Annotated in this window: 77 protein-coding genes, 1 tRNA gene and 3 pseudogenes (1 of these 81 cut by a window edge); 56 read left to right on the top strand and 25 right to left on the bottom strand. The window is 66.8% G+C overall.

Translation table 11 applies throughout. From position 1 onward, the window contains the following. Both gltB and ACV4UZ_RS15570 read left to right on the top strand, forming a co-directional pair. Window positions 1-186: the 3' portion of a glutamate synthase large subunit gene (gltB, locus tag ACV4UZ_RS15565; RefSeq protein ID WP_491601703.1), read on the top strand. The gene continues 4,332 nt to the left of window position 1, outside the view; the window shows 186 of its 4,518 coding nt (coding positions 4,333-4,518); its start codon lies off the left edge, out of view; the stop codon is at window positions 184-186. Window positions 187-321: 135 nt separating this feature from the next. Continuing rightward, window positions 322-684, top strand: coding sequence for a hypothetical protein (locus tag ACV4UZ_RS15570; protein WP_491601704.1), 363 nt, complete (start codon window positions 322-324; stop codon window positions 682-684). Between the two features lie 11 nt (window positions 685-695). On the opposite strand, the gene ACV4UZ_RS15575 is transcribed toward ACV4UZ_RS15570, so the two are convergent. From ACV4UZ_RS15575 to ACV4UZ_RS15585, 3 genes are read right to left on the bottom strand one after another with little or no spacing between them, the layout of a single operon-like run. Continuing rightward, window positions 696-1,709, bottom strand: a complete 1,014-nt coding sequence (locus ACV4UZ_RS15575) for an aq_1923 C-terminal domain (protein ID WP_491601705.1) — start codon at window positions 1,707-1,709, stop codon at window positions 696-698. Window positions 1,710-1,717: 8 nt separating this feature from the next. After that, the gene (locus tag ACV4UZ_RS15580; RefSeq protein WP_491601706.1) at window positions 1,718-3,370 is read right to left on the bottom strand and encodes a hypothetical protein; all 1,653 of its coding nucleotides are present in this window, start codon (window positions 3,368-3,370) and stop codon (window positions 1,718-1,720) included. Then, window positions 3,371-4,264 carry an SH3 domain-containing protein gene (locus tag ACV4UZ_RS15585; protein ID WP_491601707.1) on the bottom strand — a complete coding sequence of 298 codons (894 nt, stop codon included), beginning with the start codon at window positions 4,262-4,264 and terminating at the stop codon, window positions 3,371-3,373. It abuts the gene before it with no gap. A 136-nt stretch (window positions 4,265-4,400) separates the two neighbouring features. Here ACV4UZ_RS15585 and ACV4UZ_RS15590 point away from each other — a divergent pair, with 136 nt between their 5' ends. Together ACV4UZ_RS15590 and ACV4UZ_RS15595 are read left to right on the top strand one after the other, a co-directional pair. Beyond that, the gene (locus tag ACV4UZ_RS15590; RefSeq protein ID WP_491601708.1) at window positions 4,401-4,778 is read left to right on the top strand and encodes a nucleotidyltransferase family protein; all 378 of its coding nucleotides are present in this window, start codon (window positions 4,401-4,403) and stop codon (window positions 4,776-4,778) included. After that, a complete protein-coding gene (locus ACV4UZ_RS15595) occupies window positions 4,775-4,918 on the top strand; it encodes a HepT-like ribonuclease domain-containing protein (protein ID WP_491601709.1) in 144 nt (47 codons plus the stop codon). Before ACV4UZ_RS15590 ends, ACV4UZ_RS15595 begins: the two co-directional genes overlap by 4 nt. A gap of 330 nt (window positions 4,919-5,248) precedes the next feature. On the opposite strand, the gene ACV4UZ_RS15600 is transcribed toward ACV4UZ_RS15595, so the two are convergent. Continuing rightward, a complete protein-coding gene (locus ACV4UZ_RS15600; RefSeq protein ID WP_491601710.1) occupies window positions 5,249-5,533 on the bottom strand; it encodes a type II toxin-antitoxin system RelE/ParE family toxin in 285 nt (94 codons plus the stop codon). Continuing rightward, window positions 5,530-5,778 (bottom strand): CopG family ribbon-helix-helix protein, encoded by a 249-nt coding sequence (locus ACV4UZ_RS15605; RefSeq protein ID WP_491601711.1) that lies wholly within the window; start codon window positions 5,776-5,778, stop codon window positions 5,530-5,532. Before ACV4UZ_RS15605 ends, ACV4UZ_RS15600 begins: the two co-directional genes overlap by 4 nt. Window positions 5,779-5,999: 221 nt before the next feature. Between ACV4UZ_RS15605 and ACV4UZ_RS15610 the strand changes: the two genes are divergently transcribed. From ACV4UZ_RS15610 to ACV4UZ_RS15640, 7 genes are all read left to right on the top strand, one after another. Continuing rightward, the gene (locus tag ACV4UZ_RS15610) at window positions 6,000-6,302 is read left to right on the top strand and encodes a hypothetical protein (RefSeq protein WP_491601712.1); all 303 of its coding nucleotides are present in this window, start codon (window positions 6,000-6,002) and stop codon (window positions 6,300-6,302) included. 206 nt (window positions 6,303-6,508) lie between these two features. Beyond that, window positions 6,509-6,910, top strand: a complete 402-nt coding sequence (locus ACV4UZ_RS15615) for a hypothetical protein (RefSeq protein WP_491601713.1) — start codon at window positions 6,509-6,511, stop codon at window positions 6,908-6,910. Between the two features lie 91 nt (window positions 6,911-7,001). Further along, complete coding sequence (locus ACV4UZ_RS15620; protein ID WP_491601714.1) at window positions 7,002-7,415, top strand: helix-turn-helix transcriptional regulator; 414 nt, start codon at window positions 7,002-7,004, stop codon at window positions 7,413-7,415. 222 nt (window positions 7,416-7,637) lie between these two features. Then, on the top strand, window positions 7,638-9,065 hold the full coding sequence (locus tag ACV4UZ_RS15625) for a peptidoglycan-binding domain-containing protein (protein WP_491601715.1): 1,428 nt from the start codon (window positions 7,638-7,640) through the stop codon (window positions 9,063-9,065). A gap of 92 nt (window positions 9,066-9,157) precedes the next feature. Continuing rightward, window positions 9,158-9,688 carry a hypothetical protein gene (locus ACV4UZ_RS15630; protein WP_491601716.1) on the top strand — a complete coding sequence of 177 codons (531 nt, stop codon included), beginning with the start codon at window positions 9,158-9,160 and terminating at the stop codon, window positions 9,686-9,688. A 74-nt stretch (window positions 9,689-9,762) separates the two neighbouring features. Further along, window positions 9,763-10,056 carry a nucleotidyltransferase family protein gene (locus ACV4UZ_RS15635; RefSeq protein WP_491601717.1) on the top strand — a complete coding sequence of 98 codons (294 nt, stop codon included), beginning with the start codon at window positions 9,763-9,765 and terminating at the stop codon, window positions 10,054-10,056. After that, window positions 10,053-10,409 carry a HepT-like ribonuclease domain-containing protein gene (locus ACV4UZ_RS15640; protein WP_491601718.1) on the top strand — a complete coding sequence of 119 codons (357 nt, stop codon included), beginning with the start codon at window positions 10,053-10,055 and terminating at the stop codon, window positions 10,407-10,409. The genes ACV4UZ_RS15635 and ACV4UZ_RS15640 overlap by 4 nt, the downstream gene beginning before the upstream one ends. Before the next feature lie 45 nt (window positions 10,410-10,454). Here ACV4UZ_RS15640 and ACV4UZ_RS15645 read toward each other — a convergent pair whose 3' ends face one another. The 4 genes from ACV4UZ_RS15645 to ACV4UZ_RS15660 all read right to left on the bottom strand — a co-directional run bounded on the left by ACV4UZ_RS15645 (window position 10,455) and on the right by ACV4UZ_RS15660 (window position 13,044). Beyond that, entirely contained in the window at window positions 10,455-10,994 is a 540-nt protein-coding gene (locus ACV4UZ_RS15645; RefSeq protein WP_491601719.1) for a DUF4145 domain-containing protein, read from the bottom strand. Between the two features lie 400 nt (window positions 10,995-11,394). Next, entirely contained in the window at window positions 11,395-11,922 is a 528-nt protein-coding gene (locus ACV4UZ_RS15650) for an Arm DNA-binding domain-containing protein (RefSeq protein ID WP_491601720.1), read from the bottom strand. A 144-nt stretch (window positions 11,923-12,066) separates the two neighbouring features. Continuing rightward, window positions 12,067-12,140, bottom strand: a tRNA-Gly gene (locus ACV4UZ_RS15655). A 325-nt stretch (window positions 12,141-12,465) separates the two neighbouring features. Further along, window positions 12,466-13,044 carry a TetR/AcrR family transcriptional regulator gene (locus ACV4UZ_RS15660; protein WP_491601721.1) on the bottom strand — a complete coding sequence of 193 codons (579 nt, stop codon included), beginning with the start codon at window positions 13,042-13,044 and terminating at the stop codon, window positions 12,466-12,468. Window positions 13,045-13,170: 126 nt separating this feature from the next. Here ACV4UZ_RS15660 and rlmN point away from each other — a divergent pair, with 126 nt between their 5' ends. After that, the gene (gene rlmN, locus ACV4UZ_RS15665) at window positions 13,171-14,313 is read left to right on the top strand and encodes a dual-specificity RNA methyltransferase RlmN (RefSeq protein WP_491601722.1); all 1,143 of its coding nucleotides are present in this window, start codon (window positions 13,171-13,173) and stop codon (window positions 14,311-14,313) included. Here rlmN and ACV4UZ_RS15670 read toward each other — a convergent pair. Continuing rightward, complete coding sequence (locus ACV4UZ_RS15670) at window positions 14,301-14,795, bottom strand: hypothetical protein (RefSeq protein ID WP_491601723.1); 495 nt, start codon at window positions 14,793-14,795, stop codon at window positions 14,301-14,303. The genes rlmN and ACV4UZ_RS15670 overlap by 13 nt on opposite strands. Before the next feature lie 184 nt (window positions 14,796-14,979). Continuing rightward, the gene (locus ACV4UZ_RS15675; RefSeq protein WP_491601724.1) at window positions 14,980-15,366 is read right to left on the bottom strand and encodes a DUF1842 domain-containing protein; all 387 of its coding nucleotides are present in this window, start codon (window positions 15,364-15,366) and stop codon (window positions 14,980-14,982) included. Between the two features lie 388 nt (window positions 15,367-15,754). On the opposite strand from ACV4UZ_RS15675, the gene ACV4UZ_RS15680 reads away from it, so the two are divergent. Both ACV4UZ_RS15680 and ACV4UZ_RS15685 read left to right on the top strand, forming a co-directional pair. Next, entirely contained in the window at window positions 15,755-16,969 is a 1,215-nt protein-coding gene (locus tag ACV4UZ_RS15680; RefSeq protein WP_491601725.1) for an argininosuccinate synthase, read from the top strand. 228 nt (window positions 16,970-17,197) lie between these two features. After that, window positions 17,198-19,588: an ATP-binding protein gene (locus ACV4UZ_RS15685; protein ID WP_491601726.1), complete on the top strand. Its 2,391-nt coding sequence runs from the start codon at window positions 17,198-17,200 to the stop codon at window positions 19,586-19,588. Window positions 19,589-19,656: 68 nt separating this feature from the next. Here the strand turns inward: ACV4UZ_RS15685 and ACV4UZ_RS15690 are convergent, their stop codons facing one another. Beyond that, on the bottom strand, window positions 19,657-21,843 hold the full coding sequence (locus tag ACV4UZ_RS15690) for a methylmalonyl-CoA mutase family protein (protein WP_491601727.1): 2,187 nt from the start codon (window positions 21,841-21,843) through the stop codon (window positions 19,657-19,659). 11 nt (window positions 21,844-21,854) lie between these two features. Between ACV4UZ_RS15690 and ccrA the strand changes: the two genes are divergently transcribed. The 9 genes from ccrA to ACV4UZ_RS15735 all read left to right on the top strand — a co-directional run bounded on the left by ccrA (window position 21,855) and on the right by ACV4UZ_RS15735 (window position 33,202). Next, window positions 21,855-23,111, top strand: a complete 1,257-nt coding sequence (gene ccrA, locus ACV4UZ_RS15695; protein ID WP_491601728.1) for a crotonyl-CoA carboxylase/reductase — start codon at window positions 21,855-21,857, stop codon at window positions 23,109-23,111. Window positions 23,112-23,243: 132 nt separating this feature from the next. Then, complete coding sequence (locus ACV4UZ_RS15700) at window positions 23,244-24,905, top strand: acyl-CoA dehydrogenase family protein (protein ID WP_491601729.1); 1,662 nt, start codon at window positions 23,244-23,246, stop codon at window positions 24,903-24,905. 181 nt (window positions 24,906-25,086) lie between these two features. Then, window positions 25,087-25,677 carry a DUF6624 domain-containing protein gene (locus ACV4UZ_RS15705; protein WP_491601730.1) on the top strand — a complete coding sequence of 197 codons (591 nt, stop codon included), beginning with the start codon at window positions 25,087-25,089 and terminating at the stop codon, window positions 25,675-25,677. Between the two features lie 73 nt (window positions 25,678-25,750). Continuing rightward, window positions 25,751-26,746, top strand: a complete 996-nt coding sequence (locus tag ACV4UZ_RS15710) for a hypothetical protein (RefSeq protein ID WP_491601731.1) — start codon at window positions 25,751-25,753, stop codon at window positions 26,744-26,746. Window positions 26,747-26,819: 73 nt separating this feature from the next. Then, on the top strand, window positions 26,820-28,382 hold the full coding sequence (gene gpmI / locus ACV4UZ_RS15715) for a 2,3-bisphosphoglycerate-independent phosphoglycerate mutase (protein WP_491601732.1): 1,563 nt from the start codon (window positions 26,820-26,822) through the stop codon (window positions 28,380-28,382). Then, window positions 28,369-29,886: a peptidoglycan DD-metalloendopeptidase family protein gene (locus ACV4UZ_RS15720; protein WP_491601733.1), complete on the top strand. Its 1,518-nt coding sequence runs from the start codon at window positions 28,369-28,371 to the stop codon at window positions 29,884-29,886. Before gpmI ends, ACV4UZ_RS15720 begins: the two co-directional genes overlap by 14 nt. Continuing rightward, entirely contained in the window at window positions 29,883-31,256 is a 1,374-nt protein-coding gene (locus ACV4UZ_RS15725) for a S41 family peptidase (RefSeq protein ID WP_491601734.1), read from the top strand. The genes ACV4UZ_RS15720 and ACV4UZ_RS15725 overlap by 4 nt, the downstream gene beginning before the upstream one ends. A gap of 21 nt (window positions 31,257-31,277) precedes the next feature. Next, window positions 31,278-32,693, top strand: coding sequence for a divergent polysaccharide deacetylase family protein (locus ACV4UZ_RS15730; protein ID WP_491601735.1), 1,416 nt, complete (start codon window positions 31,278-31,280; stop codon window positions 32,691-32,693). Continuing rightward, on the top strand, window positions 32,690-33,202 hold the full coding sequence (locus tag ACV4UZ_RS15735) for an RNA pyrophosphohydrolase (protein ID WP_491601736.1): 513 nt from the start codon (window positions 32,690-32,692) through the stop codon (window positions 33,200-33,202). Before ACV4UZ_RS15730 ends, ACV4UZ_RS15735 begins: the two co-directional genes overlap by 4 nt. On the opposite strand, the gene ACV4UZ_RS15740 is transcribed toward ACV4UZ_RS15735, so the two are convergent. The 6 genes from ACV4UZ_RS15740 to rimP all read right to left on the bottom strand — a co-directional run bounded on the left by ACV4UZ_RS15740 (window position 33,195) and on the right by rimP (window position 40,496). Continuing rightward, window positions 33,195-34,652, bottom strand: coding sequence for a M48 family metalloprotease (locus ACV4UZ_RS15740; RefSeq protein WP_491601737.1), 1,458 nt, complete (start codon window positions 34,650-34,652; stop codon window positions 33,195-33,197). The genes ACV4UZ_RS15735 and ACV4UZ_RS15740 overlap by 8 nt on opposite strands. A gap of 86 nt (window positions 34,653-34,738) precedes the next feature. After that, window positions 34,739-35,167 carry a 30S ribosome-binding factor RbfA gene (gene rbfA / locus ACV4UZ_RS15745; RefSeq protein ID WP_491601738.1) on the bottom strand — a complete coding sequence of 143 codons (429 nt, stop codon included), beginning with the start codon at window positions 35,165-35,167 and terminating at the stop codon, window positions 34,739-34,741. Window positions 35,168-35,203: 36 nt separating this feature from the next. Beyond that, complete coding sequence (gene infB / locus ACV4UZ_RS15750; protein WP_491601739.1) at window positions 35,204-37,828, bottom strand: translation initiation factor IF-2; 2,625 nt, start codon at window positions 37,826-37,828, stop codon at window positions 35,204-35,206. Window positions 37,829-37,855: 27 nt separating this feature from the next. Beyond that, window positions 37,856-38,455, bottom strand: coding sequence for an RNA-binding protein (locus ACV4UZ_RS15755; protein ID WP_491601740.1), 600 nt, complete (start codon window positions 38,453-38,455; stop codon window positions 37,856-37,858). 16 nt (window positions 38,456-38,471) lie between these two features. Next, complete coding sequence (nusA, locus tag ACV4UZ_RS15760) at window positions 38,472-39,983, bottom strand: transcription termination factor NusA (RefSeq protein WP_491601741.1); 1,512 nt, start codon at window positions 39,981-39,983, stop codon at window positions 38,472-38,474. A gap of 15 nt (window positions 39,984-39,998) precedes the next feature. After that, a complete protein-coding gene (gene rimP, locus ACV4UZ_RS15765) occupies window positions 39,999-40,496 on the bottom strand; it encodes a ribosome maturation factor RimP (RefSeq protein WP_491601742.1) in 498 nt (165 codons plus the stop codon). Between the two features lie 386 nt (window positions 40,497-40,882). Between rimP and ACV4UZ_RS15770 the strand changes: the two genes are divergently transcribed. Continuing rightward, on the top strand, window positions 40,883-41,599 hold the full coding sequence (locus ACV4UZ_RS15770) for a hypothetical protein (RefSeq protein ID WP_491601743.1): 717 nt from the start codon (window positions 40,883-40,885) through the stop codon (window positions 41,597-41,599). Window positions 41,600-41,626: 27 nt separating this feature from the next. On the opposite strand, the gene ACV4UZ_RS15775 is transcribed toward ACV4UZ_RS15770, so the two are convergent. Next, a complete protein-coding gene (locus ACV4UZ_RS15775; protein WP_491601744.1) occupies window positions 41,627-42,841 on the bottom strand; it encodes a 6-phosphofructokinase in 1,215 nt (404 codons plus the stop codon). 80 nt (window positions 42,842-42,921) lie between these two features. On the opposite strand from ACV4UZ_RS15775, the gene ACV4UZ_RS15780 reads away from it, so the two are divergent. From ACV4UZ_RS15780 to ACV4UZ_RS15830, 11 genes are all read left to right on the top strand, one after another. After that, entirely contained in the window at window positions 42,922-43,176 is a 255-nt protein-coding gene (locus ACV4UZ_RS15780) for a DUF1289 domain-containing protein (RefSeq protein ID WP_491601745.1), read from the top strand. Between the two features lie 126 nt (window positions 43,177-43,302). Further along, window positions 43,303-45,564, top strand: a complete 2,262-nt coding sequence (locus ACV4UZ_RS15785) for a methyl-accepting chemotaxis protein (protein WP_491601746.1) — start codon at window positions 43,303-43,305, stop codon at window positions 45,562-45,564. A gap of 141 nt (window positions 45,565-45,705) precedes the next feature. Continuing rightward, window positions 45,706-46,008, top strand: coding sequence for a 50S ribosomal protein L21 (gene rplU, locus ACV4UZ_RS15790; RefSeq protein WP_068428581.1), 303 nt, complete (start codon window positions 45,706-45,708; stop codon window positions 46,006-46,008). A gap of 32 nt (window positions 46,009-46,040) precedes the next feature. Then, window positions 46,041-46,310, top strand: coding sequence for a 50S ribosomal protein L27 (rpmA, locus tag ACV4UZ_RS15795; RefSeq protein WP_491601747.1), 270 nt, complete (start codon window positions 46,041-46,043; stop codon window positions 46,308-46,310). Window positions 46,311-46,498: 188 nt separating this feature from the next. Then, window positions 46,499-47,707 carry a GTPase ObgE gene (gene obgE / locus ACV4UZ_RS15800; protein WP_491601748.1) on the top strand — a complete coding sequence of 403 codons (1,209 nt, stop codon included), beginning with the start codon at window positions 46,499-46,501 and terminating at the stop codon, window positions 47,705-47,707. A 139-nt stretch (window positions 47,708-47,846) separates the two neighbouring features. After that, window positions 47,847-48,959 carry a glutamate 5-kinase gene (proB, locus tag ACV4UZ_RS15805; protein WP_491601749.1) on the top strand — a complete coding sequence of 371 codons (1,113 nt, stop codon included), beginning with the start codon at window positions 47,847-47,849 and terminating at the stop codon, window positions 48,957-48,959. Then, the gene (locus ACV4UZ_RS15810) at window positions 48,959-50,224 is read left to right on the top strand and encodes a glutamate-5-semialdehyde dehydrogenase (protein WP_491601750.1); all 1,266 of its coding nucleotides are present in this window, start codon (window positions 48,959-48,961) and stop codon (window positions 50,222-50,224) included. The genes proB and ACV4UZ_RS15810 overlap by 1 nt, the downstream gene beginning before the upstream one ends. Window positions 50,225-50,342: 118 nt before the next feature. Beyond that, the gene (locus tag ACV4UZ_RS15815; RefSeq protein WP_491601751.1) at window positions 50,343-50,954 is read left to right on the top strand and encodes a nicotinate-nucleotide adenylyltransferase; all 612 of its coding nucleotides are present in this window, start codon (window positions 50,343-50,345) and stop codon (window positions 50,952-50,954) included. Continuing rightward, window positions 50,864-51,370: a ribosome silencing factor gene (rsfS, locus tag ACV4UZ_RS15820; protein ID WP_491601752.1), complete on the top strand. Its 507-nt coding sequence runs from the start codon at window positions 50,864-50,866 to the stop codon at window positions 51,368-51,370. Before ACV4UZ_RS15815 ends, rsfS begins: the two co-directional genes overlap by 91 nt. Continuing rightward, complete coding sequence (gene rlmH / locus ACV4UZ_RS15825; RefSeq protein ID WP_491601753.1) at window positions 51,370-51,828, top strand: 23S rRNA (pseudouridine(1915)-N(3))-methyltransferase RlmH; 459 nt, start codon at window positions 51,370-51,372, stop codon at window positions 51,826-51,828. Before rsfS ends, rlmH begins: the two co-directional genes overlap by 1 nt. Before the next feature lie 89 nt (window positions 51,829-51,917). Beyond that, a complete protein-coding gene (locus ACV4UZ_RS15830) occupies window positions 51,918-52,433 on the top strand; it encodes a hypothetical protein (protein WP_491601754.1) in 516 nt (171 codons plus the stop codon). Window positions 52,434-52,562: 129 nt separating this feature from the next. Here ACV4UZ_RS15830 and ACV4UZ_RS15835 read toward each other — a convergent pair whose 3' ends face one another. Then, window positions 52,563-53,261 carry a class I SAM-dependent methyltransferase gene (locus ACV4UZ_RS15835; protein ID WP_491601755.1) on the bottom strand — a complete coding sequence of 233 codons (699 nt, stop codon included), beginning with the start codon at window positions 53,259-53,261 and terminating at the stop codon, window positions 52,563-52,565. Window positions 53,262-53,279: 18 nt separating this feature from the next. Further along, complete coding sequence (locus ACV4UZ_RS15840; RefSeq protein WP_491601756.1) at window positions 53,280-53,801, bottom strand: tRNA (cytidine(34)-2'-O)-methyltransferase; 522 nt, start codon at window positions 53,799-53,801, stop codon at window positions 53,280-53,282. A 96-nt stretch (window positions 53,802-53,897) separates the two neighbouring features. Here ACV4UZ_RS15840 and petA point away from each other — a divergent pair, with 96 nt between their 5' ends. From petA to ACV4UZ_RS15905, 13 genes and pseudogenes are all read left to right on the top strand, one after another. Further along, complete coding sequence (petA, locus tag ACV4UZ_RS15845) at window positions 53,898-54,452, top strand: ubiquinol-cytochrome c reductase iron-sulfur subunit (RefSeq protein WP_491601757.1); 555 nt, start codon at window positions 53,898-53,900, stop codon at window positions 54,450-54,452. 11 nt (window positions 54,453-54,463) lie between these two features. Continuing rightward, window positions 54,464-55,696 (top strand): annotated as a pseudogene (locus tag ACV4UZ_RS15850) (cytochrome b); the annotation flags it as partial. Between the two features lie 111 nt (window positions 55,697-55,807). Next, window positions 55,808-56,461: pseudogene (locus ACV4UZ_RS15855) on the top strand (cytochrome c1); the annotation flags it as partial. Window positions 56,462-56,598: 137 nt separating this feature from the next. After that, complete coding sequence (gene msbA, locus ACV4UZ_RS15860; RefSeq protein WP_491601758.1) at window positions 56,599-58,383, top strand: lipid A export permease/ATP-binding protein MsbA; 1,785 nt, start codon at window positions 56,599-56,601, stop codon at window positions 58,381-58,383. Between the two features lie 5 nt (window positions 58,384-58,388). After that, window positions 58,389-59,084, top strand: a complete 696-nt coding sequence (locus ACV4UZ_RS15865; RefSeq protein ID WP_491601759.1) for a lysophospholipid acyltransferase family protein — start codon at window positions 58,389-58,391, stop codon at window positions 59,082-59,084. Then, on the top strand, window positions 59,081-60,355 hold the full coding sequence (locus tag ACV4UZ_RS15870) for a 3-deoxy-D-manno-octulosonic acid transferase (RefSeq protein WP_491601760.1): 1,275 nt from the start codon (window positions 59,081-59,083) through the stop codon (window positions 60,353-60,355). The genes ACV4UZ_RS15865 and ACV4UZ_RS15870 overlap by 4 nt, the downstream gene beginning before the upstream one ends. Continuing rightward, on the top strand, window positions 60,342-61,319 hold the full coding sequence (gene lpxK / locus ACV4UZ_RS15875) for a tetraacyldisaccharide 4'-kinase (RefSeq protein ID WP_491601761.1): 978 nt from the start codon (window positions 60,342-60,344) through the stop codon (window positions 61,317-61,319). Before ACV4UZ_RS15870 ends, lpxK begins: the two co-directional genes overlap by 14 nt. Then, complete coding sequence (locus ACV4UZ_RS15880) at window positions 61,316-62,185, top strand: lysophospholipid acyltransferase family protein (RefSeq protein ID WP_491601762.1); 870 nt, start codon at window positions 61,316-61,318, stop codon at window positions 62,183-62,185. Before lpxK ends, ACV4UZ_RS15880 begins: the two co-directional genes overlap by 4 nt. A 127-nt stretch (window positions 62,186-62,312) precedes the next feature. Beyond that, complete coding sequence (locus ACV4UZ_RS15885) at window positions 62,313-63,254, top strand: SAM-dependent methyltransferase (protein WP_491601763.1); 942 nt, start codon at window positions 62,313-62,315, stop codon at window positions 63,252-63,254. Window positions 63,255-63,288: 34 nt separating this feature from the next. Beyond that, window positions 63,289-64,389: a hypothetical protein gene (locus ACV4UZ_RS15890; protein WP_491601764.1), complete on the top strand. Its 1,101-nt coding sequence runs from the start codon at window positions 63,289-63,291 to the stop codon at window positions 64,387-64,389. Next, window positions 64,368-65,627, top strand: a complete 1,260-nt coding sequence (locus ACV4UZ_RS15895) for a NupC/NupG family nucleoside CNT transporter (protein ID WP_491601765.1) — start codon at window positions 64,368-64,370, stop codon at window positions 65,625-65,627. The genes ACV4UZ_RS15890 and ACV4UZ_RS15895 overlap by 22 nt, the downstream gene beginning before the upstream one ends. A gap of 67 nt (window positions 65,628-65,694) precedes the next feature. Then, window positions 65,695-68,799 carry an EAL domain-containing protein gene (locus ACV4UZ_RS15900; protein ID WP_491601766.1) on the top strand — a complete coding sequence of 1,035 codons (3,105 nt, stop codon included), beginning with the start codon at window positions 65,695-65,697 and terminating at the stop codon, window positions 68,797-68,799. A gap of 20 nt (window positions 68,800-68,819) precedes the next feature. Further along, window positions 68,820-69,191 (top strand): response regulator, encoded by a 372-nt coding sequence (locus tag ACV4UZ_RS15905; protein ID WP_491601767.1) that lies wholly within the window; start codon window positions 68,820-68,822, stop codon window positions 69,189-69,191. A 452-nt stretch (window positions 69,192-69,643) separates the two neighbouring features. On the opposite strand, the gene ACV4UZ_RS15910 is transcribed toward ACV4UZ_RS15905, so the two are convergent. Next, window positions 69,644-70,675 (bottom strand): hypothetical protein, encoded by a 1,032-nt coding sequence (locus ACV4UZ_RS15910; protein WP_491601768.1) that lies wholly within the window; start codon window positions 70,673-70,675, stop codon window positions 69,644-69,646. A 171-nt stretch (window positions 70,676-70,846) separates the two neighbouring features. Between ACV4UZ_RS15910 and ACV4UZ_RS15915 the strand changes: the two genes are divergently transcribed. From ACV4UZ_RS15915 to recR, 4 genes are all read left to right on the top strand, one after another. Continuing rightward, complete coding sequence (locus tag ACV4UZ_RS15915; RefSeq protein WP_491601769.1) at window positions 70,847-71,872, top strand: TAXI family TRAP transporter solute-binding subunit; 1,026 nt, start codon at window positions 70,847-70,849, stop codon at window positions 71,870-71,872. Between the two features lie 157 nt (window positions 71,873-72,029). Next, window positions 72,030-73,826, top strand: a complete 1,797-nt coding sequence (locus tag ACV4UZ_RS15920; RefSeq protein WP_491601770.1) for a DNA polymerase III subunit gamma/tau — start codon at window positions 72,030-72,032, stop codon at window positions 73,824-73,826. Further along, window positions 73,823-74,146 (top strand): YbaB/EbfC family nucleoid-associated protein, encoded by a 324-nt coding sequence (locus ACV4UZ_RS15925; RefSeq protein ID WP_068428657.1) that lies wholly within the window; start codon window positions 73,823-73,825, stop codon window positions 74,144-74,146. The genes ACV4UZ_RS15920 and ACV4UZ_RS15925 overlap by 4 nt, the downstream gene beginning before the upstream one ends. Window positions 74,147-74,170: 24 nt before the next feature. Continuing rightward, complete coding sequence (gene recR, locus ACV4UZ_RS15930) at window positions 74,171-74,764, top strand: recombination mediator RecR (protein ID WP_491601771.1); 594 nt, start codon at window positions 74,171-74,173, stop codon at window positions 74,762-74,764. 78 nt (window positions 74,765-74,842) lie between these two features. On the opposite strand, the gene ACV4UZ_RS15935 is transcribed toward recR, so the two are convergent. After that, entirely contained in the window at window positions 74,843-75,469 is a 627-nt protein-coding gene (locus ACV4UZ_RS15935) for a glutathione S-transferase family protein (RefSeq protein WP_491601772.1), read from the bottom strand. A gap of 80 nt (window positions 75,470-75,549) precedes the next feature. On the opposite strand from ACV4UZ_RS15935, the gene ACV4UZ_RS15940 reads away from it, so the two are divergent. The 4 genes from ACV4UZ_RS15940 to ACV4UZ_RS15955 all read left to right on the top strand — a co-directional run bounded on the left by ACV4UZ_RS15940 (window position 75,550) and on the right by ACV4UZ_RS15955 (window position 79,985). Next, window positions 75,550-76,932 carry a leucyl aminopeptidase family protein gene (locus tag ACV4UZ_RS15940; protein ID WP_491601773.1) on the top strand — a complete coding sequence of 461 codons (1,383 nt, stop codon included), beginning with the start codon at window positions 75,550-75,552 and terminating at the stop codon, window positions 76,930-76,932. Window positions 76,933-77,081: 149 nt separating this feature from the next. Further along, complete coding sequence (locus ACV4UZ_RS15945) at window positions 77,082-78,530, top strand: TrkH family potassium uptake protein (protein WP_491601774.1); 1,449 nt, start codon at window positions 77,082-77,084, stop codon at window positions 78,528-78,530. 7 nt (window positions 78,531-78,537) lie between these two features. Continuing rightward, window positions 78,538-79,455: a potassium transporter TrkG gene (locus ACV4UZ_RS15950; RefSeq protein ID WP_491601775.1), complete on the top strand. Its 918-nt coding sequence runs from the start codon at window positions 78,538-78,540 to the stop codon at window positions 79,453-79,455. Next, window positions 79,398-79,985 (top strand): potassium transporter TrkG, encoded by a 588-nt coding sequence (locus ACV4UZ_RS15955; RefSeq protein ID WP_491601776.1) that lies wholly within the window; start codon window positions 79,398-79,400, stop codon window positions 79,983-79,985. The genes ACV4UZ_RS15950 and ACV4UZ_RS15955 overlap by 58 nt, the downstream gene beginning before the upstream one ends. A 15-nt stretch (window positions 79,986-80,000) precedes the next feature. On the opposite strand, the gene ACV4UZ_RS15960 is transcribed toward ACV4UZ_RS15955, so the two are convergent. Then, a complete protein-coding gene (locus ACV4UZ_RS15960; protein WP_491601777.1) occupies window positions 80,001-80,567 on the bottom strand; it encodes a protein phosphatase CheZ in 567 nt (188 codons plus the stop codon). Between the two features lie 77 nt (window positions 80,568-80,644). Continuing rightward, a pseudogene (gene meaB / locus ACV4UZ_RS15965) lies at window positions 80,645-81,633 on the bottom strand (methylmalonyl Co-A mutase-associated GTPase MeaB). Window positions 81,634-81,638 lie beyond the last annotated feature (5 nt).

Consider the following 81,638-nt stretch of genomic DNA (forward strand, 5'->3'; position numbering starts at 1 on the left):
CATTGGGAAGGGGTGCTGAAGGCATTGGTGCAGGAACACGCCGCCGTCACCGGCTCGGCCTGGGCGGAATCGCTGCTGGCCGACTGGGACCGCGAGTTGCCGCGCTTCTGGCAGGTGGTGCCGAAGGAGATGCTGTCCCGCCTCGCCCATCCGGTGGGCCGCGACCGCATCGCCGCCGCCGAATAACCGGAAGCATAATAAGGCCTAGCCGGAGGAGGGTTCCCCTCCTCCGGCCGGACATTCCGGCTACCCGTTTCCCCCCTTAAAATTGCGGGCTTCCCGGGGCACTCTTAAGAAAGGGTGAATTCGGGGCTGATGGGGATGATCGCGATCTGGGATGCTCGGTTTTCAGTGGGGAATGCCCTGGCCGATGCCGAGCACCGGCAGGTCATCAGCATCCTCAACGAAATCGACGTTGCCCGCTCGGTGGGCGCGCCACCCGAGGTGGTGGGAAAGGCGCTGGAAGCCCTGGTGCGGACCATCGACGCCCATTTCGCCCACGACCCGGCACCGCGCGGCGACCACCTCGCCATCGCCACTTCGGCCCGCCGTCTGCTTGAATCCTGGCGCGACGGCATTCCAAACACCCTGGAACGCCGCGTCCTGGTCAACCTGGCCCGCCGCTGGATCGGCCACATGGGCCGCCAGGAGGCCGTCCCGCCCGCCCAGCGCATGGCCGGCTGACACACCCCGCCTCACCGCTCCAGTCGGGCTCCCGTCAGCGCGAAAAAGCGATCCAGACTCATCAGGAACGGAGCGGGCTGAATGCCGAGGAAGCCCCCCCGATCGAACAGGGGAATCGGGCGATCTATCCGGGTCGTCAGCTTCAACTCTCCGCCGCGCTCCACGTATTCGCCGATCTTGGTTGCGAGGTCGGCGGACAGGCGCGGGTCGACACGCTGCTGCTCAAGCTGCTGACGGATACCCTTCGTCGCTTCCGCTCCCAAGGCCGCTGCCAATCCGTCGGCACCTTCGGTCACCAGGGCATCCTCCGCGACTTCCACGAGCAGGCGCTTGCGCAGGCCGCGATCCTTGATCCCGACCGACAGGTCGGCAAGTTCGAGACGGGCGAGCGCATCGACCATGACCGGCGCGTCGTGAAGCAGACGCATGGGATTGTCCGTCATGGCGGCATCGCGCGCCTGCCGGGCGAAATCGGCCAGGCGTTGATCGATGCGGTCAAGCGCCAGTTTGAGGGACGTGCCCCCAAGCTCGTCGAAATCCAGGGTGACCGCCACTTCGCCACGCTGCTTGTCGGGCTCGAAGCGGAAATAGAACTCCGTTTCCCCGGTCACGACGGGATAGCCCATGCCGACGAATCGCTCGAGATTGGCGTCGGAAACACCATTTCGCTGCGCCTGGGCGATTTCGAGCACGGGTATGGAAATGCCGGCAAGCCTGATGCGAGCCGCCGACAGCTGTTCGCGATGGGTGTCAACGTCCGAGATCCTGGCCGTCTTGACGGTCACCCTGGGGCCGCGCCCGTCGGGACCGGTCAGGGTCATGTCGGAAAGGGTCACGGAACGTCCAAATAGCGAAGCGCTGACACTGCCATAGCGGATGGCGCGGTCGAGGTCGACGCTGATCAGACTCCGCTTGATCTCGCGATCCGCCTTGTCGTTGGCCCAAGACTGCAGGCCAAAATACCCGGCGATGACCAGGGCGGCGGCTCCGGCAGCGGCGAGCTTGACGAGTTTGGACTTTTCCATGGCGACGCTCACTGAATGCTGCCGGCTGGCGCGGAAAGATCGGGATAACGCCGCCGGATGAGAGCCGGCACGTCATTGGCATCGGCGCAACCATCCTGCCGGCACTCCGACACGGCCCGCACGGCCAGTCGTCCCACATAGGGCTTGCCGTCCGCCTTGTCGGCATTGTCGGCCCGCAGGTCGCCCGACACCACGTACCATTGCCCCTTGACCAGTTCCGGCAATCCGCCGGCCAGATCGAGCTTCAGACGCCCAGGCCACGTGGTCTCGACCGAGGACGCGCCGCTGCCTGCCGCCTTCACCATGAAGACGGCAGGCTGCGGCTTGTCCTGGACCACGGAGCGGCCAATCGTCGTGCTGACGCTGGACAGGGCGCGGCTGCCGTCATGGAAATAGGCCACCCGCGCCGCGTGACCGGCATTGGGAAGGGTGCGCAGATCGGCTTCCGCCTGATAGCGCTGCTGCTGGACCGCGCGCTGGCGCGCCTTCTCTTCCTCCGCCCTGCGCCGGGCCTCGGCCGCCGCCGCCAGAGCCTGTTCGCGCGCCTTGGCGGCCTTGGCCAGTTCGTCGGCGCCATAGGTATGCAGCACCTTGGCCGATTCGCGGTCGAGATAGGCGGTCGCCTCGACCAGTTCGAACGTGACGTGGGCAATGCCGTCAGGTGTCGCCGGCACGAAGGCCGGTCTGGCGATGACCTCCAGATACACCTCGCGGGTACCGTGGCGGCGACGGTTGATGTGATCGACCAGAGCCTCGGCCGCATCGACATTGGCCGGCAGGCCGAAGACCGACTTTCCCGCCGCCCAGCTGCCGGCAAACCGCACGATGGCCGATCGCGGGTTCAGTCCCTCGCAATACTGGTAGGGCTGTTCCCAGGAAAAGCCGTCCGGCAGCGGGGTGAACTCGAAAGATCCGGCCGCCTGATCGTACTGGCCGAACTTGGCGTTGAAGACCAAACGGACATAGGGCTTGAGCGGCTCGGACATCAAGGTCGCCCTGGTCTTGGCCAGATAGTCGGTCAGGCGGAACTCGTTCTTGGCGACGGCGGCGTAATTGCGGCAATCAATGGCCCGCGCATAGGCCGATGCCGTGCCGGCATCATCCGCCGCCGCCGGGTACTCCCTGGCGTAGCGGACGATCAGCGGCCAATAGCCGACCGGGTCCGCCAGGTCACGTACCGACTGAACCGGAACGGGAGAGGGCGCGACGGCAGCGGCCGGAGGCGGGGGCGCAACCGGCGCCGGAGCGGCGGGGGCCGTTGGCGCGACCGTTGGTCCAGCCGTTGGCGCCGTTGCCGCCTGAACCGGCGTCGCGGCCCATCCTGCCGCCTTGGATGCGGTATAGGTGGTCCCCACCGGCGAGCGATCGGACGCCTTGTAGGCGGCGGCGGCGAAAGTGGTCGCAGCCGGGCATTCCTGTGCCAGTACCGGCGCCAGCTTGGGCAGGAATTCGGGAACGCCGCCCTGAAGCAACGGACTGCTGTCCTTGAGCATCAGGGACAGGGACAGGGCCGGCCGGCACCACTTCCCGGTGGCGTCGGGCTGGGCGAAGACCTCGACGCCCATCTTCTCGGAGAATGCCAGGCGGTGCGGGTCGGCGGCCAAGACCGGCTCCGCCGCCAGGATCAGCCCGGCGGCGGCCAAGACCACGCGATCGCGCATTTACAGAATCTCCCAGGCGCCATCCGTGCCCTTGCAGGCCTTCACGTTCTGCTGGCCGCTCTGTCCATCCTTTGCCGTCACCTTGACGTCCATGGTGCGGCAGGTCGAGGCGGTGTTGACCTCCTGAGTGACGGTGTTGGCGGCATCGAGATCCACGGCGCGATCCTTTTCCACCGCGTCGAGATTGACCGCCGGGCGCACGCCTGCGGCGGGAGCCGCCGCGGCCACCGCCGCCGGAGCGGACTTCTGCACCAGGGAAGCCGCGACGTAGCCGATGGTGCGCTTGCCCCGCCCGACCACGATCCAGTCGCTGCCATCCACCTTGCCGACGGCGGTGAAGGTCTCACCCGTCTTCAAGCCGCTGACGATTTCGGCATCGGTGGTGGGGGCGGTGCGGACGTTTGCCGCCTTCTTCGCCTCCCAGGTTTCTCCGATCAGCTCGAGCCTGGGCAGCGGAGCCACCCGCTTTTCCCGGACCAGCGCCACGGTGCGCGGCTCGGTCTTGGTTTCCTGGGGGGTGATCACCGCGGAGGCACCGGTCTGCGGATTGCTCCACCGCACCGTCTCGCCGTCCTTGGCGTTGGCGACGGCTTCGGCGGTCTTGGCATCGACGGCCTGGCGATCCTGGCAATCCAGCAGCGAGCCGATCTGCTGGCCGATCAGACCGCCCACCGCCGCGCCCAGGAGGGCGGTGCCGATCTTGCCGCTGGCCTTGCCCAGCAGCAGGCCGGCGGCAACCCCGCCCACCACCGCGCCGATCGCCGCACCACCGACCTTGCAGTCATTGTCGAAGGCCGTTTCCGCCGTCTTGCACCCGGTCAGCACGACCGGAACGCAAATCGCCGAAGCCAGAAGGGACATCCGTCCCAGCCTGGAGGTGCCGAAAAATGCCATGATCTCCCCCGAGATATGAAAATTTGCCGGCAACTATCTCTTGCCGAACCGGGGGCGTCAAGCGACCCTGAAAGGCATTCATGCGGCGAATAGGACCGACCACACCTGTTGTTCCGACACGGAGGAGCCCGAGGCCGTGAGTTTCCCCGAAGCCCTCAAACCCGCCACATTCTGGGATGCCGTTACCATCCGTATTCCCCAGACCTGGAAATGCGTCCGCGAGCCGGATGGCATGTGGGAATGCTACGAGAGCGACGACACGGAAATGGAGACGATCTGGGTCGATCATGATGTCTTCCGACTTCCCGACGACACCGCCAAGTCGGAAGAGGACTTTCCGGCCGAGGTCGCCATGCGCACCCCTGACGACATCATGCCCCAGCTTCGCGCCTTGCAGCCCGATCTGCGCCGCCGCTACCCCAGCCGCTCCATGGGGGTGTTCGGCTCGTATGGGCGCGGCGAGCGGCGCGAGGACAGCGACGTGGATGTGCTGGTCGAGGTCGTGCCCCTGTGACACGCGATCCGGCCGCCTGCCTTGCCGACATGCTGGACTATGCCCGCGACGCCCAGGCGTTCGTGGCGGGAATGACGGCGGAGTCCTTCGCGGCGGACCGCAAGACCCAATTCGCCGTGCTGCGGGCGCCGCCTCCATGACGGGCAGAGACCATCGGCACTACCGACCGGTGGCGGTACTCAGGGGCGAGATCGGCGTGTCCTACGAGGACACTGGCAGGCGCTTATCGCCGGACCCGGAGCGCCTTTCAAGGGCACTACGGAAGGCGCTACCGGAGAGTGATTCAGCGGCTGGCTATGGATGAGCAACGGCCATTTTTGGAAGTCGAAGGCCGTACTTATTTCCGCACTCCGACGGGAGGGCCGGGTCCCCGTGTACGTCGGAAGGGGGGATGGGTTAAGCCGGGAAGTCGGTGGAGGGCAATCCAGCGCTCTTGGCGGGATTGAACAAAGAACCTGTGCTGACGCTTGCTACGACTCGGGCGGATAGGCTTGCGCTCCGTGGAGCAGGCGCAAAACCACGATGATGCTGTCCGTGACAGCGTAGACAGCAATCCAGGGCAATCCGGCCAGGACCAACTCACGGGTACCATCGACACGACCGGGCCGGCCGCGCAGGGGGAAATCACTCAATCCCTGGATGGTGCGGAAGATTTCGCCGCCGATCCGGGCCGCAAGGACAGGATCATCCTTGGCGATATGATCGCATTGATCCGCGAGATCGGCTTCCGCCTTTCGGGTCCAGCGGATGATCACTCAGCCGCTCCAAAACGGGACTGAAAGCGGGCAACGACCTCCTCGTGGGAAATGGTGCGCCCCTCGTGCATGTCGGCCAAGCCATCCTCGACCGCCTCGACGAAGGCCAATTCGGCATCGAGGTAGGCTTTCAGCGCCTTGCCCACGACCCAGGATTTGCTCCGCCCCTGGACGCTCGCGAGCCGATTCAGCCGGTCGGACAGCTCGGATTCGATGCGGGCGGTGATTGTCACATCTTTCTGCATGGCGGCGGGACCTGTAAGAATACAACCGAATACAATGTAGTTTCCGCGCCGCACTGAGGCAAGGGTGAAGCGGCCTCCTATCCCAACCGCCCTCCCAGTCGATCCGCTCTCAGGTGCGTATATCTGCTCAGCATTTCCGGCCGCAGGTGGCCACTGATGGCCATGATCTCGTTGTCGCGGAGATCCGATCCCGGATCAGGCCGGCGAGTTCGGACTGACGCATGGCCGATTCCAGGCTGATGATGACCGCCGCCTTCAGCCACGACCACGAACTGGTCGCGCAGGCTTCCAGCACCATGGTTCCGGCGCACACGGGCTCGAAACTGATGGGGGCCGCGTTGGTCAATGGTCGCCATTTCCGCCTCCGGAATCACGAGCCGGGCGGACGCGCCGGACCAACCTTGGCCCACCAGCGCGGTCCAAATTGGTCCAAAAATTCAAGCTATTTCCAGGATTACGGGGCTGAAAGCCGCAAAATGCTTGGAGCGGGTGAAGGGAATCGAACCCTCGTCGTAAGCTTGTGAAGCTAAGCGAATAACCGCACTCTCACACATATATTCAATAAGTTCCACGCATCCTTGTAGCGTAAAATCATCTGAAAATCATCAAATATCTTTGATGAAGTCATCTGTCGGAGATGGATGACGATGCCCGGTTATTCTGACACAACGTGCGTTGTACGGGTGTCCAAGGGCAAATTGGGTGGGGGTGAGCGGTGCTGAAGCAGCGAATGGCCGAAATCGAGGCGACCAGACGGAATGCGGCCACCCCATTAGACATTCACGATCCAGATGCGCATAAGCGTTTCATCTTCGGTCCGAATGATGACAAGTACATCGGCAATGAGCAGCTTTGCTGGGAATTCTTGAGGCGCAGCCGCTTCTATCGGAAAGATTTCTCGGCGTTCATGGCCCGTTGGCAAAGCGCCGAGGAAATCGACTACCTGCGCATCCTAGATGCCCAGATGCAGAGCATGACCGCGAAAGAGATTTGCCGCCTGATCCACGGCCCCAGAAGCAAGCCAAGCGTTGAAGAAATCGACAAGGACATTGACCGGGCGAACGAATTGGCGGATCGCGACTACATCCGGCTATTGGACCTGACGCCGGTTCGAGAGAAATCCGGAACCTAAGAATCGCCGTCTAAAATTCCGGGTGATTTGCGTGACTGCCATCCATTCATGAACATCATAGGAAGCCTTCAACAACACGAGGGCATCCCCGATGGCATACAAGAAGAAGCTGTGCATCACCGGCAACATACCGCTTGCCCTGGCGGGGCGGCTCTACTCCCCGGAAGAGGCCGCCACCTATCTTGGCGTTGCCCCTCAGACTCTTGCCCATTGGCGCGTCCGAGGATGCGGCCCCAAATTCATCCACCTGTCAAAGCGTTGCGTGCGCTATTCCGAACTGGCGTTGCGGGATTTCGTCGAAAAGCGCACCCAGGACTCGACGGTCGAGAACCTGCGGCACCATCTGGGGAATGTTCGAGGACGTGCGGCGCATTCTCGAATCCATGGGGATTCGAGAGCCGAAGGTGTGACCGCCCCCCTGTCATCCGTCTTCAAAGACATTCCAGCCGCGCTGCTGAAATGGATGCGCTATGCCTCAAGGAACGGTTACCGCCGCGCCCAGTAGAGCCGTGCCGATCTTGCCGCTGGCTTTGCCCAGAAGCAGGCCAGCGGCAACGCCGCCAATCACTGCGCCACCCACCTTGCAGTCGCTGGCGGCAAGGTATAATGGGCATAAAATCCGTATTTGCGCGACAGTGAGGCAAAAATACCTTGACGCGAGTTCGCTCTTTGTTCTATTAGGCAATTTATCACGCGCAATGAGCGATGCTGCTGACGGAGGTCAGGAATGTTCGACTTTCAATCCCTGTTTTCCCAGGTACCCGAGAAGGAATGGAGCCCTGGCTTGGGCGCCGATGGCGGCAGTTGGGGCATCACGGCTTCCAGCTTCGAGGACGATGCCGCCGACCAACGTTTTCCTGCCTTCCTGCAGGCTTGGCGCAACGGCGCCGGCATCGACGAGATGTTCGGCGACGAACCGTTCAAGCTGCATGGTTCCGTAGGCGGTTCCGGGACCGATAATCACCGCCCCGATGTGGCCAAGGTGGAAACCTTTCTCGACCAAGCTGGTTACTACAAGCCAATGGACGCGGCTGGCCCCAGTGGCTGGCACAGTTCCGACCTGGACCGCTCCATCCGCAAGTTCCAGAAGGATCAGGGACTGGAGGTCGATGGTGTGCTCAAGCCCGAAGGCCCCACCATCAAGGCCTTGGAGGGCGAGGTCGGCGGTCGTACCCGGAAGGGTTTGTTGGGCGAATATGATGATCCGACCTTCGTCGCCCAGCCGTCTCACCGCGAGGAGCGCGATCCCTTCGCTCTGCCCAAGATTCCCAGGCTGGACTTGCCGGAAGCGGGGAATGACGGGCAGCGCCCAAATCCGAACCGGATCTTGCTGGCACAGGCGGATATGGGACGTGCGAGCGACACGTCTTCCTCTTCCGGTCCCTTTCGGCAAGGCGCGGCCGGGGCGAAAGGTACGGACCTCGCCTATATGGATACGGCGGATATGATCTACCCCCGGAAGCGGATTCTGGAGGGATCGGGTTGGGGCGGAGTCGGGGGAATTGGCGGAGGGGCAATCCTCGGAGGCTCACTTCTTGATGCCGCCACCAAGGGAGTGCCCCCAAGCCAGCCAGCAGATCCCACGCCGCCTCTTCCCGGAATTGAGCCGCCTGAAAAGCCCGGTTCCACCAAGACGGAACTGATCCCGCCGTTGATCAAGGTGGATAGCTATGGGACTCCCGTTTCAGATCCGGCGCGCCCGAATGTTTTTGTGTTCCCGATCCAGCAAGAGGAGCCTGGGGCGAACATCCTGGAGCAGCGACGCGAGCGGCCGGAGACCAAGGCTCAGATCGATACGGTCCGAGATGACATCCTGAAGGCTCATCCGGAATGGAGCCATGTGGCGGGCGGGCGGGCCCAGGGATCGGACCAGGAGGTGACCGAACACCATGTGGCTGGCCCTGGGAAGAACCTGCCTGCCCCCGGAGAGGGCGACAGCCGGCCGCGCGGCGGCTATACCGATCTGACCTTCAAGACCGAGGATGGCCATTTCGTCCACGTTCAGACGGTGGATGTCGATCCGCGAACGGGCAAGCCCTCCCCACGGGAACTGGACAATGCCGAACGTATCCGGCGCCTACTCCAGCGTGATCAGGGGGCGCGGCACGACGTCTACCTCATTCCGAAATCCCATCAGATGCCGCCCCGCCGGTGATATGAAGCAGCGGACCGACAAGGCCTCTACCATCTGCCCCACACTTGACGGAAACTCACTGCGCAGCCCCCGACACCGAGGAGCCCGAATCCGTGAGTTTCCCCGAGCCGCTCAAACCCGCCACATTCTGGGATGCCGTCACCATCCGTATTCCCCAGGCCTGGAAGTGCGTTCGCGAGCCGGATGGCATGTGGGAATGCTACGAGAGCGACGACACGGAGATGGAGACCATCTGGGTCGATCATGATGTCTTCCGGCTTCCCGACGACACCTCTAAGTCGGACGAGGCCTTTCTGGCCGAGGTCGCCTCTGTGGCCGAAACCGTGGGGCAATCCGGCGATCCGGGGGCATCGCGGAAGATCATTTCCGCCTCCAAGGCGCACACCATCGTCAACGTCACGGGAACGACCATGGCCCATGACGGCGACGGCGCCGAACTCTATTCGTCCATGTGGCATCACATCGGCGCGCAACGGCCATACTGCGTCATGGTGCATCTGAAGCTCATCGCCCCATCCCGGCGCCTTGGTGACAAGGACTATGCGGCCTTGGTCCGCAGTCTTGACCACAGCCTGATGAATGCGGCCATCGACTGGGAGCGCCTTTGCCCCTCCGCCCCGTGACCTCAGCGCGGCGAAGGTGACGGACAACCCCGCTGCGCGCTATAGTCGATGGGTAAGACACCGACGAGGCCACCATGCGCACCCTTGACGACATCATGACCCAGCTTCGCGCCTTGCAGCCCGATCTGCGCCGCCGCTATCCCATCCGCTCCATGGGGGTGTTCGGCTCGTATGTGCGCGGCGAGCAGCGCGAAGACAGCGACGTGGATGTGTTGGTCGAGTTGGGCGACGGCATGGACCTGATCGCCTATGCCGGGCTTCAACTCGAACTGAGCGACGCCTTGGGCGTCTCCGTCGATCTGGTGGAGCGTGAAGCCCTACGCCCACGCCTTGCCCCCCATGTGCTGTCCGAGGTCGTGCCCCTGTGACACGCGATCCCGCCGCCTGCCTTGTCGACATGCTGGACTATGCCCGCGACGCCCAGGCGTTCGTGGCGGGAATGACGGCGGAGTCCTTCGCGGCAGACCGCAAGACCCAATTCGCCGTGCTGCGGGCGCTGGAGGTCATCGGCGAGGCCGCCAAGCGCGTGCCGCCTGAGGTGCAGGACCGCTTCCCGGAAATCCCCTGGCGTCAGATCATCGGCATGCGCAACGTCATTGCCCATGACTATCTCGGCATCCGCCTGTCCCGCATCTTCGAGACGGCGACGGCTTTCATCCCGGACCTTGTAGAGCGGTTGCCGGGGGTGATTGCCGAGGTGGAAGGAAAAGGGCGCCGGTGACAGGCGTCATCGGACGGCCCCACGGCACCTCCCGCCCGAATCCGTTTACCTCACCTCAAACAGGCTGTTGATCGCCTCCGCCGCGTGACGCAAGGAACCGACCGCCTGATTGGGCGGAATGGTCGTTTGGTAGTCCGGGTGGGAGGCACTGTTCCGCAATCCCCGAAGGGCATCCCAATACGCCTTCCGATCCTGGGGAATAACGCCCTGCTCGATCAGCCATGCGATGCGCTTCTCATAGGTCGGCCTCTTCATGCTGGCCGAGCCCGGCACCCGAAGCTTCACAGCCGTCTCGACAACCCGGTAAAGCTGGCCGCAGCCAAGCACGAAGAGTGGGCGGAAAAAATAGCCATAGCAGAGGGCGCCCCGAGCCGCCTCGAACAGCACAACCACGTCTGCCGGAACGTTTGCCGATAACTGCGGCTGGCTGAATCGCCCGAGCCAGTCTTCCGCACATCCCGCACGGACAGCCCCATCCGTCCGCCGAATGGTTGGAGACATCGCGACGACCGGATCGGGCTGCAGCCAGCTTTCCATTGATACCGGCCTGAAAGGCAATGTTGGAACTTCCGGATCAATCTTCATTCTGCGTTATTCCTTATTGTTCCCCAATTTGCCCGCACGCCTTGTCAAGACTATCTACCCATGAGAGAGTATCTCAGCCAAGGGCGATGACTGAGGGAGGGGCTTGGTGCTTCAGGAAAAGCTGCGGGACGCGCTCATCGAGCATGCCCGAGAAGGCAAAACCATCGCATTCTCCGCAGCAGCCAAAGCCCTGGGCCTCAAAGCCACAGACCCGGCAGATCGCAGCGCCGTCTCGTCACACCTCAATAGAATCGCCCGCACCGAGCACGCCCAGGGCCGCCCCCTGTTGACAGCATTGGTGGTCAAGGCAAAGGATGACTGTCCCGGAGAGGGGTTCTTTGCCACAGCCGAGGAACTTGGCTGTTGCGCCAACGATCACGAGACCTTTTTCAAAAGCGAACTACAGCGGGTCTTTGCCCGCGATGGCGCCGCCGGTGTCAGTGGTGCGGCGATGGAGGTTGCGCACCTCCTCTCGCGTCACGTCCGCCACGGCCATGGTGCCCAGCAGCGGGCGGATATAGCGCTCGATCTGGCCGCTGTGCAGCTTGATGGTCGAGGCCCGCTTGCGACGGGGCATTTCGTCGTTGATGTAGGTATCCAGCAGTTCGGACATGCGCATGCGGGCGCGGGTCTCGCGGCGCTCCTTGGCGGGATCGCCGCCCACATCCACCTCGGCCAGCTTGGCGCGGGCCTCCATGCGTGCCCGGTCGGCGGCGAGGCGGTCGCAGCGCCCCAGCACCAGGCGGCGCTGACGGCCATCACGGGTGCGGTAGTTGATGATCCAGCTTTTCACGCCCAGGCTGGTGACGAAGACGCCGAACCCGGCAAGGTCCGCGTCCCAGACGATGAACTTGCCCTCGGCGGGCGGTTCGATCTTGTCTACCACCGACTTGGTGAGCTTGGCTTTGCGTGCCGCGACCTTCTTCATGGTCCTCTCCCATCTCTGAGCGCCCGCCGATGTAAGCGGACAAGTCATCTGAAAATCATCACGAACTGGGCAAGAACGAGCATAACCCAGCATCGCTAGGCATCCAGCGTTTTTGCTAACTCATTGATTTCAGTGGGAAAGCGTTGGAGCGGGTGAAGGGAATCGAACCCTCGTCGTAAGCTTGGGAAGCTTCTGCTCTACCATTGAGCTACACCCGCGCCGAGGCACGGAATATAAGGGCTTGGTGCGAGGCTTGGCAAGGCCCCAGCGGCGGCGCTGCCGAGAAATGCCGAGGGGCATCAATGGGCAGCGCCCCAGGAAGAGAGGTCGCGCGGCGACGCTCGGATTTACGACGGGAGGGGGATACGGCCCCCTAGGATCGGCTTGGCGCCAGGACGGCGCAAGACCGGCACGGAGATTGACGAGTCAGGCATCGGCCGCAAAGGGTGGATGAAGGCTCCCGGGCCGCGCATCTCGCCCCCCCCCACCTTTAATGCCTCGGGGGGGGGCGGCGTCCGTCGGAAGGGCTTTTCCGCAGCCGGCCTAAAGCATGCGCACGGCCATGAACTTGGCCTCGGCGGCGGCCAGGGAATCGCCGGCGATGGTGGCGTCGGCGATGGCCCCTTCCTTGAGCAGGGCCAGACGCCGGGCCAGACGCTCGGGTTCGGGCAGTTCCGCCTTGTGGCACATCTCGCCCAAGGTCTCGACGATGCGGCGCTTATGGTCGGCGGCGACCCGGTGAATGGGGTCGGCCCCCTCGGCATATTCCGCCGCCGCCTTGACGAAGGGGCAGCCGCGGAATGCCTCGGCTTCCGGCCCGCCAATCACCGCTTCGCTCCGGAACCACTCGCCCAGGGCCTCGAACATGTTCAGCACCTGGGTGCGCGGCGTGCCGCCCATGGCGTGCATGCGGCCGAACAGCCAGTCGCGGAACTGCCGGTCGCGCAGGTCCAGGGCGGCGACGATCAGTTCCTCCTTGGACTTGAAGTGATGATAGAGCGTCATCTTGGTCAGCCCGGCCTCGTCCAGGATGGCGGCGATGCCGGTGGCGTGGAAGCCGTCGCGCAGGAACAGGCGAAGCGCCGCCAGGACCAGATCTTCACGACGAGAGGGGGGAGCCATCCGTCATCTCCTTGCTAGACCAACCGGTCGGGCAAGCATGATGCCAGCCCTGCGCCCGATTCCACAACACCCCTTTGCGCACGCCACCATTGCTTTGCGGCGCGCGCGTCCTTATGTGTTGCCTTCATGAACGACACCAAGACCAATCTCATCGGCCTGTCGCGCGACCAGTTGATCGCCGAGATGGCCGCCATCGGCGAGAAGCCCTTCCGCGCCAAGCAGCTGTGGCATTGGATGTACAATCGCGGCGAAACCGATTTCGCCAAGATGAGCTCCATCTCCAAGACCATGCAGTCGGCCCTGGCCGAGCGCTACGAGGTGCGCCGCCCGCTGGTGACCAAGGAGCTGACCAGCAGCGACACCACCCGCAAGTGGCTGCTGAAGTTCGATGACGGCCACGAGGCCGAGACCGTCTACATCCCCGACGCCGACGAGGAGCGCGGCGCGGTGTGCATCTCCACCCAGGTGGGCTGCACGCTGACCTGCCGCTTCTGCCACACCGGCACCCAGCTCCTGGTGCGCAACCTGTCGGCGGCCGAGATCGTCGGCCAGTTCATGGTGGCCCGCGATTCCTATGGCGAGTGGCCCACCCCCGATGACGGCGGCCGCCTGCTGTCCAACATCGTGGTGATGGGCATGGGCGAGCCGCTCTATAATTTCGAGAACGTCGCCACCGCGCTGGAAATCGCCATGGACGGCGAGGGTATCGGCATCTCCCGGCGCCGCATCACGCTGTCCACCTCGGGCGTGGTGCCCATGATGAAGGAATGCGGCGAGCGCCTGGGCGTCAACCTGGCCATCAGCCTGCACGCGGTCACCGACGAAATCCGCGACCGCATCATGCCCATCAACAAGAAGTACCCGCTGGCCGAACTGATGCGGGCCTGCCGCGAGTATCCCGGCGCCTCCAACGCCCGGCGCATCACCTTCGAGTACATCATGCTGAAGGGGGTCAACGATTCCCCCGCCGACGCCCGCGCGCTGCTCAAGCTGGTCAAGGGCCTGCCGGCCAAGTTCAACCTGATCCCCTTCAATCCCTGGCCGGGTTCCGAGTTCGAGACCCCGGACATCAGGACCACCAAGGCGTTTTCCGACATCCTGCAGGATTCCGGCTATTCCGCCCCCATCCGCATGCCGCGGGGCCGCGACATCCTGGCCGCCTGCGGCCAGCTGCGCTCGGAAAGCCAGCGGGAACGGGCCAGCCTGGCCAAGGCCAGGGCGGCGGCAGGTATCGAGGATGAACATCATCCGTCGGTTCAGGGCCGGTGAACCTCTTTCTCGACGCGCGTCAGCACGTCGAGGAGAAGGGCTGCCTCGGCATCGTTAAGCCGCCCGTGCCGGGGAAGGTAATCGGCGATGCGCCGCCGCGAGTAGCGCCCCACCAGTTCACCATCCTGGCTGACCACCTGCTCGCGGACCAGTTGGGCGGCGGTCGGATGGCATTCGCCGCATTTGGCCTTAAACAGTTCCGGAGTTTGGACCTGGGCCAGCAGCATGCCGTAGATGGCGGCGATGTCATCCAGGCCGTAGCCGCCGTTATGGGTGCGGAGCAGGAGTCTCACGTCCCGGCCGTCGTCGCGGGCAAGCAGAACGCCATCGACCTCGACCAGGGATTTTCGGGCGAACGGGCCGGCGTGGCCATGGCAACCGCCGCACTGGCGATCCCACAGCACATGGATGTCGGCGGCCGCCACCCCTTGGGCGGCCGAAATCAGCGCGGCAACCGCAAGAGCGGCGGAAATCAGGCGCATGATGCCCCCTTTCGGCGGCGGACGCTCCCCATGGGGCAGATTGCACCCGATCCGCCGGCCACATCCATGATTTTCGTCAGTGGGCAAAAGAGGCAAGCGGGCGTTGCTGGCAAGCATCATCGGGCCGAAGCCGTTCCGCCCCGCCTTCCCAGATGGGAAGCGGCGGGGCGGCAGGCCGCATTTCCTACTTCTGCTCGGCCTTGGCCAGCTTCACGTCGGTGGTGAACTGGATGACGCCGCGCTCGGTGTCGGTGAACAGGGTGACGTTGGCGGTGCCGGTCTGCCAGTCGTCGCTGGTCACCAGCCGGACCTCCTCGTGCCGTCCCAGCAGCTTGTTGGAGCTTTCCAGCACCACCAGATGATGGGTGTTCTTCGGCATCACCGTCATGTCGGTGACGGTGCCATGCACCGGCAGCTTGACGTCCAGCGGCGGATTGGTCGCCTGGGTGACCTCGGAAATGCCGCTCGCCTGCTTGTTGACCGCGTCGATCACCAGACCCAGCCGCAGGGCATAGCCCCCGGCCAGCACGTTGACGCTCTCATAGTTCACCAGAAAGGTTCCAACAGCCATTTCCTGTCCCCTTGATTTGTCTCTTTGGTTGCTGACGGACGGCGATTTACCGACATCCGATTGCAGGACGACCCTACATCACGGCAACCATTAGACACAGTAACTTATTGAATCACATCTTTAGGAATCATGCCGCCGAAGCGCATACAATTTTTAAGCAGCAGCGCCTCTACCCATGCTTTCGTCATTGCCGGCCATCGCAATGCATGATCAACGTCATGATGCCGAATGTATCTTTTTGACGAAAATACGACACCGCATAACAACCCATTCATATGCGTGACGCCATGAATCCCCCTTTCGCCAGCGACACAGGATTGTTGCCTCGGCCGCCCCAATGCCTATACTGCGCCGCCAAATCCCTCCCCATCTCGGAAAGGCGTTTGCCATGAAGGGCGAAGTCAAGAAGGTCGTTCTGGCCTATTCCGGCGGTCTCGACACCTCCATCATCCTGCGCTGGCTGCAGGACCAGTATCAGTGCGAGGTGGTGACCTTCACCGCCGATCTCGGCCAGGGCGAGGAACTGGAGCCGGCCCGCGCCAAGGCCCGCCTGATGGGCATCAAGGAAGAGAACATCTTCATCGACGACCTGCGCGAGGAATTCGTCAGGGACTTCGTCTTCCCCATGTTCCGCGCCAACGCGCTGTACGAGGGCGTCTACCTGCTGGGCACCTCCATCGCCCGGCCGCTGATCTCCAAGCGCCAGATCGAGATCGCCAACCTGGTGGGCGCGGATGCGGTTTCCCATGGCGCCACCGGCAAGGGCAACGACCAGGTGCGCTTCGAGATGGGCTATTACGCCTTGAAGCCCGACATCAAGGTCATCGCGCCGTGGCGTCTGTGGGACCTCAATTCGCGGACCAAGCTGCTGGACTTCGCCGAGAAGCACCAGATTCCCATCGCCAAGGACAAGCGCGGCGAGGCGCCCTATTCCACCGACGCCAACCTGCTGCACATCTCCTATGAGGGCAAGGCGCTGGAAGACCCGTGGGTCGAGCCCTTCGAGGACATGTACACCCGCTCGGTCAGCCCCGAGAACGCCCCCGACAAGCCCACCTATGTGGAGATCGAGTTCGAGAAGGGCGACGCGGTGGCCATCGACGGCGTGCGCATGAGCCCGGCCACCCTGCTGACCAGGCTGAACGAGCTGGGCGGGGCCAACGGCATCGGCCGCCTGGATCTGGTGGAGAACCGCTTCGTCGGCATGAAGTCCCGCGGCGTCTACGAGACCCCCGGCGGCTCGGTGCTGATCGTGGCGCACCGCGCCATGGAGAGCCTGACTCTCGATCGCGGCGAGTCCCACCTCAAGGACGAGCTGATGCCCCGCTATGCCGAGCTGATCTACAACGGCTTCTGGTTCAGCCCCGAGCGCATCGCCATCCAGACCATGATCGACAAGGTCAGCGAGAACGTCACCGGCACCGTGCGGCTCAAGCTCTACAAGGGCGTCGCCTCGGTGGTCGGGCGCAAGTCGCCCAAGTCGCTCTATCGCCTCGACTACGTCACCTTCGAGGAGGACTCGGTCTACGACCAGCGCGACGCCCAGGGCTTCATCAAGCTCAATGCGCTCCGCATGCGGCTGGCCAAGATGGCTCGCGGATAAGTAGCATCCACGATGCGGGATTGACTATTTGGAGGGCTCCGCCACGGCGGAGCCCTTTCTTTATAGAAGATATGATCTATCCGCTTTACGTCTCCGACCGCCTTTTATACCATCGGTTAGAATCTTCCCCTTCCGATGGTTGTTTGATTGCCCCCCGCCGCCGGTAGCAGCCCCCAATCCCCCGCCAAGCCCCTGAAATGGTGGCCGTTGGCGCTGTGGGGCGTTGCCATGGCCGTGGTGGTCGCCTGGTCCGCCATGACCATCCTGCACGACCGCGAGTCCTTCATGGCCCAGGCGGCGTTTCGCACCCAGTCCATGGCCGACCTTGCCGCCGAACAGGTCCTGCGCACCGTCGAGGGCGCCGACACCGCGCTGCAGGCCGCCCGCATCCAGTTCCGCAGCATCGGAAACTGGGACGTCCTGTCCAACGACCGCAAGACCTGGCAGATCCTCCACGACTACGCCCAGGCGCTGTCGGCGGTCCCCATCCTCTACATGGTGGACCAGGACGGCGTCATTCGCCTGCACGGCCAGAGCTTCCCCTTCCGCCCCGTCTCCATCGCCGAGCGCGACTATTTCAAGCTCCACCGGAGCAGCGCCGTCGATCTGGCCCAGATCAGCACCCCCATCATCGGCGCCGTCACCGGCAATCAGGTGATCATCATCAGCCGTCGCCTCTCCCATCCCGATGGCGGCTTCGCCGGTGTCGCCGGCGCCACCCTGAAGGCCGACGCCTTCCAGGCCTTCTTCCAGACCCTCAGCCTCGGCGAGGGCGCCATCGTCAACCTTCAGCGCGGCGACGGCTCCATCCTGGCCCGCCATCCCTTCCGCGAGGGTGCCGTCGGATCGAAAGTCGATAATTCCAAGATCTTTCCCGCCATTTCCGAGGGGGCCGCCAAGGGAACCGCCGTCACCACCTCGCCCCTGGACGGGGTGAGCCGCGTCACGGCGTTCCGGCGCCTCGAGCGCTATGGCCTGGTGCTGATCGCCGCCATTCCCGTGGAGACCGTGCTGGGCGAGTGGCGGCGCCAGACCGTCCGACTGGCCGGCATGGTGGGATTCGGCATCGTGTCTCTCACCGCGCTGTTCGTGATGCTGCTGCGCCGCTACCACAACGAGGTGGCGGCCCGGGCCGAGCTGAAGAACAGCGAGGCGACCCTGAGCCGGGCCCAGAGCGTCGCCCATATCGGCTCGTGGCAGGTGGACATTCCCACCGACCGGGTCCGCTGGTCGGAGGAGACCTACCGCATCTTCGGCCTTTCCCCCGGCATTCCGGTGTCCTTCGCCACCGTGATGGAGATGATCCATCCCGATGACCGCGACCGGGTGCGCGACGGGTTGAACAGCCTCATGGACGGCGCCTTCCTCGAGGTGGAGCACCGCATCGTCGCCGCCGGCGGCGAGCTCAAATGGGTGGCCGCCCGTGCCCAGCTGACCAGATCGGAAACCGGCGAACCGCTGGAGATCCTCGGCACCGTCCAGGACATCACCGAGAAGATGCGGGCCGAAACCGCCATCCGCGAGCATCAGGCCCTGCTGCTGGAAGTTCAGAGCGTCGCCAATCTCGGCTATTACGACTACGACATGCGCGAGGATCGCTGGCGCTCGTCGCCCATCCTCGACGGCATCTTCGGCATCGGCCCCGACTATCCCCGCACCGGGCAGGGCTGGCTGGACCTGGTGACCCCCGACATGAAGGCGGAAATGGGCGCCTATCTGGCCGAAACCCAGGCCGGCGACCACGATTTCGACAAGGCCTACACCATCACCCGTCACGGCGACGGCGCCCTGCGCTGGGTCGCCGGCCTGGGCCGGATCGAGCGCGATGCCGACGGCAAGCCCATCCGCATGGTCGGCACCATCAAGGACATCACCGAGCAGCGCCGCGCCGAGCAGGAGCTGCGCGACAAGGCCGAGGAACTGGAGCGCTCCAACACCGAGCTGGAGCAGTTCGCCTACGTGGCCAGCCACGACCTGCGCGAGCCCTTGCGCATGGTGTCGTCCTATGTGGATCTGCTGGCCCGGCGCTACAATGACCGGCTGGACGACGACGCCCGCGAGTTCATCGCCTTCGCCAAGGACGGCGCGTCGCGCATGGATCGCCTGATCCTCGACCTGCTGGAATATTCCCGCATCGGCCGCATCACCCGCCCCATGTTGCCGGTGGCGCTGGGTCCGGTGGTGGAGCGCGCCCTGCGCGCCCTGTCGGTCAAGATCGAGGAAAGCGGCGCCGAGATCGCCACCCCGCCCTCCATCCTGCCCACCGTGCTGGGCGATGGCGAGGAACTGATGCGGCTGTTCCAGAACCTGATCGGCAACGCCATCAAGTACCGCGCCCCGGACCGCAAGCCGGTGATCACCATCGAGGCCGAGAACACCGGCAAGGAATGGATCATCACCGTTGTCGACAACGGCATCGGCATCGAGCCGAAATACTATGAACGCGTCTTCCTGATCTTCCAGCGCCTGCACCGCAGGGGCGAGTTCGAAGGCACCGGCATTGGCCTCGCCGTCTGCAAGAAGATCGTCGAACACCACGGCGGCCGCATCTGGGTGACCTCGACCCCGGGCGAGGGCTCACGCTTCTCCGTGACCCTGCCCCCCATCGGGCAGGTATAGGGGGAACGGCCTCGCCCCCCCCCGCACCGCTGAGGGGGGCGAGGCCCTCGCGCCCGCCCCCTATGCCATCAGGCCGCCAGCAGATCGACGATGTCGCCCATGATGGCGGTGATGTCGTAATCCTTCGGCGTGTAGATGCGGGCACAGCCGGCGGCCAGCAGCACCTTCTCGTCCTCGGGCGGAATGATGCCGCCCGCCACCACCGGGATATCGGCGAGGCCGGCGGCCTTCATGCGCTCCAGCACCTCGGTCACCAGGGGCACGTGGCTGCCCGACAGGATCGAGAGGCCGACCACGTGGACGCCTTCCTCGAGCGCGGCGTTGACGATCTGGGCGGGGGTGAGGCGGATGCCTTCGTAGACCACTTCCATGCCGGCGTCGCGCGCCCTGACGGCGATCTGCTCGGCACCGTTGGAATGGCCGTCGAGGCCCGGCTTGCCCACCAGGATCTTGACCCGGCGGCCCAGCTTGGCCGAGACCGCCTCCACCTTCTGGCGCACGGCGCCCATCTTCTCGCCCTTGACCTCGGCGGCGGCGCGGGCCACCCCGGTGGGGGCGCGGTATTCGCCGAACACGTCACGCAGGGTCTGCGCCCACTCGCCGGTGGTGACGCCGGCATGGGCGGCGGCGATGGAGGGCTCCATGACGTTGCGGCCTTCCTGCGCGGCGGCGCGCAACTCGGCCAGGGCCTTATCCACCGCCTTGGCGTCGCGGGCGGCCTTGAAGGTCTTCAGGCGTTCGATCTGCTCGGCCTCGGCCTTGGGATCCACCGTCATGATGGAGCCGTCGCCGGTGGTGAGCGGGCTGGGCTCGGTCTCGGTCCACTTGTTGACGCCGACCACGATCTGCTCGCCCGATTCGATGGCGCCGATGCGCCGCGCATTGGATTCCACCAGCTTCTGCTTCATGTAGCTGGATTCCACCGCCGCGACCGCGCCGCCCATGTCGTCGATGCGGGCCAGCTCCTGGCGCGCGCCCTCCTTCAGGGATTCGACCTTGGCCGTGATCTCGTGCGAGCCGTCGAAGATGTCGCCGAATTCCAGCAGATCGGTCTCGTAGGCCATGATCTGCTGCAGGCGCAGAGACCATTGCTGGTCCCAGGGGCGCGGCAGGCCAAGGGCCTCGTTCCAGGCGGGAAGCTGCACGGCGCGGGCGCGCGCGTTCTTGGACAGGACGACGGCCAGCATCTCCATGACGATGCGGTAGACGTTGTTTTCCGGCTGCTGCTCGGTCAGACCCAGGGAGTTCACCTGGACGCCGTAGCGGAAGCGCCGCGCCTTCTCGTCCTTGACGCCGTAGCGGTCACGGCAGATCTCGTCCCACAGCTCGGTGAAGGCGCGCATCTTGCACAATTCGGTGACGAAGCGGATGCCGGCGTTGACGAAGAAGGAGATGCGGCTGACCACCTGCTCGAAATCGGCGGCCGGCACGGTGGGGCGCACGGTGTCGAGCACGGCGACGGCGGTAGCCAGCGCATAGGCCAGCTCCTGCTCGGGCGTCGCGCCCGCTTCCTGCAGGTGGTAGGAGCAGACGTTCATGGGGTTCCACTTGGGAACCTCGGTATAGGTGAAGCCGATGACGTCGCTGGTCAGGCGGAGCGAGGGCTGGGGCGCGAAGATATAGGTGCCGCGCGAGAGATACTCCTTGATCACGTCGTTCTGGGTGGTGCCGTTCAGCACCGACCGGTGCGCCCCCTGGCGTTCCGCCGTGGCGATGTAAAGCGACAGCAGCCAGGCGGCCGGCGCGTTGATGGTCATGGACGTGTTCATCTTTTCCAGCGGGATGCCCTCGAACAGGGTCATCATGTCGCCGATATGGCAGACGGGCACGCCCACCTTGCCCACTTCGCCCCGCGCCAAGGCGTGGTCGCTGTCGTAGCCGGTCTGGGTCGGCAGGTCGAAGGCGATGGACAGCCCGGTCTGTCCCTTGGACAGATTGGTGCGGTACAGCTTGTTGGATTCAGCGGCCGAGGAATGGCCCGAATAGGTGCGGAACAGCCAGGGCTTCTCCCGGGCGGGGGCGGCGGCTTCGCGGGCGGTCTTTTCGGTCATCGGGCGCTCCAGACTGAATCCATTCAAAAAAATGCAACTTTGCCAGGGGTTAGCGTCGTCATGCGACCTAAAATTTCTCTTTCCCCCGACTTCGCGAAACAAACTATCATTTTGTGCATTGCGAAGAAAGCGACAAAACGCTAAAAGGCGGTGTACCGAACGCCGAGGCCGGCCGTGTCGGTGAAGTATCGTCCAGAGGGTCAAGGAGTTCTAGGATGAGCGAGCAGGTGGTCAAGGATCTCTACGAGCTTGGCGAGATTCCGCCGCTCGGACACGTGCCGAAGCAGATGTATGCCTGGGCCATCCGCAAGGAGCGCCACGGCAAGCCCGATACCGCCATGCAGGTCGAGGTGGTGGACACCCCCGAGATCGATTCCCACGAAGTCCTGATCATGGTGATGGCCGCCGGCGTCAACTACAACGGCGTCTGGGCCGCGCTGGGCAAGCCCATCTCGCCCTTCGACTACCACAAGGCCGATTACCACATCGCCGGTTCCGATGCCTCGGGCATCGTCTACAAGGTCGGCTCCAAGGTGAAGCGCTGGAAGGTCGGCGACGAGGTGGTGGTTCACTGCAACCAGACCGACGGCGACGACGAGGAGTGCAACGGCGGCGACCCCATGAACTCGCCCAGCCAGCGCATCTGGGGCTACGAGACCCCCGACGGCTCCTTCGCCCAGTTCTGCCGCGTCCAGGCGCAGCAGGTCATGGTGCGGCCCAAGCACCTGACCTGGGAAGAGAGCGCCTGCTACACCCTGACGCTGGCCACCGCCTACCGCATGCTGTTCGGCCACCGTCCGCACGTGCTGCGTCCGGGCCACAACGTGCTGGTGTGGGGCGCCGCCGGCGGCCTGGGCTCCATGGCCATCCAGCTGATCGCCGTGTCGGGCGCCAACGCCATCGGCGTGATCTCGGAAGAGGACAAGCGCGAGTTCGTCCTCGGCCTGGGCGCCAAGGGCGTCATCAACCGCAAGAACTTCGACTGCTGGGGCCAGCTGCCCGACGTGGACGGCGACCCCAAGGTGTTCGCCGAGTACATGAAGAAGACCCGCGAGTTCGGCAAGGCCATCTGGGACATCACCGGCAAGGGCAACGACGTCGACTTCGTGTTCGAGCATCCCGGCGAGTCCACCTTCCCGGTGTCGTGCAACGTGGTGAAGCGTGGCGGCATGGTCGTGTTCTGCGCCGGCACCACCGGCTACAACCTGACCTTCGACGCCCGCTTCGTGTGGATGCGCCAGAAGCGTATCCAGGGCAGCCACTTCGCCAACCTGCTGCAGTCGGCCCAGGCCAACCAGCTGGTGGTCGAACGCCGCATCGATCCCTGCATGTCCGAGGTCTATTCGTGGGACGACATCCCGCTGGCCCACATGAAGATGCTGCGTAACGAGCACAAGCCCGGCAACATGGCGGTGCTGGTCCAGGCCCTCAAGCCCGGCCGCTACACCGTCGAGGACTGCATCGAGGGCTGAGACGCCCGCTGAACGGCCGATGGATTGCCGGGTCAGGCCCGGCAATGACGAAACAGAAAAATCGTCATGCCCGGACTTGATCCGGGCATCCTCGTGCCGGGCCCAATCTTTCTTCAGGTTAAGGACACCGCCATGACCGCCATCCTGCTCCCCGATCTGATCCCCACCTGCGAGTCCGCCGTCGCGGTGCTCGACAAGCTGCGGCTGGCCGCCAAGGCCAATGTCACCGCCATGGTCAGCAAGGACGGCAAGGTCAACGGCGCCCTGTTCGACGCCAACCAGACCGCCGCCCACGGCTATGCCTGGCTGGCCACCTATGTGGCGGCCCTGCAGCAGATGCTGGGCTGGGCCAGGCGCCTGGACGCCGAGGGCAAGCTGGGCGAGCTGGAAACCCTGATGCTGCAGGCGGCGTTCGGCGAATACACCGCCCAGATCTACGGCGGCATCCCCATGAGCCAGGGCGAGATGGTGCGCCCCGGCGATCTGGGGCTCGATTCCAAGGCGGTGCACGAGTTCTCCAACGACGCCACCTCTCTGCTCCGCCGCGACGGCTGCACCGCTTCCGTGCGTACCCGCATCGCCGAGCTGATCCGCGACGGCCATCATTTCGGCGAGCCGGGCCTGGAGGACGAGACCCTGGTCCTCATCCGCGACCAGTTCCGCTCCTTCGCCGAGAACGAGGTCATCCCCCACGCCCATGAATGGCACCTGAAGGACGAGCTGATCCCCATCGAGGTGGTGGACCACGTGGCCGAGATGGGCGTGTTCGGCCTGACGCTGCCCGAGGAATACGGCGGCCTGGGCCTGGGCAAGATGTCCATGTGCGTGGTCACCGAGGAGCTGTCGCGCGGCTATATCGGCGTCGGTTCGCTCGGCACCCGCTCCGAGATCGCCGGCGAGCTGATCCGCCTGGGCGGTACCGAGGAGCAGAAGCAGTACTGGCTGCCCAAGATCGCCTCGGGCGAGATTCTGCCCACCGCCGTGTTCACCGAGCCCAACACCGGCTCGGACCTGGGAAGCTTGCGCACCCGCGCGGTGAAGCAGGGCGACGAATACGTGGTCACCGGCAACAAGACCTGGATCACCCACGCCGCGCGCACCGACGTGATGACCCTGCTGACCCGCACCGATCCCAACACCAAGGATTGGAAGGGCCTCAGCATGCTGATCGCGCCCAAGCCGCGCGGCACGGAAGACAACCCCTTCCCGGCCGAGGGCATGACCGGCGGCGAGATCAAGGTGCTGGGCTATCGCGGCATGAAGGAATACGAGCTGGGCTTCGACGGCTTCAAGGTCCCCGCCGCCAACCTGCTGGGCGGGGTCGAGGGCCAGGGCTTCAAGCAGCTGATGGAAACCTTCGAATCGGCCCGCATCCAGACTGCGGCGCGCGCCGTGGGCGTCGCCCAGTGCGCCATGGAAGTGGGCCTGAAATATGCCAACGAGCGCGTCCAGTTCGGCAAGCCCATCTACGAGTTCCCCCGCGTCGGCGGCAAGATCGCCTGGATGGCGGTCGAGACCATGGTCGCCCGCCAGCTGACCTACTTCTCGGCCCGCGAGAAGGACGAGGGGCATCGCTGCGACATCGAGGCCGGCATGGCCAAGCTGCTGGCGGCGCGCGTCGCCTGGGCCAACGCCGACAACGCCCTGCAGGTCCACGGCGGCAACGGCTACGCCGAGGAATACCCCATCTCGCGCATCCTGTGCGACGCCCGCATCCTCAACATCTTCGAGGGCGCCGCCGAGATCCAGGCCCAGGTCATCGCCCGCGGCCTGCTGTCGGGCGCCCGGGACTAAGCCCACTCCGTTCCACCGTCCCCCCCCCGGGCTTGCCCCGGGGGGCCATGGATGGCCGGGTCAAGCCCGGCCATGACGTTCCATGGGGATGGTAACGGCCAGCAATTTGTTGATCTCGGCCCATAAATCGAATATCTGCCTGGGGCGACGAACAGGTCATACCTTTTTCGGAGCGCCGCCCTTGGCCGGACATTTCCGCCACCGCTTACTGGCGTTGAAGGACGCCGAGCAGGCGTTGCGCCATGAATTGCTGCAATCGGGCGAACCGGTGGGCGGGTATCCGCCGCAACTGCGCCGCCTCCACGAATCCAACGCCCGCGAGCTGGAACTGATCGTCGACGACGAGGGCTGGCCCACCGCCGATGCCGCCGGTCCCGACGGGGCCGAGGCCGCCTGGCTGGTGGCCATGCACGCCGTGTCGCGCCCCAGCTTCATGCGCCGCTGCTTAGGCCTCCTGAAATCCGCCGCCAACCGCGACGAGGTGCCCAAGCGCCACGCCGCCATGCTGGAAGACCGCATCCGCGCCCTGGAAGGCCGGCCGCAGAAATTCGGCACCCAGCTGGATTGGCAAGGCGGCCGCCTGTCGCCGCTCCCCATCGAGGACGAAACCGAGGTGGACACCCGCCGTGCCGCCGCAGGTCTCGCGCCTTTGGCCGAAACCATCGCCACGGCGCGCGCCGCCGCCCAATCCGATGGCGCGCCCCCGCCCGAGGAATGGGAAGCCTCCTCCTCGGTTCTGGAAGCCCTGGCCCGCGAAGTGGGCTGGCGGTAAGGAAAGAAAAGGCGAAGGGACTCGTCCCTTCGCGCATCCCTGGTCCATGGGCCGGGCAACAAGGGGAATTCCCATGTACAGTGACGACGATCTCGACGCGGCGGTGGGGGAAGGCATCCTCAGCCGTGACGCCGCGACGGCCTTCCGCGCCTTCGTCGCCAAGCGGCAGAATGCCCACGACGCCGACGAGGAGAGCGTGCGCCTCGTCACCAGCTTCAACGACATCTTCGTCACCATCGCCGCCGTGCTGCTGCTCTCGGCCCTGGGCTGGCTGGCGGGCAAGATCAGTCCGGTGTTGGGCGGCGTGTCGGTGGCCGCCGCCGCCTGGGCCTTCGCCGAATACTTCACCCGCAAGCGCCGCATGGCCCTGCCCAGCCTCGCCTTGCTGCTGGCCTTCGTCTATGGGGTGTTCTCCGCCGGTCTGGGCGTGGTGGGGATAGAGGATTTCGCCAGGGGCGGCTATGGCGTCGCCGCCTCGGCCGCCGTGGCCGCCCTGGCCGCCTGGGGCCATTGGAAGCGCTTCATGGTGCCCATCACCGTCGCCGCCGGAGCAGGCGCCGTGGCCGGAGCCCTGCTGGCGCTCGGCCTCGCTTTGGTGCCGGCGCTTCGGGACTTCTTCCTGCCGCTGGTCTTCGTCGCCGGGCTGGCCCTGTTCGCCCTGGCGCTCAAGTGGGACGCCGGCGATCTGGCGCGCAAGACCCGGCGCTCCGACGTGGCCTTCTGGCTGCATCTGGCCGCCGCGCCCATGATCGTCCATCCGGTGTTCTCGGCCCTGGGCGGCGGTAGCGGCGTTGGCGGAGCGGCCGGAGCGGTGGCCGTCTATCTGGTGCTGGCGGTGGTCGCCCTGGCGGTGGACCGCCGCGCCCTGCTGGTCTCGGCGCTGGCCTATGTGCTTTACGCCGCCACCACCCTGTTCGAGGCCGCCGGCTCCTCGGCCGAGGCCTTCGCGCTGACCGCCCTGGTGGTGGGTTCGTTGCTGCTCAGCCTGTCGGCCTTCTGGCACCATGTCCGCCGTCTGGTTCTCAAGACGCTGCCGGCGGCCCTGCGCCAAAGGCTGCCGGCCGCCTAGAACTGGCGGATTCCACCGATTAAGTATAAGGTGCCGGCCAGAAAGACCAACCGCCACCACAGGTTCACCGTCCATGTCCAGTGCCGCCCCCCGCCGCCCCCGTCCCGTCGTCCTGTGCATCCTGGACGGCTGGGGCTGGCGTGAAGACGCCGCCGACAACGCCATCGCCCAGGCGGACACGCCCAACTGGGACCGCTTCCTCAGCCGCTATCCCCACGCCCTGCTGCACAGCTCGGGCCTGCAGGTGGGCCTGCCCGACGGGCAGATGGGCAATTCCGAGGTGGGCCACATGAATCTGGGGGCCGGACGGGTGGTGATGCAGGACCTGCCGCGCATCGACGCCGCCGTCGCCGACGGCTCCCTGGCCGCCAACCCCACCCTGACCGGGGCCATCGCCGCCGTGAAGGCCAAGGGCGGCGCCATGCACCTGATGGGGCTGTTGAGCCCCGGCGGCGTGCATTCCCACCAGGACCATCTGGCGGCCCTGGCGCGGACCATCGCCGATGCCGGCGTGAAGGTGTTGGTCCACGCCTTCCTCGACGGCCGCGACACCCCGCCGTCCAGCGCCCAGGGCTTCATGGAGCGCTTCCTGGCCGACGTGAAGGGCCATGATGTCACCGTGGCCACCGTCTCGGGCCGCTATTACGCCATGGACCGCGACAAGCGCTGGGACCGTGTTTCGCTCGCCTGGAACGCCCTGGTCGAGGCCAAGGGCGTGGCGGGCGCCGATCCGCTGGCCGCCATCGCCGCCTCCTATGCCGACGGCAAGACCGACGAGTTCATGCTGCCCGCCGTGATCGGCGCGTACCAGGGCATGACGGACGGCGACGGCCTCCTGATGGGCAATTTCCGCGCCGACCGGGCGCGCGAGATCCTCGACTGCCTGGTCAACCCGGCCTTCGACGGCTTCGCCCGCGCCCGTCAGGTAGCTTTCGCCGCCCGTCTGGGGCTGACCGAGTATTCCAAGGATTTGAACGCCTTCCTCGACACCCTGTTCGGGCCGGAGACGCTGTCCAACATCCTGGGCGAGGTGTTGAGCCGCGCCGGCCTCACCCAGCTGCGCATCGCCGAGACCGAGAAGTACGCCCACGTCACCTTCTTCTTCAACGGCGGCGAGGAAACGGTGTACCCCGGCGAGGAGCGCATCCTGGTGCCCAGCCCCAAGGTCGCCACCTACGACCTGCAGCCGGAGATGAGCGCGGTGGAGGTCACCGACAGGCTGGTGGCCGCCATCGAGGCCGGCACCTTCGACGTCATCGTGGTCAACTACGCCAACGGCGACATGGTCGGCCATACCGGCTTCATGAAGGCCGCCATCACCGCCGCCCAGACGGTGGATGCCTGCCTGGGCAGGCTGGAAGCCGCCGTCGTGAAGGCCGGCGGCACCATGCTGGTCACCGCCGACCACGGCAACGCCGAGCAGATGAAGGACCCCACCACCGGCGAGCCCCACACCGCCCACACCACCGGCCCGGTGCCGGCGGTCCTGGTCGCTCCGCCCGCCGGGGTGGACGGCATCGGCGACGGCCGGCTGGCCGACGTGGCGCCCACCCTGCTGGCCCTGCTGGGCCTCGCCCAGCCGGCCGAAATGAGCGGGCAATCCCTGCTCCGCCAGACCCTCCGTGCGGCGGGTTAAGGGAGCCCTCTTCGCAACGGCGCTGCTCCTGCTGGGGGCGGCGCCCGCTTTCGCCACCTGGGACAAGCCGGTGGATGCCGGCGAACGCCTGCGCGAGCTGGAAAGCCAGCTGGAACGCTCGCGCGCCGAGCACGAGGACGTGCGGCGCAAGGCCGAGGACCTGTCCGCCGAGACGGCCCGGCTGCGCGCCGACATGGTCAAGGCCGCCCGGGCGGCGCAGGAGAGCGAGGACCTGCTGTCCGAGCTGGAAGCCCAGCTGGAGGACCTGCGCAAGCGCGAGGTCAGCCGTTCCGACGCGCTGGAGCGCCGCTCGCGCCAGATGGTCGGCGTGCTCACCGCGCTCCAGCGCCTGGCCTGGCGCCCCACCGAGGCGCTGATCGCCCAGCCGCAAAGCCCGGCCGACACCGTGCGCTCGGCCATCCTGCTGCGCGCCGCCGTGCCCCAGATCGAGCAATCGGCCCGCGACCTCAAGGTGGAGATCGACGGCGTCGCCAAGCTGCGCGCCGAGATCAGCGAGCAGCGCAGGCTGATCGCCACCACCACCGGCTCGCTGGAGCGCGAGCACGTCCGCATCAAGGACATGTTCGAGCGCAAGTTCCAGGTGCAGAACGCCACCGAGCAGGAGCGCCGCGCGCTCGAGGCCCGCCTGCAGGACCTGGGCAGCCAGGCGGAGGATCTGCGCGATCTGCTGTCGCGGCTGGATCAGGAACGGGAACGCCGGCTGGCCGAGGCCGCCGCCAAGGCCGCCGCCGAGAAGGTCGCCCGCGAGACCGAGGCCACGGCGCGCCGCATCGCCCGCGAGGCCGAGCTGGCCGCCAGCAAGGCCGCCCGCGAAGCCGAACTGGCCGCCAGCAGAGCGGCGCAACAGGCCATCGCCGAGGCCAAGGCGCGCGAGGACGAGGCGAGCAAGGCCGCCCAGCAGGCCGCCGCCGAGGCGCGCGCCCGCCAGGAGGCCGCCGCCCGCGCCGCCCAGGAAGCGGAGATCCGGGCCCAGGCCGAGGCCAAGGAAAAGCAGCTGGCCGCCGAGAAGGCCGCCCATCAGGCCGAGCAGGCCTCGCGCGAGGCCGCGGCGCTCCGCCCGGTGAAGAACGACAAGCCCTTCAGCCAGGCCCAGGGCAAACTGCCCTATCCCGCCCGCGGCCGGGTGGTCGAGACCTACGGCCAGCCCAACGACGTCGGCCACGTGTCCAAGGGCATCACCATCAACACCCGCAAGGCGGCCCAGGTCATCGCCCCCTATGACGGCCACGTGGCTTTTGCTGGTCCGTTCAGGGGTTACGGCCTTCTCTTGATCATCGAACACAGCGAGGGCTATCATACCCTGCTGGCGGGAATGGCGCAGATCGACTGCGCCGTCGGTCAGAAGCTGTTGACGGGCGAGCCCGTCGGCGTCATGGGGCAGGACGACAGCAAGCCCAACCTTTACGTGGAGCTGCGCCGCAATGGCCAGCCGGTCAACCCGTTGCCTTGGCTCATGGCACATAAAAGTAAGGCCAGTGGATGATTCGCAAGATCCTGATCGCGGCGGGCAGCTTCGCCCTGCTGTCGACGACCGCCCTCACCCCCGTTTCCGCCGCCGAGCGCAAGGAAACCTACAAGCTTCTCGACCTGTTCGGCGAAGTGCTGGAAAAGGTCCGCAGCGAGTATGTGGAACCCGTCAATGACGAGGAACTGATCGAGGCCGCCTTGAACGGCATGCTGACCTCGCTCGATCCCCACTCGGCCTACCTCAATCCCAAGAACTCCAAGGACATGGACATCCAGACCCGTGGCGAGTTCGGCGGGCTGGGCCTGGAAGTGACCATGGAGAACGGCTGGGTCAAGGTGGTCTCGCCCATCGACGACACCCCGGCCTACCGCGCCGGCATGCAGCCCGGCGATTTCGTCACCCACCTGGACGGCGAGCCGGTCCAGGGCCTGTCGCTGTCGGAAGCGGTGGATCGCATGCGCGGCACCGTCAACACCGACATCAAGCTGACCGTGCGCCGGGCCGGCGTCGAGCAGCCCTTCGACATCAAGCTGACCCGCGCCGTCATCAAGGTGCAGACCGTCAAGGGCCAGCTGCACGGCGATATCGGCTACATCCGCATCTCGCAGTTCAGCGCCACCACCCACGCCGATCTGGTGCGCATCATGGGGCAGTTGAAGAAGGACATCGGCAAGACGCCGACCGGCTTCGTCATCGACCTCAGAAACAATCCCGGCGGCCTCCTGGATCAGGCGGTGGCGGTGTCCGACGATTTCCTGGACAAGGGCGAGATCGTCTCCACCCGCTCGCGCCGGCCCGAGGACACCCAGCGCTTCAACGCCCGGCCCGGCGACATCGCCGATGGCCTGCCGCTGGTGGTGCTGATCAACGACGGTTCGGCCTCGGCCTCGGAAATCGTCGCCGGCGCGCTCCAGGACCACAAGCGCGCCGTGCTGCTGGGCACCCGCTCGTTCGGCAAGGGCTCGGTGCAGACCCTGATGCCGCTGCACGGCCACGGCTCGCTGCGCCTGACCACGGCCCGCTACTACACGCCGTCGGGCCGCTCCATCCAGGCGGTGGGCATCGAGCCCGACATCAAGGCGCAGCAATCCAAGGTGGAGCCCATCGCCGGCGCCGCCGTCGAGCGCCGCTCGGAAGCCAATCTGCGCAAGGCCCTGCCCAATCCCAACGGCGACAAGGCCAAGCCCGCCGACAAGCCGGCCGAACCGGCCAAGGCCCCCGAATCCAAGGCGCCCGAGCCCAAGAGCCCGGAGCCGAAGGGCGATGGCGGCAAGGCCGAGGCGCCCACTCCCATCAAGCTGGGCGACCCGGCGCAGGATTACCAGCTGGCCCGGGCCCTGGATCTGCTGCGCGGCCTGTCGCTCTATCGCCCGGCCCAGCGGTAAGCGGACAGCGGGTCCGCATCCATGGCCGCCGACACCCACTTCGATCTCGAGGAACTGGACGACGAACCGGTTCCCGAGATCGTCGTCGAGGAGTTCAAGCCCGAACGCAAGCCCCTCAATCTCAAGCCGATTCTCATCGGCCTGGGAATTCTGGTGGCCGGCGGCGGACTGGGCGGCATCGCCTATCTGTTCACCGCCTACGAGACCCGCGACCTGATCGGCCTGATGGATGTGGGCGAGAACCCGCCCAAGCTCTCCTTCGATCTGCCGGGACGGGGCGAACCGGCCAAGCCGGGAGCCGGAAGCGGCCTGCTGACCCCGCCGGTGGCCCCGGGAAGCGAGAAGCCGGTGGGTGAGGTGCTGAAGGCGGTGCCCGACGACACGCCGTCGCCCGATTCCCTGCCGCCGGCCATCGCTCCGGAGAAGGCCGTTCCGCCCGCCACGGCCGAGGCCAGGCCGGAAACGGCGGTGGCGGCCCTGCCGCCCGGCGGCGATTACGTGGCCGAACCGGAATCGCCGGTTTCCAAGGCCTTCGCCCCCAAGCCGCCGCCGGCGGTGGATTCCTCGGGCATTCCCACCCAGCCCAACCCGCGCAACGCCGACAAGCCCCCCAGCTACGAGGGCCTGCCGGCCCTGAAGGGCGAGGTCAAGGCGCTGCCCGCCGCCCCGGTCAAGGAACTGCTGAAGAAGACCGCCATCGGCGACATTCCCGCCCCGGCCCCCGACGGCCGCCAGCCCTGGCAGGTCTATGCCCGCCCGTGGTCCGGCCCCGCCGATCGCGGCAAGGTGGCCGTGGTGGTGATGGACATGGGACTGGACAAGGCGGCGACCGAGGCGGCCATCGCCAAGCTGCCGCCCGAGGTGACGCTCGCCTTCAGCCCCTATGCCCAGGGCCTGGACAAGTGGGTGAAGAAGGCCCGCGACTACGGCCACGAGGTGATGATGGTGCTGCCCGCCGATGCCAGCGGCGCCCAGCCCCGCGATCCCGGCCCGCTGGGCATGACCAACGCGGTGCCGCCCGAGACCAACCTGGCCCGCATCGAAGGTGTGATGACCCGGGCGGCCGGCTATACCGGCCTGATCTCGCTGGGCGACAGGTTCGCCGCCACCGAGCAGATCGTCCAGACCCTGGGCAAGCTGCGCGACCACGGCCTGCTTTACGTGGGGCCGGGAGCCGCGCCGGCCGACCGGGTTCCCGCCATCGCCCCGGTGACGGCGGTCGCCGATGCCGAGCTGTTCCGCGAGGCCATCGACATGCGCCTCAACCAGGTGTCCATCGCGGCGCGCACCAAGGGCAAGGCCCTGGTGGTGATCAATCCCCGGCCGCTGTCCTTCGACCGGCTGCTGCCCTGGCTCAACGATTTCGACGGCCAGAAGCTGGTGATCGTGCCGGTCTCCACCCTGGTCCAGCCCCCGCCCGCCCCCGGAAAGTCATGAGCAAGAAGAGCAAGCCCCCCCTCCTGCCCTACGACCAGCGCCCCTACCGGCCCGGCATCGGGCTGGTGCTGCTCAACGACCAGGGGCTGGCCTTCGTCGCCCAGCGCATCGACACCCCCGGCAACGCCTGGCAGTTCCCCCAGGGCGGCATCGACGAGGGCGAGGACCCGCGCGCCACGGCGCTGCGCGAGATGGAAGAGGAAATCGGCACGGCCAACGCCGAGATCATCGCCGAAAGCCGGGGATGGATTTCCTACGACCTGCCGCCCGACATCGCCGACCGCAGCTGGAAGGGCCGTTTTCGCGGCCAGACCCAGAAATGGTTCTGCGCCCGCTTCACCGGGACCGATTCCGACATCAATCTCGAGACCGAGCACCCGGAGTTCGAGCGCTGGTGCTGGATGGACCTGGCAGAGGTGCCGGGGCTGATCATCCCCTTCAAGCGCGCCCTCTACGACCAGGTGGTCGCCGAATTCCTGCCGTTGGCACGCTCGTTCCGCCTCAAATAACCGTCTTCAGTTTCTGGCCCGGCCTGATGGTTTCGTTGGCCTCGAGGCCGTTCAGCACGCGAAAGCGCTCCAGTTTGTGATCCTCGTAGGGCAGCTGCTCGGCCAGCTTCTCCACCGTGTCGCCGGCCTTGACGGTGATGACCTTCAGCTTCAGGGGCTTCACGGCCGTCTTCTCCCCCTCCGTCATCCTGCGGATCGACATGCCCGAGGTCCTGAAGTCCTTGGCGTGGGCCGCCGTCTGGTTGGGTGGCGTCAGATAGAGGAAGCGGTAGGTCTGCTTGCCGTTCTTCACCGCCAGCAGGCGGGCGTCCATGGTGCCCTTGTTGGTGTTGAGCTTGGTCAAGCCGGTGGCCGCCGGCATGCCGTTGATTTCCAGCGATTCGATGGCGGTCAGGCGCGCCCCCTTGGCCCATTGGGTCTGAAGGTAGTTGGTCATGTCGCCATGGGCCTCGGCGCCCATGTCGAAGCGGATCAGCGATCCGTCGGCATGGGCCGCCGTCACCGCCTTGGGGCCGTTGATCAGGCGGAAGCCGGCCGGCACCTCGTAGCGGATGCCCAGCCCGGCATGGGAGAACACCCGCCCCCTGACCACGCCCTCGTCGGGATCGTCGCCCACCAGCATTCCATCCAGATGGGCCAGATACTGTTCGCGCCCCACCGCCCCCTTGTGATCGGCCACCTTGACGGCGGCGGCGGCGTCCCGCACCCGGTCGATGGTGCGGGGATGGCTGGCGAACAGCGAGGTCTCGTCCACCTCGTCGGGCGAGCGCCCGGCCAGCATCGCCTCGAGCCGCGCGTGATCGCGCAGCTTGGCCAGGAAACTGGCCATGTTCTCGGGGTTCCAGCCGCTGACCGCCATGTAGCGGATGCCCAACTGGTCCGCCTCGCTCTCCTGGTCGCGGGAATAGCCCTGGAGATAGGCCGCCGCCCCCAACTGGGCGATGTCGCCCGCCCCCGACACGCCGGTCAGCACCCCCACCACCACCCCCAGCACGCCGGTGGCCACGTTGGCGGCCATGGCCTGGCTGTAGCGCAGCGCGGTGTGCCGCCCGGTGACGTGGCCGATCTCGTGGCCGACCACCCCGGCCAGCTCCGCCTCGTCGTCGGCCAGCGCCATCAGGCCGCGCGACACGTAGACATAGCCGCCGGGCAGGGCGAAGGCGTTGACCACGTTGCTGTTCAGCACCGTGAAGCGGAAGGGCGCGCCGGGAGTCTCGGTGTTGCCGGCCAGCCGCTTGCCGATGCCCGCCACATAGGCCTGGATCTTGGGATCCTCATAGACTCCGCCGAACTGCTTCAGGATGTCCGGGTGGGCCTCGGCGCCCATCTTCTGCTCGTCCTCTGAGGACAGCACATTGAAATTGCTGCGTCCGGTGCCCGGCGTCACCTGGCACGAGGTCAGCAGGGTCGAGGCCAGCAGGGCGGCGAGCAGGGGGGCGGAGCGGCGCATGGTTCCCTCGGCGGATGGGAGCGTGACGAGGGAAATGATACGACGTCCGCCGGCGGGAGCAAGTCTCGCCTTTGCCGAGGGGGCGCCTACTGCCCGTCGTCGCCGTCGGAGCCGAAATCGTCCTCGGCCGGGGCGGAGGCGATGTCGCGGCGCACTTCGGGGGAGTTGAGGATGGAATCGATGCGCGACGCGGTGTCGAAGGTGGTGTCTTCCTGGAACCACAGATCGGGCACGGCGCGCAGTTCCACCATGCGGGCGATTTCGTGGCGCAGGAAGGCCTTGGCGCGCTTCAGCCCCTCCAGGATGGGCTTGACCTCGCCGCCGCCCAGCGGCACCACGAAGACGGTGGCGTTGCGCAGATCAGGGCTGACCCGCACCTCGGTGACGGTGATGGGGCGGTTCTGGAGGTCGGGGTCGCGGAACTCGCCCCTCTCGATCACCATGGCGATGGCGTGGCGCAATTCCTCGCCGACGCGAAGCTGGCGCTGGGACGGTGGCTTGGCACCCCGGCTCATGGCAATGACTCCGCCGCGAGGAACACGGTCACCCCGTTACAGGGTGACCGCGATCTCCTCGATCTCGAAGCATTCGATGACGTCGCCGACCCGGATGTCCTCGTAATTGCTGAAGGACATGCCGCATTCGTAGCCCTCGCGCACTTCCTTGACGTCGTCCTTGAAGCGCTTGAGCTGGCCGAGATCGCCGGTGTGGATGACCACGTTGTCGCGCAGCAGGCGGACCCTCGAGCCGCGCTTGACGATGCCCTCGGTGATCATGCAGCCCGCCACCTTGCCCACCTTGGTGATGTTGAACACCTCGCGGATGGACGCGTAGCCCAGGAAGCGCTCGCGCAGTTCCGGCGCCAGCATGCCCGACAGCATCTTCTTCAGGTCGTCGGTGACGTCGTAGATGATGGAGTAGTAGCGGATATCCACGCCATCGCGGCGGGCCATGTCACGGGCCTGGGGATTGGCGCGGACGTTGAAGCCGATCAGCAGGCCGTTGGAGGCCTTGGCCAGCGTGATGTCCGACTCGTTGATGGCGCCCACGGCGGCATGCAGGATGCGCACCTTGACGTTCTCGTTGCCCATCTTCTCCAGCGTGGCGGAGATGGCCTCGATGGAGCCCTGCACGTCGCCCTTGATGACCACGGGCAGTTCCTGGGCCTCGCCCGACTTGATGGCGGAGAACATCTGCTCCAGCGTGCCGCGGGTGGCCAGCTTGGCCTTGGCCTCGCGGTCCATGCGCTGGCGGTAGCCGGCGATCTCGCGGGCGCGGGCCTCGTCCTCGACGGTGATGAAGTCGTCGCCAGCGGCGGGCGTGCCCTGCAGGCCCAGCACCTCGACGGGCGTGGAGGGACCGGCTTCCTTGATGGAATTGCCGTGGTCGTCCACCAGGGCGCGGACGCGGCCCCACTCGGCGCCGGCCACGAAGACGTCGCCCACCTTGAGCGTCCCCTTCTGCACCAGCACGGTGGCCACCGAGCCGCGGCCCTTCTCCATCTTGGCCTCGACCACCACGCCCTGGGCGGCGCGGGTCGGGTTGGCCTTGAGGTCGAGGATCTCGGCCTGCAGCAGGATGGCTTCTTCCAGCTTCTCGAGATTCATCCGCTTCTTGGCGGACACCTCGATGGCCAGCACGTCGCCGCCCAGTTCCTCGGTCACCAGTTCATGCTGCAGCAGCTCCTGGCGGACCTTTTCCGGATTGGCGTCGGGCTTGTCGATCTTGTTGATGGCGACGATGATCGGCACGCCGGCCGCCTTGGCGTGGCGGATGGCTTCCACCGTCTGCGGCATGATGCCGTCATCGGCGGCCACCACGAGGACCACGATGTCGGTCACCTTGGCGCCGCGGGCGCGCATGGCGGTGAAGGCCTCGTGGCCGGGAGTGTCGATGAAGGTGATCTTGTCGCCCGAGCTCATGGTCACCTGATAGGCGCCGATGTGCTGGGTGATGCCGCCGGCCTCGCCCGACACCACGTCGGTGGCGCGCAGCGCGTCCAGCAGCGAGGTCTTGCCGTGGTCGACGTGGCCCATGACGGTGACCACCGGCGGACGGGCGATCAGCGCCTCGTCGGTGTCGGCCTCGCCCTCCAGGCCGACCAGGACGTCGGCCTCGGACACGCGCTTCATGTTGTGGCCGAACTCGGTCACCACCAGCTCGGCGGTGTCGGCGTCGATGTTCTGGTTGATGGTGGCCATCACGCCGAGACGCATCAGGCACTTGATCACGTCGGCGCCGCGCACCGCCATGCGGTTGGCCAGCTCCTGCACCGTGATGCTTTCGGGCACGATCACCTCGCGGATGACCTTTTCCGAGCCCTTCTGCATGTGCTTGAGGCGCTCGCGCTCACGGGCGCGCTTGACGGCGGCCAGCGAGCGGCCGCGCTCGGAGCGGTCGTCGTCGGTCAGCGCGTCGGTGATGGTCAGCTTGCCGGTGCGGCGACGGGGCTCGGTACGCTTGACCGGGGCGGGCTTGTGGGCGGCGGCGCGCTTCTTGGCGCGCTCCTCTTCCTCTTCCTCTTCCTCGGTGCGGCCACGCGGAGCGGCGGGGGCTTCGCCGGCCGGAGCCGCCGGAGCGGCGGCGACGGGCTTGGGCTGGGCCGGAGCGACGGGGGCGGCCGGAGCCGCCGGAGCCGCCGGAGCGGCGGCGACCGGAGCGGCAGGAGCGGGGGCCTCGGCCGCCGGGGCCTCGGGCTCGGGCTGCGGCTCGGCGGCATGCCTGGCGGCCTCTTCCTCGGCGAGACGCTGGGCCTCTTCCTCGGCGGCGCGGGCGGCCTCTTCCTCGGCGGCGCGGCGGATGGCGTCTTCCTCGGCGCGGGCGCGCAGTTCTTCCTCGTGGCGCAGAGCGTCCTGCAGCGCCTTGGCGCGGGCGGCCTTCTCGCCCGACGTCAGGTCGTGGGCGCTGGCGGCGCGGCTGGCGGCCTCCACCTTGGCCACGGCGGCGGCGAGATCGGCCTCGGCGACGGAATGGGCGCCGTCCTTGACCTCGTGCATGGCGCCGCCGGCACTCGAGAAGGTGCGCTTCTTGCGGACCTCGACGGTCACCACCTTGGATCGTCCATGGGAGAAGCTCTGCCGGACCTGGCCGGTCTCGACGGTCTTCTTCAGCTCCAGCTTACCCGGCTGGGTCAGCTTCAGCGGGGCCTTACGGTCTTGATCCTGGGAATCGCTCATGTACGACTTCGTCTCTTCTGCAAAAAATCATCCACGGAAACCGGCAAGCAACGCCGCGTCATCCTTGAGACGCTGCGCCAGCCTGCCCGGAGACACGCAGACATGAACGGCCGCGTCGCGGCCAAAAACGGTGCCCAACTCGGCCCCGTCGAAAAGCTCGATCACCGGCACGCCGGGGGCCATCGCCTGGACCTTGGCGCGCCCGTCGCGGGCGGCATCCCTGGCCCCTAGAATAACGGCGGCGCGGCGAGACTTGATCTCGGCGCACACCTTCTCGAATCCACAGACCGCCTGACCGGCACGGCGCGCCAGACCCAGAAGATCCAGGCAGCGGCGCGCCAGAAGCGCCTCGATCCGGTCGGCCAAACCTTCCGGGACCGCGACCGGGCGGCGGGCCGCCCGGGCGAAGGACCGTTTGGCCACGGCCGTATTTACCACATCCCGGCTGGCGCTCAACCAGATTCCCCGTCCGGGCAACTCATGGCCGGGGTCCGGAAACAGCGTACCATCGGGCGCCACGGCGAACCGCAGCAATTCCGACTTGGGGCGGACCTGACCGGTGACGACGCAGCGGCGCTGCGGTCCGGTCCCCTCCTCGTACTCGTCCTCTTCGGGGAGGCCGGCCATGCGGCCATCCTCCCCCTTACTTGCCGTCCTCGAACCAGTGAGCGCGGGCCGCCATGATCACGGCGTTGGCCTCGTCCTCGCTCATGGCATCCTTGCCCAGGATGTCGAGGAGTTCGTCGCCGGCCAGGTCGCCCAGGTCGTCCAGGGTCTTGATGCCCTTGTCGCCCAGCTTGACCAGCATGGAGGGGGCCAGCCCCTCGATGGCAGCCATCTCGTCGGCGACGCCCATGTCCTTGCGCATCTGGTCGTAGCGCTCGTCCTGCTCGGCCAGGAAGTTCCGCGCCCGGGTCTGCAGCTCCTCGGCGACGTTCTCGTCGAAGCCTTCGATGTCGGCGATGTCCTCGGCCGGCACGTAGGCCACCTCCTCCACCGAGGAGAAGCCCTCGGTGACCAGCAGATGGGCGATGACGTCGTCAACGTCCAGGGCCTGGATGAACATGTTGGAGCGCGAGCGGAATTCCTCGGTGCGGCGCTCGGATTCCTCGGCCTCGGTGAGGATGTCGATGTTCCACTGGGTCAGCTGGCTGGCCAGACGCACGTTCTGGCCGCGACGGCCGATGGCGAGAGACAGCTGGTCGTCGGGCACCACCACCTCGATGCGGCCGGCTTCCTCGTCCAGCACCACCTTAGTGACTTCGGCGGGGGCGAGACCGTTGACCACGAAGGTGGCGACGTCGGGCGACCACTGGATGATGTCGATCTTCTCGCCCTGCAGCTCGGCCACCACCGCCTGGACGCGGCTTCCGCGCATGCCGACGCAGGCGCCCACGGGATCGATGGAGGAATCGTGGGACAGCACGGCGATCTTGGCGCGCGAGCCGGGATCACGGGCCACCGCCTTGATCTCGATGATGCCGTCGTAGATTTCCGGCACTTCCTGGGCGAACAGCTTGGCCATGAAGATGGGATGGGTGCGCGACAGGAAGATCTGCGGCCCCCGGGGCTCCTGGCGGACGTCGTAGATGTAGGCGCGCACACGGTCGCCGGTGCGGAAGGTCTCGCGCGGGATCAGTTCGTCGCGGCGCAGCAGCGCCTCGGCCCGGCCGAGATCGACGATGACATTACCGAACTCGACGCGCTTGACCAGGCCGTTGCTGATCTCGCCGACGCGGTCCTTGTATTCGTTGAACTGGCGCTGGCGCTCGGCGTCCCTGACCTTCTGGACGATGACCTGCTTGGCGGTCTGGGCGGCGATGCGGCCGAAATCGATGGGCGGCAGCGGATCCACCAGGAAGTCGCCCACCTGGGCGTCGGGCTTCTTGCGCAGCGCCTGCTTCAAGGTGAACTGAGTGGCCTCGTTCTCGACCTCCTCGACCACCTCGATATAGCGGGCCAGCTGGATTTCGCCGGTCTTGCGGTCGATGTGGGCGCGAATGTCGTGCTCGTGGCCGTACTTGGAGCGGCCGGCCTTTTGAATGGCCTGCTCCATGGCTTCGAGAACCTCGTCGCGGTCGATGCCCTTGTCGCGGGCGACGGCGTCGGCCACCTGAAGGAGTTCGGGGCGGGGAAGTGCGGCGATCCGTTCCATGGTCCTAATGCGTCCTCACTCTTCCTGGTCTTGCATGGTCGCGGCGATCAGTTCGTCGGTCAGCACCAGCTTGGCGCCGCGAACATCGGCCAGCGGAATGGCGACTTCGCCGGTTTCGACGGCGAGGCGCACGAAGGCCCCCGTCTCGTCCAAACCCAGCAGCTTGCCCCGGAACCGCTTGCGCCCGTCGATGGGCTGGCACGATTCCATCTTGGCCTCGAACCCCGCCCATGCGACGAAGTCCTTGGCCCGGGTCAGCGGACGGTCGATGCCCGGCGAGCTCACCTCGAGGGTGTAGGCCGCCGAGATGGGGTCCTCCACATCCAGCAGGGCCGAAACCGAGCGGCTGATGTCGGCGCAATCGTCCACGGCCATCATCACGCCGTCCTTGCGGTCCGCCATGATCTGAAGCGTGAGCCGCTGCTTTCCCTGCAGCTGCACCCGCACCAGCTCGTACCCCATGGCGTCCAGTGACGGCGCGATCAGGGCCTCCAAACGGCTTTGAAGATCCATAACCCTGTCGCCTTGCGACCTAACGTTGGTCCCTAAAAACAAAAAAAGTGGGCCACTGGCCCACCCTCACAATCCCGTCGGACGGGAATATAAGAATGTGTCTTGGCGTCAATATAGCCATTTCGGCGGCGGAGGCAAGAATTCTTGTGATTGCCATCTCTGACCCGCCCGCGATAACGCCACGCCGCCGGAGCGGGCCGCATCGGCACCCTGCCATCAAACGCGTATGGAGATCCGCCATTGATTGAATACAGCAGTTTTTACCGTCATTATGGACCGAACATGGCCAGTCGCGACAACCAAACCCAGCATTCGCTCAAGCCAAACCAAGATAGACGGCAGACTCCACCGTTAAGTTGAATTTTCCAGAATCCGAAGGAGCCCGCATGCGAGAAATCGATCCTCGAGCTCGAGCCCGCATTGAAGGCGAGCACATACCGCAAAGCCTACTCATCCCTGTCGTCGCCGCAGGCGAGCCCGAGATTGAGAAGTACGTGGGAACCATTGTCCGCGAACTGTCCCGACCAGGAACGCGCCGCGCATTCCTGGTGGAGGCATCCCCTTATCGCGAAATAGATGAAACTCTCCGTATCTGGCATCATCCACGGCATGCCGAGTTGTACAGGGAGCTTCAGGTGTGGGTGCATGTTGACTACACAATGTACAGAAATGCTTACAAGAAAGGACTTCCGGACGAATCGATTGATGGCCTTGTATTGGCCCATTGCCGTGGCCGCCCGCAGGTCCGATTGATGGAATATGCCTACGTTCGGCTTGTGCCGGTCGACAAGACGGTCAACTCAAGCAGTGTTCTGTCGGAAATATGGGGATGTGCCCGCTATTACGCATACAATGACAACGGAACAATTGACAAAAGCAGGAAGTCAAAATCCCTTCTTCGCCACTTGTCCAACAAACCCGACATACTCTATGCAGATACAACGGAAATTTTGCTCATGCTGGGAGAGAAGGTCGGCGGAGGTATAATGGAAATACCATATTACGCAGAAGAATTATTTATGCCTGTTGGCTCCCCTCCTCTCCCTGAACTTGAGGGCGGAAGCGGAAATTACCATTGGACACATTTAGACACGGCTGAGTAAGTACTTCTCCGCCGTAGCCAGGCTACCCTATGCCTTGAGAATCCTCGGCACCGAATTGAGCCGCAGGCGGAAGGCGTCGGGCATGCCCGAGCCCAGCAGCGGCCGCAGGTACATGCGGAACGCGTCGGTGACGTCGGTGCCGGACGGCGCGATGAAGTGGTCCTCCATCACCCGGGTCTTGCCGGCCACGTCCTCCAGCGGCAGCAGCCTGTAATCCACCGAGTAGAAGCCGGTGCGCTGGATGGCCACCGAGCCGTCGCGATCGCCCCACATGGCGAATTGCACCGCCTTTTCCCCCACCTCGCGGGCCTCGCGCTGGTCCACGTCCGAGACGCAGCCGATGAAGGAGCGCTGCAGGTAGCCGAAAGTGTCGCCCCTGACCCGCTTGATGCCCAGCTTGTCCTTGACCTCCTCGCACAACAGGTCGGACAGCGCCCCGGTGCCCGACAGCTGGATGTTGCCGTGGGCGTCCTGCTCGGTGGCCTTGGCCAGCCGGGTGATGATGGGCGCGCCGCTCTCGTCGTGGATGCCCTCGGACAGGGCGACCACGCAGCGGCCGTATTTGTCGTAGGCGGCCTTCACGTCGGTGAGGAAGCTTTCCACCGAGAAGACGCGCTCGGGCAGGTAGATCAGGTGCGGTCCGTCGTCGGGGAACTTCTTACCCAGGGCAGAGGCGGCGGTGAGGAAGCCGGCGTGGCGGCCCATCACCACCGCCAGATAGACTCCCCGCAGCGCCGCGTTGTCCAGGTTCACCCCCATGAAGGCCTGGGCGACGAAGCGGGCCGCCGAGGGAAAGCCCGGCGTGTGGTCGTTCAGCACCAGATCGTTGTCGATGGTCTTGGGGATATGGATGCAGCGCAGCGGATAGCCGGCGTTGCGCGCCTCCTCCGAGACGATGCGCACGGTGTCCGACGAATCGTTGCCGCCGATGTAGAAGAAATAGGCGATGCCGTGGGCCTTCAAGACCTCGAAGATCTCGTGGCAGTACTTGAGGTCCGGCTTGTCCCGCGTCGAGCCCAGGGCCGAGGACGGCGTCTGGGCCACCATTTCCAGGTTGTGGCTGGTCTCCTGGGTGAGGTCGAGGAAATCCTCGTTGACGATGCCGCGCACCCCGTGATGGGCGCCGTAGACCAGATCGACGTTGCGGAATTTCCGGGATTCCAGGACGGCGCCGACCATGGACTGGTTGATCACCGCCGTGGGGCCGCCGCCCTGGGCCACCAGGACCTTGCCGTGCAGCATGGATCGCCTCCCTTGTGTGGTGTCCGAACAGGATAGCCCCTTTTTGCCGGGCCGCCAGCGACCAATATGAGGGGGAGCCAATGCTTGGATGGGGATGGATTTTGCCCGCGCCGCCGCTCCGCGTCTTCGACTCCCCCTGCAAATCCGTCTGCCGCATCGACGACCGGCTGGGCTGGTGCATCGGCTGCAGGCGCACCCGGGCCGAGATCAAGGCCTGGTCCACCGCCAGCGACGCCGAGAAGGGCGAAATCCTGGCCCGGCTTCCCGCCCGCGCCGCCGCCGAGGCGGACGTCCTCGCCGCGCCGCCGCCCTCCCGCACTGTCATAAAACTGTAATATTATTAAGCCGCTAGCCGCCATTCGTATGGCTTCTGCCCGGTCGTACGATGAGGTACTCAATAGGCAAGCTAGGTAAGTGCCTTATTGGGGGATGGTATGGCAGGATTGCTCTCTCGCTTTTCATTGAAGGTCCAGATTGGATCTCTGGTCGCCCTGGCTGGAGCGATTCTCGGCATATGCATCGCGGTGCAGTGGGCGGCGAGAGAGAGCATCGCCCGGGTCGATGCGCGTCTCGCCGCCGAGACCGCCGTGGCCGAGCGGGCCGCCAACCTGGAGGCCGGCCTGCTCAACGCCCGGCGCAACGAGAAGGATTTTCTGCTGCGCCGCGCCACCCAATATGTGGACGAGCACGCCAAGACCATGGCGGCGGTCAATGCCGCCATGGACGGCATCGCGGCCGCGCTTCCCCCAGGCGATCCGCGTCATTCCCGAGTGGATACGGTCCGCAGGGGCATCGCCGGGTATTCCCAGACCTTCGCCGCCGTTGCCGCCGCCGAGGTCAAGGTCGGCCTGAGCGAGAAGGACGGTCTGCTGGGAATGCTGCGCGCCTCGGTGCACGAGGTGGAAGCCGCGTTGAAGACTCATGACGAGCCGCGCCTGCAGGTGTTGATGCTGATGATGCGGCGCCACGAAAAGGATTTCCTCGCCCGCCTCGACCCGAAATACATGGACGATCTTGCCCGGCGCGGCGCCGAGTTCGAGAAGGCGTTGGCGGCTTCGGCCATTCCCGCCGCCGAGCGGGCGGCGATCCAGGAGCGGATGGGCGCCTATCAGCGCGATTTCCGCGCCGCCGCCGAAGCCATGCTGACGTCGCGCGACACCGCCAAGGCCATGAGCGAAGCCTATGCCGCCGCCGCTCCCGCCATCCAGGCCCTGGAGGATGCCGCCCGCGCCGCCATGACCACCGCCCGCGCCGAGGCCGGACAGGTCAACGCCACCGCCAGCCGCACCATGACCTGGGTGATGCTGGCCGGCTTCGCGCTGATGCTGGCGGTCGGCTCCCTGGTCGCACGCTCCATATATCGCCCGCTCACCGCCATGACGGCGCTGATGGAACGGCTGGCCAAGGGTGAAATGGGCATCGCCGTGCCCGGTCAGGAGCGCGGCGACGAAGTGGGCGCCATGGCCCGCTCGGTGCAGCGCTTCAAGGAAGAGCTGACCGAGGCCGAACGCCTGCGCGCCGCCCAGGAGGACGAACGCCGCAAGGCGGAGCACGACAAGATCGCCGCCCTGCAGGGCATGGCGGAAACGGTGGAGCGGGAAACCCGGGCCGCCGTCGACCGCATCGCCGAGATGACCCGGCGCATGGCCGACAATGCCGGCGGCATGGCCCAGAGCGCGGCGGCGGTGGGCGACAACTCGCAGAACGTCGCCGCCGCCGCGACCCAGGCCCTGGCCAACGCCCAGACCGTGGCCTCGGCGGCGGAGGAACTTTCGGCGTCCATCCGCGAGATTTCCACCCAGGTGGGTACTGCGACCCGCGTCACCGAGGTAGCGGTCGCCACCTCGACCGAGGCTCAACGGACCATCATTCAACTGTCCGAGGCGGTCAACCGGATCGGCGAGGTCGCCAACCTCATCAACGACATCGCGTCGCAGACCAACCTGCTGGCGCTCAACGCCACCATCGAGGCGGCAAGGGCGGGCGAGGCCGGCAAGGGCTTCGCCGTGGTCGCGGGCGAGGTCAAGAACCTCGCCAACCAGACCGCCAGGGCCACCGAGGAGATCACCGCCCAGATCGCCGAGATCCAGGCCACCACGCAAAATGCCGTCCGTTCGGTGGGAGAGATCACCACGGCCATCGGCGATGTCCAAGGGGTGTCGGCGGCGGTCGCCACCGCCATCGAGGAGCAGGGCGCCGCCACCCAGGAAATCGCCCGCAACGTGGCCCAGACCTCGGATGCCGCCAACGAGGTGGCGGAGCGTATCGCCAAGGTCTCGGCCGAGGCCTCCCATACCGGCCAGCGGGCCGCCCAGGTGGGCAGCGTCTCGCACGAGGTGGCCGGCGGCATCGACCGCCTGCGCGAGATCCTGGTCCGGGTGGTGCGCACCGCCACCAAGGAGGTCAACCGGCGCGAGAAGCCCCGTTATCGCCTGGACGGCTCCGGCACGATCACCATTGGCGGGGCCACCGTGGTGGCGCGGCTGATAAATTGTTCGGAAGGCGGCTTCACCGCAATCGGCGATTTTGCCGGCATCACGCCGTCGGCCCGTATCCAATTGAGTCTTCCCGGGCTCTCTCGATCGGTGCCGGCGGTGGTCAAGGAAATCGAGCACGGCCGCCTTCACGGCGAGTTCGACATGCCTGCATCCGACATGCCCGGCTGGTCGGGAGAATTCTCCCGTCTGGTCGCCGGTTCGTCCCCCGTCGAGGATGCGGCATGAATTTGAATCGGTTAGGCGCGGTTCTTCGCAATTCGATTCAGATAGCCGTTGACTCTGCCTTGGGGGTGAGTATATTTCGGCCCTCTCGCGCGGTGGGCTCCCTTCGCGCGTCACTGTTTCTTTTGCTCAGGTAGAATCGTCATGTTCGCAGTCATCCAGACCGGCGGTAAGCAGTACAAGGTCGCTTCGGGCGACGTGATCCGCGTCGAGAAGCTGGCCGGCGAGGCCGGTGCCGAGGTTGTGCTCGACCAGGTGCTGATGGTCGGCGAGAAGATCGGCGCGCCCGTCGTGGCCGGCGCCAGCGTGAAGGCCACCGTGGTGGCCCAGGCCCGCGGCGAGAAGATCATCGTCTTCAAGAAGCGCCGCCGCCAGAACTCGCGCCGCAAGAACGGCCACCGCCAGGACCTGACGATCCTGCGCATCACCGACATTTCCGCCGGCTGATCGCCCGCGCGCCGATACTAGGAGAGTAGACTATGGCTCATAAAAAGGCTGGCGGTTCGTCCCGCAACGGCCGCGACTCCGCGGGTCAGCGGCTCGGCGTCAAGAAGTTCGGCGGCGAGATCGTCATCCCCGGCAACATCATCGTGCGCCAGCGCGGCACCAAGTTCTACGCCGGCACCAATGTGGGCATGGGCAAGGATCACACCCTGTTCGCCACCGCCGCCGGCAAGGTGACCTTCAAGCACAAGGCCGAGGGCCGCACCTTCGTGGTCGTCGAGCCCCTGCCGGAGGCCGCCGAATAAGGCCGTTCCCGGACGCTTGCGTTTTTAAGGAAGGGGAACGGTTCGCCGTTCCCCTTTTGCTTTTCCGGTCACCTGCCTACTCTCGTCATCGCCGGGCTTGACCCGGCGATCCATGGATGCCCGGATCAGGTCCGGGCATGACGGATAATCAGCACACTGACCTTTGCTCCGTTGCGGATACGCCAATTATGAAGTTCCTCGATCAGGCCAAGATTTTCGTGAAATCCGGCGACGGCGGCGCCGGCTGCTGCTCGTTCAGGCGCGAGAAGCACATCGAATTCGGCGGGCCCGACGGCGGCGACGGCGGGCGGGGCGGCGACGTCATCCTGGAATGCGTGGCCAACCTCAACACCCTGATCGACTACCGCTACCAGCAGCATTTCAAGGCCAAGATCGGCAATCACGGCCAGGGCCGCAACAAGACCGGCGGCAAGGGCGACGACGTGATCCTGAAGGTGCCGGTGGGCACCCAGGTGCTGGACGAGGACAAGGAGACGGTGCTGGCCGACCTCACCCAGGCGGGGCAGCGCGTCGTCCTGCTCAGGGGCGGCGACGGCGGCTTCGGCAACATGCACTACAAGTCGTCCACCAACCAGGCGCCCCGGCGCGCCGACGAGGGCTGGCCCGGCGAGGAATGCTGGATCTGGCTGCGTCTCAAGATGATCGCCGACGCCGGCCTGGTGGGGCTGCCCAATGCCGGCAAGTCCACCTTCCTGGCCGCCGTGACCCGGGCGCGGCCCAAGATCGCCGACTACCCCTTCACCACGCTGCATCCCAATCTGGGTGTCGTCACCCTGGGCGAGGAAGAGTTCGTCATCGCCGACATTCCCGGCCTGATCGAGGGCGCCCACGAGGGCGCCGGCATCGGCGACCGCTTCCTGGGCCATATCGAGCGCTGCCGCGTGCTGCTGCACCTGATCGATGGGACCGCCGATGACGTGGCCGAGGCCTACCGCGTGGTGCGCCACGAACTGGCCGCCTATGGCGGCGGACTGGACGAGAAGCCCGAGGTGGTGGCGCTCAACAAGTGCGACTCGCTGACCGCCGACGACATCGAGCTGAAGCTGATGGAGCTGACCGAAGCCTGCGGCCAGGAGGTCCTGCCCCTGTCCGGCGTGTCGGGCGTCGGCCTGAAGCCCATCCTGGCCCGGCTGTTCACCCACATCAAGGAAGCCCGCGAGGAAGAGCCCGAGGTGCCTGCCGCCTCGGCGGTGTTCGGCTCGGGCAAGCGCGGCGCCCCCACCTTCCAGCAAAGGAAGCGCAAGGCCGAGGCCGAGGACGACCAGTTCGCCGGCGGCCATTGGGGCGCCGACGGCGAATGGATCTGGCATGATGACGAAGGCGGCGACGACGAGGATTACGACGAGGAAATGGAAGAAGGAGACGAGGAGGAATGACCTTCGTTCCTGTCATCCCGACGACCATCGGGAGGAGGGATCTCGTCCTGACCGAACGGTGCCGTATCGGCACCGCCTCTCAGAGCGGAGATCCCTCGCTTACGCTCGGGATGACAAGCCTTCTTGGGTGGAGCGCCCCGTGAGCCAACTCGCCTCCGCCAAGCGCCTGATCGTCAAGATCGGCTCCTCGCTGCTGGTGGATGATTCCACCGGCCAGGTGAAGCGCGCCTGGCTGGAAACCCTGGCCGCCGACATCGCCGCCTGCAAGGCGCGCGGCCAGGAGGTCATCGTGGTGTCCTCGGGCGCCGTGGCGGTGGGACGGCGCAAGCTGGGCCTCACTCCGCCCCTGAAGCTGGAAGAGAAGCAGGCCGCCGCCGCCACGGGGCAGATCCGTCTGGCCCACGCCTGGCAGGAGGCCCTGGCCCATCACCAGATCACCGTGGCCCAGGTGCTGCTGACACTGGACGATTCCGAGAACCGGCGGCGCTACCTCAACGCCCGCTCGACGCTGGAGACCCTGCTTCGCCTCGGCGCCGTGCCGGTGATCAACGAGAACGACACGGTGGCCACCGCCGAGATCCGCGTCGGCGACAACGACCGCCTCGCCGCCCGCGTGGCCCAGATGGTGTCGGCCGACGCCCTGGTGCTGTTCTCCGACATCGACGGCCTTTATACCGCCGATCCGCGCAAGGACGCGACCGCCACCTTCATTCCCGAGGTGCGCGAGCTGACCCCGGAGATCGAGGCCATGGCCGGCGATCCCGGCTCGGCCTACGGCTCGGGCGGCATGGTCACCAAGCTGGTGGCGGCCCGCATCTGCCTGTCGGCCGGCTGCCGCATGGCCATCACCCGGGGCGAGCCCCTGCATCCGCTCAGGACCATCGAGGAGGGCGGGCGCTGCACCTGGTTCCTGCCCTCGTCCGAACCCAGGACGGCGCGCAAGCAATGGATCTTCGGCTCCATGAAGCCCGCCGGGACGGTGGTGCTGGATGCCGGCGCCGCCCGCGCCCTGGCCCAGGGCCGTTCCCTGCTGCCCGCCGGCGTCACGGCGGTGGAAGGCGAGTTCGAGCGCGGCGATTGCGTCCTGGTCAAGGACGCTTCCGCCAAGGTGCTGGGACGCGGCCTGGTGGCCTATTCCAGCACGGATGCCCGCGCCGTCATGGGCCGCAAATCGGGCGAGATCGAGGCCATCCTGGGCTTCAAGGGCCGCGACGAACTGATCCACCGCGACGATCTGGTGATGGAGGGATGATGATGAGCGACCTTCAGGCGATGATGACCGAGCTGGGCCGTCGCGCCCGCGCCGCCGCCCGCATCCTCGCCCTCACCCCGTCGGCGGACAAGGACAAGGCGCTGCGCGCCGCGGCCCAGGCCATCCGCATCGATGCCAGGCTGATCATGGAGGCCAATTCCAAGGACATGGCGGCGGGCGAGGCCAAGGGCCTCTCCAAGGCCATGCTCGACCGCCTGATGCTCAACCCGGCCCGCATCGAGGCCATGGCCAAGGGGCTGGAGGACATCGCGCGGCTGCCCGATCCGGTGGGGCGCTCGCTGGCGGAATGGACCCGGCCCAACGGCATGCACATTTCCCGCGTCGCCGTGCCCTTGGGCGTCATCGGCATCATCTACGAGAGCCGGCCCAACGTCACCGCCGACGCCGCCGCTTTGTGCCTGAAGTCGGGCAACGCCACCATCCTGCGCGGGGGCTCGGAAAGCTTCCACTCGTCCCAGGCCATCCTGACGGCGCTGAAGGGCGGCTTCACCGCCTGCGGCCTGCCCGAAGACGCGGTGCAGATGGTGCCCACCACCGACCGCGAGGCGGTGGGGGTGATGCTGCGGCTTTCCGACTATATCGACGTCATCGTGCCCCGTGGCGGCAAGTCCCTGGTGGAGCGCGTGGTGGCCGAGAGCCGCATTCCCCTGTTCCAGCATCTGGAAGGCATCTGCCACACCTACGTGGACGGCTCCGCCGACCTGGAGATGGCCAAGACCATCGTGCTCAACGCCAAGATGCGCCGCACCGGCATCTGCGGCGCCACCGAGACGCTGCTGGTGGACCGGGCCTGCGCCAGGACCCACCTGAAACCCCTGCTCTCCATGCTGATCGATTCGGGCTGCGAGGTGCGGGGCGACCATCTGGCCCAGGAGGCCGATTGCCGCGCCCTGCCGGCCTCCGAGGCCGACTGGAGCACCGAGTACCTGGACGCCATCATCTCGGTGAAGGTGGTCGATGGGGTGAAAGCGGCGGTGGAGCACATCAACACCTACGGCTCGCATCACACCGAGGCGATCATCGCCGAGGACCCGGCCGCCGCCGAGACCTTCCTGAACGGGTGCGATTCCGCCATCGTGCTGTGGAACGCCTCCACCCAGTTCGCCGATGGCGGCGAATTCGGCATGGGCGCCGAGATCGGCATCTCCACCGGCAAGATGCATGCGCGCGGCCCCGTCGGCGTCGAGCAGCTCTGCACCTTCAAATACGTGGTGAAGGGCAGCGGCCAGGTCCGGCCGGGATGAGCGACGGGACTTCCGCTGTCATCCTGAGGCGCAGCCGAAGGATCTTTCAGCCTGCGGCGGCACCGCCATCGTCTGAAAGATGCTTCGCATCGCTCAGCATGACACCCCGGAAAGCCCCATGACGCGGCCCCGCCTCAATCCCTGGGGCGAGCCCCGGCGGGCGCGGGTCGGGCTGTTGGGCGGCTCGTTCAATCCGGCCCATGACGGGCACCGCCACATCGCCCTGCTGGCGCTCAGGCTGCTGGGCCTGGACGAGGTCTGGCTGCTGGTCAGTCCGCAGAACCCGTTGAAGCCGGTGGCCGGCATGGCGCCGTTCACCGATCGCCTCGACTCGGCACGGGCGGTCTGCGCCGGGCACCCCCGCCTGCGACCGACCGATGTCGAAACCCATTGGGGCACCCGCTACACCGCCGACACCCTGGCGCTGTTGCGGCAACGCTTCCCTCGCATCCGCTTCGTCTGGCTGATGGGCGCCGATAATCTGGCCGGCTTCCATCGCTGGGCAAGATGGGAGAGCATCTTCCGCGCCGTTCCCGTTGCGATTCTGGCGCGTGGTCCCTATTCTGCGCGAATCTTGGGAAGCCGTGCGGCTCATCGCTTCGCCCAAAGCCGCCAGCCGTCCTCGAGAGCCCGATTTTTGTGGCAGGGACAGCCGCCCGCCTGGGTGTTCCTGCACACCCGGCGCCACGCCGCCTCGTCCACCGCCATCCGCAACAGGAGACAACCATAGCCCGCAAACCCGCCGCCAAGGCCGAATCTCCCGCCGCTCCCGCCCCCTCGCTGGCGGAGATCGTCGCCGCCACCCTGGACGACCACAAGGCCGAGGACGTGGTGGTCCTCGACCTCAAGGGCCGCACCTCCATCACCGACACCATGGTCATCGCCACCGGCAAATCCCAGCGCCAGGTGGGCGCCATGGCCGATCACGTGGAAAAGGCCCTGAAGCAGGCCGGCCAGAAGGTCACCATCGAGGGTATGCCCCAGTGCGACTGGGTGCTGGTGGACGGGGGCGACATCATCGTCCACCTGTTCCGCCCCGAGGTCCGCGCCTTCTACAATCTGGAAAAGATGTGGGGCGCGCTGGAAGCCAAGGCCGATGCTCCCACCGCCAGCGCCGTGCGCGCCAAGGCGATCGAACAGGGCTGATGCGCCTGCTGATCGGAGCGGTGGGCAAGGCCAAGGCCGGGCCGGAGCTGGATCTGTTCCGCCAGTATTGCCGCCGCCTGTCGCCCGCTCCAATCCTCAAGGAGGTGGAGGAGAAGCGCCCGCTGGCCGCACCCCAGATGAAGGCGCGCGAGGCGGATCTGCTGTTGTCCATCATCCCCACGGGCTCGAAAGTGGTGGCGCTGGACGAACGGGGCCGCGACATGGGATCGGTGGACTTCGCCGAGATTCTGAGAGGCTGGCGCGACGGCGGCACCCAGGACGTGGCCTTCCTGATCGGCGGCGCCGACGGCCATGGCGACGCGGTGCGCCAACGGGCCGATCTGCTGCTGTCCTTCGGGCGCATGACCTGGCCGCATATGCTGGTCCGCGCCCTGCTGGCCGAGCAATTGTGGCGGGCCCATTCGATTCTGACCGGGCATCCCTACCATCGATCCTGATCAATAGCCATATGACTAAGGGCTCTTGAAATTCTGTCCTTCCTGGCGCAAGGATGGCTGAGGGGTTTCCGGTGGGATTCCAAGGAGGGGTGGTGACGGAATCTGATATCCCGCCGGAAGAGCGGGCGGCCTTCGAGGAATACGTTGCCAGGGTCGGCGGCACCAACATCAGTGCCCAGACGCTGCTTGCCACCGACTATCTCAATCACTTCAACGAGATCGTCATGCTGCTCGACATGGTGCCGGACATGCCGGACATGATCGAGGAGTGCAAGATGTGGGCGCCCAAGAGCTACCAGGAGCATTTCACCGATTCCAGCTTCAAGGACAAGCAGCTGGCGGTCGAGGCCTACGAGGCCGTGCCCACCAAGTTCCGCCGCCCCTTCGAGGAGACCATCAACCACCTGAACACCCTGATCCTCGGCGGCGTCGCCAAGCTGGAAGAGGAAATCGTCGCCGGCGCCGATCCGGCGCTGACCACCGAGCACGTCAAGGCCATCAGCCGCGCCGCCCAGGCCCTGATGGACTGCGCCAACGCCATCATCCACGGTTCCGACCGCGCCATGGCCCAGGTGGAAATCGACGGGCTGCTGGGCGGAACGTAGGGGGAGCGATTTAAGGATCGCACCTCCCCATCCTGTCATGCTGAGCAACGCGAAGCATCTTTCACCCGCCAGATGGCTGCCGCTTCAGGCTGAAAGACCCTTCGCCAAGGCTCAGGGTGACAAATGCCATCAAACCTTGCGCGCCACCCAGCCGCCGAAGCACAGCGCGCGGAAATAGGGTTCGGGCCTGCCGAAGCCGGTTTCGGCCAGAAGCTCGGTCAGGCGGGCCTCGGTGACCGGGAAGATGTCGCGGTCCACGTGGCGGAACCCTTTTTCCACCTCCGTCTCGGGAATGCCCGCCGCCAGTTGCAGGTGGCGCCACCAGGCGCGCAGCTGCTGCTGCCACCCGTCGCTCCAGACACCGAACAGGTCGGCCAGCACCAGGGGCGCGCCCGGCTTCAGATGGGCGGCCACTTCTTCCAGCAGGGTCTTCTTCGCCCCGTCATCGGGCAGGAAATGCATGACCAGCAACAGGGTCGCCGCGTCGAAGGGCTCGAATTTCGGCAGGTCGCCCACCTTGGAGGGATAGAGCCGCACCCGGGCGGTGAGGTTGTGCTCCTTCACCTTGATCTCGGCGTGCTCGAGCATGTCCTTGGAGGGATCGACCCCCACCACGGCGAGGTTGGGGCAGCTTTGCGCCAGGGCGATGCATTCCGCCCCCGTTCCCGCCCCGATCACCAGGGCGCGACCGCGGCCCCGCGTGGTCTCGGCGACGATCTGGCACGACAGCACGTGCAGGGCGTCATAGCCGGGAATGGCTTCGCGCACCCGCCTGTCATAGGCGGCGGCGCGGTCGGCGTCCCAGTGGCGGACGGTGTCGACACTCATCTCTGTTTGCTCCCATCCCTAGGGAAAGGCCTCCAACTGCCGCAGCGCCTCGGCGGTGGCGATGGACGCCGCCAGCGCCACGTTGAGCGACCGCGCCTCCGCCCGCATGGGAATGCGGATGCGGGCCTGGGCCGCATCGAATACCGCGCCGGGCACCCCGGAACTTTCCCGTCCGACCATGATGGTATCACCGGGGGCGAAAGGAAAGCGGTCATGACGAATCTCGCCGCCGGTGGTCAGCAGCACCAGACGGCGCCCCCCGGCCTCCAGGGTGGCGGCGAAGGCCTCCCACGACCAATGGCGGGTGTAGCTCGCCTGTCCGATATAATCCATTCCGGCACGCCGGACTTTACGTTCATCAAGGACAAAGCCGCACGGTTCGATTATATCGACGGCCACGCCCAGGCAGGCGGACAAACGCAGAAGCGCCCCCGCGTTCTGCGGAATGTCCGGCTGGTAAAGGGCGAGGCGGAGAAGATCCAAGGGGGGTCTCGACGGCAGATTCCGGTGCGGTGTGATGTTGCCTTGCAGCAACGTCATATTAGCCGCTCCGCATGCATGTCGAGACGGCTGTTGAATCGACTCAGGCGATGTGGTTAATAGTCGCGCTTCCGCGGGCCAACAAGAGGATTAATCATGGCTGATCAGGCACACAATGCCCAGCCCTCGTCGGTGGACGGGCAGACACGGCGGGATTTCCTGCTGTACGCCACTGCCGGCGTCGGTGCGATTGGGACTGGCTTGGCACTTTGGCCGTTCGTGCATAGCATGAACCCGGCCGCCGATACTTTGGCGCTTTCCACCACCGACGTGGACATCTCGGCCATCAAGCCGGGCCAGTCGGTCACCGTGGTGTGGCGCGGCAAGCCGGTCTTCGTCCGGCACCGCCTGCCCGAGGAAATCGCCGACGCCGCCAAGGTCAACACCGCCGAGCTGCGTGAGCCCGAGACCGACGCCCAGCGCGCCAAGAAGCCCGAGTGGCTGATCCTGATCGGCGTCTGCACCCATCTGGGCTGCGTGCCGCTGGGCCAGAAGCCCGCCGACCCCAAGGGTGAGTTCGGCGGCTGGTTCTGCCCGTGCCACGGGTCGCACTACGACACGTCGGGCCGCATCCGCAAGGGTCCCGCCCCGGCCAACCTGCCGGTGCCGCCTTATCAGTTCACCACCGACACCACCGTCCGGATCGGCTGAGGGGGCCCGTCATGAGCGACTTCAAGAGCAACAACAAGGTGGTCAACTGGATCGAAGAGCGCCTGCCCATCTTCTCGATGGTTCAGCACAGCGCGATCGAGTACCCGACGCCTCGCAATCTGAACTACTGGTGGAACTTCGGTTCGCTGGCCGCGGTGATGCTGATCATCATGATCCTCACCGGCCTGTTCCTGGCCATGAACTATTCCTCCCACACCTCGCTGGCCTTCGACTCGGTCGAACGCATCATGCGCGACGTGAACTACGGCTGGCTGCTGCGCTACCTGCACGCCAACGGCGCGTCCATGTTCTTCATCCTGGTGTACATCCACATCTTCCGCGGCCTGTACTACGGTTCGTACAAGTCCCCGCGCGAGATCCTGTGGTTCATCGGCATCGCCATCTTCCTGGCGATGATGGCCACCGGCTTCATGGGCTACGTGCTGCCCTGGGGCCAGATGTCCTTCTGGGGCGCCACGGTGATCACCAACCTGTTCTCGGCCTTCCCGGTGGTGGGCGACTACATCGTCACCCTGCTGTGGGGCGGCTTCTCGGTGGACAACCCCACGCTCAACCGCTTCTTCGCGCTGCACTTCCTGCTGCCCTTCGTCATCCTGGGCCTGGTGGTGGTGCACGTGTGGGCGCTGCATACCGTCAAGTCGAACAACCCCCTGGGCATCGACATGAAGGGTCCGCAGGATTCCATCCCCTTCCACCCCTACTACACGATCAAGGACCTGTACGGCATCGGCCTGTTCCTGATGTTCTACCTGGCCTTCGTGTTCTGGGCGCCCAACTTCTTCGGCGAGCCGGACAACTACATCCCCGCCAACCCGATGGTGACGCCCCCGCACATCGTGCCCGAATGGTACTACCTGCCGTTCTACGCGATCCTGCGCGCCTTCACCTTCGACCTGCCCTTCCTGCCGGCCAAGCTGCAGGGCGTGCTGGCCATGTTCTCGGCCATCCTGATCCTGTTCGCCCTGCCCTGGCTGGACACCTCCAAGGTGCGCTCGGCCAAGTTCCGTCCGCTGTACCGCCAGTTCTTCTGGCTGTTCTTCGTGGACTGCATGGTGCTGGGCTATGTGGGCGGCAAGCCGGCGGAAGGCATCCTGATCAAGATCGGTCAGTTCTGCACCGCCTACTACTTCGCCCACTTCCTGATCATCCTGCCGCTGATCGGCAAGATCGAGAAGCCCAAGGCCCTGCCCGCCTCCATCGCCCAGCCGGTGGTCAAGGCCGCCGCCCTGGTCGCCATGATCATGGTCGGCCTGGCCGGCTTCGGCGGCGAGGCCAAGGCCAGCAGCGCCGGCATGCCCGAGTTCAAGAAGCCGGCCACCGCCTTCTCCTGGGAAGGCGTGTTCGGCAAGCATGACAAGGCGGCGCTGAAGCGTGGCTGGCAGGTGTTCCACGACGTGTGCGCCAACTGCCACTCCATGAAGCTGGTGGCGTACCGCAACCTGGCCGACATCGGCTTCACCGAGGACGAGATCAAGGCCATCGCCGCCGAGAAGGAAGTCCCCGATCAGCCCAACGACGAAGGCGTGGTCAACAACCGCCCCGCCCGTCCGTCGGACCGGATCGTGCCGCCCTTCGCCAACGACAAGGCCGCCGCCGCGGCCAACGGCGGCGCCCTGCCGCCCGACCTGTCGCTGATGAACAAGGCCCGTCCCAGCGGCCCCTACTACGTCTACTCGCTGATGCTGGGCTACGAGGACGCCGCTCCCGAGGGTCACGCCATCCCCGAGGGCAAGTTCTTCAACCACTACTTCCCGGGCAACGCCATCAGCATGCCGTCGCCGGTCATGGATGACATCGTCACCTATGCCGACGGCACCAAGGCGACCAAGGAGCAGATCGCCTACGACATCACCACCTTCCTCAACTGGGCCGCCGAGCCCGAGCTGGATGCCCGCAAGTCCATGGGCCTCAAGGTGATGGTGTTCCTGGCCGTTCTGACCGCCCTGATGTACGCCCTGAAGCGTCAGATCTGGAAGGACGTGCATTAAGAGGTCGGCCCGCGCCTCTTAATCGCGCACCATGTACGGACGGCCGCCGTTGGCGACAACGGCGGCCGTTTCGTTTGTTGGCCGCGCGCGGCCGTGATATGGTCCGCCCGCAGGTGCCGACTTGAGGCCATAATCCGTTGAGCAAGCAGAAGATTTCCTTTGATCATTCCACCTGGGTGCTGGTGCGCCGCCTGTTCAACGAGGGCATGCGCCCCTACATGGGCAAGGTGTTGGCCGCCGTGTTCTGCATGGTGGTGGGCGCCGCCGCCAATGCCGGCTACGCCCTCCTGATGGACCCGGTGGTCAACAAGATCTTCACCGAGAAGCGCCCCGAATTCCTGCTGCCCCTGGCGGCCGCCGTGCTGGCCACCTTCGCCGTCAAGTCGGTGTGCAATTACGGCGAGGCGGTGTTCCTGTCCAAGGTGGGCCTGCGGGTCATCGCCGACATGCAGGCGCGGCTGTTCGCCCACCTGATGCGCCTCGACGTCGCCTTCTTCCACGCCAATTCCACGGGCCGCATCCTGTCGCGCCTGACCAACGACATCTCGCAGATGCGCTTCGCGGTGTCCGACGCCCTGACGGGGGCCGGCAAGGACGCCTCGTCGGTGATCTTCCTGATCGGCGCCATGTTCTATCAGGACTGGCGGCTGTCGGCCTGGACCTTCTTCATCTTCCCCATCGCCATCCTGCCCATCCGCAAGCTGGGCCGGCGCATGCGCAAGGTCACCGCCAACACCCAGGACCACATGGGCCAGCTGACCACCTATCTGGAGCAGGCCATCCAGGGCATCCGGGTGGTCAAGGCCTATGGCATGGAGGATTACGAGAAGCGCAAGGTCAACGCCCTGGTGGAGATGCTGCAGGACCTGATCTACAAGGCCGCCCGGGTGCGCGCCGCCTCGTCTCCCATCATGGAGCTGCTGGGCGGCATCGCCATCACCGTGGTGATCCTCTATGGCGGCACGCGGGTGGTGGCGGGCGAGACCACCCCCGGCGCCTTCTTCTCGTTCATCACCGCCCTGATGCTGGCCTATCGCCCCATCAAGTCCCTGGCCGCCATGAACACCAACCTGCAGGAAGGCCTGGCGGCGGCGGCGCGCACCTTCTCGGTGCTCGACACCCAGCCCACCATCACCGAAAAGGATGGAACCCCCGATCTGGTGGTGCTGGAGGGCAATGTCAGCTTCGAGGGCGTGTTCTTCACCTATGACGGGGCCAAGGCGGTGCTGGACGGCATCGACCTCGCCGTGCCGGGCGGCAAGACGGTGGCCCTGGTGGGGCCGTCGGGCGCCGGCAAGTCCACCGTGCTGAACCTGCTGCCCCGCTTCTACGACGTCACCGACGGAAGCGTGCTGGTGGACGGCCAGGACGTGCGGGGCGTCAGCCTCGCCTCGCTCCGGTCCAAGATCGCCCTGGTCAGCCAGGAGATCACCCTGTTCGACGACACCATCCGCGCCAACATCGCCTATGGCCGCTTCGGCGCCACCGACGAGGAGATCGAGGCCGCCGCCCGTTCGGCCGCCGCCCACGACTTCATCATCGGCCTGCCCGAGGGCTACGACACCGTGGTGGGCGAGCGCGGCCTGAACCTGTCGGGCGGCCAGCGCCAGCGCCTGGCCATCGCGCGCGCCATGCTGAAGAACGCCCCCATCCTGCTGCTGGACGAAGCCACCAGCGCGCTGGACACCGAATCCGAGCGCCAGGTGCAGACCGCCCTGGAACTGCTGATGAAGGGCCGCACCACCATCGTCATCGCCCACCGCCTGTCCACCGTGGTCAACGCCGACCTGATTCACGTGCTGGACAAGGGCAGGGTGATCGAATCCGGCGACCACAACGCCCTGATGGCCAGGGACGGGACTTATGCCCGCCTCTACGCCATGCAGTTCGCCGAGGAAGCCGCCAGACCCACCGGAGGCTGAAGCCCATGAGCTGGGCCAAGCGCATCGGCAAGAGCGAGGGATTGCGCGGGGCCTTGTGCTGGCTGGGCTCGCTCTACATCCGCCTCGTCCATCTCACCGGGCGCTGGAGCGTGGTCAACGGCGGCCATGCCCAGGCGCTGTGGGACCAGGGCAAGCCCTTCATCCTGGCCTTCTGGCATGGCCGCATCCTGATGATGCCCAAGTCGTGGCGGCGAAGCGTGCCCATCCACATGCTGATCAGCCAGCACCGCGACGGCCAGCTGATCGCCCGCACCGTGTCCCATTTCGGCATCGACACCGTCCAGGGCTCCACCACACGGGGTGGCAGCGCGGCGCTGCGCGCCATGCTGAAATTCCTGAAGTCCGGCGAATGCGTCGGCATCACCCCCGATGGCCCCAAGGGGCCGCGCATGCGGGCCAGCGACGGCATCGTGGCGGTGGCGAAGCTGGCCCAGGTCCCCATCCTGCCCGCCACCTTCGCCACCAGCCGCCGCACGCTGCTGGGCAGCTGGGACCGCTTCGCATTGGCGTGGCCGTTCTCGCGCGGGGTGTTCGTCTGGGGCGATCCCATCCTGGTCCCCAAGGATGCCGACGACACGGCCATGGAAGCCGCCCGCCGGGCGGTGGAGGACAGCCTCAACGCCATCACGCGGGACGCCGATGCCCGCATGGGCCGGGACACGCCGGAGCCGGCCTCATGATCTACCGCCTGTACCGGGGACTGACCACATTGGGCGGGCCGCTGATCGCCGCCTATCTGGAGCGGCGCAAGCAGCGCGGCAAGGAGGATGCCACCCGGTTTCCTGAGCGCCTGGGCCATCCCGGCCAGCCCCGCCCCCCGGGGCCCTTGGTGTGGATGCACGGCGCCTCGGTGGGCGAGGCGATGTCCATGCTGCCCCTGATCGACCGCCTGCTGGCCCGGGGCCTGAACGTGCTGATGACCACCGGCACCGTCACCTCGGCCCGGCTGCTGGCCGAGCGGCTGCCCAAGGGCGCGGCTCACCAATACGTGCCGGTGGACCGCGTCGCCTATGTGCGCTCGTTCCTCAATCACTGGCGGCCCGATCTGGCCCTGTGGGCGGAATCGGAATACTGGCCCAACCTGCTGGCCGAGACCCGCCACCGGGGCATTCCCCAGGTGCTGATCCAGGGCCGCATGTCGCCCAGATCCTTCGCCGCCTGGAAGAAGGTTCCCGGCTTCATCCACAAGATGCTGTCGGGCTTCGCGCTCTGCCTGGCCCAGACCGAATCCGACGCCGGGCGCATCCGGGCCTTGGGCGGGCGCGACGTGCGCTGCCTGGGCAACCTCAAATACGCGGTGGCGCCCCTGCCCTGCGACGCGGCCGCGCTGGAGCGCCTGCGGGCCGACATCGCCGGCCGGCCGGTGTGGCTGGCGGCCAGCACCCATCCGGGCGAGGAGGTCCTGGCCGGGCGGGTGCATGCCGCCCTTGGCATGCCCGGCCTGCTGAGCGTGGTCATCCCCCGCCACCACACCCGAGGACCCGAGGTGGCGGCCGAATTGCGCGCCCAGGGCCTGCGCGTGGCGCTGCGCTCGGCCGGCGAGGCCATCACGCCGGAAACCTCGGTCTACGTCGCCGACACCATGGGCGAACTGGGGCTGTTCTACCGTCTGGGCGGACCGGTCTTCGTGGGCAAGAGCCTGTGCGTCGGCGGCGGACAGAACCCGTTCGAGCCGGCCCTGCTGGGCGCCGCCGTGCTGTTCGGTCCGCTGATGGACAATTTCCCCGACATGGCCCCCGCCATGCTGGCGGCCGGGGCCGCCCTGCGGGTCAGGGACGAGGGCGAACTGGCGGCGACCGTCCGCGCCCTGCTGGCCGATCCCTTGGCCCTGCAGGCGGCGGGGGTTGCGGCCAAGGCCTGGGCCGAGGGCGAGGCCGGCATCCTCGATCAGGTGATGGAGGCGCTGGCCCCCTTCCTCGCCCCCCTGGAGGCCGCCCATGCGCGCCCCTGATTTCTGGCACAAGGACAACGCCATCGCCCGCCTGCTGGCTCCGCTGGGCTCGGTCTACGGCTGGGCGGTGCGCCGCAACCTGGAGCGGGCCGAGGAATACCGCCCCGCCGTGCCGGTGATCTGCGTCGGCAACATCGTCGCCGGCGGCGCCGGCAAGACGCCGGTGGGCATCGCGCTGGCCCGCCGCCTGATCGCCGCCGGGGTGAAGCCCCATTTCCTCACCCGCGGCTATGGCGGCACCGAGGTGGGACCCCGCGCCGTGGACCTTGACCGCCATGACAGCGCCCGGGTCGGCGACGAGGCGCTGCTGCTGGCCCGCGAGGCGCCCACCTGGGTGGCGCGCTGGCGTCCCGACGGAGCGGTGGCCGCCGCCCAGATGGGGGCCGAGGTGATCATCATGGATGACGGCTTCCAGAACGGCTCCATCGCCAAGGACCTGTCGCTGGTGGTGGTGGACGGCGAATACGGCTTCGGCAACGGCCGCACCATGCCGGCCGGCCCCTGTCGCGAGCCCCCCGGCCAGGGCCTGGCCCGCGCCGACGCCATGGTGGTGATCGGCGAGGACAAATGCGGGCTGGCCGAAGCGGCCCGCGCCCACGATCTGGTTCTGCTGGCCGCCCGGCTGGTGCCCGGCCCGGAGGGCGCCCGTTTGGCGGGACGCAAGGTGGTGGCCTTCGCCGGCATCGGCCGGCCCGAGAAGTTCTTCGCCACCTTGAAACAATGCGGGGCGCGGCTCACCGCCGACCATTCCTTTCCCGACCACCACCCCTTCACCCGCGCCGACATCGAGGCGCTGCTGGCCGAGGCCGAGAGCAACGAGGCCGTCCCGGTCACCACCGCCAAGGACGCGGTGCGCCTGCCCGCCGATTTGCGCGCCCGCGTCACCGTGCTGAGCGTGGCCCTGGACTGGGAGGACCCTTCCCTGCTAACTCCCCTGTTCGACCGGATCGGAGTGCGGGCATGACGAGAAAGGAACTGCGCCAACGTCTGGAGGCCCTGGGCGCCCGCGCGGTGTGGGCGCTGTTCGCCGCCCTGCCGCTGGATGCCGCCTCGGGGCTGGGCGGCTGGCTGGGCCGCGCCGTCGGCCCGCTGCTGGGCGGCGTCAACCGGGTGGCGCGCCGGAACCTCAAATCCGCCTTCCCCGAGAAGACCGATGCCGAGATCACGGCCATCATCCGCGCCATGTGGGACAATATCGGCCGGGTGGCCGGCGAGTTTCCCCACCTGAAACGCATCGCCACCGAGCGGGTGGAACTGATCGGCGGCGAGAACATCGACCTGCTGCGCGACGACGGTCAGGCCGGAATCTTCATCTCCGGCCATATCGGCAACTGGGAGGTCAACGGCGCGGTGGCCGCCGCGCGCGGCCTGCCGCTCAATCTGGTCTACCGCGCCGCCAACAATCCCCATGTGGAGGAGCTCTACCGCAAGGGGCGCGCCGACGCCTGCCACGCTCTGATCCAGAAGGGGCCGGAAGGCGCCCGTCAGGCGCTGATCACCCTGAAGAAGGGCGGCCATCTCGGCATGCTGGTGGACCAGAAGATGAATGACGGGGTCCCCGTCCCCTTCTTCGGCCGCGACGCCATGACCGCTCCGGCTCAGGCCGCCTTCGCCACAAAATTCAAATGCCCGCTGGTTCCCGCCCGGGTGGAGCGCTTGGGGGGCGCCCATTTCCGCGTCACCGTCCTGCCCCCCATGGACTTTCCCCATACCAGCGACAACCACGAGGACAACCGCCTGCTCCTGGTCCGCATCAACGCCCTGCTGGAGGAGTGGATTCGCCAACGGCCCGAGCAATGGCTGTGGGTCCACCGGCGCTGGCCGGAATGAGGTCCTCCATCATGTCATCCCGAGCGAGGCGAGGGATCTCGTCCTGGCATGGCGGGACAGAACCGGCACCACCGGCTCAAGCGGAGATCCTTCGCTGCGCTGAGGATGACAGTCCGGGGGAGCGGCCATGAGCGGCGGGTTCACCGCCTATCTCGCCGCCCCGGGGTTCGAGGACGACCTCCGGGTCGAACTGGGCGAGGTCACCGACCGGTTCGGCCGCCTGATGCTGTCGCCCGGCCCGGCCAAGCCGGCCGCCTGGGCGCAGAACATCTGGCACGAGCCCCGGATACTGGAAGTGGCCTCCATCGGCGAGGCGGCCAAGGCGTTGAAGGCCATCCAGCGCAACTGGTGGCCCTACGAATTCCACCTGCACCGCCGCACCGCCCTGCTGGTGGAGAAGCTGCCCAAGGTTTCGGCCCGGCCGCTGGTCTTCGGCCAGCCCGCCCCCACCGCGCCGCTGGGCTCGTTCACCTGGATCGACGAGGGCCGCGTGCTGGCCGCCGCCGCCTGTTCCAGCCCCTTCCCCAACGGCGAGGCGACCTTCGTCGAGGACCGCCAGACGCCGCCCAGCCGCGCCTATCTCAAGCTGTGGGAGGCCCTGACCCTGGCCGGAGAAATGCCCGGCCCCGGCCAGACCTGCGTCGATCTGGGGGCCTGCCCGGGCGGCTGGACCTGGGTGCTGGCCTCGACGGGCGCCCGGGTGATCAGCGTGGACAAGGCGCCGCTGGCCCCCAACGTCGCCGCCATGGCCAATGTGGAGGTCCGCCAGGGCAGCGCCTTCGGCATCGAGCCGTCCGAGATCGGCCCGGTGGACTGGCTGTGCTCGGACGTCATCTGCTATCCCGAACGCCTGCTGCGGCTGGTGGAGCGCTGGCTGGACAGCGGGCTGGCCCGCAACTTCATCTGCACCCTGAAGTTCCAGGGCGCCACCGACCACGCCACCGCGCGGGCCTTCGCCGCCATTCCCGGATCGCGCCTGCTGCACCTCGCCCACAACAAACACGAGTTGACCTGGATGCGACTTGGGGATGCGGCTTGCCTCCCTATGTCCTTCGGAGTAAACCAGTAGCTTCGGGGAACATTCTGCCGGGACCGAGAGCCTCATGTCCGTCGCCAAGCTTCCGCCGCCGGTGGAAATCGATACCGAAACCAAGAAGCGGATCATCGAGGGTCTGAAGAAGGTGCTCGCCACCTTCCAGCAGGCCGGGCTGGTGGAGTCCGCGGTCACCTACCAGCAGGTGATCTCGGACCCCGACGTGCTGCAGGCCTTCATCAAGACGTTTCAGGCCCACCGCGAGATGGTGGATGGCATCGTCCAGGCCAAGGACGGCGACCAGCCGGTCCGGGACGAAAGCACCCTCCTGGTGTGCGGCGTCAGCCTGGGCCAGATTCAGCAATTGCTGGTCCGCACCTGCGCCAAGAAGATCTTCGAGGCCGACAAGCCCATGGAGACGGTCACCGAGACCGTCACCAAGACCTCCATGTTCGGCCTGATCAAGAAGACCGAGCAGATCGAGCGCCAGGCCGTCGACCCGGTCGAGGAACGCAAGATTCGCGAACTGTCGCGCTACATCGCCTTCGGCTGGCAGCTGCCGCTGCTGGAGACCTACCGCTCGCGGCTCTCCTATCCCCAGATCATCGAGATCGGCGAGGACATCGTGGCCCTGCCCACCATTGCCCATATCGAGGCGGTGGCCCGGTTCGAGCCCGACAAGCTGAAGAAGGTCAAGGCCACCGTCGGCCCCGAGTTCGGCGCCATTCTCGCCGACCGTCCCCAGGCCATCGGCGGCATCTCGGTGTGGAACCGCGACATGTACGAGTTCTACCACAAGATGCTGGGCCCCAAGGCGTGGGAGTTCTTCGCCCGCGACACGGCGTTCTTCAACGTCTGCGCCGCCCTGGACAAGGCGGTGGCCAGGATCTTCGGCGACATGCTGTGCTACATCGCCGCCGAGAACCTGCAGGAAATCCAGCGCCTCAACATCGACAAGGTCGAGGTGATGGTGCATTCGCTGAAGACCGGGTTCGGTCCCCGCGCCCCCGAGATCCTGGCCATCCCCACCTTCGCCAAGGACATCCTGCGCAAGGTGGTGGACAATCTGCTGCACATGACCCAGGAAAAGGACAAGCTGATGATGGCCTTCGGGCTGTCGGTCAAGGCCATGGTCCCCGCCGTGGACGAGTGGCTGGCCAAGCGGCATTGACCGGCCAGGGCCTCATCGGCATCGCCCTGCTGATCGGGGTGGCGTTCCTGCTGTCGGAGAACCGCCGGGCGGTGTCGTGGCGGGTGATCGCCGCCGGGCTGGCGGTACAGGTGGGCCTCGCCCTGCTGCTGCTCAAGGTTCCCGCCGCCAAGATGCTGTTCCTGGCGCTGGACCGGGCGGTGGCGGCGCTGCAGACCGCGACGCGGGCCGGCACCAGCTTCGTCTTCGGCTATGTGGGGGGCGGCCCCGCCCCCTGGACCGCCGCCGATCCGGCGTCCGGCTTCATCCTCGCCTTCCAGGCCCTGCCGCTGGTGCTGCTGATGAGCGCCCTGTCGGCGCTGCTCTATCACTGGCGCGTCCTGCCGGTGGTGGTGCGGGCCGCCTCGCGCCTTCTGGAGAAGTCCATGGGCGTGGGCGGCGCGGTGGGCGTGTCGGCCTCGGCCACCGCCTTCCTCGGCATGATCGAGGCGCCGCTCTTGATCCGCCCCTACATGGCGCTCCTGTCCCGGGGCGAGCTGTTCCTGGTGATGACGGCGGGCATGTCCACCATCGCCGGCACCGTGATGGTGCTCTACGCCACCTTCCTGGACGGCATCATTCCCGACGCCATCGGCCACCTGCTGACCGCCTCGCTGATCTCGGTGCCGGCCGGGCTGATGATCGGCAAGATCATGGTGCCCGATGCCGCCCATACCGGCGCCGGCCGGCTGGGTGACGGCCACCACTACGCCGGGTCCATGGACGCGGTGGTCCGGGGCACCATGGACGGCGTCCGCCTGCTGGTCGGCATCGTCGCCATGCTGGTGGTCCTGGTCGCCCTGGTCAGCCTGGCCAATGCCGGCCTGAAGCTGCTGCCCGAGGTGGCCGGCGCGCCGCTGACGCTGCAGCGCGCCCTGGGCTGGGTCATGGCCCCGGTGGTGTGGAGCATGGGCATTCCGGCGACCGAGATGGTCACCGCCGGCGCCCTGATGGGAACCAAGACGGTGCTGAACGAGCTGCTGGCCTATCTGGAACTGGCCCAGTTGCCCGACGGCGCCCTGTCGCCCCGCTCGCGCCTGATCATGACCTACGGGTTGTGCGGCTTCGCCAATCTCGGCTCGCTCGGCATCCTCATCGCCGGCCTGTCGGTGATGGCGCCGGAGCGCCGGCCGGAAATCGTCGCCCTGGGCGGACGGTCAATCGTTGCGGGAACTTTGGCGAGCTGCCTCACGGGTGCCGTGGTGGGGCTTCTGCTGTGATTCGGCCCGGCCCGGCCATTCGCGGCATGTTTACAATAGGCCACGGATGTTGCATGGTCATTTGATCATGAGTTCGGGTGCCGACATCTTGCGATTGCTGATCATCGAGGACAACCCTGGCGACCAGAGGTTGATCGAGATCGAATTGGCCGATGCCCAGCCCAGCTGGAAGGTGTCCTGCCGCGCCACCCTGGGCGAGGCGCTGAAGGACGCCCCGTTCCATGCCTTCGACTGCGTGCTCTCCGATCTCGGCCTGCCCGACGCGTCGGGCATCGAATCGGTGGTGCGGCTGAAGTCCTGGGCTCCCGACAAGGCGCTGGTGGTGCTGACCAGCCTGGACGACGAGCGGGTCGCCCAGGAAGCCATCCGGGCCGGCGCCCAGGATTACGTGGTCAAGTCCGATGCCGGCCTGACCCTGCTGCCCCGCGTCATCCGCCACGCCATCGAGCGCCAGCAGGCCCAGACGGCGCTGGAGGCCTCGCACCGCACCTCCCAGGCCCTGCTGGACGCCAGCCACGACATCGCCATGCTGCTGGATGCCGATGGGCATATCCTGACGCTCAACACCGAGGCGGAGCAGTACCTCAGCGCGCCCCCCGATTCCCTGATCGGCCAGAGCATCTTCGACCTGCTGCCCGAGGCGCTGGCCGAGCACCGCCGCTCCTACCTGACCGAGGCGCTGGAGACCGGTCGCACCGTCCAGTTCGAGGACACCGACGGCATCCACTGGTTCGCCAACCGCCTGCTGGCGGTGGCCGGCATCGAGGCGGGCGAGCACCGGCTGGCCATGTTCTCGCGCGACATCACCTCGGAACGCGCCACCGCCGCCAAGCTGGCCGAGGCCAAGGAAGAGGCCGACTTCGCCAACCGCGCCAAGACCGAGTTCATGGGCCGCATGAGCCGCGACATCCGCACGCCCTTGAACGACGTGATCGGCTTCGCCGAGATGATCTCGGCCGAGATGCTGGGGCCGCTCACCCAGGCCGGCTACCGCGAATACGCCGATTCCATCCTGAATTCCGGCAGCCAGATCCTGAAGCTGCTGGACCGCATCACCGACGTTTCCATGCTGGAATCGGCGCTGTTGAAGGATCAGGCGTCCTACCGCGACCTGGTGGAGCTGTCGCCCGACCTGATCTGCGTCTGCGTCGACGGGGTGATCGAACGCATCAACGCCGCCGGGCTGGGCATGCTGCGCGCACCGTCGGCCAGCGCCTGCGAAGGCAAGCATTTCTCGGAATTCATCCATCCCGACTACCGCGCCATCTTCGAGGGCGGCCTCGACACCCTGTACGAGGAGGGCCACCCCCTGCCGGTCAAGGTGATGACCTTCGCCGGACGGGTGCGCGACGTGGAGCTGTCGGCGGTGCCGCTGCGGCGCGAGGCCCACAACGCCACCCTGGTGGTGGGGCGCGACACCACCGAGGTCACCGCCGCCATGCGGGCGGTGGCGGCGCGCGAACACCGCATCCGCGCCATCATGGACACGGTGCTGGACGGCATCGTCACCATCGACGAGGACGGCACCATCCTCAACGCCAACCTGTCGGTGGAGCGCATCTTCGGCCATTCCCTGTCCGAACTGATCGGCGCCAACGTCTCGATCCTGATGCCCGAGCCCGACGCGGGCAAGCATGACGGCTATATCAGGAACTACCTGGCCACCGGCATCGGCGCCATCATCGGCGTCGGGCGCGAGGTGATGGGCAAGCGCAAGGACGGCTCGCTGTTCCCCGTCCACCTGTCCATCTCGGAACTGCGCGTCGAGAAGCGCCGGCTGTTCACCGGCACCATCCGCGACCTCACCGAGAACAAGCAGCTGGCGCAAAGGGTGGCCTATCTGGCCAACCACGACCCGCTCACCGACCTGCCCAACCGTACCCTGCTGACCGACCGGCTGGGCCAGGCCATCGCCATGGCCCGCAACGCCGGGCTGCTGGTGGCCATCATCACCGTCGATCTGGACGGCTTCACCACCATCAACGATTCCATGGGCCACGACGTGGGCAACGCGCTGCTGCGCGAGACGGCGCGCCGCCTGGCCCAGGCGGTCCAGGCCGGCGGCACCGCCGCCCGTCTGGCCGGCGACGAATTCGCCGTGGTGGTCGCCCAGGCGCGCGGCATGGACGAGATCACCGCCCAGGTGGACCACATCCACGACATCCTCAACAAGCCCTACACCATTCACGGCACCGACACGGTGGTGCCGGTGGACATGGGCGTGTCGGTGTTCCCCAGGGACGGCGACGACGCGCTGGACCTGCTGCGCAACGCCGAGATGGCGCTGCACAACGTCAAGCGCCGCACCGACCAGCGCAAGGGCTATTTCGACGCCGCCATGTCCTTCGCGGTGACCGAGCGCATGACGCTGGAGCGCTCCATCAAGGACGCGCTGCGCGCCGGCCAGTTCGAGCTGTTCTACCAGCCCCAGGTCCGCCTGTCCGATTACGCCCTGATCGGGGCCGAGGCGCTGATCCGCTGGCGCCATCCCGAACTGGGCATCATCACCCCGGACAAGTTCATCCCCGTCGCCGAGGAAACCGGCCTGATCGTCCCCATGGGCAGCTGGGTGCTGCGCCAGGCCTGTACCCAGCTGCGCCTGTGGAACGATTCCGGCATCGAGAGCCTGCGCCTGGGCGTCAACATCTCGGGCCGCCAGTTCCGCGAGGCCGATCTGGCCGACATCGTCGCCGACTGCATCTCCGAGACCGGGGTCAACGCCAAGGACCTGGACCTGGAACTGACCGAGAGCATGCTGATGGCCGACGGCGAGGGCACGCTGAAGCTGCTGCGCTCGCTGGCCAAGCTGGGCGTCACCCTGTCCATCGACGATTTCGGCACCGGCTATTCCTCGCTGGCCTACCTGAAGCGCTTCCCGGTGGACACCGTGAAGATCGACCGCGCCTTCGTGCGCGACCTGGACCAGGACGAGGACGGCCGCGTTCTGGTCAACGCCATCATCTCCCTGGCCCATTCCCTGGCGCTGAAGACCATCGCCGAGGGCGTCGAGACCGAGACCCAGGCGGCGCTGCTGGCGCGCCACGGCTGCGACGAGATTCAGGGCTACATGATCGGCCGGCCCATGGCGGTCGCCGACTTCACCAGTTTCGCCAAGGGCTACCACCCCCGCACCCCGGAAAAGTTCGCCGTGCTGCGGGCGGGACAGAATTGAATGACTGAGAGGATCGGGTCATGAGCGGTACCGTCGTCGTCGTTGAAGACAACGCGATGAACATGAAGCTCCTGGAACAGGCGCTGACCATCGCGGGCTACACCACGGTCAAGTCGTCGGACGGCGACGGCCTGGTGGACCTGGCCGCCGGCAGCGGCGCGGGCGTCATCCTGATGGACATCCAGCTGCCGAAGTATTCCGGCATCGACCTGTTGAAGCAGCTGCGCGCCGACGACCGCACCAAGGGCGTGCCGGTGGTGGCGGTCACCGCCTTCGCCGACCCCGATTCCGTCGCCGGCTTCCTGGAGGAAGGCTTCAACCAGGTGATCACCAAGCCCATCTCCATCCGCAAGCTGCTGGACGAAGTGGCCCGCTATTGCGGCGGAGAGTAGCCGGCTTTGTCGTGCTGAACGGAGTGAAGCATCTTTCAGCCTGCGGTGTGTGAAAGATCCTTCGGCGTTGCCCACTGCTGTCCGGTTCAATTGCCTGGGTTCTGGCGGACGGGTTTTTTCACCACCAAGACACCAAGAGGACATTCCAGGTGCGTCGTGCCCGGACGTGTTCCGGGCATCCACGCCCATCGGCAGGGACTATTGTTTCATGAGGCATTCCAGCGGATCCGCGTGGATGGCCGGGACGATGCCCGGCCATGACGGTGAGGTTGGGCGGGGCGATCAGCTCCGTCCTCCTGGTGTCCTTGGTGTCTTGGTGGTTGAAGAGGCTTTTCCGTATTCCCATTCCGGTGGAGCCATCTCAAACCAAGCCTGGGCAAGGCAAGAGACCAGTGCTGGCTGAAGTAAACCGGACACCCGTGGGCGTTGCCTCAGGATGACACCCAGGCACGCTACTGCGCGGTAAACTGCTTTTCCACGTCCTTGATCAGGTCGATGCCCTGAATCATCTCGCTCATCATGAAATCGGCCCGCTTGATGGGACCGCCCGAGTTGGGGCGGGGAAACATCTTGGCGAACGAGCTCATCTTGACGGTCAGGCCGCACAAGGCGGCGCCGATGGTGACGTGGTAGCGCTCGATCATTCCCTTGACCGAGCGGAACTCCTCCTGGGAGATGTTCTCCCACATCTCGCGGGTACGCTTGTCGAACACTTCCAGGCGACCCGAGATCGAGGCCGAGATCGAGTTGATCACCTCCTCGATCATGTCGCAGGTCTTCATCAGGTTGACGTTCTGCTTCAGCTGGAAATGGGTACGGATGGGCGCCAGCGCCTGGACGCAGGCGGTGAAATAGGGCTCCAGCCGGTCGAGGCAGTGGCGGAAGTAGGACAGCGACATGAAGGTATCGCCGTAATCCTCGAGGAAGCGCGGCACGTCGAAGATGTCGATGTTCAGGCTTTGCGCCATGGTCTCGAGGCGCTGGCGGGCCTTCTTGATGTCGGGGTCGCGGAACAGCTTCAGCAGGTCGTCGTAGCTGTTGATCTCCACCGCCTCGTCCGAATAGATCATCTTCATCAGCGGACGGGTGAACATGATCATGTAGCGGGTGAGTTCCGCCGCCTTTTCCGGCGACAGCTTCAACGCCGCGTAGTCATTGACCGGAATGCCGTGCTCGCGCAACGAGATGCGCAGGGAATAGACGTCGTAGCTGGGCAGCAGCGCCAGCCGGCGCAGAATGCCGAGATCGGGATGAATCTGCTCGGTCGGCCAGCCGAACATGGCGGGCAGGGATTCCACGTCCACCTGCCCCGAACCGGTCTGGACGTCGGAGAACAGCTCGACCGCGCTCCGGAGCCGCACGTTCTTGATCAGCTTGGCGCTTTGCAGGGCGGGGGTCTGGAGGGGGATGATGGACAACGGCAGCACGAACATGGAATCCATGTCGCTGTCATTGATTGGCTTCAATCCGTCGTCGTCTGACATTTTACTCTCGGTCCCCATCCCGAGGGCTTATTGTGCCTGCTTTGCCGCCGATCGCAATGGGGAACATGAGTCCAATTCCGTTTGGATGTGTCACATACATGAGGAATTGATGATATTTGTCGTGTATTCTTTCCCGTCGTGATGCGTCGTTTCCGTGGGGGGAAATCTGCCGTGCCTGCAAGAATGCCCGAGCGAGCCATCCGTTTCATCCGTGTCGCCGCCGTGCTGCTGTGCCTTGGGGCCGGGCCGGCGGCGGCGCAGGACATCCGCTTCTTCCAGATCGGCACCGGCCCGACGGGAGAGACGCGCTTCGCCTTCGGCGGCCTGATCGCCAACGCCATCAGCAATCCCCCCGGCTCGCGCGAGTGCGACAAGGGCGGCTCGTGCGGGGTGCCGGGCATGGTGGCGGTGGCCAAGTCCACCGGCGGCGCCATCGCCAATATCGAGGCCATCGCGGCGAAAAGGCTCGACGCCGCCCTGGTCCAGGCCGACATCGCCTATTGGGCCTATCACGGCACCGGCATCTACAAGGGCAAGGGCGCGGCGCAGAACCTGCGTGCCATCGCCATGCTCTACCCCGAAAGCCTGCACCTGGTGGCGCGCAAGGATGCGAAGATCGCCTCGGTCAAGGACCTCAAGGGTAAGCGGGTGTCCCTGGGCGACAGGGATTCGGGCGAACTGGTCCACGGCCGCCTGCTGCTGGCCGCCTTCGGCCTCAACGAAAGCCAGATCAAGCAGAGTTTCCTCAAACCCGGCCCCGCCGCCGATGCCATGGCCGCCGGCCAGCTGGACGCCATGCTGGTGGTGGACGGCGTGCCGGTGCCCATCATCGCCGAACTGGCCCAGCGCACCGACATCGTGCTGGTTCCCCTGGCCGGCCCCGAAGCGGACAAGATGCGGGTCACCTATCCCTTCTTCTCCGCCTCGGCCATTCCGGCCGAGACCTACAAGGGCGCCGAAACCGAGGTGAAGACCCTGGACGTGGGCGTGGTTCTGGTCACCGGCGCCGAACGGTCCAACGAGCTGATCTACGGCGTCACCCGCGCGCTCTGGCACCCCAGCACCCAGAAGCTGCTGACCGAAAGCCACCCGCGCGGCAAGCTGGTCAACCTGTCGGCCGCCGGCCTGGACAAGCTGGGCATCCAGCTGCACGGCGGCGCCTCGGCCTACTATTTCGATGCGGGCGTGACTCACTGAGGCATGTATCGGGCTATCGCCCGAACCCATCCGGGGCGATGCCCCGGACCCCATTTGAGTTCATCAAGGGGTTTGGGGCCCATGGCCCCAAGCGGGGGTGGGCGGCAGCCCACAGCGCCTCTGGCATGAATTGAAAGGCCGTACTATCTTGGCCCCCATGAGCGAGACCCCCGCCCCCACGCCCTACCGCGTCCTGGCCCGCAAGTACCGGCCGACCGACTTCGCCGGCCTGATCGGGCAGGAGGCCATGGTCCGCACCCTGTCCAACGCCATCCGGACCGGCCGCCTCGCCCACGCCTTCGTGCTGACCGGGGTGCGCGGCGTGGGCAAGACCACCACCGCCCGCATCATCGCCCGGGCGCTCAACTGCGTCGGCCCCGACGGCAAGGGCGGCCCGACCATCGATCCCTGCGGCGTGTGCGAGCATTGCCGCGCCATCGCCGAGGACCGCCACGTCGACATCCTGGAGATGGACGCCGCCAGCCGCACCGGCGTCAACGACATCCGCGAGATCATCGAGGGCGTGCGCTACCGCCCCACCTCGGCGCGCTTCAAGGTCTACATCATCGACGAGGTCCACATGCTGTCCACGGCGGCGTTCAACGCGCTGCTGAAGACGCTGGAGGAGCCGCCGGAACACGTGAAGTTCGTGTTCGCCACCACCGAGATCCGCAAGATCCCCGTCACCGTCCTGTCCCGCTGCCAGCGCTTCGACCTGCGCCGGGTGGAGATGGAGGTGCTGGCCCGACACTTCGAGGGCATCGCCGCCAAGGAACAGGCCGAGATCGAACCGGCGGCGCTCAAGCTGATCGCGCGCGCCGCCGACGGTTCGGTGCGCGACGGCCTGTCGCTGCTGGATCAGGCCATCAGCCACGGGGCCGGCGCGGTCTCCGAGGCCCAGGTGCGCGACATGCTGGGCCTCGCCGACCGCGCCCGGGTCTTCGACCTCTTGGACGCCGTCATGAAGGGCGACGTGCCCACGGCGCTGGACCAGATCACCGACCAGTACGCCGCCGGCGCCGATCCGGCGGTGGTGCTGCAGGACATGCTGGAACTGGTCCACTGGCTGACCCGGCTCAAGGTCACCCCCGACGCCGCCGATCAGTTGGGGGCGTCCGAGACCGAGCGGGTCAAGGGCGCCGAGATGGCCAAGGCCCTGTCGCTGGCGGCCCTCACCCGCGCCTGGCAGATGCTGCTGAAGGGATTGGGCGAGACGCGGGGCGCCCCCAACCCGCTGCAGGCCGCCGAGATGGCGGTGGTGCGCCTGGCCTATGCCGCCGAGTTGCCCAGTCCGGCCGAGCTGGTCGAGCAATTGCGCGCCAATCCGCCCCCGCCCCCCGCTCCGCGCGGCCCCGGCGGTGGTGGCGGAGGAGGCGGTGGCTTTGGCGGGGGCGGAGCCGACGCGGTGTCCGGCCATCATGTGGGCGGCGGCCCGGTGCATGGTCCCGCCACCGCGCTGAAGCTCCAGCCGGCGCCCGCCGCCGAGACGGTGGCGCTGCCCGCCATGCCCGCCGATTTCGCCGCCGTGGTGGCGCTGTTCTCCGAGCGGCGTGAAGGCCTGATCGCCGTGCAGCTGCGGACCCAGGTCAATCTGGTCTCGTTCGCCGCCGGCCGCATCGAGTGGCGGCAGAACGGCACCGCCGGCTCCGACCTCGCACCCAAGACCGCGCGCCTGCTGTCGGAATGGACCGGCCGGCGCTGGACGGTGTCGGTCAACTCCACCGACCCGGCCCAGCCGACCCTGGCCGAGCAGGAGGCCTCGGCCGAACTGCGCCGCCGCGCCGACGCCGCCGAGCACCCGCTGGTCAAGGCGGTGCTGGCCGCCTTCCCCGGCGCCACCATCGAGGCGGTGCGCGACCTGGGCACCGACGAGGATCTGCCCGCCCCCGCGCCGGTGGAGGATCCCGAGGCCATCACCGACGATGAACTGATTCCTGGAGAGGAAGATCTATGAAGAACCTTGGCAACCTGATGAAGCAGGCCCAGCAGATGCAGTCCAAGATGGCCGAGATGCAGGCCACCATGGCCGAGATGGAGGTCACCGGCTCGGCCGGGGCCGGCATGCTGCAGGTGACGCTGAACGGCAAGTACGAGCTGAAGAAGGTCAAGATCGACCCGTCCCTGGTGGACCCCAGCGACGTCGAGGTGCTGGAGGACCTGATCCTGGCCGCCTTCAACGACGCCAAGACCAAGGCCGAGACCGCCATGGCCGACGAGATGGCCAAGCTGACCGGCGGGCTCAACCTGCCGCCCGGCTTCAAGCTGCCGTTCTGATCCCGGAACAGGTCCGCCTCCGGAATGGTCGGCCCCGAGATCGAGCGCCTGATACAACTCCTTTCGCGGTTGCCGGGACTGGGGCCGCGCTCGGCGCGCCGCGCCGCGTTGCGGCTGGTGGAGAAGCGCGAAACCCTGCTGGTGCCGCTCGGCCAGGCCATGGCCGAGGCCGCCGCCAAGGTGCGCACCTGCTCGGTCTGCGGCAATTTCGACACCATCGACCCCTGCGCCATCTGCGCCGATCACCGCCGTGACCCGGCGCTGCTCTGCGTGGTCGAGGACGTGGCCGGGCTGTGGGCCATGGAGCGCACCGGCAGCTTCAAGGGCCGCTATGCCGTCCTCGGCGGATTGCTGTCGGCGCTGGACGGCATCGGTCCCGACGATCTGGGCATCGACTCCCTGGTGGCCCGCGCCCTCGATCCCGCCGTCACCGAGGTGATCCTCGCCACCCCCGCCACGGTGGAGGGCCAGACCACCGCCCATTACGTGGCGGAACGCCTGGCCCAGTGCAACGTCACCGTCTCGGGCCTTGCCCACGGCGTGCCGGTGGGCGGCGAACTGGACCACCTGGACGACGGCACCATCACCGCGGCGCTCAGGGCGCGGCGGGTATTCTGACCCCTCCATGCGGGCAGGATGCCCGCGCTCCAATATGTCATGGAGCGCGGCCGTCCCGGCCGCGAACCGGCGGAGAATTTACCCCACCGCCTTGGCGTCCCCGATCCACCTCACCATGGCCGGGAGAGCCATGACCGCGTCGCAATAGGCGCTGGCCACCGGCCCCACCGGCAGGGTGTAGGTGCGGATGCGGGTCACCACGGGGGCGTACATGGCATCGGCGTTGGTGAAGGCCCCGAACAGGAAGGGGCCGTCCTGGCCGAAACGGGCGCGGCAATCGGTCCAGATGGCGTCGATGCGGGCCACGTCACCCCGAACGTCGTCGGGAATCTCGGCCAGAACCTGATTCTCCACCACATCCATGGGGCAGGTGGAGCGCAGCGGGACGAAACCGGAATGCATCTCCGCCGAGATGGAGCGGGCATGGGCGCGGGCCTCGCGGCTTTCCGGCCATAATTTGGCCTCGGGGAAGCGTTCGGCCAGGTATTCGCAGATGGCAAGCGAGTCCCAGACCTTGAGGCCGCCGTCCTCCAGCATGGGGATCTTGCCCGACGGCGACCATTGGAGAATCTTCTCCTTGGTGTCGGGCTGGCGCAGTTCGATCAGCACCTCGCGGAAGGGCGCGCCGGTGGCCGCCAGGGACAGGTAGGGCCGCAGCGACCACGAGGACCAACGCTTGGTACCGACGACGAGGGTGAGTGACATGACGCTTCCCAAACCATGGATGGTCGCCGATCATGGGAGCAAGCCACGGGTGCCTTCAATAGGGAATTAGGGAGAGACGGGTGCTGGAGCAACTGGTCGAGGCCGACGGAACGGCGACGGATCTGATCGCCCTGCGCAAGAGCGAACTGGCGGGGTGGCTGGACCGCCAGCCCCCATCCGTGCGTCGGTGGGTGGAGCAGACCGGCTTCAAGGCCGAGGCGGGCGCCATCTGCCTGCTGCCCGGCGAGGATGGCGCCCTGGCCGGAGTGCTGGCCGGGCTGCCCGACGAGGACGACCCCTGGGCCTTCGCCCATTTCCCGCCCAAGCTGCCCGCCCGCGCCTACCGTCTGGCCTCCGCCCCGGCGGCGCCCCAGGCCGAGCGGGCCGCCCTGTCCTGGGCGCTTTCCGCCTATTCCTTCGATCGCTACAAGGCGCGCAAGGGCAAGGACCTGCCCCGTCTGGTCTGGCCCGAGGGCGCCGACCGCGCCCGGGTGGAACGCGGCGTCGAGGCCGTCACCCTGGTGCGCGACCTGATCAACATTCCGGCCTCCGACATGGGGCCGGCGGAACTGGCCGCCGCCGCCGACGCCCTGGCGGCGCGCTTCGGCGCCAAGTGCCGGGTGATCGTCGGCGACGGGCTGCTGGCCGAGAACTACCCCGCCATCCACGCGGTGGGACGCGGCGCGGCCTCCAACCGCCGCCCTCGCCTGATCGATTTGCGCTGGGGCGACGAGCGCGCCCCCAAGGTCACCCTGGTGGGCAAGGGGGTATGCTTCGACACCGGCGGGCTGGACCTGAAGCCGTCGTCGAACATGAAGCTGATGAAGAAGGACATGGGCGGGGCCGCCCATGTCCTGGGTCTGGCCTCCATGATCATGGGAGCCGGGCTGAAGCTGCGGCTGCGCGTGCTGATCCCGGCGGTGGAGAACTCGGTGTCGGGGGATTCCATGCGGCCGCTGGACGTGCTGGCCACCCGCAAGGGCCTGACGGTGGAGGTGGGCAACACCGACGCCGAGGGCCGTCTGATCCTCGCCGACGCCCTGGCCGAGGCGGCCGCCGAGAAGCCCGCCTTGCTGATCGACATCGCCACCCTGACCGGCGCGGCGCGCAGCGCGCTGGGCACCGACCTGCCGGCCCTGTTCAGCAACAACGACCTGCTGGCCGCCGACCTGCTGAGGAACGGCGAGGCCGAGGGCGAGCCCCTGTGGCGGCTGCCGCTCCACAAGCCCTATCGCCGCATGATCGAGTCCAAGGTGGCGGACCTCTGCAACGCCACGGATTCCCCCCATGCCGGGGCCATCACCGCCGCCCTGTTCCTGCAGGAATTCATCGAGCCCGACATCGCCTGGGCCCATCTGGACATCATGGCCTGGAACGGCGCGTCGCGGCCCGGCCGGCCCGAGGGCGGCGAGGCCCTGGCGCTTGGCGCCCTGTTCGCCACCATCGCCCAGCGGTTCGCGTAACGCCGGCGGGCGAGGCGCCCGCGCTCCGCTCGCGAAGGCTATTGCCTGGAGCGCGGCCGTCCCGGCCGCATCCGCCCGGACGCAAGACAGCCCTTTACAGGAACCGCGAATCCTTCCATGAGTCATCCCTATCCAAGGGGACAGATGACTTGATCGACATCCGGCCGGTTCTCTTCGTCAACGGCTTCCTGCTGCTGGTGCTGGCCCTGGCCATGGGCATCCCGGCGGTGGTCGATCTGCTGGCCGGCGACGTGGACTGGAAGGTCTTCGCGGTATCGGCCATGGTCACCGCCTTCGCGGGCCTCGCCCTGGTCTTCGGCACCCGCGCCAAGGGCAGGCCCTCGCTGTCGGCGCGCCAGGCCTTCATGCTGACCACGCTGGCCTGGATCAGCACGGCGGCCTTCGCGGCGCTGCCCTTCGCCTTCTCCAATCTGCGCCTGTCGCCCACCGACGCGGTGTTCGAAGCCATGAGCGGCCTGACCACCACCGGGGCCACGGTGATCGTCGGCCTGGACCATGCGCCGCGCGGCATCCTGATCTGGCGCGCCCTGCTCAACTGGCTGGGCGGTATCGGCATCATCATCATGGCGGTGGCCATCCTGCCCTTGCTGCGCATCGGCGGCATGCAGGTGTTCCGCATGGAGACCTCGGACAAGACCGACACCATCAAGCCGCGCATCACCCAGGTGGCCACCTCCATCATCCTGGTCTATGGAGTGTTCACCGCCCTGGCCGCCCTGGCCTTCTGGGCGGCGGGCATGGGCCGGTTCGACGCCATCTGCCACGCCATGGCCGCCATCTCCACCGGCGGCTTCTCCACCTCGGACCACAAGCTGGCCCACTGGAACACCGCCGTGCAGTGGGTGGCGATCTTCGCCATGATGGTGGGAGGCTCCAGCTTCGTGCTGTGGACCGGCCCCTGGCGCCGGGGCCGCCCGCGCATCGTCGACGACGCCCAGGCCCACTGGTACCTGATGTTCATCGGCACCGCCGCCGGCGTGATGGCGCTGTGGCAATGGGCGGTCAACGACATGAGCCTGGGGATAGCCATCCGCCATGCCGCCTTCAACGTGGTGTCCACCGTCACCACCACCGGCTTCGTCTCCACCGATTACGGCGCCTGGGGCGGCTTCGCCCACGTGGTGTTCTTCATCCTGGTGTTCATCGGCGGCTGCACCGGTTCCACCGCCGGCGGCGTCAAGATCTTCCGCTGGGAATTGCTGTTCGCCCTGGCCGGCATCCACCTGAAGCGCCTGCTGCACCCCCACGGCGTCTTCGTCATCCACTACAACCAGCGGCCCATCGCGCCGGCCGTGCTCGATTCGGTGCAGGGCTTCGTGGTGATGTACTTCTTCACCTTCGCCCTGTTCGCCCTGGCTCTCAGCATGGTGGGCGTGGACTTCCTGACGGCGCTGTCGGGCTCGGCCGCCGCCCTGGCCAATGCCGGCCCGGGAATCGGCGAGGTGATCGGTCCCTTCGGCAGCTACCGCCCCCTGCCCGACGCCGCCAAATGGATCCTGGCCGCCGAAATGATGCTGGGCCGCCTGGAGCTGTTCACCGTGGCGGTGCTGTTCTCGCGCAGCTATTGGCGGGAGTGAGGGCGCCATGTTCGATCTTCGCCCCGTTCTCTCCTCCATCGGCGCCCTGGTCTGCGTCCTGGCCGCCGCCATGTGGCTGCCGGCCATCATCGATTTCCGCGACGGGCACGAGGAATGGCGGGTGTTCGCCACCTCGTCGGGACTGACCCTGTTCTTCGGCCTGGCCCTGATGCTGGGCACGCGGACTCCCCACCGGCGACGCAGCGTGCGCCAGACCTATCTGATCGCCACCTTCGGCTTCGCCGTCCCCGCCCTGTTCGCGGCCCTGCCCCTGGTCTACGGCCCGCTGCAATTGTCGGTCACCGATGCGGTGTTCGAGGCCATGGCGGGCCTGACCTCCACCAGCGCCACGGTGATCCGCGGACTGGACGCCCTGCCGCGCGGCCTGCTGCTGTGGCGGGCCGTGCTGGGCTGGCTGGGGGGCATCGGCGTCATCGCGCTGGCCATCACCGTGCTGCCCGACCTGGCGGTGGGCGGCATGCAGATGTTCCGCATGGAGGTCCCCGGCCCGGCCGAGCGCGCCACCTCGCGCGGCAAGCGCATCGCGCTTTCCATCCTGGCCGGCTATTGCGGCGCCACCGCCCTGCTGGCCCTGGCCCTGTGGCTGGCGGGGATGAGCGGCTTCGAGGCGCTGGTCCACGCCATGGGCACCATTTCCACCTCCGGCGCCTCCACCTCCGACGCCTCCATCGGCCATTTCGACAGCACCGCCATCACCTTGCTGATCACGCTGGGCATGGTGCTGGGCGGCATGCCGTTCCTGCTGTTCTTCCACGTCCTGCGCGGCAACCGCAAGATCGTGGCCCGCGACCACCAGTTGCGCTGGTATTTCGCCCTGCTGCTGCTCGGCACCGTGGGGGTGACGGCGTGGCTGATGACCAGCCGGGGCTGGCGCCGCTGGACGCCGCCCGCCACGGCGCGCTGACCGTGGTCTCGGTGATGACCGGCACCGGCCATTTCACCCTGGAATACGGCACTTGGGGCGGCATGCCGGCCGCCATCCTGTTCTTCCTGGCCTTCGTGGGAGGCTGCGCCGGTTCGACCAGCGGCGGCATCAAGGTCTTCCGCTTCCAGTTCCTGTTCGCCGACGCCCTGATGCAGATCCGCCGCCTGCTGCGCCCGCACGCGGTGCTGATCGCCAGCTTCAACCGCCGTCCCATTCCCGAGGAAGTCCTGGGCTCGGTGATGGGCTTCCTGTTCGTCTATGCGCTGAGCTTCGCCATGCTGGCCATGTCGCTGGCCTTCCTCGGCCTCGACTTCGTCACGGCGGTGTCGGGGGCGGCCTCGGCCCTGGCCAACCTGGGGCCGGGCCTGGGGCCGGAGATCGGGCCCGGCGGGTCCTATGCCGGACTGCCCGACCTGGCCAAGTGGCTGCTGTCGCTGGGCATGCTGACCGGGCGGCTGGAAGTGTTCACCGTGCTGGTGCTGTTCGTGCCGGCGTTCTGGCGGCAGTGAACTCGGAAGAAAGCCTCAGCCGAACAGCTTGTCGATGGCGTCCTGGCCCAGCATGCGGTCCACGTCGGCCTGGGAGACGCCCTGGCCGGGCAATTGCGGCCCGTGCAGCAGGGCCTTGTCGGGATCGGTCTCTTCCTTCTTGATCTCGACCACCACCTTGGTCAGCTCGTCCTTGCCCCAGGTCAGGATGACGGCCTTGATCCGGTCCTCGACGAACTTCATGGAGTTGACGATCTTGGAAATGCGCTGGCCGGTGATGTCCTGGAACGAGCAGGCCTCGAACACCTGGTTGACCCGGTCCTCCACCTTGTCGAAGATCTGGGTCAGCGGCTGATTGTCGACGCCGATGGCCCGCGCCTCGCACATCAGCTCGCTGATGCTTTCCATGCTTTCCATGATGGTGTTGGTGGCGCTTTCCGTGGCGCCGACGATGGCGTCCAGCTGTTCGGACATGCTGCCGAAATGGTCGGTGGCACCGGGCGGATTGAGCGCGGCCAACTCGGTACGGATCTTCTGGAGATGTCCGAACAGCCCCACCAATTCGCGCTTGAGAAGGCCGCTTTCGGTTATCGGTGTCCGCATGTTCGTCCCGTTGCCTGCATACTCGAGGTCAGAGGATAGCCTGATTATCAGGAATACGCCAAGGGGCATCCGGCCGTTCAGTGCTTCCCCCGGAAAGTCCGCACCAGCGCCCGGGCCGCCGCCCCCGGCGCCATGCGGCCGGCGGCGACGCCGCGTTCCATCTCGGGCAGCAGCATTTCCACCTGGGGATCGTCGCGCAGCGCCTGCAGCAGGGTCTCGGACACCTCGTTCCACATCCAGGCGTGAGCCTGCTCGGCGCGGCGCGCGGCCAGGGCGCCGGCCTTGTCCATGGTGGCGCGATAGCTGTCGATGGTCGCCCACACCTCGTCGATGCCGGAACGCGCCAGGGCCGAGCAGGTCAGCACCGGCACGGTCCAATGGGGCGAGGCCGGGGCCAGCAGGTGCAGCGCGTTCTTGTAGTCGCGCGCCGCGCGGGCGGCGGCCGCGGCCAGGTCGCCGTCGGCCTTGTTGACGATGATGGCGTCGGCCAGCTCGACGATGCCCTTCTTGATGCCCTGCAGTTCGTCGCCGCCGCCGGGGACCAGGACCAGCAGGGACATCTCCACCATCTCGGCCACCGCCGTACTCGGATTGGCCGACACCCACCGTCTCGACCACGATGACGTCGAAGCCCGCCGCCTCGCAGACCAGCATGGCTTCACGCGTGCGGCGCGCCACCGCCCAGCGTGCAGCCCGACGGGCTGGGACGGATGAAGGCGCGGGCATCGCGGGACAGCTCCTCCATGCGGGTCTTGTCGCCGAGAATCGAGCCGCCGGAGCGGGGCGAAGACGGGTCCACCGCCAACACCGCCGGCTTCTTGCCCATCTCCAGCACGTGCAGGCCGAAGCTTTCGATGAAGGTGCTCTTGCCCGCCCCCGGCACGCCGGTGATGCCGACCCGCACCGAGCGGCCGGTATGGGGCAGCAATTCATGCATCAGCGCCTCGGCCGCCTCGCGGTGGTCGGGACGGGTGGATTCGATCAGGGTGATGGCGCGGGCCAGGGCGCGGCGCTCGCCGGCCAGGACGCCCTCGGCGAGGGCTTTGGGATCGGGGGAAATGGTCACGTTAA

The sequence above is a fragment of the Paramagnetospirillum sp. genome (assembly GCF_058402745.1).

Bases quoted from the DNA above. Each gene is read 5' to 3' on its own strand.
- rplU (WP_068428581.1), top strand. From the start codon at position 45,706: ATGTTCGCAGTCATCCAGACCGGCGGTAAGCAGTACAAGGTCGCTTCG.
- ACV4UZ_RS15620 (WP_491601714.1), top strand. From the start codon at position 7,002: ATGGCATACAAGAAGAAGCTGTGCATCACCGGCAACATACCGCTTGCC.
- ACV4UZ_RS15585 (WP_491601707.1), bottom strand. From the start codon at position 4,264: ATGGCATTTTTCGGCACCTCCAGGCTGGGACGGATGTCCCTTCTGGCT.
- ACV4UZ_RS15625 (WP_491601715.1), top strand. From the start codon at position 7,638: ATGTTCGACTTTCAATCCCTGTTTTCCCAGGTACCCGAGAAGGAATGG.
- ACV4UZ_RS15900 (WP_491601766.1), top strand. From the start codon at position 65,695: ATGAGTTCGGGTGCCGACATCTTGCGATTGCTGATCATCGAGGACAAC.
- ACV4UZ_RS15685 (WP_491601726.1), top strand. From the start codon at position 17,198: ATGGCCGTGGTGGTCGCCTGGTCCGCCATGACCATCCTGCACGACCGC.
- ACV4UZ_RS15615 (WP_491601713.1), top strand. From the start codon at position 6,509: ATGGCCGAAATCGAGGCGACCAGACGGAATGCGGCCACCCCATTAGAC.
- ACV4UZ_RS15580 (WP_491601706.1), bottom strand. From the start codon at position 3,370: ATGCGCGATCGCGTGGTCTTGGCCGCCGCCGGGCTGATCCTGGCGGCG.
- ACV4UZ_RS15880 (WP_491601762.1), top strand. From the start codon at position 61,316: ATGACGAGAAAGGAACTGCGCCAACGTCTGGAGGCCCTGGGCGCCCGC.
- ACV4UZ_RS15740 (WP_491601737.1), bottom strand. From the start codon at position 34,652: ATGCGCCGCTCCGCCCCCCTGCTCGCCGCCCTGCTGGCCTCGACCCTG.
- gpmI (WP_491601732.1), top strand. From the start codon at position 26,820: ATGTCCAGTGCCGCCCCCCGCCGCCCCCGTCCCGTCGTCCTGTGCATC.
- ACV4UZ_RS15680 (WP_491601725.1), top strand. From the start codon at position 15,755: ATGAAGGGCGAAGTCAAGAAGGTCGTTCTGGCCTATTCCGGCGGTCTC.
- rbfA (WP_491601738.1), bottom strand. From the start codon at position 35,167: ATGAGCCGGGGTGCCAAGCCACCGTCCCAGCGCCAGCTTCGCGTCGGC.
- ACV4UZ_RS15905 (WP_491601767.1), top strand. From the start codon at position 68,820: ATGAGCGGTACCGTCGTCGTCGTTGAAGACAACGCGATGAACATGAAG.
- ACV4UZ_RS15575 (WP_491601705.1), bottom strand. From the start codon at position 1,709: ATGGAAAAGTCCAAACTCGTCAAGCTCGCCGCTGCCGGAGCCGCCGCC.
- ACV4UZ_RS15910 (WP_491601768.1), bottom strand. From the start codon at position 70,675: ATGTCAGACGACGACGGATTGAAGCCAATCAATGACAGCGACATGGAT.
- ACV4UZ_RS15660 (WP_491601721.1), bottom strand. From the start codon at position 13,044: ATGGCTCCCCCCTCTCGTCGTGAAGATCTGGTCCTGGCGGCGCTTCGC.
- ACV4UZ_RS15735 (WP_491601736.1), top strand. From the start codon at position 32,690: ATGAGCAAGAAGAGCAAGCCCCCCCTCCTGCCCTACGACCAGCGCCCC.
- nusA (WP_491601741.1), bottom strand. From the start codon at position 39,983: ATGGAACGGATCGCCGCACTTCCCCGCCCCGAACTCCTTCAGGTGGCC.
- ACV4UZ_RS15710 (WP_491601731.1), top strand. From the start codon at position 25,751: ATGTACAGTGACGACGATCTCGACGCGGCGGTGGGGGAAGGCATCCTC.
- ACV4UZ_RS15935 (WP_491601772.1), bottom strand. From the start codon at position 75,469: ATGTCACTCACCCTCGTCGTCGGTACCAAGCGTTGGTCCTCGTGGTCG.
- petA (WP_491601757.1), top strand. From the start codon at position 53,898: ATGGCTGATCAGGCACACAATGCCCAGCCCTCGTCGGTGGACGGGCAG.
- infB (WP_491601739.1), bottom strand. From the start codon at position 37,828: ATGAGCGATTCCCAGGATCAAGACCGTAAGGCCCCGCTGAAGCTGACC.
- ACV4UZ_RS15645 (WP_491601719.1), bottom strand. From the start codon at position 10,994: ATGAAGATTGATCCGGAAGTTCCAACATTGCCTTTCAGGCCGGTATCA.
- lpxK (WP_491601761.1), top strand. From the start codon at position 60,342: ATGCGCGCCCCTGATTTCTGGCACAAGGACAACGCCATCGCCCGCCTG.
- ACV4UZ_RS15770 (WP_491601743.1), top strand. From the start codon at position 40,883: ATGCGAGAAATCGATCCTCGAGCTCGAGCCCGCATTGAAGGCGAGCAC.
- ACV4UZ_RS15635 (WP_491601717.1), top strand. From the start codon at position 9,763: ATGCGCACCCTTGACGACATCATGACCCAGCTTCGCGCCTTGCAGCCC.
- ACV4UZ_RS15835 (WP_491601755.1), bottom strand. From the start codon at position 53,261: ATGAGTGTCGACACCGTCCGCCACTGGGACGCCGACCGCGCCGCCGCC.
- rlmH (WP_491601753.1), top strand. From the start codon at position 51,370: ATGCGCCTGCTGATCGGAGCGGTGGGCAAGGCCAAGGCCGGGCCGGAG.
- ACV4UZ_RS15725 (WP_491601734.1), top strand. From the start codon at position 29,883: ATGATTCGCAAGATCCTGATCGCGGCGGGCAGCTTCGCCCTGCTGTCG.
- ACV4UZ_RS15890 (WP_491601764.1), top strand. From the start codon at position 63,289: ATGTCCGTCGCCAAGCTTCCGCCGCCGGTGGAAATCGATACCGAAACC.
- ACV4UZ_RS15865 (WP_491601759.1), top strand. From the start codon at position 58,389: ATGAGCTGGGCCAAGCGCATCGGCAAGAGCGAGGGATTGCGCGGGGCC.
- recR (WP_491601771.1), top strand. From the start codon at position 74,171: ATGGTCGGCCCCGAGATCGAGCGCCTGATACAACTCCTTTCGCGGTTG.
- rimP (WP_491601742.1), bottom strand. From the start codon at position 40,496: ATGGATCTTCAAAGCCGTTTGGAGGCCCTGATCGCGCCGTCACTGGAC.
- ACV4UZ_RS15650 (WP_491601720.1), bottom strand. From the start codon at position 11,922: ATGAAGAAGGTCGCGGCACGCAAAGCCAAGCTCACCAAGTCGGTGGTA.
- ACV4UZ_RS15960 (WP_491601777.1), bottom strand. From the start codon at position 80,567: ATGCGGACACCGATAACCGAAAGCGGCCTTCTCAAGCGCGAATTGGTG.
- ACV4UZ_RS15920 (WP_491601770.1), top strand. From the start codon at position 72,030: ATGAGCGAGACCCCCGCCCCCACGCCCTACCGCGTCCTGGCCCGCAAG.
- ACV4UZ_RS15950 (WP_491601775.1), top strand. From the start codon at position 78,538: ATGTTCGATCTTCGCCCCGTTCTCTCCTCCATCGGCGCCCTGGTCTGC.
- ACV4UZ_RS15610 (WP_491601712.1), top strand. From the start codon at position 6,000: ATGGCCGATTCCAGGCTGATGATGACCGCCGCCTTCAGCCACGACCAC.
- obgE (WP_491601748.1), top strand. From the start codon at position 46,499: ATGAAGTTCCTCGATCAGGCCAAGATTTTCGTGAAATCCGGCGACGGC.
- ACV4UZ_RS15670 (WP_491601723.1), bottom strand. From the start codon at position 14,795: ATGCGCCTGATTTCCGCCGCTCTTGCGGTTGCCGCGCTGATTTCGGCC.
- ACV4UZ_RS15870 (WP_491601760.1), top strand. From the start codon at position 59,081: ATGATCTACCGCCTGTACCGGGGACTGACCACATTGGGCGGGCCGCTG.
- rlmN (WP_491601722.1), top strand. From the start codon at position 13,171: ATGAACGACACCAAGACCAATCTCATCGGCCTGTCGCGCGACCAGTTG.
- rpmA (WP_491601747.1), top strand. From the start codon at position 46,041: ATGGCTCATAAAAAGGCTGGCGGTTCGTCCCGCAACGGCCGCGACTCC.
- ACV4UZ_RS15700 (WP_491601729.1), top strand. From the start codon at position 23,244: ATGACCGCCATCCTGCTCCCCGATCTGATCCCCACCTGCGAGTCCGCC.
- ACV4UZ_RS15730 (WP_491601735.1), top strand. From the start codon at position 31,278: ATGGCCGCCGACACCCACTTCGATCTCGAGGAACTGGACGACGAACCG.
- ACV4UZ_RS15775 (WP_491601744.1), bottom strand. From the start codon at position 42,841: ATGCTGCACGGCAAGGTCCTGGTGGCCCAGGGCGGCGGCCCCACGGCG.
- ACV4UZ_RS15815 (WP_491601751.1), top strand. From the start codon at position 50,343: ATGACGCGGCCCCGCCTCAATCCCTGGGGCGAGCCCCGGCGGGCGCGG.
- ACV4UZ_RS15840 (WP_491601756.1), bottom strand. From the start codon at position 53,801: ATGACGTTGCTGCAAGGCAACATCACACCGCACCGGAATCTGCCGTCG.
- ACV4UZ_RS15885 (WP_491601763.1), top strand. From the start codon at position 62,313: ATGAGCGGCGGGTTCACCGCCTATCTCGCCGCCCCGGGGTTCGAGGAC.
- ACV4UZ_RS15925 (WP_068428657.1), top strand. From the start codon at position 73,823: ATGAAGAACCTTGGCAACCTGATGAAGCAGGCCCAGCAGATGCAGTCC.
- ccrA (WP_491601728.1), top strand. From the start codon at position 21,855: ATGAGCGAGCAGGTGGTCAAGGATCTCTACGAGCTTGGCGAGATTCCG.
- ACV4UZ_RS15810 (WP_491601750.1), top strand. From the start codon at position 48,959: ATGATGAGCGACCTTCAGGCGATGATGACCGAGCTGGGCCGTCGCGCC.
- ACV4UZ_RS15755 (WP_491601740.1), bottom strand. From the start codon at position 38,455: ATGGCCGGCCTCCCCGAAGAGGACGAGTACGAGGAGGGGACCGGACCG.
- ACV4UZ_RS15570 (WP_491601704.1), top strand. From the start codon at position 322: ATGATCGCGATCTGGGATGCTCGGTTTTCAGTGGGGAATGCCCTGGCC.
- ACV4UZ_RS15675 (WP_491601724.1), bottom strand. From the start codon at position 15,366: ATGGCTGTTGGAACCTTTCTGGTGAACTATGAGAGCGTCAACGTGCTG.
- ACV4UZ_RS15605 (WP_491601711.1), bottom strand. From the start codon at position 5,778: ATGCAGAAAGATGTGACAATCACCGCCCGCATCGAATCCGAGCTGTCC.
- ACV4UZ_RS15780 (WP_491601745.1), top strand. From the start codon at position 42,922: ATGCTTGGATGGGGATGGATTTTGCCCGCGCCGCCGCTCCGCGTCTTC.